Consider the following 115343-nt stretch of genomic DNA (forward strand, 5'->3'; position numbering starts at 1 on the left):
GATGACGCTATTTTCGCTGCTACAGGAGTGACAGATGGAGAACTACTTCGTGGAGTACAATTTAAAGGTGCCTTCAGTTCAACGCATTCCATCGTTATGCGTGCAAAATCAGGTACAGTTCGATTTGTTGAAGGTCGTCACAGTCTTAACAAAAAACCAAACCTAGTTCTATAAAGAAATTTGAAAGCACCTTTAGGAGAAGTCAGTCTAAGTTCACGACATCGTGTCGCAACGACTGACTGACCCACATCCTGTGGGCCTCCGACAAGCGCTGGAAGACTTGCCATAAGGGCGTAGTTTGCCTTTTGTCCAAGTCTGAAACGACCTCGAGGGGCTAGGTGCTGGAGCTAGACAGAAAAGAAATGCGAAAGCACCTACGTAAGCCCTGAAAAGCGCTAGAAGACTTGCCATAAAGGCGTAGTTTGCCTTTTGTCCAAGTCTGAAGCGACCTCGAGGGGCTAGGTGCTGGAGCTAGACAGATCTTGATTAGTAAGTTTATACTTTCTTAGTCTATAAAAAAGAACTTTCCTTTATGTTTTACCCGGCGACCAATCTCTGGCGTCGGGTAACCTCTTATAAAACTTCTTTCTCAATATCTCAAAATAGTAAAACAATAAAAAACAATAAAGAGTGGTGCATTCCATATGACACAAACAACAATTAATGAGTTAGAAAACATGACTCTGAAAGAACTATATACACTTGCGCGAAAATTTAAAGTAGCCGCATATAGTAAACTTTCAAAAAAAGAACTTATTTTTGCAATCTTAAAATCTCGTGCGGAACAAGAAGGATTTTTCTTCATGGAAGGCGTACTTGAAATTATTCAACAAGAGGGCTTCGGTTTCTTGCGCCCGATTAACTATTCACCTAGTTCAGAGGATATTTACATCTCCGCTTCTCAAATAAGAAGGTTTGACCTTCGTAACGGAGACAAAGTAACAGGAAAAGTGCGACCACCAAAAGAAAGTGAACGCTATTATGGCCTGTTACATGTTGAATTGGTTAACGGGGAAGACCCTGAAGTAGCAAAGGAAAGAGTTCATTTTCCAGGACTAACCGCTTTATATCCTGATCGCCATATCAAATTAGAAACGGATCCTGAGAAACTATCGACTCGTATCATGGACTTGGTAGCACCAGTTGGTTATGGTCAACGTGGATTAATAGTAGCGCCACCAAAAGCTGGTAAAACATTACTTATTAAAGAAATTGCTAACGCAATAACTACGAATCATCCAAATGCGGAACTAATTGTTTTATTAATAGATGAGCGTCCAGAAGAAGTAACTGATATTGAGCGTTCGGTTAAAGCAGATGTAGTGAGTTCTACATTTGATGAAGTTCCAGAAAATCATGTAAAAGTGGCTGAGCTTGTACTGGAAAGAGCAATGCGATTAGTTGAACATAAACGCGACGTTATTATTTTGATGGATTCAATTACTCGTTTAGCTCGTGCTTACAACTTAGTTATTCCACCAAGCGGTCGTACACTATCAGGTGGTATTGATCCTGCTGCTTTCCATCGTCCAAAACGATTTTTCGGAGCAGCTCGTAATATCGAAGAAGGTGGCAGTTTAACAATTCTTGCCACGGCATTAGTCGATACGGGATCAAGAATGGACGAAGTAATCTATGAGGAATTTAAGGGAACTGGTAACTTAGAACTTCACTTAGACAGAAGCCTTGCAGAGCGTCGTATCTTCCCAGCGATCGATATTCGTCGTTCAGGAACAAGAAAAGAAGAATTACTTATACCGAAAGAACAGTTGGACAAACTTTGGGCGATACGTAAAACCTTCTCGGATTCATCTGATTTTGGAGAACGCTTCTTAAGAAAGCTTCGCCAAACCAAAACAAATGAAGGATTCTTCGAACAACTTGCTGTAGAAATGAAAGCGCATAAAAGTGGTAAAGTTTCACTATAAAAAGTAATTACTAAAAATAAATATAAACTAAACATTTGCATTAAACGCCTATAGATGGTATTATATTTAACGTAACATCACAATTTTCTGCTACATATGCGATTGACAACAATCGGATCGTGTAAGGTATCAGTATCATAACCAACTCTGTTCCAGATGGTTCAGGGCGAGAGGAGAGATAGAGATGAAAGCAGGAATTCATCCCGATTACAAAGAAGCTACAGTATCATGTTCATGTGGTAACACATTCACAACTGGTTCTGTAAAAAATGACATTAAAGTCGAGTTCTGTAACGAATGTCACCCATTTTACACTGGGCGTCAAAAATTCGCAGCAGCTGATGGCCGTGTGGATCGCTTCAACAAAAAATACGGCATTAAAGAAGAAATTTCAGAAGACCAAGAAAACTAATATTGAAGTACCTGTAGAGCATTTTGCTTTGCAGGTATTTTTATTTTAAGGCAAATATGGTTTCCGTTAACAGTTCACGTATGATATAAATAAGATAGAAAATACATAGCACACAAGGAGACAAATTATGGCGCAATTATTTTACAAACACGGAGCGATGAATAGTGGAAAATCAATAGAGATATTAAAAGTTGCTCATAATTATGAGGAACAGGACAAACCTGTTTTAATATTTACACCAGGAATAGATACACGTGACGAAGTCGGTCATGTTTCTAGTAGAATTGGCTTGAAAAGAAAGGCAACAGCTATTTATGATGAAACTAATCTATTTGAATTAGTTCAGGCAGAATCTATAAAGCCTTACTGTGTATTAATCGATGAAGTGCAGTTTTTAACAAAGGAACATGTTCTGCAACTAACGAAAATAGTAGACGATTTAGATATTCCAGTAATGGGCTTCGGACTAAAAAATGATTTCCAAAATGAACTTTTTGAGGGAAGTCGTTATATGCTAATTTACGCAGACAAAATTGAAGAGATGAAAACTATCTGCTGGTTCTGTCATAAAAAAGCAATCATGAATCTACGAGTTGATGACCAAAGAAAACCTGTTTACACTGGCGAACAAATCCAAATAGGCGGTAATGACTCCTACTACCCAGTATGCAGAAAATGCCACGCCAATCCACCACTATAAGCTACTGAAAATCCACTTCATTTAATTCTATGAAGTGGAATTTTAAAGAATGAAAAGAAAATGATATGTCCTAAGCTAGTGTTACAGGTGAATTTAAGAATTAAATGTGCCGCTGATTTCTGTTACAGGTGGACGCTTTCCGTGGGGTGAGCGATGAGCTATCACCGTCGCTAGCGCGTCGTTGTGATATCTCATCTGTCTCACTCATCCCACTGGAGTCGCCACCTTCCACTACAATCAATATAATGTGTAGTACTCTACTATAAGATTTGGTGAAGCATATTGCTTAGATGAAATAGTAGTCAAAGTTAATGAAGTGATAAAATATTTTGTTAAATTAAGGATGCTATTTTGTAATATAGGATGAAGAGTGTGGATTGTCTATTACATAAGTGGAAGTAAGGAAAAATAGTAAGTGTTTACTAAAAAAAGAAGCGAATTAGCGAACGAAATTGTATCTTCGAGAGCTCCTATATAAATATTAAGGTATCTTATCTCTAGTTATCCAAAAACGTACTTACCCGTTTCTACGAGTTGTAGAAGGGAGATGGGCAGTTCGGTGCCATAAAGTTACCGAAAAAAGGGATGCTGGGTTAGTTGTGACGAACGTCACAACTAACCCAGCATCCCTAAAAAATTATTCGGTAATTATGTAGCAAAACGTCTGTCTAAAGCCCTTCGAAAACGATAGAAACAGATTTTATACCTTAAGCCATAGGATTTTTCTTGCTATTTGTCTCATACGATCAAAACATTTATAGAAAAAGTAGCGGGAATGTTAGTTTTTCTTTATAATAGGAAAGATATATACTTAAATGAACGAGGTGAGCTCGATGTTTGATCGATTACAATCGGTAGAAGATCGTTACAATAATTTAAATGAACTGCTTAGTGACCCAGAAGTGGTCAATGATCTAAATAAGCTAAGAGAATATTCCAAAGAACAATCGGATTTACAAGGGACTGTAGATGCCTACCGTGAATACAAAGAAGTTAAAAGTCAGTATAAAGACTCGAAGCAAATGCTAGAGGAAAAGTTGGACGCAGATATGCGTGAAATGGTGAAAGAAGAGGTCAGTGATTTAGAGGACCAAATCGAAGTGTTGGAAGAACGATTAAGACTATTGTTAATTCCGAAGGATCCAAATGATGATAAAAACGTTATTATGGAAATTCGCGGGGCTGCTGGTGGAGACGAAGCTGCGTTATTTGCAGGGAATTTGTTCCGTATGTATAGCAGATTTGCGGAAACCCAAGGTTGGAAAATAGATATTATGGAATCCAATCCAACTGGACTTGGCGGCTTCAAAGAAATTATTTTCATGATTAACGGAAAAAGTGCTTATTCCAAAATGAAATATGAAAACGGGGCACACCGAGTACAACGTGTTCCAGAAACAGAATCTGGCGGACGTATTCATACTTCTACGGCTACTGTTGCTGTACTTCCGGAAGCGGAGGAAGTGGACGTGGAGATCCACGAGAAGGAAGTTCGTGTGGATACATTTGCTTCATCGGGTGCGGGAGGACAGTCTGTAAATACGACTATGTCCGCGGTTCGAATGACACATTTACCAACGGGAATTACTGTTTCTATGCAAGATGAAAAATCACAGATTAAAAACAGAGAAAAAGCGATGAAAATTCTTCGTGCCCGCGTAGCGGATAAATTCCTTCAAGAAGCACAAGCAGAATATGATGCTTTGCGTAAATCGGCAGTAGGAACAGGTGACCGTTCGGAACGGATTCGTACGTATAACTATCCACAAAATCGTGTAACAGATCACCGAATCGGATTGACTTTGCAAAAACTTGATCAGGTCCTAGAAGGCAAAATGGATGAAGTAATTGATGCATTAATAATGGAAGATCAAGCAGAAAAATTAGAGAGAATGAATGATACGAATGTGTAAAACAAATTTTGAGGCCCTAAAACGGGCTTCTTCTTTTTTAGAGGAGAATAATCGTGAAAAAGAAGTTGCTCGCTACTTATTACAGCATGTCTTACAGAAAAACTACTCCGAGTTGATGATTGCTATATATGATGAAATAACTATAGAAGCATTTCAAACATTTTGGGCTTATATAGAAGAACATGCCACTGGTAGGCCTTTCCAATATATTATAGGACAAGAGAGTTTTTACGGTCGTGATTTTTTAGTGAATGAACATGTTTTAATACCGAGACCAGAAACAGAAGAATTAATTGTAGAAGTTCAAAAAAGAGCTGCAAGTCTATTTGAGTTAAACAAACCTATAAAAATTGCTGATATTGGAACTGGAAGTGGCGCAATAGCAATAACTATTAAAAAGGAAATACCACATGCAACTGTCACTGCAACAGACATATCGCCGGAGGCTTTAAGTGTAGCTATAAAGAATGCCGAGCGCTTAGAAGCGCTGATAGATTTCAAACAAGGTGATTTACTAGCCCCAATCGCCGATCAAAAATGGGATATTATATTATCGAACCCTCCATATATAGGATCACATGAAGCGGCAAGTCTTTCTGATACAGTAATAGATTATGAACCACATCTTGCTCTATTTGCAGATGAGGATGGCTTACAGCTTTATAGAAAAATGGCAGAAAAGCTTCCTAGTGTGATGAATGCTCCGAGTTTCATAGGTTTTGAGATTGGCTACGAACAAGGCCCAGCTGTTCAAAAAATGCTTCAAAATGTTTTTCCAGAAGCGCTGGTAGAAATCGTTCAAGATATTAACCAAAAAAATCGTTTTGTTTTTTGCACAATCAAGGATTAAAGCGAGTATTCATTTGCTTGCCTTTGATATTAAGATTAATACAAACGTGCATATGGAAAGCGTTGTTCTGTTGTTGCATCGACACCAAACAAGTTGATGTAGAATTTCATAATAATTAATTTTATGAAATTCACTTAAGCACTGAATAAAATATGAATCTACTGGTAACAATGTTCCTAAGGGGGAATGTTATATGTTACCAGATTACGAGATTAAAAAAGCACCAAGTATCGGGAAACAAGTAGATGCATTGATATTCTTTGTTTGGATGTTGTTACTAATTCAGTTTTGTTTATTTTTATTGTTTCAACAAAACGAAGAAGTAGAAGGTATGCGTTTTCGACTAATAGCAAATAGTAATACAATGGAAGACCAACAAATGAAAAATGACGTGAAACATCATATAGAACCAATATTGCTAAACTACGTAAGTAATCCACAAACAACGTATAGCGAATTAGAAAAAGCAGTCGAGAAGTTATCGAACTCTTTAGATACAAATATTAACATTACGAAAGGCCAGGCAAGCTTTCCACCGAAAGTTTGGGAGGCAGGTATTTCTTCACAAGTGATGACAGAATCTATTGTTATTTCCATTGGTAACGCAAGAGGGGATAACTGGTGGTGCGCACTTTTCCCAAAGGTATGCTATAAAGAAGAAGTGAAAGAAGAAAAACCTAAATTCTGGGTATGGGAGTGGCTGAAAAAGAAGTTTTCCACATAGTTACTAACAATAAAATGATAGTTATCAACAATTTGTGGATAAGTAAGCAAGAAAGGAGAAAATACAACATGAAAACGATAATTAAGAATGTGGATAACTTATTAACAAATAACGATAGTTATACACAGGCTGTGGATTTATTAACAAAAGGGGAAGTGGTAGCTTTTCCAACAGAAACAGTATACGGATTAGGTGCGATTGCCACGAACGAAGAAGCTGTAGCTAAAATATTCGAAGCAAAGGGAAGACCACAAGACAATCCGCTTATTGTCCATATTGGTTCTAAAGAAGAGATGATGGCATTTACTCAAGATATACCTAAACTTGCGGAAGTATGTATGGATGCATTTTGGCCCGGCCCCCTAACGCTTATCTTGCCGCTAAGACCGAATACCTTGGCAAAAAATGTAACAGCTGGATTGCAAACGGTTGGAGTCAGAATGCCAGAGCATAAGGTGGCGCTAGAATTATTAAAACAATTAAAACAACCTGTTGCTGCTCCAAGTGCCAATAAAAGTGGGAAACCAAGTCCTACAAAAGCAGTGCATGTACATCATGATTTAGAAGGGAAAATACCCCTTATTTTAGATGGTGGAACTACTGGCATAGGTTTAGAATCTACTGTAATAGAATTTGTAAATGATTTACCTACTATTCTTCGTCCAGGTGGAGTAACGAAGGAAATGCTAGAAAAAGTGATTGGGCAAGTCGGGGAAGCTCAACCGACCGATGAAAAAGAAGCTCCACGAGCACCAGGCATGAAATATGCCCATTACGCTCCTGATTCTCCTGTATATTTAATAGAAGCATCTTTAGTAAAGCTTAAAGAAGCAGTAGAAAAAATACATAATGAACAGAAAAAGGTAGCAATAATAGCAAGTGAATCATTTAAGCGCATAAACGTAGATTACTTTTTTTCATTAGGAAAAGAAGATCAGCTTAGTGATGCAGCACATTTACTGTATCAGGCTTTAAGAGATTGTGATGAAACAGATGCGGATATAATCCTCGTTCCCGTTCTCTCAAAAGCAGGTGTGGGAACAGCAATTATGAATCGGTTAGAAAAAGCGGCGGATGGTAAATGGTTTTATAGCTAATATTGTATTCTCGCTCGTCTATTTGCATACATTTAAGTATGCAAATAGACGGGGGAGATTTTTTTGTGGCGTGAAATTTTAGCAGGCGCCTTGATGTCTGTGGACGTACTTATTTTATTTTCGTTGGTTGTATATCGTAAGCAAATTTTTACACTTGCTGCATGGGTAGCTTCTTTACATATGCTTTTTCCGTTAATCGGTTATTATGCAGGTGTCGTTGTACAAAATTATTTGGCTTATGCAAGTCCTTATTTATCGGGTATTCTTTTATCATTAGTAGGATTACAGATGATTTTAGCTCAATCTCCAAAACAAGTTCCGCTGTTGTCCCCATATTTACTCGCAGTTTTTGCTAGCCTAGATACCTTTTCAGTTAGTGTTTCATTTGGTATGCTTAAATTAGAAAAGTTTGTATTTATATTAAGTGCTGGCCTCTTTTCGTATATCGCTGTATTTATAGCGCAAAAGGTTATATTCAAACATACTTTTATGAACCGAGCACTTATTTTAAGATTTGCCGGAGTACTAATTTTGTTAATGGGTATTCTCACGTTACGAAATATTTAACAATTTACAACACAATTATAGGACTAATTAATATATACTAGAGATGAGGAAATAGATCTATGAATATTCTGTTTGTTTGTACGGGTAACACTTGTCGGAGTCCAATTGCCGAGGCATTATTAAAATCACGAAACATTGATGGGTTGCAGGTTCGATCAGCCGGCATCTATGCTTCGGAGGGCGGACCTATATCTAGAAATAGTCAATTAGTATTAGAACAACAAATGATTCCATTTGCGCACTCATCTACTTCTTTAGATGAGACTCTAATCGATTGGGCTGATTTAATCCTAACAATGACGGCCTCTCATAAACATGCAATTATTTTAGGTTTCCCTCATGCAATATCTAAAATATATATGTACAAAGAGTTTGTGACCCCTGATGATATCAAAGATGTATCAGATCCGTACGGGGGAGATTTGTTTACATATGAAAGTACTTTTCACGAATTACAAGTATTAACAGATGGACTAGTGAACAAACTACAGGGGGAAATGAGATGAAAGAAAAAAAGAAAAAGCACAGTTTTGGACTACAAAAAAAGATTGTGTTATTTGTTACAATTTTAGCGCTGATTACATATACAACAAGTGCTCTATTTATTCGCTTCGTACAACCAATATTGTTTGATGGAGCAACAAATTCTTGGGGGTTTGAGGTTGCCACCTATGCACTAGGAATATTCTGGTCCGGTGTTTTAGCCTATTTTTTCAGTGGGTTAATTATCAAGCCTTTATTCAACTTGGAAAAGGTAGCAATTTTAGCTTCAGAGGGAAAAATTGGGATAAATGTAGAAGTGCCGAAATCGAAAGATGAGATCCAGTCGGTAGCGATCGCATTTCAGTCCATGCTAGTAAACTTAAGAGAAATGGTACAAAGTATTGAAGACAACTTTGATAAAACAAATAGAACGGTTCAACAGCTGTCGGTAGAATCATCTGCTGCTTCAGAACAAGCAGAAGCAATCGCTCATACAATAGCGCAAATCTCACAAGGAGCTGAGCACTCTGCCGTAGCGGTACAAGAAACAGCAGAATCAGTAGAGGATGTTCGAGTGCTAGCATCAGAAGTTAATCTACGTGCAGAAAAATCTTCCGAACAATCAAATGAAATGATTATAGGTTTATCTCAAACTAGAGAGGTAATTCAATCGTTAGTAAACGGGATCCAAAAAATTGCTACAGGCAGTGAAGCAGCACTTGGAAATGTGCATCAATTAGAAGAGAATGCGGGGAAAGTAGAAAGCATCATTCAATTGGTAGGAGACATTGCGGCACAAACGAATTTACTTGCGTTAAATGCATCTATTGAAGCAGCACGTGCTGGGGAGCATGGTAAAGGATTTGCTGTTGTAGCAGAAGAAGTTCGGAAACTAGCGGATGAAAGTGCTAAAGCCGTCCAAGGTATTTCTAAACTAATTTTAGCAATACAAACAGATGTGCAAACAGTTGTCCATCAGATGACGAACCAAGTCAGTTTTGCGGTTGGAGAGGCTAAACGAGTTTCTGAAACAAATGAAGCAATTGAAGGAATGTCTACGAAAATTCATGAGATGGCCGAATCGGTAGTGGAAATTTCATCATTAGTGGAAAAACAATTAACAAATATAGAAAGTACGGCTCGTCAGTCACAAGAAGTAGCTGCCATTGCTGAAGAAACATCTGCAGGAGCAGAAGAGGTGCGCAGTGCTACGGATGAACAAGCTCGTTCTATAGAACAAATAGAAGCAGTTTCATACGGGCTAAAAGAACAATCAGAAGAGCTATTTAAAGTGATCTCACAATTTGATCGAAAAACTATCTAATTCTGATATCGTCAAGATTATAAAACACGAACATTATGATATTAAAATTAAAAATAGTTCGTTATTTTAGGAAAAATCAATAAAAAAACATTGATTAATTAAATAAATTTCAGAAATTAATAAAATTAAGCATAAAAAACACAACTCATTATGCGTGAGTTGTGTTTTTTTATATAGAAAAATGGTATGATGATATGGAGTAAAAACAGAAAAGAGGGAACGAGTTGAAAATTGCAATTTCTTCCGATCATGGCGGAAATAATCTACGTCAGGAAATAATACAGCTACTTGAAGAATTAGGATTATCTTATGAAGATTTTGGGCCGAAAAGTAACGATTCTGTTGACTTTCCGGACTTTGCTATGCCAGTAGCAGAGGGTGTGGCAAGTGGTAATTTCGATCGTGGTATTTTAATCTGTGGTACTGGTATAGGTATGTCAATTGCTGCAAACAAGGTAAAAGGTATTCGCTGTGCATTAGTTCATGATGTTTTTTCTGCGAAGGCTACTAGAAACCACAATGATTCCAACATTATCGCAATGGGGGAACGTGTTATTGGAGCCGGGCTTGCAAGAGAAATAGTTTCGACTTGGCTTGCACAAGATTTTGAAGGCGGCCGTCATTTACGTCGTGTAGAAAAAATTACAGAAATAGAAAATGCATAGAAGAAGGGATTCCTGATGGAAGCAAAGAATTTGTGGGTAGAACAAATCGAACAGCTACTTTTAGAAGTGGAGCAGCAAATTGAGTTTCATGAAAATGATTTATTTGTCGTTGGATGTTCGACCTCAGAAATTATTGGTGAGAAAATTGGAACTGCAGGCGGATTAGAAGTAGCTGAGGTTTTATTCACCCCTTTACGAGCATTTGCAAATCGCAACAATATACATTTGGCTTTCCAAGGGTGCGAACACATTAATCGTGCCATTACAATGGAAAGAGCAACACAATTACATTATAGATTGCCAGAAGTATCGGTAATTCCAGTAGTACGTGCAGGTGGTTCTATGTCTGCATATGCGTACACACATTTTAGTGACCCTGTTGTAGTCGAGCATGTTCAAGCACATGCAGGCATTGATATAGGACAAACCTTGATTGGTATGCAACTTCAACCTGTTGCAGTACCAATTCGCTTGTCCATTAAGAAAATTGGGGAAGCAATCGTTTTGATTGCGAAAACACGTCCTAAGCTAATAGGTGGAGAACGTGCATTTTACGGATGAATTTGGAGGAGGAACGAATAGTGGAGAAAATTTTATTACAAGATCCAGCAGTATATGAGGCAATGTTAGCAGAGAAAAAGCGTCAACAATCGAATATTGAGTTAATCGCATCAGAGAACTTTGTATCAGAGGCGGTTATGGAAGCACAAGGCTCTGTCCTAACCAATAAATATGCAGAAGGTTACCCTGGTAAACGTTACTATGGTGGCTGTGAGCATGTAGATGTAGTAGAAAATATTGCACGTGATCGTTTGAAAGAAATTTTTGGTGCAGAACATGCCAATGTACAACCACATTCAGGTTCTCAAGCAAATATGGCAGTGTACATGACTGCATTGCAACCAGGTGACAAGATCTTAGGGATGAATTTATCCCATGGTGGGCATCTAACTCATGGTTCTCCTGTCAATTTTAGTGGTATTCAATATAATTTCATCGAGTACGGTGTTAACAAAGAAACGGAACTAATCGATTATGAAGAAGTTCGTGGAATTGCACTAGAGCACAAGCCGAAAATGATCGTTGCTGGAGCAAGTGCGTATTCACGTACTATTGACTTCGCTAAATTCCGTGAAATTGCAGATGAAGTGGGCGCATACTTATTTGTAGATATGGCACATATTGCAGGTTTAGTAGCTGCTGGCCTTCATCCAAACCCAGTACCCCATGCACATTTCGTAACATCTACAACACATAAAACATTACGTGGACCACGTGGTGGCTTAATCTTAACTACAGAAGAGTTTGCAAAGAAAATTGATAAAACAATTTTCCCAGGAATTCAAGGTGGCCCATTAATGCACGTAATCGCAGCAAAAGCTGTTGCATTTGGCGAAGCGCAAAAACCTGAATTTAAAGAGTATCAAGCACAAGTCATTGCCAATTCAAAAGCATTGGCAGAAAGTTTAACAGAAGAAGGAATCCGTATTGTTTCTGGTGGTTCCGATAATCACGTCATGTTATTAGATGTATCTGCTCTTGGCCTAACGGGTAAAGTAGCGGAACATGTCCTTGATGAAGTTGGAATTACAGTAAACAAAAACACAATTCCATTTGATACGGCAAGTCCGTTCATCACATCCGGTGTCCGCATTGGTACACCAGCTGTGACATCGCGTGGATTTAAAGAAGCAGAGATGAAAGAAATTGCATCTATCATTGCTAAACTATTAAAAAATAATGAGGATGCAGAAGTATTAAAAGAAGCAAAAGAAAGAGTTGCAACTTTAACGAGTAACTTCCCATTATACGAATAACCTAATAAGCATTAAAGCCAGCTACGTAATTATTAGTAGCTGGCTTTAATTTTGAACACAAAAACTCTAACATGTACTTCGTTTTATCATCACGAATCCTTGTGAAGCAAAAATCCAATTTTATTTACTAATCCACAGTTTTAATCTCTCTCTATAAATTATTTACATAAGTTATTGATAGCGAAATGAAAATGGACAGAAGCTTTATCCAAGAGATTCATAATTCTATTTCTAAAACAATTGTCCAAACGCTAAACTACTCGCTAAAAACCTAAACTTAATCGTGGTGCAGAAGGAATAGAGACTATAGAACAGGTGGAAATACTGAATGATTAAAATTGTCCGGTTGGCCAAGGATTCTATTTTTTCATACCTATGTCCTTAAATCAAATAGACGCAATATTAAAAACGTAGGATTACTGTTTGTATCCCGTGTTTTTTGTTATAATTAGTAGAATTTAAATAAAATAAAAGGAGATGCTGCTAGTATGCCGAAAGTATTTGTATTTGACCACCCTCTTATTCAACACAAACTTACATATATTCGCGATGTAAAAACAGGCACAAAAGAGTTTCGTGAATTAGTGGATGAAGTAGCTACACTTATGGCGTTTGAAATTACACGTGAAATGCCATTGGAGGAAACAGAAGTAGAAACTCCAGTTCAACTAACAAAATCTAAAATTCTTGCAGGAAAAAAATTAGGAATAGTTCCTATTTTACGTGCTGGAATTGGAATGGTTGATGGAATTCTAAAGTTAATACCTGCTGCAAAAGTAGGGCATATCGGACTTTACCGCGACCCACAAACATTGAAGCCGGTTGAATATTACGTGAAATTACCTGCAGATGTTGCAGAACGTGATTTTATATTAGTAGATCCTATGCTAGCTACAGGTGGTTCAGCGATTGAAGCGGTAAACTCACTGAAATCACGCGGAGCGACAAGCATTAAGTTCATGTGTTTAATCGCAGCACCTGAAGGAGTAGAGGCTCTTCAACAGGCACATCCGGACGTAGACATTTATATTGCCGCTTTGGATGAAAAGTTAAATGATCATGGATATATTGTTCCTGGATTAGGTGATGCTGGAGACCGGTTGTTTGGCACAAAATAATAATTTCATAATTAATAACAATAAAAGTTTATTGTAGATTCTAAATTTGTCAATAAAATGTCGGAAAGTATCACTGTCTTAAGTTTTTCACTATAAGCAATTGACATCATTTTGCCCCTATTGTATGCTTACAAAGGATAATCATGATAGGGGTTTCATGCTTGAAACACTTGTAAGGTTAACTTTCTACTAGATTCACAGTTTTTACTTAATAAGGAAAAAATGTGAGGATTCTTTTTACGTCGTAACTGACGTCCTTTTAAAGGGGAAGCGTTATATTTTTGCGATTCTCTCACAGCTTAACGGTTCAACTCCTTCATAGGGATATGAATGGACGAAATATTAGAACCACTCCAGTATTATCAGTACTTACCCTTTTGTTTACTCTACAGTAGCATGTTTGGGGTAATTACGACCATTCGAAAATATGATTCAGGAGATTAAAGATCAATGCTAGAAATGCAACGTATATTTACGCGGCAAAAAAAGTACATATATTTTTTGCTCGCAGCTTGTGCGCTAGGTTGGGGTTTTACACCTTATTCGACAATTTTTGCAGGCTTGGCACTTGGTTCTTTATTTGGTCTGTATAATTTCTGGATTCTAGTCCGTAGAATGGAGAAATTTGATCGTGTGCTTGAAAGTGGAAAAGGACGAGCAGGTTTAGGTACAACATTCAGATTTGCGTCCGGTGTTGCAGCTGTAGCAATTGCAATTGCTCTTCCAGAGTACTTCCATCTTATCGGTACAGTTATCGGATTAATGATTCCCTATGTTCTGCTAGTAGTAGAACGTATTATGTTTCATGTAAAAAATCAGCAATGAGAATGTGAAAGAGAGGTGAATTAATCGTGGAACATGCAAATCCCACATTTGAACTTTTTGGGATGTACGGTAACTGGTCAAACATTTTAATGCTTGCGGTTACAACACTCATCGTATTTTTAATCGCATTTATTGCGACAAGAAATCTAAAGATGAAGCCAACAGGTATGCAAAACTTCATGGAGTGGATAATGGACTTTGTGAAAGGGATCATTAAAAGTAACTTCGACTGGCAAACAGGCGGACGATTCCATGTTCTTGGAATAACTTTTCTTATGTTTATCGCAGTAGCGAACGTACTAGGTCTTCCATTCTCGATATCATATGATGGAGTTCTTTGGTGGAAATCCCCAACTGCGGATCCGACAATTACCATGACACTTGCAGTGATGGTTATCATTTTAACGCACTATTACGGAATAAAGGCAAAAGGTATGAAGGGCTATGCAGTAGATACATACTTAAAGCCAATGCCGTTCTTATTCCCATTAAAAATTATCGAGGAATTCGCAAATACGTTGACACTTGGTCTACGTCTTTACGGTAATATCTATGCAGGTGAGGTTCTTTTAGGACTAATCGCAGGTTTAGCAACGTCCTCAGTATTTGGCTTTGTTGGAGCAATTATTCCAGCAATGGCATGGCAAGGATTCTCCCTATTTATAGGCGGTATCCAAGCATTCATTTTCGTTATGTTAACAATGGTTTATATGTCACATAAAGTGTCAGCAGACCATTAATATAACTGTTTAGATTCTTAAACAGAAAAAATAAAAACAACATTCCAAGGAGGAAATAAACAATGACAGGTTCAGTAGGATTATTAGCAGCAGCTATAGCAATCGGTTTAGGTGCACTTGGTGCAGGTATTGGTAACGGATTAATCGTTTCAAAAACAGTAGAAGGTATCGCTCGTCAACCAGAAGCACGTGGAGCTTTACAAACAGTTATGTTCATCGGGGTAGCATTAGTTGAGGCGATTCCAATTATCGCAGCAGTTATCGCTTTCATCGTATTAAACCAATAGTATTAACTTAAAAAATCTATGATGGCGGGTTTTACATCCGCCATTCTCTTTATGAGTAACACAACATATGAACTAGAAAACAATGATTACTATTAAATAATAGAAGCAAGATCTCTTAATAGCGTTTGAAAGGAGTGAAACAATCGTGTCTTTTGATTACCTTGTACTTGGTGCTAGTGGCCATGATGGGTTGAATATTTGGGATATTTTAGCTACATTATTCTTCTTCATCTTACTTATGGCTCTATTGAAGAAAGTAGCTTGGGGTCCACTTATGGGGATTATGACTCAACGTGAAGAGTTAATCGCAAGTGAAATCGCAGCAGCTGAAAATAGCCGCGGGGAATCTCAGCGTTTACTTGAAGAACAACGTGACTTACTTAAAGAAGCACGTACGGAAGCATTAGCGATTGTAGAAAATGCGAAAAAGCAAGGCGATGCATCTCGTGAGGAAATTATCACAACTGCTCGTTCTGAAGCTATCCGTTTGAAAGAATCTGCTATCCGTGAAATTGATACAGAAAAAGAAAGAGCGATTGCAGCGGTACGAGAAGAAGTAGTTTCACTTTCAGTACTTGCAGCGTCGAAAGTTCTTGAAAAAGAAGTTTCGGAAGAAGATAATCGTGCGCTAATCGAGGCAACGATTGCGAAGGCAGGCGAAGTTAAGTGAGTAATTCAACTGTAGCTAAGCGTTACGCAATCTCTTTGTTCGAGCTAGCAACACAAAAAAATGTAGTACAAGCAGTCGAAAATGATTTACGTGAACTTAAAGTTGTTTGGAATGGCAACAAAGATGTGAAAACTTTATTTACGTCTCCAAAGTTATCTCTAGACAAGAAAAAAGAGTTAATTCGTCAAATCTTTACAAATGCGAACCCAATTGTTATTAATACACTTTTAGTGTTAATTGATAAGAAGAGATTAGCAGAAGTATCCGACATTATTTCTGAATTTATGATTCTTTCGAATGAAGCACAAGGTGTTGCGGAAGCGAAAGTATATACTACACGTGCACTTACAGAAGAAGAACGTGCAAACGTATCTACTGCATTTGCTAAAAACGTTGGTAAACAATCTTTAAATATTCAAAACATCGTAGATCCATCTATTATTGGTGGTATACGTGTTCAAATCGGAAACCGCATTTACGATAGCACTCTAAGCACAAAATTAGATCGCTTAAAACGTAACTTGATCGGTTAATATTATGAATTATGAGAGGTGACATACATGAGCATCAAAGCTGAAGAAATCAGTGTCTTGATTAAGCAGCAGATTGAGAATTACGAATCTGAGATGAAAGTTAGCGACGTCGGTACGGTTATCACGATTGGTGACGGTATCGCTCGTGCTCATGGCCTCGACAATGTCATGGCTGGAGAACTTTTAGAGTTCTCAACTGGTGTTTTAGGTATGGCACAAAACTTGGAAGCCAACAATGTTGGTATCGTTATCCTTGGACCATACACTGACATCAAAGAAGGCGATGAAGTACGTCGAACAGGCCGTATTATGGAAGTTCCAGTTGGTAAAGAATTGATTGGTCGCGTTGTAAATCCACTTGGCCAACCAGTTGATGGACTAGGTCCTATCGCAACTACAAAATCTCGTCCAATTGAAAGTCCTGCACAAGGGGTTATGGCACGTAAGTCTGTACATGAGCCACTTCAAACAGGTATCAAAGCGATTGATGCACTTGTACCAATCGGACGTGGACAACGTGAGTTAATCATTGGTGATCGTCAAACAGGTAAAACATCTGTTGCAATCGATGCAATCCTAAACCAAGCAGACCAAGATATGATTTGTATCTATGTGGCTATTGGACAAAAGGAATCGACTGTACGTAACGTAGTAGAAACACTTCGTAAAAACGGTGCTTTAGAATACACTATCGTTGTAACTGCATCTGCATCACAACCTTCACCATTACTATACTTAGCTCCTTATGCTGGTGTAACTATGGCAGAAGAATTTATGTTCGATGGTAAGCACGTATTAATCGTTTATGATGATTTATCTAAACAAGCTGCTGCATACCGTGAACTTTCATTACTTCTTCGTCGTCCTCCAGGCCGTGAAGCGTATCCAGGGGATGTATTCTACTTACACAGCCGTCTTTTAGAGCGTGCTGCGAAGTTAAATGAAACACTTGGTTCAGGTTCAATTACTGCATTACCATTCGTTGAAACACAAGCTGGAGATATCTCTGCTTATATTCCAACAAACGTAATTTCTATTACAGATGGTCAAATCTTCTTACAATCTGATTTATTCTTCTCGGGTGTACGTCCAGCGATTAATGCCGGATTATCTGTATCTCGTGTAGGTGGATCAGCACAAATTAAGGCAATGAAAAAAGTTGCGGGAACTCTACGTCTTGACTTAGCAGCATTCCGTGAGCTAGAAGCATTCTCTCAATTTGGATCAGATCTTGACTCTGCAACTCAAGCAAAACTTAACCGTGGTGTGCGTACAGTAGAAGTATTAAAACAAGACTTGAATAGCCCGATTAAAGTGGAAAAACAAGTTATGATTTTATATGCTCTAACACGTGGCCATTTAGATGATATTCCAGTAAAAGATATTACTCGTTTTGAAGCGGAACTTGGAACTTGGTTAGATTCAAACCACACAAACGTTTTAGATCATATTCGCACGACAAAAGACCTTCCATCAGATGAAGATATGAACAATGCAATTTCTGCATTCAAAAAAACTTTCGCTAAATCTGAATAATTTCTTTGTCTAAGTGAAAAAAACAAAAAGGTGGTGAAATACCAGTGGCATCATTACGCGACATAAAAAGTAAAATTACATCTACAAAGAAAACAAGTCAGATAACAAAAGCTATGCAAATGGTTTCTGCTTCTAAATTGAACCGTGCGGAGGAAAATGCGAAAGCATATGTTCCTTACATGTCGAAAATTCAAGAAGTAGTTGGAGCAATTGCATCAGGTACTAGTGATAGTGGACATCCAATGTTAACTTCCCGTCCTGTTAAAAAGACTGCATATCTTGTCATAACTGCTGATCGTGGATTAGCCGGAGCTTATAACAGTAATGTTATTCGTGCTGTAGCTAATGCCATAGCAGAAAGGCATTCTTCGAGTGAAGAGTATGTAATCTTTGCAATTGGTCGTATGGGACGTGACTTCTTCCTAAAACGTGGTTCAAACGTAATTGGGGAAGTAGTCGGCTTACCAGACCAACCTGCTTTTGCTGATATTAAAGAAGTTGCTCGCAAAGCTGTTGGTATGTTCACGGATGGTACATATGATGAACTTTATATGTACTATAACCACTTTGTCAGTGCCATCTCTAGTGAAGTAACAGAGAAAAAGGTACTGCCACTTACGGATATTGCAGTAGAAACAGGCGCAACTGCTTCTTATGAATTTGAGCCTTCACCTGAAGCAATTCTAGAAGTATTACTTCCACAATATGCGGAAAGCCTGATTTTCGGTGCATTACTCGATGGTAAAGCCAGTGAGCATGCTTCTCGTATGTCTGCGATGAAATCCGCGACAGACAATGCAGCTGATATGATCAGCAGTTTAACATTAGTATATAACCGTGCACGTCAAGCAGCGATTACGCAAGAAATTACGGAAATCGTCGGCGGAGCTTCGGCTTTAGAATAGTTTAAGATAGAAAGTAAGACAGGAGGGAACAGTAGTGAACAAAGGACAAGTACTACAAGTAATGGGTCCAGTTGTCGACGTTAAGTTTGACAATGGCCATTTACCAGCTATCTATAATGCACTAACTGTAGCGATTGAACGTCCAAACCAAGCGCCTACAACTTTAACATTAGAAGTAGCGTTACACTTAGGAGATGACTCTGTTCGTACTATTGCAATGTCATCTACGGACGGCCTTAAGCGTGGTACAGAGGTATTCGATGCTGGTGCAGCAATTTCTGTTCCAGTTGGTAATATAACATTAGGACGTGTATTCAACGTGCTTGGTGAGGTTATTGACTTAGGAGAAGAAATTCCAGTGGAAGATCGTCGTGATCCAATCCACCGTCAAGCGCCAACATTTGAAAACCTTTCAACAGAAGTTGAGATTCTTGAAACAGGTATCAAAGTAGTAGATCTACTAGCTCCTTATATTAAAGGTGGTAAAATCGGTCTATTCGGTGGTGCCGGAGTAGGTAAAACTGTTCTTATTCAAGAACTTATTAATAATATTGCTCAAGAGCATGGCGGTATTTCTGTATTCGCTGGTGTTGGAGAGCGTACGCGTGAAGGAAATGACTTATTCCACGAGATGAGCGATTCAGGCGTTATTAAGAAAACAGCAATGGTATTCGGTCAAATGAATGAGCCACCTGGCGCACGTATGCGTGTTGCTTTAACTGGTCTTACAATGGCAGAATACTTCCGTGATGAACAAGGTGCAGACGTACTTCTTTTCATCGATAATATCTTCCGTTTCACTCAAGCAGGTTCTGAGGTTTCAGCACTATTAGGTCGTATGCCTTCTGCTGCTGGTTACCAACCAACACTTGCAACTGAAATGGGTCAATTACAAGAGCGTATCACGTCAACAAATACTGGTTCAGTTACATCTATCCAAGCGATTTATGTACCAGCCGATGACTATACGGATCCAGCTCCTGCAACAACTTTCGCTCACTTAGATGCGACTACAAACTTAGAACGTAAATTATCTGAGATGGGTATTTACCCAGCGGTAGATCCTTTAGCTTCTTCTTCACGTGCGCTTTCTCCGGAAGTCGTAGGTCCAGAGCATTATGAAGTAGCACGTCAAGTGCAATATACTTTACAACGCTATAGAGAGCTTCAAGACATTATCGCAATCTTAGGTATGGATGAATTAGGTGATGAAGACAAGCAAGTAGTTAACCGTGCTCGTCGTATTCAGTTCTACCTATCTCAAAACTTCCATGTTGCAGAACAATTTACAGGTCAAAAAGGTTCATATGTTCCAGTTAAAGAAACTGTTGAAGGATTCAAACAAATTCTTGAAGGAAAATATGATCATTTACCAGAAGATGCATTCCGTTTAGTTGGACGCATTGAAGAAGTTATAGAAAAAGCGAAAAGCATGGGCGTAGAAGTATAATAAATCGGACCAGGAGGTAAAAATATGAAGACACTTACAGTCAATATTGTCACTCCCGACGGCCCGGTATACGATTCTGAAGTAGACATGATTATCGCAAAAACAGCATCTGGTGAAATCGGTATTTTACCTGGCCATATTCCAATGGTTGCACCACTTGTAGTAGGTGCAATAAAATTGAAAAAAGAGGCAAAAACAGAGTACGTAGCAGTAAGCAGTGGATTTGTAGAAGTTCGACCTGAAAAGGTATCGATCTTAGCAACATCTGCTGAGGTTGCTTCAAGTATCGATTTAGCTCGTGCTAAAGAAGCGATGAAACGTGCAGAAGAACGTATTCAAAGTAAACAAGACTCGGTCGATCATAGCCGTGCTGAGCTTGCATTGAAACGTGCGATGAATCGTATCAACGTTCATGAGGGTAATTTTTAAGTTTATTTCTTTATGGAATAACTTTAAAGTCTCTGGCGGTAGCCACAGATTATATTTATCTTGCTAAAGTAGCTCGATGAAAGATTGTTAGCTTACACTTGTAGGCTAACAACTCTATATAATTGTGATCTAATAGCCTAGGCGTATTTGATTTAAAATAAAGCGGGCAGAATTCTTTCTGTCTGCTTTTTTTTACTATTGCCTAAAATAGGAGGAATATAAATGGGATTATTAAGTAGTGAACAAGCACTAATCGCAATACTTGCTAATGTCTTTTTTATTGGAATATCTTTCTATGCGTTACAGGCATTAATGATGGACAAGATAATAAAGAAAAATCGGGTGTTTCAAGCCCAACTATTTTATATTTTAGCAAGTATTGTGATTGGCTCCATCGTCGCAAATTTTTTCTTGAATCTGACAAATTGGTCAAACCAGCTTCCATTTTTGTTTGACTAAACAGATCCTATATGCTCATGCAAATTATGGAAAAGTTTGTATGAGCATGTAGAATCTGCACGTATTTCCTGGGAAATTTTTTGTTGAGATAGGTTTACTAGCTTACCCTATGGGTATTTTAAAATTATCTACACGAAATGGCTGGGTAATACGTATAATAGAACAAGAAAAATAATCGAAAAGCTCAAAAATAGTGTTTTAGATGCTTGTATGTAGTCGAATTACGTTGTATGATGAATATTGTTTTGAATACCTAAAAAATGACATCATACGTATTCTTTTATATAAAGCAAATGGATAATGAACGCGGAGGGAAAGTAGTGGACAAAATTGTTGTTAAAGGCGGCCAAACGTTAAACGGGAAGGTACGTGTAGAAGGTGCAAAGAATGCTGTACTACCAGTACTAGCTGCAGCTCTACTAGCTACTAAAGGCAAAAATGTTATTAAAGATGTACCGACACTTGCAGATGTTTTGACTATTAATGAAGTACTGAAAAGTTTAAATACAGAAGTAATTTATAATCCTGAAAAAAATGAAGTAATAATTGATTCTCAAGAAAAGTTATCTAGTGAAGCCCAATTCGAGTATGTACGTAAAATGCGCGCATCTATACTTGTTATGGGTCCAATTTTAGCGCGAAATGGTTTTGCTCGTGTAGCTCTTCCAGGAGGTTGTGCAATTGGATCACGTCCGATTGATCAGCATTTAAAAGGTTTTGAAGCAATGGGTGCGGTAATTTCCTTTGGACATGGTTTTGTTGAAGCAACTACTAAGGGACGCCTACAAGGTGCTAAAATTTATTTAGATGTTCCAAGCGTAGGTGCTACTGAAAATATTATGACCGCTGCAGCATTAGCAGAAGGTACAACAATTATCGAAAATGCTGCTAAAGAACCGGAAATTGTCGATTTAGCTAACTTCATCAATGAGATGGGCGGTTCGGTAAAAGGTGCAGGAACCGACACTATTCGAATTGAAGGAGTAGAAGAATTACACGGCACTGAGCACCATATTATTCCGGATCGAATTGAAGCTGGAACATTTATGGTAGCTGCAGCTATTACTAAAGGCAATGTCCTTATTGAAAATGCAGTACCTGAACATATGACAGCACTTATATCTAAAATGCAAGAAATGGGCATTGAAATTACCGAAGAGGACCATGGTCTTCGTGTAAGTTCTGGAGGAGATCTTAAGTCAGTTGACATCAAAACGATGCCACATCCTGGTTTCCCAACAGATATGCAATCTCAAATGATGGCATTAATGATGACTGCTCACGGAACTGGCATCATTACAGAAACCGTATTCGAAAATCGTTTCATGCATGTGGAAGAGTTCCGCAGAATGAATGGTAACATGAAGATCGAAGGCCGTTCTGTCATAATGGAGTCCCCATCTGACCTACAAGGCGCAGAAGTTGCAGCAACCGACCTTAGAGCGGCAGCAGCACTTATTATTGCAGGATTAGTGGCTGAAGGAATTACACGCGTTACAGAGCTGTATCACCTCGATAGAGGATATGTCGATTTTGATAAAAAATTAGCGGCATTAGGTGCAGATATCGAACGTATCGGTAGCGAATCGTCAGAGAAAGCCGTACAATTAGTATAATACTATATGAAAAGCACTTTACATCTATACATGTAAAGTGCTTTTTAGTGAAAAAAACAGCGTGGATGAGTCCCACCAATGTCCGCGAGTAAGATAATAAATCTCCTATCCAAAGGACAGAGAGATTAAAACTAAACTCCGCATTGATAAATCCAGGTTTTAAAGAATGATCGTTTCGCAAGTAATGACCCCTAAGAGGAAGTATATATTTATAGAACTTAACATCCTCTTATATAGATTATCTTCTAATCTAATCATCAGTCTCTTAATATGTGCATATAGTAACTCTATGAAACAAAACATACTCTTTATAATCCTATGCATAGCCCTCCTGTTTTTGCCGTTTTTATTAATAAAAGAAAAACCGCAAGAAGAAACGGTACCACCGCCAACATCGGAACTCGAAATTGCTTGTCCAATACTAATCGAAGTGAAAGGGGTTAAGGAGAAGATTCCTTTAGAAACTTATGTTCTTGGAGTAGTGGCAGCTGAAATGCCTGTTACGTTTCATGAAGAGGCATTAAAAGCACAATCTATAGCAGCAAGGACATATGTATTAAGAGATACGAAATATGGTCAAAAACCAATAGACAAAACTGTATTAAAGCAAGTGTACGTTAGTGAGGAAGATCGGAAGAAAAAGTGGGGGGAGTCCTTCCAACAATATGAGGACAAACTTAAAAAGGTCATCGCTGCCACAGAGGGAGAAATTATTGTCTATAAAGACCAACTAATTACTGCGATGTTCTTCTCTTCTAGCAACGGTCAAACAGAAAGTGCAGAAAATTATAGTGGTAATTCTATTCCTTACTTAGTCTCTGTTCCGAGTGAATCGGAGGAACTATATGCTCTAAATAGAACAAAGCAATTTGAATTTACCCTTGGAGAATGGTCAAAAACTTTTAATATGAAATGGACGGCAAATATACCTAAAACTTTTAAAATAACAAAAACGGATACGGACCGGGTAGAATCTGTTCAGATGAATGGTAAGACATGGACAGGCCGTGAAGTTCGAACACTTTTAGGACTACCCTCTACTGACTTCACCGTAACTTTTCAGTCTGATAAAGTAATAGTTGACACGGTTGGATATGGACACGGCGTGGGGATGAGTCAGTACGGTGCGGAAGTGCTTGCTAACGATTCTGTATTGGCAGCAGACATTTTACTTCATTATTACAAGGGTACAGAAATAAAAAAATTCTCACCATGTTTAAAATCTCCTTGATTTGCAAACAATGCAAATAGAGGTGATGAAAATGAGAGAAGAACAAAAGAACAATACTTCTCAGAAGAAGAACAATAATACCCCGAAAAAGCCATGGTTTTGGCCACTGATTTATGCAGGTTTTTCGGTAGCTTTTGTAGGTATGATTTGGGGCTATAATGTGTACGTCAGCGATGATTCTGTAAAAGACTCAGAATGGACAGATGCAAGTAAGGACCCCAACTCAGTAACGATTGAAACAAATGCCCAAGCAGAATCGATGAAATACCCTTTTAAAGAGACTCTGCTAGATAACGTGGAAATCGTACAGCATTTTTACGATATGGAAGCGGATGAGTCGACTCGAGAAAAGTCGATACTCGTATTCGATCATAGTTATGTAATGAATACAGGCGTATCTCTAACTATGAATAGTGAACCGTTTGAAGTAGTTGCAGCAATGAGTGGAAAAGTAGAAGCAGTCAATTTAGATCCATTTGTTGGGGATGAAATCGTCTTGTCACATGCAAATGGTATGGTAACCAAATATCGCTCAGTCACTGGTATTCTAGTAAAAGTTGGAGACGTGGTAGAACAAGGAGACTCACTTGCAACGGCTACAGAGAATGAATGGAACCCAACAGCTGGAGTTCATTTACAATTTGAAGTACTGCAAGATGGTGTTTTAGTAAATCCAGAGACCTTGCTAGCATTTTAATTCATAATAACTAAAGCGTATGCATAAATTGATGGAAAGTGTTCCTTTACTAACGAAAGGAAGAGTTAGTGCACGAAACGATTCGTCATAGATGCATACGTTTAGGTGAGATGGTCATTGAGACTAAAAAAACTGTCCGTGCAATCGCAAGCACAACCGGTCATTCCAAAAGCACTGTGCACAAGGATTTGACGGAAAGACTCCACTTAGTAGATCCGCAATTGGCAAAAGAAGTAAAAGAAATTTTAGCGTATCATAAATCTGTCAGGCATTTACGAGGTGGAGAAGCGACGAAAAGAAAGTGGAAAACTAGAAAAGAAGATAGAAGATGTCGTGATTAGTAACTGATCACGGCTTTTTCTTATTATTTCTTAATAGATTCAATTAATTAAAGCTTGCTAAATAACAAAATAAAAAAGTTGGATTCCGTTCTAGTTGCGTGCTATCCGCAGGTGGAGCAATGTGAGATTTCATCTGTTTCAATCATTCTGCTGCAGCCTCAGTGCTCGTCCACTCCTCTCCTTAAAGTCGATTCTTTAACTCAATTCTGTCCAAGTTCTTATAAAAGTACCTCATCTGGAAATAAATCTATAGTTGCACATCATAATAGTTATTTAGACACTAGTTTCATGCCATTTTTTCACAGATTTTATTGTTAAATAACGTGTATTTCTAATAGAACTATGATAAAATTTAAAGTTAGAAACAGATCGACTAATATACATAATGGTTTTAGCAAGGAAGGAGAAACATCAGTAATGTTTGCAAAGGATATAGGAATAGATTTAGGTACAGCAAATGTTTTAATACATGTAAAAGGAAAAGGGATTGTTTTAAACGAACCCTCAGTCGTTGCTATAGATAGAAACACAAAAAAAGTACTTGCTGTTGGTGAAGAAGCAAGACAAATGGTCGGAAGAACTCCTGGGAATATTATAGCAATTCGACCACTACAAGATGGTGTAATTGCTGATTTTGACGTGACAGAAGCAATGCTTAAGCATTTTATCAATAAATTAAATGTAAAAGGATTCTTATCTAAACCTCGTATTTTAATCTGTTGCCCAACAAACATTACTAGTGTAGAACAAAAGGCAATACGTGAAGCAGCTGAGAAGTCTGGTGGCAAGAAAATCTATTTAGAAGAAGAGCCAAAAGTAGCCGCAATTGGAGCGGGAATGGATATTTTCCAACCGAGTGGTAATATGGTTGTTGATATCGGTGGAGGTACAACAGATGTTGCAGTACTTTCCATGGGAGATATCGTTACAAGTGAATCGATTAAAATTGCGGGAGATGTTTTTGATAATGACATTCTCCAATATATTAAAAAAGAGTACAAGCTTCTAATAGGGGAACGTACTGCAGAAAATATTAAAATTGAAATAGGTACTGTTTTCCCTGACAGTCGCCATGAAGAAATGGATATTCGTGGGCGGGATATGGTCACTGGCCTTCCTAGAACAATAACTATTGGCTCGGAAGAAATAGAAAAAGCATTACGAGAATCGGTGTCGGGTATTGTTCAAGCAGCTAAAAATGTATTAGAAAAAACACCACCTGAGCTATCCGCGGATATTATTGATCGTGGAGTAATCATTACAGGAGGCGGAGCTCTTTTACACGGAATGGACCATTTGTTGATGGAAGAGTTAAAAGTACCGGTATTCATAGCTGAAAATCCAATGGATTGTGTCGCAATAGGAACTGGGATTATGTTAGATAATATTGACAAAATATCAAGAAGATAAATGCACAGTATCTGCGGAGCGAAAAAATGCCCGTATGCTTATTGCATTAGATAGAGGAGGCTTTTTTATGTTCCGTGGATTTACTACAGTTGCATCAGGAATGATTGCACAACAGCGTCGAACAGAATTATTAACAAATAATATGGCAAATGCCAATACACCAGGGTTCAAAGCAGACCAATCGACGATACGCTCATTTCCGGAAATGTTGATGTCTAGACTTGGACCGACTCAAATTCCAACAAAGGATCCTATTAGTGGTAAATATGATTCTCAGGTTGGGGCTTTAAGTACAGGTGTGTATATGCAAGAAACAATGGCATTGATGTCTCAAGGCCAACTTCTGCAAACAGACTTAAATACAGATATAGCACTAATCGATGGTTCCCTGCCAGTGGATGAAGAAACAGGACAAACAGGAGCCGTATTTTATCGTTTGCAGCATCCTACTGAAGGAGAGGCATACACGCGAAATGCGAATTTCACTCTAGATGGTTCAGGATACTTAACGAATCCGCAAGGCCTACATGTATTGGATTCAGAAGGTCAACGGATTCAACTGCAAAATGATGATTTCCAGGTAGATTCAAGTGGTCAGATTTTAGTCGATAATGTGGCAGTAGCCAGAATTGGTGTATCTTTTTCTAGTCAACCAAATACACTTGTAAAGCAAGATAATGGACTATACCGATCAGTTGATGGTACTGATCTCCCATCTGCTTACGACATAGATAATGTTACTTTTACGATGCAACAAGGTTATATTGAAGGTTCAAATGTGGACACTGCTAGAACAATGACTGATATGTTAACTGCGTATCGTGCATTTGAAGCAAACCAAAAAGTACTTCAAGCCTACGATAGAAGTATGGACAAAGCTGTTAATGAAGTAGGCCGTGTGAATTAATAAAGCTATTACAATCTTTAACAATGAAAAGAGGTAGGCTTAAATGCTACGCACGTTAATTACAGCGACGAACACAATGTCGCAACTGCAAAGCCAGATAGATATCATTGGGAATAACCTTTCCAATACCGGTACGCATGGCTACAAAGCAAAAGATGCTAAATTCCAAGAACTATTATATCAACAATACAATAATGATAAATTAGATAAAGTCGAACGAGATTCACCTACAGGAATTCGCTACGGTGTTGGTGCAGCACTTGCGCAGACGCAAATGAACTGGAAGCAAGGTAGTCTCCAATCTACAGACCGTAATTTAGATTTTGCTTTTCAAGAGCCAAAGCAATACTTTAATGTGCTTATGCCGGATGGAGAAAACGGACAACAGACAGCTTATACGCGTCAAGGTGCCTTTTATGTTTCGCCAATGGATAATGGACAGCTTATGCTAGTGAATGGTGATGGTTACCCAGTCGCTAATGCTGGGGGACAAGCAATAACCATTCCGGATGGTGTTACGGATTTTAGTATAAATGAAACAGGAATTCTAACAGCAACATATCCAGACGGAACTACACAGCAACGTGAATTAGCGGTTTCTGTACTACAAAAACCAAATGCGATGGAGCAATTATCTGGAACATATATTGCATTGCCAAATAACCTTGAAGAATTAGGGTTAAACGCAGAGGATATTATGACAGATTTACAAGGTGCAAATCGTGAAGAAATAGCTATCGCAAATGGGATGTTAGAGTTGTCTAATGTGGATACATCTAAAGAGATGACAGACCTAATGACAGCACAACGTTCTTATCAGTTCAATGCTCGTTCTATTACAATAGCGGATCAGATGATGGGACTTATTAATGGCATTAGATAATTATTCGTGTAAGGAGTTGTGTTTATGACAGAAGAAAGTAAAATTTCTGCTAGACAACAGCGTAGATTAGAAAAAGGGCAAGAAACAATAAAGCAAGCTGAAAAGACGGGGACAACCAAATGGGTACAAATCCGCATGTTCCCCATATGGTTGCGTATACTATTTGTAATTCTACTCTTAGTTGGAGCAGGTATGGCAGGGTTAATGGTAGGATATGGTCTACTAGGCGAAGGTGAACCGAAAAATGCATTAAAATGGGAAACCTATCAGCATATGATTGATATTAAAGATGGCAAATAATAATGATGATTTATTGGAGGATGATTCTATGTTAACAACAGAGCAAGTTCAAGCAATTTTACCGCATCGCTATCCATTTCTTATGATAGATAAAATTCTAGAATTAGAAGAAGGTAAACGTGCGGTAGGGCTAAAAAATGTAACGATTAACGAAGAATTCTTCAATGGTCATTTCCCAGGATATCCAGTAATGCCTGGAGTCCTAATCGTAGAAGCTCTTGCTCAAGTAGGAGCTGTCGCAGTTCTTCAAATCCCAGAAAATAAAGGAAGACTTGCGTTCTTTACTGGAATTGATAATTGTCGATTTAAGCGCCAAGTGAAACCTGGCGACCAGCTGAAATTAGAAGTTGAATTAACAAAACTTCGTGGGCCAATGGGAAAAGGTCACGGGATCGCAACAGTAGATGGAGAATTAGTTTGTGAAACAGACATACTTTTTGCACTAGGACCAATTGTAGAAAATAACTAGTAATAGTATTTCACATTTACGTTAATCTATACTGTGAATGCTTTCTTGCAAAAACAGGCATAAATGCCATTGGATAGTTCCTTTTTTCTTGGATAACCTATCGTAAGTCACAAATTAGTGATGATGATATCTAAGAAAGGAGGAATTTTTTTATGTGGAAAAAAGTCATTCCTACTGTAGCGTTATGTTCTTTTCTATTAGTTGGGTGTAACAACAATGATGATGATGTAATTCCTGACAACAACGAAACTCCAATGGAGGATGTTCGAGACGATATTAATACTCCATCGCCGAACACAAACAACGGAATGGATAACGGTGGGAATGGAACTGTAAACGATGGCAACATCAATGGTGGAACTAATAATGGAACAATGGACAATGGGACAATGAACGGCGAACCAGGTATTAATGATAATGTTGATGGCACTGGAACGGATAACGGAAATGTACCAAACGATGGCAAATGGATTAAAGAACCAAGCACTGACCACGATGATGACGAGTTAATTGATGATAAAGATGCTAATAAATAGTAATTGAATGATCAAAAAAGATGCTGACTCCTAAAAATTAGGGTCAGCATCTTTTTTATGTGAAAAGATTCCGTTATTATTAATCATCCTTTAAGGCAGGTCGTGTTTTCATATCGCTTTCAAACTTAGAAAGTAAATCTTCACCCGTTAAGCCGTCTTCGATTAGTTCTGCTAGCAATGACTCAGCATACTTTCTTCTGACGCGTTTTAGCGTACCTCTAAGCAACACAGATAGATGATCGCCGATTTGTTTCACAGAATAGGTTACCACTTCAAAATGAGCAGGCTCATTTTCTGGATAGGAAATTATCACTTTCACAACATATACCTTGTTAGACATTTTTAATTCATTGAAATATGCTTCGTAATTTTGGTCCGTAAATAATTCTAAAATCCATGAACGGCTAGAGTTTTCTTGGTTAATAACGATACCATCTTCAATGGCTATTGGAACTTCTTCATGATCTGAAATAATACTCACTGAAATCATTTTGAATGTTTTCATGCACAAATCCCCTTTGGAAAAGCATTAATTAGTTCTCATTATAACATAGGTAATTCAGTGGAAAAAAATAATTGTACAAACTACCAAAATAGCATTATTGAAAAGTTCAAAACCATCTATAGGTGGAGTTATAAAAAAAGAATTTTTAAGAATGCTATTTTTAGCCTGAAAACGGGTTGGAAAATGAATTGTTAGCTTTTGCCAACAATTTACACTGACAGTATGATAGTGCTAACAGTAAAGGAGGTGACAGATTGAACACTGTTTCAATAATCGGACGTATGACGAAATCTCCACAATTAAAGCATTTATCTGAGGGGAGAATGCAAACGAATTTCATCGTCGCCGTAAATAAAAGCTATAAAAATGATGAAGCGGACTTTGTATTATGTACAATTTGGGGGAAGCTCGCGGAAACAACAGTTAAGTATTGTGGCAAAGGGTCGCTGGTGGGGATAACAGGCAGACTCAATACAAGGTCGTATGAGAAGGAAGCTGGAGCAAGGGTATTCGTTACAGAAATAGTTGTGGAGGACATCCGACTTTTAGCAACAAAGAAACGAGACGAGGAACAACCAGGACAATCAATAAAGACGAATAGTGAGAGTGATTTTGAATTTCCAGTAACACCAAACCAACTACCAGTTTAATGATTGATAAGACCGCAATCTTAGTCAATGATTATCAAAAGAGGAAAACCCCTGACCAAAATTTTATTGGTCAGGGGTTTTAATAAAAACGATTAAATTGACAATGTTAGTAATTCTTTAATATCATTATCCGACATTTCAGTGATCCACTGACTAGAATGGATTAACTCCTCTGATAAAGCTTGTTTCTCGACGAGTAATTTATCAATTTTCTCTTCAATTGTACCAATCGTGATGAACTTATGGACATGTACAAAGTTTGTCTGTCCAATACGATAAGCACGATCTGTCGCTTGATTTTCTACTGCAGGATTCCACCAACGATCGGCATGGAGTACATGGCTAGCAGCAGTCAGATTTAAGCCAGTTCCACCAGCCTTCAAGGATAATAGGAATACTGGGAACTCTTTAGCCTGGAATGCTTCTACCAAATGATCACGCTGATTTTTAGGCATACTACCAGTCAAAAATGGAGCATCAATTTCATATAACTCCGTTAAACAATGCTGAAGCAAATGACCCATCCCAATATACTGAGTAAAGATTAGACATTGCTCTCCACGTGCTGCAATCTCACCAGCAAGTGTCACAATTTGAGCTAATTTTTCGGAACGCTCAAGCATATCCTCCGCATCATCAAATGGCTCTTTTAAGTAAAGGGCAGGATGATTACAAAGCTGTTTCAACTTACTTAACATTTTCAGAATGAGACCTTTTTTCTCAAATCCAGTCAATGTGTCAAGCTTGCTGACAGTCTCTTGTATAAGCGATTCATACAAAGCAGCTTGCTCGGTAGTGAGCGCACAGTACTCTCGTTGCTCCAACTTTTCAGGTAAGTTAAGCAGAAGCTCAGGATCTTGTTTCGTTCTTCTTAGTAAGAAAGGCTGAATTTTAAGACGCAATTTATGTTTCGTAGCGTCGGAATTATCCCGTTCAATAAGTGCTATATAATTTTCTTGGAACTTACGGAACGAGCCCAAATAACCTTTATGGATAAAGTCAAAGATCGACCATAGTTCGGATAATCTATTTTCCACGGGTGTCCCAGTTAAAGCGATATGATGACCACCTGTTAACTTGCGGATAGCACGAGATTGTTTTGTATGCATATTTTTAATGTTCTGTGCTTCATCTAAAGTAACACTGGTCCATGTGATTTCTGTAAGGGATTCAATATCCTGCATGGCAGTTCCAAATGTAGTAAGAACAACATCACATGTTAAGTCGATTTCTTTTGTTCGAGAAGAACCATAATGTGTCTGCACTTTAAGTGAAGGTGCAAACTTCGCAATTTCTTTTTGCCAGTTTCCTAACACAGAAGTTGGACAAATAATAAGTGAAGGGGTAGGCTGTTCTGTATTCTCATGGACATGCAGAAGGTAAGCTATCAACTGCACTGTTTTTCCAAGACCCATATCATCGGCAAGGCAGGCTCCGAATTTTTCATTTCGCATGAAGACAAGCCACTCTAACCCTTGCTGTTGATAAGGGCGTAAAGTAGTCAATAAGTTAGGAGAGATTTCCACTGCAGGAAATCCTTTTTTCTCTGATAGCTGTGTCATTATCGTTTGCAAGGACTTTTGCATTTCAAATGCAAACAACGGGTCCACATCCGTTTCCTCATCGTCATCAAGTGCAAGAGCAAGTTCTTCAGGAATTTCACGGAACAGCAACTCTTTTACTGTCCAATTCTCATCCTCTGATTTTCTTATAAGCTCTCGAACTTCATGCATCCATGCGGAATCAATACGGAACCATTCATTGCCAGCTTGTATAAACGAGCGATTTTCAGTGACCATTTGTTGGAACTCATCAGCTGAAATCTCTTGTCCGTTCAAAGAAAAACTCCAGTTAAATTGCAGTATCTCATTTAAACCAGCAGTGGTTTTATAAGAATTGGCTGTCTTAGCAACTGTTTTTACACGCATTTTTGTATCCTTAACCGCTTTAAGCCAAGCTGGGAGAACTACCTCGAATCCTAATGCTTGCAGTTTTACTAAGTCATCGCGAAGAAACATCCGCACTTCTTCATCTGTTAATGTAGAAGAATAGAATGTTTCTGTATTAATTCGATCAATCGAAGAGATAAGAGAAAATATCTTCGACTGTGTTTCCTCTATATAATCACTAAATTCACTCCATTTATCTGGAAGTGCTTCGCTAATAGCTAATGATTTTTTCCGATATGCAGGTGTCCAGTAAACACTGCTTTTCTTCCCACGGACTACTGTTTCTAGAAGCCATGTATCCTCCATTGCCTCTGGTTCTGACAATCTCAGTGCGACAAGTAAGCTTGGATGTGTAGTCTGAGACTTTATCGGCCATCCTCCACGTTGGAAAAATGGTATGAGTGCTTCTACATCCTCCATGGATAAACCAGCTTGGAACAGTTTTTGTTTCACAGCGTTCACAAGGAGTGTTTGCCCTTTGTCAGTAATTGGAGCAGTAACATTAAGTTCGTTTTCTTCTATATTTATGAAATTCCATAAGTCAGGAGTTGCCCAAACTTTTGCAGTTTCTTTAAAGATATCTAGCCAATTATTTGAATCATCATTGACACCATCAAACACTGTGAACGGATGCATTTTTCTAGAAAAAAGCTCGACTAATTCAACTGGTGATGCAATTAGTGCATTATCTTCTATTTGAGCGTTTAGACCGAAAAAACTTTCTCGGTGATTCAAATATAAGGACGGTACCCATTTTTCAGCAGGTACAGTGATCGAGGCTAAGCGAAAGTGTCCGTTTTCTAAAGGATGAACATTTAAAGGGAATTCTTTTGTAATAGATAAAGGCTGAGTCATAGTGGCAGGTTTCCTTTCTCTATTTCTTGTTGCAAAGCACGAAGACGACGATACTTCTCGCGAACATTTTCTACGTAATCATTCCAATAGTCAATGTTATTCGATTTTTTAGCAACTTGTTTCATCTTTTTCCAAATTCGGACAGCTTGTTTGTAGCTATAACGGTTTTTCTCCTGGATGAAACGCATTGCATAATCATGGTAAAGTGGAAGTAATACATCTGGAGCTTCTTCCTTAATAATAGAAAGACCACAGGCTTCTGCATACTCCAATGAAGAATTAGCCGATTGATGAAGTGCCATCCAATCATAGTAACGCTTTTCCTTAATGAGTAAATTCGAATAAGACTGCAAACCATACAGTCCAAATGATTGATATAATTTTTCTAACTCTGCAGGATGCAACTGAACCGTATCAAATAAAAGTTCTAATCGACGGATGAGTATAACTCGGGATGGATTTTGTATAACTTCGTTTAAATAATAAGAGACGTGAGGCAGTAGCTGTCGTGCCAAGTTTGTACCTAACTCTTTTTTACCCGTTTGAAGTGCTTTTTCACATACTTCCACCCACTCAAGTAACTGGTTTCCTTCCATTTTCTCCGCAGCTAATAATAGTTCATCAGTCATGGATAAAGTTAAGTAAAAGTATGGAAGTACCATATTTAAAGGAACACCATCTTCTATAGTTTCTAAGGCTTCTAAATATTTTACTTCTTTCAGACGTTTATTTTTGTCTGTTACGAGTGCCTCCCAAAAGGATAGATACACTTGCTTTCGGTAATGTACAAGGTTTTCCATATCAAAGTAAAAATGCTGAACTCTCACCATTATTTCTTCATAAAAAGGATCTGCTGCAAACATTCGCGGCTTCGAAGATAATTGGTTTAAATGATCATTAAGCTCTTCTAGATACTCATTTAAAAAGTGAAGAACTCGATTTTGCATATTTGACTGTGCAAGAGGTTCAATATAAGGCCAAGATTTTATGAGGATAGAAAGCTCTACATATACGTCGAAAATAGGCTGCCACTCACGTTCAAATGGGCGTGACTTTCGAATTTGCGATTTTAAATCATGAATAGCAAACTCAAGTAAATAAAAACTAGTTGGTGGGTAATTCGAAATAAATTTACGGAAAAAGTTTTCGACTATAATATCCCAACTTCTAGGACTACGTTCATCTTTTAGCAAAGTCAATTGGACTTGATCAGCTTTAGAACGCCAATCAGAAATCCATGTAGACAAAGAATCATTTTGTTGATAAAGGTAGAAAACCGCTGCCACAATATGTCTACACGGCTTGTGTATAGGACAAGGACAGTGAAAACTATCTTTTGTAATATGATAGTTCACCTCAATATTCGTTACATCGCGTACCGTAAAATCGACTCGATGCTCTTGAGGTAAATAATTCGATATAGAAACCGCACCATTACGAACAAAAAAAGCGGCACGACGAACAAGCTCTTCATCCTCTAACATAGAAGGATGTAACTTGTTCGCAATCGTATCCATAGACTTATGGATTTGCTTATTATAATGGGATGCAAGTTTTTGATAAGTAGTAAGGTTCAAACGGATCTCTCCTAAGAAAAAAGGCTTTCCTTCCATTATACGTTTAAAACCTACTTATTAAAAGCCGAACCTAAAATAATTCGAATAAATGGCTTAGTAAAAACAAAAAAGCCTTTACTTATAGTGATATAAGTAAAAGCTCTAATCTTTTTTCCAACGATTTAAAATGTAGTTTCTTCGATCTTTGTCATTGTCCGCAAAATTGACGATATCCATAGTAAGATCACGATACTCTTTTATGTGAATAACTTTATCTACATACTCATCTTGAAAAGTTTCTATGTATCTAGCTTTACTTTCTCTCGCTTCTAAAATAGGGTTTTCGCTTTTGTAGCGCTTATCTTGAAGCATATATAAAAATTGCTCGTCTGGAATTTTATATTTTTCTTTTATTTTAGTCAGTAACTCTATTGATATACCAAGACTGCCTTTTTCATATTTTGATAATGCGGAATGGTCAATTCCTAATACTTTAGCAGCTTCCGTTTGTGTAATATCTAGTTTTTCACGATAAGCCCGCAAATGCTCCCAAAATGCCAAATTCATCCCTCCCATATACAATGCAAGAATAGCGAAATTAAAGAGAAGATGAATAAAAATCGCCAAATTGGAGATAACCATGAAAGGAATGAGTATCTATAGTATAAGGAATATACAACGAGTAACATAAATAGAAAATATAGGGATAAGTTCCGTGCGAAAGGGGAAGATAGCAGTCGAAAAAATACAATTATACATACCGTCTTTTTTAACATTACTGCGAAATCATGCAAGAAGAAATGAAGGAAAAGTAAAAGTTATTGGCGTGAAGAAAAAGTATATAGAGTATTTTAGTGGATATAGTGAAAGCGAGATGACTCAGATTGAACAAATAGTTGCAGAGGATTTCATGGTTTATGATTTAAAATTAGATTATGAAGCCGACTTATTATCTTTTTACATAGAACATGAAGGAGAACTTAACCAAACAAAAGTTATAGAAAAGGTCTTTAACACGTTTATTGTTGAATATAATCCAAAATTGTTTGGTTTTTTTACGATAGCAAAAGGAAGAAATAAACCAAAAACTACGGGAAAATAAAGACAAACATAAAAAGCGAATGGATACCACATTCGCTTTTTGGCATATACGTAATTGGAGGATTGTCCGGTTTTGGGAGTATATTATACTCGAGGGAAAGTAGCCAATGTATCAGCGAAAGTAACCTATTTTCAACAGACAAATATTTTAAGCCATTAACTACACGAAAAAAAGGAAATGTGATAAACTAATAGTAATCAGAAAATTCTATTAACGAAAGGAGAGGAGCATATGATACTTGTACAGTTAATGAAACCATTTTATACAAAGTATGAAGGCAATAGTATAAAGATGGTGTTTGCCTATCAATACTTTTCCATAAGGAAAGATGATGAGCTTTTTCATTTTATACCGGTAGAGGGCAAGGAGATTATTTTAAATGCGCAGACATTACAGGTAGAAAATTTATCGGAAGTATTTGTTTTTCAAAAAGGGAATAGATTTATTCGACTTCCACTTTATCAATTATTGCTTGTGTCGGATATTCATACACATCTACAAACCATTTTAGAAGAAGCAAATCAAATTGATACACAAGAAGGATCAATTGAAGGAACAGAAGAAGTCATCAAACTACTAGAAGAACAAAATTTAGAGCGCATGTTTGACTTTGCATTGACGATGAGAGATGAGGAGTTATTTAACAAACTACAACAGTATAATGAAAATTAACGGAGGCTGTTACATTGTATAACTTTATTAAATAGAAAACACCTAACGAGTAGAGATATTTCGGTAGGTGTTTTTATGTGCTATCTAATTTAGTAAGAGGTAAAAAAGTGGAGGAACAACACAAAACCACTGAATCCGAGTACTCCAAACAAAATATCCCCCCAATTAAATCCAAACTTGTCGATTTTCATTTATATAAGCTCCTTTCCTGTCAATTTCCCGGGAAATAACTCGATTATTTAATTTGTCGTAAAATAAGTTCAAAAGTTTCACTTATCCTGTCCAATAAAGGAAGGAGTTAGTCACTTTTTAACGAATTAAATCTTCGTATTCACATACAGTAAGAAAAGCATAGTGTAGAAAGGTGAAGTATAATATAAATATGACGATATAACGATAAAGGGAGTTGATAGGATGCTTGGGAAATGGAATTCTACTGGACTATCTATTTTAAGGAATATGAATTCTCAATATGCAATGATAAATAAGTCCATGGAACGTATTTCTTCTGGATATCGTATCAATCGAGCGGGGGATGATCCAGCTGGTCTAGCTATATCTGAAAAAATGCGTGCCCAAATTCGGGGGCTTGGACAGGCTTCGAGGAATATCCAAGATGGAATTTCCCTTGTCCAAACTGCAGAAGGTGCGCTGAATGAAACTCATTCTATTTTGCAAAGGATGAGAGAACTTAGTGTTCAATCAGCTAATGATACGCTGACCAATTCAGATCGAGATCAAATGGCGATAGAGTTTGAAGAACTAAAAAAAGAAGTCACTAGAATTTCTAAAGATACGGAATTTAATACAAAACCTTTATTAGATGGCTCCCAAAATTCTATTAAAATCCAAGTAGGTGCTAATGCAGGACAATTTATTGAATTGTCATTTGGCAATATGGGTGCTACTAATATTGGAATACAGAATCTATCTATTTCTACTAGAGAAGGTGCAGATAAAGCAATTGAAGAGCTCGATAAAGCTATTCAAAAGGTATCAAGTGAACGGTCCAAAATGGGGGCATATACAAATCGTATGGAGCATGCATATAATAATGCACTTAATATGGAAGAAAACCTGACTGCGGCAGAATCTAGAATTAGAGATGTAGATATTGCAAAGGAAATGATGGCGCTCACTAAAGCAAGTATATTAATGCAAGCCAACCAATATGTCCTAAGCTTGCATATGCAGCAAGCACAAAGTGTACTACAGCTACTAAAGTAACAATATTTCAGTTAAGATAGGTTTATAGAAAACAAAAAGGGGGAAATGGGATGAAGAGGTTTACTGTCCTTGCAGTAATCTTTATCGGTCTAATCTCAACACCGTTTTCTTCATTGGCAGCACCGCTGGATGAAGTGAAAAACTTAGTTAGTGAGCACTACAAAGGTGAATTACCTTCTAATATAGTAGACATAGATTCTATTGATGAGATAATGAAACAGTTAGATCCCTACTCTACTTATTTTACGAGGGAAGAATTTGAGGCATACACGAATTCCATCAATAATACGACCACTGGCATTGGGGTGACAATTGAAGAACATCCGAAGGGAATTCAAATTGTCGGCACGTTTGAAGGAGGAGCAGCTGCTCAAGCTGGTATATCACCCGGTGATATTATTCTTTCCGTTGATGGTATCGCAACTAATGGTATGTCAATACAACAAGCATCTTCGATGATTACAGGTAAAGAAGGAACCGCCGTCCAATTACAGATATTGACCAGTAACAATTCCAAACAAGTATTTAACATAATCCGAAAGAAGTTTACGATTCCTGTAGTAACAAAAGAACTCTTAGCTGGTAGTGTTGGATATATAAGTATGAATTCATTTTCTGATGATGGAGCAGTTCTTGTACAAAAAGCAAAAGTTGATCTAGAAAAGAAGGGTGCAACTTCATTTATACTGGACTTGCGTAATAATGGCGGAGGATATGTACATACAGCAGAAGAACTTATTGGTCTATTTCCAAACAGTCCTGATGCGTTTAAAATTATTACCACAAAAGAGACTACATTAACTAAATCGACGAAGCAACCCTCATTGTTTCCTGCCAATACGAAAGTGCTAGTGAATGGGTATAGTGCAAGTGCTTCAGAAATGACTGCAGCCGCATTACTAGATCAAAAATCGGCAACTCTCTATGGTCAAACTACATATGGAAAAGGTTCCATGCAATCATTCTTTAGTCTTTCAGATGAATCAATTATAAAATTGACAGTAGCAAACTTTACTGGCCCTAAGGGAACGCTTATTCACAAAAAGGGTGTGAAGCCCAACTATGAAACAGAAGTTGGATACGAATTATTACAAGCGCATCAAGACGCATTAGTAGAATCATATAAAAACTATAAAAACTATAAAAAGATGTCCGCATTACTTAATGTACCGACAACGAAACAATTCACTATTACTTTTTCCGGCACTGTAGTAGAAAATACAAAGCAAAAAGTGGAACTAGTGAAATTAGGATCTACCAACACGGTCCCGGTTACTATTAAAGCAAAATCATCAAAACAGTTCGTTGTCACACCAACAGCACCACTAGAAAAAGGAGCAGCCTATCTACTTCTCATTCATCCGACATTTCAAACAAATGCAGGAATTATGATGAGAAATGGTGCTTATGTGGAAGTAACTGTTCAACCATAAGAGGGGGAACACTGGAATGTTTTTTGAATTTCGTTTTTGGAAATACCTGTTTAACAGAAATGATCTCATTGTCTCGTTAAAGGAAGAAGCCACGATGAGAGACTTTCAAAGTCGTGTATGGTTCGTCGCAATCTTTGGAGTCCTATTATTTGCACTAAGAGATATTTGGGGACTACACACAGAAGAACTAACAGCTCTATTTGTCAACGGCTATGAAGATACATTTACGATTGCTAGAATCATATCTTTAATAGGAACTATTATTTGGTCCTTATTATACATGGCCCTTCATTTCTTTTTAATCTCGTATATTTTACATAAGTTTACGAAAGTAGAATTATCCAAAGTAGCAATTCTACAACTATTCGTTGTTGCAATTCTTTTAATGGAAAAAGCACTTAACTATTTCTTATATGCTGTAGTTGGCTACACAACCGATTACTCAGTCCTTTCATTTGGACCACTAGCAGCTACGTTTCTAGAACATACCTATTTCAATCATTTCTTCAATGAATTATCCTTGATTACTGCATTAATAATTGCTATTCAATATCATTTTTTACGAGCTTTTACTACGCTATCTGCACGTAAATTATTCTTCTTGTTAGTAGCAATTCAAATAGTTTTAGCTCTTATTACAGCTGGCTTTGAAATACTCCCAATTGAGTCATGGGTCGAAGGGGGGCAAACCAAATGAATAAATGGTTAACTATAGGGATTTCCATAGTCGTCGCTACTTTCATAGGAGCTAATGCGGTTCTCATCTATTCAGATAAAAGTCAAATCAGTAGAACATTTTATGTGAGTGAATATGAACGGGCAAATGAAAATACATATGCTACGGAAATCGAAAAAGAATCCATTGTAATTCCTGCTAATGAGATGTCCGTTGCGATTGATGTAGAAGCTGTGAATGATGTCATTGTAGCAGAAGGAGATTCAGTAGAGGAAGGTAGTGATCTTGCTACACTCAAAACAAATTCTGCTGAAGACCAACGCTTGCTATGGGAAACAGAGCAGCAGGCCTATATGCAAGAGCAATCAGAGCTTAATGAAATCATAAGCGACCTGGAATCCGATCGTTATGGAGCCGATCCGAGTTCATCGAGTAATGGACAGGCAACTGGGGGCACGGCAGACGAGATTGTCGATGTAAATGTCCAAGTGGACGTTAACGTATCGCAAGATGGTAATTTTGCTCAAGGGATAGCTGAAGCGAAACAAAAACTAGCAGAAGTAGATCGTAAACTTCAAATTGTCGATGCTCAGCTTACACAGGATTCAGGGGAACTTTCTTTATTAAGCCCAATAAGTGGCACTGTTTCAACTATTGAAGAACGCAATGGAAAATACTTTATTCACTTATTTGCAAATGAAAAATCAGTCATTACTTACGTAAAAGAATCCGAATGGCATGATATTGAAGAAGGGCAAAGCGTGAAAAACTACTCAACTCACCGAGATGGAGTAGTAGAAGGAAGTATTTTAAGCAAAGTACAAGTACCTGCTAATGCATCTAAATGGTTAACAGCATACGAACAATTTGCAAGCAAAACGGACGAACCGTTGTATGAAGTGCAAATTCAGTTAGCAGAACCATTGGAAGTCTTGCCATTTGCCGCAAATCTAAATTCAGTAATCACTACGAACCAAGCAGAGAATGCTGTGCAGGTAAACTCAAAATGGTTACTCAACCGCTCCGAAAATGCAGCAGAAGTTTACACACTTTCAAGTGAGGGCAGAATCGTTCGTACACCTGTAACCGTACCGTTTGACTTGAAACAACATGCCATTATTTCAGAAGGACTAAGTAATGGGAACATCTTCCTCAATGATGACCAAAAAACAGACAATGCCGAAGTATTTCTACCATTCCCAGTAGACCTTCCAACCTGGAATAGCATTAAATCAGTCAGCTGGAAAGACTACGTGAAATACTTAACTTACAAATAAATATCATTGATATCAACCGAAAAGCATTGCGCTGTTCGGTTGTTTTTTTGAGAAGTGGCTGTATGAGAGAGGTCTCTAGCTATAAGAGAGAGTGTCGACTATACAAGGGCAAATTAGTATATACGTGAGAGAATTGTCTTCATGAGAGAGGGAATAGCTTCTAGATGAGAGCGAGGTAGGCGTATACGAGAGAGTGTCGCCAATAAAAGAGCAAAATCAGTATATACGAGAGAGACTTGTCTTCATCCGAGAGAGAGAAAGCCGTATATCAGAGACATGCTAAACTCCACACTTCCAATCTCTTTAAAACCCCCTATTAACAACTGAATTTAACTTCGTTATACTAGAGTGACACATTACGAACGGCAGGAGTGGATGACAATGGATCCTAGATTTAAGATTGCGCATAGAGAAGCACTGATTGGTGTTGCACTGGCAATTGTACATTTTATATGGTGGTTTGGTTTTGCATATGGGCTTGGCTCGAAACCAGTAGAGGAATATTCATATATTCTAGGATTTCCAGATTGGTTTTTTTATAGTTGTATTGTCGGTTTTATTCTTGTAGCAATTACAGTCATTATACTGGTGAAATTCGTGTTGAAGGATGTTTCGTTAGAGGAAGAGGGGGATGAACAGTGAATATACAAGTAATCATCCCGATGGTCATTTTTCTTGCCATTATTTTTTTCATTGGCTTTTGGTCTAGTAAGAAATTAGAAGCATCGACAGGTGGATTTTTACAGGAGTACTTTTTAGGTGGTCGTGAGCTAGGCGGATTTGTATTGGCAATGACGATGGTTGCTACATACGGTAGTGCCTCCAGTTTCCTAGGTGGACCAGGAACCGCCTATACGATGGGATTTGGCTGGGTGTTACTTGCGATGACTCAAGTAGTGACGAGTTATTTTGTGCTTCTTATTCTTGGGAAAAAGTTTGCCATTTTAGCCCGCAAATATAACGCAATTACATTAATAGATTTTCTGAAAGTACGCTATAGCGATAGTAAAGCAGTTGTTTTACTGGCTGCTGCTAGTATCATTATCTTTTTGTTTTCCGCTATGACCGCCCAATGGGTTGGTGGCGGTCGTTTAATCGAATCGCTAACTGGTCTGAAGTATACGACGGCATTATTTATTTTTGCTGTATCAGTTTTAGTTTATGTAGTCATTGGTGGTTTCCGAGCAGTGGCAGTGACAGATGCTGTGCAGGGCGGGGTTATGGTAATTGGAACGCTCATCCTACTAATCGCAGTCATTATTGCGGGTGGTGGAGTACCGAATATCATGCAGGACCTTTTGAACGAAAATCCAAATTTAGTGACGCCATACGGCAACGAAGGAAATTTATCTGCCGCCTATGTGTCATCCTTTTGGATCCTTGTAGGAGTAGGGGTCGTAGGTCTCCCACAAATGGCAGTACGAGCAATGTCGTACAAAAATACGCGCTCTATGCACCGTGCATTAGTAATTGGAACGCTTGTCACTGGTTTCATCATGCTGAATATGCATCTCATCGGTATTTTTGCTCGACCGGTAATGCCAGGAATCGAAGTAGCAGATACGGTGATTCCGCTTGTCGCATTGAAAATTCTTCCTGCTTGGCTCGCTGGTATCGTGCTAGCTGCGCCACTTGCTGCAATTATGTCAACAGTAGATTCCTTGCTTATTCTTGTAAGTTCTTCTATTGTGAAAGACGTTTATATTAACTACATCAATCCAAATGCAACTGAGAAGAAGGTTAAAACTTTAAGTTTTGGTGTAACCGCAATTTTAGGCAGCATTGTCTTTTTATTGGCATTGAATCCACCAGAACTATTAATATTCTTAAACTTATTTGCTTTTGGAGGACTTGAGGCAGCCTTTATTTGGCCAATTGTGCTAGGATTATACTGGTCATATGGCAATAAATATGGGGCAATTGCATCGATGATTACTGGAATTGTCTCCTATATTGCGCTCCACTTTTACAATCTGGCATATGGAAACTTATTTGATTTACATACAGTAGTAATTCCGGTTGTCTTATCACTCATTGCTTACGTGACATTCAGTTTATTGATTAATAAAACAAAATATATATATTAATAAGGAGATCCTCAGATGAAACAATGGAAAATATATGCAATGCTCGTATTTGTCATGTTCGCTTGGGGAGCTAACGTTTCACTACTCAAATACATGGTGGAAGCAGTCCCACCCGTAACACTTACTGCATTTCGAATACTAGTAGCAGGGTTAGTCGTTGTCGTGATTTTATGGAAAATGAAATTACTACGTAAACCATCGCGCAGTGAGTGGAAGTACATTTTACTCGGAACGCTTACTAATGTGGTGGCGCATCATTATTTTCTTAATATGGGCTTATCCATCACTAGTGCAACTCATGGAGGCTTAATCTTAGGAACTGGACCTATGCTTACAGCGATATCAGCAGCAATCATTTTAAAGTACTACCCATCAAAATTTCAATGGTTGGGGCTAGTACTTGGTCTAGCTGGGATTGCGGTTTCCATTCTAATTGGTAGTGAGACAATGGGAGCAAACCTAGGAGATTTCTACGTATTTTTAGCAATATTTGTGCAAGTATTAAGCTTCATGGTCGTTAGTAAGGCTGCACGAACATTGGACCCACGATTATTGACAGTCTATATGCTTCTAATCGGTGCGGCATTCCTATTTGTCATTAGTTTTATTCAAGAACCTGGAGCTATTAAACAATTTGTTAACACAACGCCAACCTTTTGGGCAGTTTTCTTTGCTTCAGCAGTTGTCAGTACCGCAATTGGTCACCTTATATACAACTATGCGATAGGTCAAGCGGGTGCAACGAAAGCGGCAATATTCATGAACTTAAATCCTATATTTGCTTTAATAATTTCTGCACTATTCTTAGGGGAAGTGCTGCACCTCAACCATTTCCTTGGACTAATCTTAATCGTGGCAGGCGTTATGCTAGGCTCAGGGGCTGCAGAAGATTTATGGAAAAAAAGAAAATTAGCTGCAAAAGAATAGTTCTTTGACACTATTAGAGGAATTCAACATAATTCAAAAGTATCTCAACAGATCCCCGATCTCTGGTGAAAATATTACAAATGGCATTCTTCTAGGTGCATTGTGTCCATATACAGCAAGTATCCTTTAGCCTATACTTATATAAAGGCTATTTCACAAAAGAGATGGGGGATATTATGGACTTTCCAGAACTATTAAAACAACTAAACAAAAGTATTGATAGTCTAGACTTAGTATCAGCCAGAAAGTATATTGAAGAAAACATAGAGTTACTAACAAAAAATAGACAGCTGTTACGTGGCAATACCAGAGCAATGTTTGATATCATCAAACAGAAAAAAGATACAGGTGAAAAACCACTAAGTCGTCATGAGATGACCGTAATCTATTCTATAAATAAATACGCTACGAAATTTGATCTCACAGGCCTCAAACTAATAGTGAATAACAACGCAGAACTCTTCATCAATGAAGACATTAAACAATACCTAAACGAAGATGCCAAAACACTACTCCAAGGCATGCATGTACTCCACAAAAGTGAAACATAAGCCATCAAGAAACGACCGCAATCTCTGCGTTCGTTTTTTTGATGGCTTAACCTGGATAAATATTCCGTTCCGCGAGTAAAAGGTGTAGCTCCGCTTGTAAATGTGACTTGAGCGAGAGTAATCGCCGTACGGGAGTGGGTATTCACTCAGGGTCCGCCAGTATTCTATATCAAACCGCCAGTAAAAAAATCTTTCCACCCGACCCCCACAAAAAGGACAACCTCACCGAATAACTAAGTGTCGAAACAAAAAGACAAAATCTAATACGAGGTGATGTAACTTTGCAGATGAAATTTAAAAAAACTGGAGCAGCATTATTAGTAGCTACAATGACGGTAACAGGAGCGAGTTATGCTTGGGCAAACGAAAATTTGTTTGATACGGTAGACTTGAACAAAGTGCTTGATCAAAAAGAAACGGAAACAGTTGAAGTGCCAAAAACTTCGACACCAGACATTGTGGCGCCAGTTGTGACAACAGGCGATACAGTAGGCATGGATATTGAGATTCCAGAAGGATACAACGCTGGAAACTTAGTAGCCCTTTCTAAAGCCTATGAAAATGCTGGTAATGAAACTGCTAAAGCTGCGATTAAACGCAATGCAGAACGCGCTATTGCAAAATTTGAAGCAAATCAAGCAGAAACTCCAGAGCCAATTAAACAAGAAGAACCAAAACTAACAGAACCTAAAAAAGAAGATCCTATTGTACAACCTCCTGTGATGGAGCAGCCAAAAACAGAAATACCTGTAACGGAAACACCTGTAGTAAAGCCTGTTGAAAAAGAACCAGTAGTGAAAGAGACTGTAAAACAACCTAAAAAAGAAATAAAACAAGCTGAAAAAGAAGAAAGAAAAGCTCTACAACAAGAACAAAAAGAAGAACGAAAAGCATTACACGCTGAGCATAAAGAAGAAAAGAACGCGTTAAAAGAAGCACGTAAAGCTGAAAAGCAAGAACACAAAGAGAACAAAAACCAAAAATAAATCCATTTTGACTAAAACACTATTATTAGAGATGAAATAAATCGTGTAGATACTTTTAATTTCGTCTAGTAATCTAAAATTAATACCGATTTTCATTCTCCCTTTAGCTAAAGTATACTTATTGCCTAAGGGAAATGTGGGAACGGAGGGTATGTATGCTCTTGTCAATAATGCAAGGTCTATTCAAAACAAAACCAAAACAGAATATGCAAGAGCTTATTAAAAAAGCGCAAGCAGGGGACAAGGAGGTTCTAAATGACCTCCTTTTTGCCCATACCCAATTTGCGAAAAAAACCGCGAGTTTCATTTGTAAACGACCTATTGAGGAGCAAGATGAAGAATTCAGCATTGCGTTAAATGGATGTCACGAAGCGATTAATGCATACAATCCTTCTGAAAATACTTCCTTCCAAACCTTTGCCCATTTAATTATAAAAAGACGCATTATTGATTTTATTCGGAAAGAAACAATTCGCAATAAAAAAGAATTACTGTTTGATACTGATGACAATGCATCAGAGGGTGCCCATTTTTTATTAAAACAGCATGCAGTAACTACATACTCAGAAGAACAATTTACACTATCAAGGCAAGAAGAACTGTTAAAATACAGCGATCTATTATCAAACTTTAAACTATCCTTTGACGAGTTAACAAAAGCAGTACCGAAACATAAAGACGCTAGAAAAACAGCCTTTCAAATTGCTCAAATTATCGCAGATTCAGAGGAACTGTACACACTATTAATGAAAACTAAAAAACTACCTTTGAAAGAAATGGAAGCACTAGTAGAAGTGTCGAGAAAAACACTTGAACGGCAACGAAAGTACATTATTGCAGTCGTACTTCTATTAAACAGTGACTTCGTTTATATAAAAGACTATGTGAAAGGAGAAATCATATGATGCGAAAATATAGGGGCATTGTTTGTGAAAAGAAGGCAAGCTACACTGTTTTTCTTACAGAAAATGGCGAGTTTCTTCGTGGAGTTCCACTTATTGCAGACGTTCAAATAGGTGAAGAAGCAGCGTTTCATTTATTTGCTTCAACCACATCTAAAAGACGGATGAAACCTATTTTCATAGCGCCGGCCTTAATAGCAGCAGTACTCCTTCTATTTTTAGTAGCATCGTGGTTTCCCAAAGCTACCCCTGCATACGCCTATATACAGGTAGAAGGTGATTCGACTATTGAAATTGGCGTAGATGAGAACGGCAAAGTTATTTCCCTTCAATCCTCCACAGAAACAATGAGTGATTGGAAAGGACAACCGATGGACTTGGTGTTAGCAAAAGCGGTAGAACAAATAAGTACGGATAAGAACGAACTTGCAGTAACAACCGTTTATGAAAAAGAAGATAAACCGAAACTAAAAAAACAAATTGAAAAAGCAGTACAAGAAGTGAATAAACAACCTTTGCCACAAAAGAATTCTATCGAACCAGAACCAAAAAACACGAAACCTAAAGAAGAAAACGCAAAGCCTCCAGGTCAAATTAAAAAAGAAGAAAAGTTACCAAACCCAAATATACCAGCAACAAAAACGGAACCAAAGAACTCACCTATTGAAAAACCAGTTAAGAACACCGAGACAACAGACAACTCAAATGAAAATAAAGCACAACCTAAAGAAAACAAACCAAAAAATAATTCCAACAAAGTCCCAGGTCAAGAAAAGAAAAAGAATGAGGACAAATCAAATAACGGAAACAATGCCAATAAGAATAATGGTAACAATAAAAATTCTAATAACTAACCAAACAAACCCTTTGTACTAAACAAAGGGTTTTTCAATGTATCTGATAAAATCACTAAATATATTAAAAATACAATTGACTTTATAATTATGCAGTATTATACTAATCATTATCTTACGTTTGGAGTGATAAGGATGAAAATAGGAATTATAGGTGCTACGGGTTATGGTGGACTGGAGTTAATAAGGCTATTGCATAATCATCCCGAAGCCGAGCGTATTGATTTATTCACTTCTTCAGAAGAAGGAATGCAATTTTCGAATAAATATACACATTTATTGAATATTTACGATCAAAAACTTCTAGCGATCGAACATAATAGACTAACAGAATATGACGTCATTTTTACGAGTACTCCCTCAGGGGTATCTACTGGGATATTACCTTCTTTAATAGGAAGCGGCCCGAAGCTTATTGACTTGTCTGGTGACTTCCGATTGAAAAATCCTTTAGATTATGAGCAATGGTACCAAAAAGCACCCGCACCACCAACGGCATTAGAAAAAAGTGTCTATGGTTTAACGGAGTGGAATGAAGCTACCATTCAACAAGCTGATCTAATCGCGAATCCAGGATGTTATCCGACAGCGGTATTGCTATCTTTATTGCCACTATTAAAGGAAAACTTAATCGACTCAACGAATATAGTTATAGATGCAAAGAGTGGCGTGTCAGGAGCGGGTAACAAGCCATCTCAAATGACGCACTTCAGTGAAACAAATGAAAACACGGCAATTTATAAAATACATCAGCATCAACATATACCGGAAATCGAACAGGCTATTAATATGTTTGCAGGTCAGACATCACCGATCACATTTACAACACATTTAGTACCAATGACGAGAGGAATTCTAGCGACAAGCTATGCTGCACTTCAGTCGAATGTGACCGAGCAACAATTGACAAACGCATTGAAAGAACGATATGCATATGATCCCTTCGTCCGAATTATCGAAGAAACGAACAAATTTGGAACCAATCAAGTATACGGCTCTAATTTCTGTGATATTCACGTAAAAGTCGATCCACGTACGAACCGTGCCACTATCGTTTCGGTTATCGACAACCTCGTAAAAGGAGCAGCAGGCCAGGCAATTCAAAATATGAATGTCCAATTTAATATTGACCAATCGACTGGTCTTCAGCAAGTCCCACTATTTATCTAGACAGAGGAGGAATAACCGATGACGACAAAAACCATTGCGATGAAAAGCATCTCTTATAAAAACATTGCCTCGCCAAAAGGTTTCCAAGCAACCGGAATCCATTGCGGTTTAAAGCATAAAAAAAAGGACTTAGCACTTCTTGTTAGCGATGTACCTGCAAGTGTAGCGGGAGTTTTTACAACAAACGCGATCAAAGCGGCACCACTACTGATCACAAAAGATGTCGTATATGAAACAGGTAAAATGCAAGCAATCATTGTAAACGCTGGAAACGCCAATGCCTGCACGGGTAAACAAGGGATGGCAGATGCATATACGATGCAGCAACTTACAGCAGACAAACTAGGAATTGATCCTTCACTTATCGGTGTTGCTTCTACTGGAGTAATTGGGGAACTCATGAAGATGGAGCCAGTAACTACAGGTATTCAAAACCTAGACCCAGTAGATGAACTGGAAGGTGCGATTGACTTCTCTTTAGCAATCATGACAACAGATACTGTAACGAAAAATACAACTTACTCAACGACTATTGACGGTAAAGAGGTTATCATCGCAGGTACTGCAAAAGGGTCCGGCATGATTGAACCAAATATGGCGACAATGCTTGGTTTTATAACGACTGATGCCAATATCGAATCCAACCATCTTCAAGATGCACTAAAAGCGATCACAGATGTGACTTTTAACGCAATTACAGTGGACGGTGACACATCGACAAATGATATGGTTATTGTGATGGCGAACGGAATGGCGCAAAATAATACGTTAACTCCAGAACATCCAGACTGGGAAAACTTCCTTCAAACCTTACACACCGTGTCACAAGATTTAGCTAAAATGATTGCCAAAGACGGGGAAGGCGCAACGAAGCTCATTGAAGTGGAAGTAAAAGGTGCCATTACGGATATAGAAGCACGCAAAATCGCAAAAACAGTAGTAGGCTCTCCTCTTGTTAAAACAGCCATTTTCGGAAATGATGCAAACTGGGGAAGAATTATAGCGGCAGTCGGCTATAGCGGTGCAACAATAGATCCAAACGCCATTACGATTCTACTTGGTACCACCAAAGTAGTAGAAAATGGCGAGCCAGTTCCTTTTTCAGAAGATGATTTAATCATTTATTTGAAACAGCCAGAAGTCAAAATCTTTGTCGATATTCATCAAGGCAATGGTCAAGGAACTGCATGGGGGTGCGATTTAACATATGACTACGTCCAAATCAACGCAACCTACCGCTCTTAAACGCCTCGTCATCAAGCTAGGTGGCAGTATGCTCGAGGGTTTAAATGAAAACTTCTTCGCCAACTTTAAAAAACTGCAAGCGGCTGACCACGAAATCGTCATCGTACACGGTGGAGGACCAGCGATCAATGCAGCCCTTGCTGCTAATGGAGTTACGACCACTGCTATTAATGGAATACGTGTGACATCTGCCGAAGCAATCGGCATTGTCCAGTCCACATTAGTAGGTCAAGTAAACCCGGCGCTAGTGCATCAGCTAAATAAAAATGGAATCCAAGCTATCGGTTTGAGTGGCTACGATAGTCAGTTACTAGAGTGCACCATATTAGATGAAGCAACATATGGTTTTGTCGGGGACATCAAACAAGTAAATACGTCCCTAATTGAAACATTACTGCAACATGGAATCACTCCCGTAATTTCAAGTATTGGCTGCACGATAGAAGGGAATCCGCTGAATATCAATGCAGACACTGTAGCTAGCGAAGTCGCTTTGGCAATTAAAGCTGAAAGTCTGCAACTCGTAACGGATACACCAGGCATTAAAATTGGCGGAGAAGTACAAGAAATAGTTACCTCCGAAAAAATTAGTCACTGGATCAGTTCAGGAGATATATACGGAGGAATGATTCCAAAAGTTACCGCGGCTCTTGACTGCTTGACAGCTGGTATTCCATCTGTCGAAATCGTCGGCGATCAACTGTCCGGCACAACAATTTTGCAACAGGAGGTATACGCATGAGCTCATTATTCCAAAACTATACGCGCCGTCCCATTCATCTTGTGAAAGGTAGGGGGACCATCGTGACAGATGCTAACGGAAAAGACTACCTCGACTTCACAAGCGGTATTGCCGTGCTAAGTCTAGGGCATACACATCCTGCGATAGTTCAAGCGATTCAAGAACAAAGCGAAAAGCTCTGGCATATATCGAACCTGTTCGAAAACCCAGAACAAGAGAAACTAGCCGAAACCCTTGTAAACGATACGCACTTCGCTCACGCCTTTTTCTGCAACAGTGGAGCAGAGGCAAACGAAGCAGCTATCAAACTAGCGCGCAAGCATACAGGGAAACACACAATCATCACCTTTGAAAAGTCATTTCACGGACGCACATTCGGCGCCATGTCTGCAACTGGCCAAGACAAAATACGCAACGGCTTCGGACCATTGCTTGAAACATTCAAAACTGTCCCATTTAACGACGTATCTGCATTAGAAGCAGTAATCGACGATGAAGTAGGCGCAATCATGCTCGAAGTTATCCAAGGAGAAGGCGGCGTCAACCAAGTAACGGCTGAATTTACTCAGGCAATCTCGGACATATGTTTAGCAAACGGAATTCTACTCATTATAGACGAGGTCCAAACAGGCATTAGCCGCACTGGAACCCGCTACGCATACGAGCAAACCGTCCTAAAACCTGACATAATGACGTTGGCAAAAGGTCTTGGTGGAGGCTTCCCAATCGGGGCAATGCTAGGAACAGCAGACCTGCTCGATTCATTAGGTCCGGGCACACACGGCACTACCTTTGGAGGAAACCCTCTAGCAGTAGCCGTCGCACAAACCGTATTAGATAACGTATTTGTACCTGATTTTATAGCAGAAGTGAATAAAAAATCTGCTTACTTTGTCGAAAAGTTAAAGGAAGCTCTGCCAAGTCATAAAATTGTCGGCTCTGGCCTCCTACTCGGAATCGTCTGCGAAGAAGAAGTAGCATCCTACATACCAGCAGCCGACGAAGCAGGTCTTCTATTAGTTTCGGCAGGACCAAACGTCATCCGTCTCCTGCCACCACTAACCGTAACAACCGAAGAAATCGACCAAGCAGTCGACATCCTAAAAACAATCCTATCTTAATAAAAACTTGAATTAAAGCGCTCAGAGAACCGCTATTCACAACCAAGGACCTGCCGATTCGGCAGGTCCTTTACTAGTGCCACCGATGAGAACTTCCAATAAATCCCGTTCCGCCAGTAAAATTGGCTCGAGAGCGAGTATTCCCTACGGCTCCGCCTGTAAAACCGCCACGTCCGCCAGTAACCACCCTCCCTCCGTTAGTAAAATCCAAAAAAGGGAAGCTTTTCGCTCAGGCGAAAAGCAAATTGCATTAAAGTTCCAATAAATCCTGTTCCGCCAGTAAAGAACCTTGCTCCGTCGGTAAACTTGGCTCGAGAGCGAGTATTCCATATGGTCAGTACTACGTCCGCGAGTAAAATCCAAAAAGGAAGCTTTTCGCTCGGACGAAAAGCCAACTGCCTTGAAACTTTAAATAAAATCGTTCCATAATTACCTTTTGTATTAACTCAACTAAAATTAGCATCAAAAGAATACTATAATTCTACAAAAACCTCCGAATATTATTGTGTAATAGGAGCAACAATTTAATTCTTGATCACCTTTCTTAAGTAAAAACCAATTCTCAACCTAAAATATCCTTCAAAATGCAATTTCTGTGAGTCCTCTTCCAAGCCCCGACGGATTATGTTAATCTAACCTGGAGGTGACCAAATGATTGTAAAACCATACACACAAACACTATATATGGACGCACTTATCTCGTTAACCAAACGGCTAAAGAAGAATCACCCCAAATATAACTCACTTCAAGATGAGTTGAATCGTAATATTGCAGGAGATATAGGGGAAGAAGCAGTTATGAATTTCCTGAAAAAAGTTCATCTTCCATACAAATTCTTTGCATTTCACAACGTTTCACTTTACGGCGAATCTCTTTTTCAAATGGATATCCTCTTAATATCACAGTACTACGCAGTAATATTAGAGGTTAAGAATATTAAAGGGGAAATAGAATTTAAATCACACCCATTTCAGTTGAGTCGCACATTAACAACAGGAGAAAGAAACTCCTTCGACAGTCCAGAAATTCAATTACAAGAATATATATACCAGTTGAATAGAGTATTTAAGAGTGCTGGATTTTCAATTCCAATATACGGTGCCGTTGTTTTTCCTTTCACTAGCAGCTATATCAAAATCCCTCCAAGCGAAACAACCCTACTATTCAGAAATGAAATAAGATCTTATTTAAGAAACATAAAGACCGAAAATCCACCACTTTCTATAGAAGGACTTAACAACCTCAAAAACCTTATCCTAAACAAAACTACCAATTACAAACCACTTCCACTTACACGTCACTTTGCAATTCATCCAAATGACATTATCAACGGAGTAGAATGTCCTGCCTGTAACTTTATAGGGATGAAAAAAGTTCCTCGCCACTGGATTTGTCCGCGATGTAAAAGTATCAGTGATAATGCACATACCCGAACCATAAAGGATTACTTTCTTGTATATAAAGACACCATTTCCAATAAAGAATGTCGACATTTTTTAAATCTTAATAATGCGCACGAAGCATACAGAATTCTAAATAACGCAAACCTAATCAAAACGGGAAAATATAAAGATGCCAAATATACAATGAAATTTATGTGAAAAAGATCTTCTACGCCCAGAAGGTCTTTTTATACGGAATAAAATAAATCCAACACAAAGAAAAGCCAACTGCATTAAACTCCAATAAATCCCGTTCCACCGGTAACCACCCTCCGTCCGCCAGTATTCCATAATGGAGAGCGGGTATTCCATCCAGTTCCGCGAGTAAACCCACCTCGACCTCGAGTAAACCCAACAACTCCGCAAGTAAATTTAAAAAGGGAAGCTTTTCGCCCGAACGAAAAGCCAACTGCATTAAATCCCAATAAATCCCCTTCCACCGCAAACCAGCCTCCGTCCGTATTCCATAATAGAGCGTGGGTAATCCATCCAGTTCCGCGAGTAATCGCACCTCGACTGTCAGTAAATCCAACAACTCTGCAAGTAAACCATCCCAAACCAAAACCGCACAAATACAACAAAAAAAGCCCTCCGCCATCGCGAAAGACCTTCCCCTTAAAAACTATGCGTCATCGTCCATACAGCCACTGCATTCGTATCCCCGTCATTTGTAAATCGATGCGGCAGCGAACTATCAAAGTAAATACTATCACCTTCATCGATAAAGTATACTTCGCCTTCAATTTCAAGACGCAAACTACCGACGAGCATAAATCCACACTCCTCGCCACCATGGAACATAAGTGGATCTTCAGTACCATCACCTGGTGATACAATCATCTTAAAAAAGCTCATCTGTTTACCTGAACTTGGCGACAATAGTTCATATTCCACATTAGGTCGAACTCGTTTGATCAGATTACCCTCGCCTTTTCGCGTCAGCGTAACCGCGTTACTCTCCTCCGACTCGAAGAATGAAAAGACAGGCACCTTCAAACTGTGGCTTAACTTCCATAACGTCTCTAAAGAAGGAGACACTTGTCCACGCTCAATTTGCGAGATCATACTCTGGCTCACATTTGTTTTTTTGGCCAGTTCATCGGACGTCAGCCCTTGAAATCTGCGCAAATACCTTATTCGCTTACCAACCTCACTTTTAGGAAATACCAATAAAAACACCCCTTATGAATAAAAATACATTAGACAGAATAATAAAACATGTATACTTAATAATATAATACTACTAAATCTATAAAAAACACCATATAATACAAGTATATATAATATATTTTGCACTTTTCTTCAAATAGAATCAATAATAATAATATTACAACTAATTATTTATTATGTAGACAGGTGAATAATAATAATTTATACTACTAATAATTCACTAGTTTCATAAGGGGAACTGAATAATAGAGAAAACGGGGGATAAAAACATGAAAAAATGGTTAGCAGCAGTACTTATGATTACTGTATTAATCATTGCTGGATGTAGCAATGATTCAGGTGGTGTATCAACAGATAACTCCACAATTCAAAAAGTATTGAAAGAAAAGAAACTAGTTATAGGGATGTCTCCAGGATATTTCCCATTTGATATGAAAGATCCAAATGGCGATTTCGTTGGATATGACGTAGACACTGCAAACGCACTAGGAGAAGCACTTGGTGTGAAAGTGGAATACAAACAATTCACATTTGACGGCTTAATTCCTGCGCTACAAACAGGCGAGGTTGATATGATTTTCGCTGGTATGACTATTCGCGGTGACCGTGCATTAGCAGTTAGTTTTGCAAATCCATACTTCCAAACTGGGCAAGCTGTAATGGTTCCAGGATCAGATACAAAGTCAAAAACTTGGCAAGATCTTGATGTGAAAGGAAACAAAATTGCTGTGGGTATCGGAACAACTGGTGCTTTACTTGCAAAAGATGTGTTTAAAAACGCTGAAATTCTAGATTTTGAAGAATTCCCATCAGCAGCAGCAGCAATGGCACAAGGCGAAGCAGATGCAGTAGTGTATGACGAGCCCGCAATCGCTGTATGGAAATTACGTAACGAAGACGCTGTAACTCAATTAGAAGGTTTAATATCAACAGAAAACTTAGGAATTGCTATTAAGAAAAATGATTTTGAAACAATTCAATGGGTTAACTCATTCTTAAGCAGTTACCTAGGAAGTCCAACAGAATTAGCATCTCATGCAAAATGGTTTGAGTCTTCTGACTGGTTGGATGAAGTAGTAGACGAATAGAAAATAGCACTGGGTAGAGGAAAAACTCTGCTCAGTACTTTTATACACTCAGCCAACTTAGAGGAGGAACAACTATGTATCAGTACGACTGGAGTGTTATCAGTCGAAATATGGACGTTTTCATCGACGGTGCGCTGAAAACGCTAGAAATTTCTGCGATTTCTATCCTTTTAGCCATTCCGATTGGTATTCTATTTGGACTCGGACGTATTTCGAAAAACAAAATTATCTTCATTATTTCATCTACATACATAGAAATAATTCGTGGAGTACCACTATTAGTACTGCTTATGTGGATTTTCTATGTACTTGGACAATTTTTCTCTTTAGGCTCCTACTGGGGCTCAATTGTCGGTCTAGCATTATTTGCTGGCGCATTTATTGCCGAAATCGTTCGTTCAGGTATTCAAGGGGTACCAAAAGGACAAATGGAAGCAGCGCGTTCATTAGGAATGTCTCATACAAAAGCAATGACATATATTATTTTACCGCAAGCATTTAGACGTGTATTACCGCCGCTTGCATCACAATTCATTATGCTTATAAAAGACTCATCACTTGTATCAGTAATAGCGGCAACCGACTTAACGCTAAACGCAAAAAATCTAGTTGCAACATCATTCCGCTCGATTGAAGTATGGACCTTCGTTGCGCTAGTCTACTTCATCATGACATTCAGCCTTTCATTAATCCTTCGATACTTCGAAAAACGATTACTGAAAAGTGAAACATAACGTTAAGGAGGGTGTACCCAAATGATTTCTATCAAAAATGTCAATAAAAGCTTCGGCGACCACCAAGTCCTAACCGACGTTTCGCTCGAAGTACCAAAATCGAATGTAATCGCATTGATCGGCCCTAGTGGAGCAGGGAAATCCACCCTAATCCGCACAATTAACGCATTAGAACCAGTAGATAACGGGGAAATAACAGTGGATGGCACTTCCATCCACGACAAAAAAACGGATATCAACGTAGCCCGTACGAACATAGGCTTCGTATTCCAAAGCTTCAACCTGTTTCCATTCTTAACTGCACTAGAAAACGTAACAATGGCTCCAATGAAAGTAAAGGGACTGAGTAAAGAAGCTGCCGAAAAAAGAGGGAAAGAACTACTTTCATCTCTAGGACTAGAAGACAAATTTGATGCTTATCCAAACCGACTTTCCGGTGGACAGCAACAACGGGTAGCTATCGCTAGGGCGCTAGCTATGGACCCAACTGTTATGTTATTCGATGAACCGACATCCGCACTCGACCCAGAAATGGTAACCGAAGTGCTCGATGCCATCCGCAAACTAGCGAAAGACGGCATGACCATGGTAGTCGTAACACACGAAATGGGCTTCGCCAAAGAAATCTGCGACGAAATCGTCTTCATGGCAGAAGGTAAAATAGTCGAACGCGCCGCACCATCCAAATTCTTCACCAATCCAGACACACAACGCGCGCAAGACTTCCTATCTAAAGTATTAAACCACTAGAAAAATTCTAGTGGTTTTTGTTTTGAATAAAATACTTTAAATATGAGCTCCATTCCACTCAAGGTGCTGTAAAACTAAGTATTATAAATAAAACTTAATTTTACACTTGTTTGCTAAAGTGTCGTAATAAATTGGGGAAATTTAGAAGGATTCCTCCCTCCTACTGTCGAATTATGTAAAAAAGGGGAGGAATTATGTGAACAAGTTTATTGAATGCTCTGATGAAATTGCTACAGTAGTGGGTGAAGGGATATACACTGAAAAAGGACAGTTTATCCATGTTGTCACGTCCGATAATACAGTAGCAAAACTTTTTGAACAACGCCTACAAGATAAATTGATGGTGAGAAAGCTGACATTTAAAAAAGAAAGTGGAAAAGCGATATTTTCTGGACCTTTTATGGTAAAAGATTGTGATGGGTCAGAAATCGGCGAATGGAATATTAAACTTAAGAAAAGACTACGACGATAAGATGAATAATATTCAACATTAAGGGTTTCTAATAGGGTATGCTTATTAGGTGTAACGAACTGGTGCGTCCATGTAGGGCGTTCTTTTTATATGTGTGCCAGGCATGGTAACTATCTAGGTGAATTGATATGCGGTACGAAGTCTTCCAGGAAGCCCAAGTTAGCAAATGCAATTTTAGACCGTGTTTTACACCACGCAACTGTCGTTTCTATTGTAGATGATTCCTATAGATTGAAGAATCATTTAACGAAAGAATACGAGTAATTTTGTACATCCTTACGCAAGCGAAAATGTACATATTTGTGTTGACATTTATATTCCCTAAAGTTAGTCTGATTTCGTGCCAGACCTAAGCATCCCCTTAAAACTCAAAACTTATTGTCCATCTACTTAAAATCTGGTAATCTATTTGCAATGACAAATCGAAAGGAGAATCCACCATACAAATACTTAGAAATTTTCCCCCTAACTACTTCAACTATCTCCGCTTAAAGCATCGTCTACCCGCCCACCATAAACAATACAGAAAAGTTCTTGAAAAAATGGGCTACATAGAAGCTGGCCACTACGGAGAATTGCGTGTTGACCGTTCAATCAAAGAAGTACAGTTTCCCTCAGAAGTACACATCATCCCAGATTTCCACATGAAAATTCACGAGAATCGTTACATCCAAGTTGATACATTAATCATCACGAGCAGTTATATTCTTATAGTAGAAGTTAAAAATATTATAGGTAATATCATTTTTAAAACCTCCCCCAATCAATTAATAAGAACATTAGATAATGAAACTACTGCTTTCAACTGTCCAATAATTCAACTACAAAGAAATCAGGACGGCTTTCAACTATGGTTAAATCAAACCCAATGGAAAATACCCATATACACTGTACTTGTTTTCGCATCCGATAAAGCAATAATAGAAAATGCGCCTAAGGAACAAACTATTCTTTTCTCAAAGAATTTACCACTCTTTATACAAAAACTAAACAAACTACCGCCACTACTTACCAAAGCCCAATATTTAAAAATAAAAGAAATTTTGATACAAAAAAACATGCATTTTGTAGAACCACCCCTATGCTCAAAATATGAAATCTCGACAAGTGAATTAAAGAAAGGAGTACTTTGCATAAACTGTGGAAATCGATTAAATAGAATTAGTGAACGTCAGTGGACATGCACTGCGTGTGGAATAAATGACAAAGATCCAATCCCTAGAAATGTAGAAGATCTTTTTACCCTGATGAAACACGAAGTCACCATGCAAGAGTGTATGGATTTACTACAACTAAAATCTCGATACACCCTGAATTATACATTCCAGAAAATGAAGCTAATCAAAACAAAAAAAGGAAACAAAACTACTTATCAAAAAAGTAACAATTAAAAACACTAACTATCTCAAGTTGGTGTTTTCTAATTTCGGAAAAACGAGTTCCACCCAAGCTCAATCCAGTTCCACCGACACACCCACAAAAAACACTTCCATTCTTCGAAATCTTTGGTATTATAGAATAAAACAAAGACAAACAAAGGAGAAACCACATGTTAAAAAATATACCGCACTGTATTTCACCAGATCTCCTCAAAATTCTCATGGAGATGGGGCATGGAGATGAAATCGTCATCGCAGATGGTAATTTCCCGGCTGCATCACACGCCAAAAATTTAATAAGACTGGATGGACTCCATGTTCCGGAAATACTGGAAGCTATTCTAACGCTCATGCCCCTCGACACTTACGCGGATTCGTCAGTGTTTTATATGATGCATGGAGCAGAAATCTCTGCACCACCAATATGGAGAGAATATGGTGAAATCCTTCAAATCACAAAAAACCAAACAGTTATACCTGCCAAACTGGAGCGTTTTCAGTTTTACGAACAAGCCAAAGAGGCATATGCAATAATTGCGACTAGCGAGCAAGCACTCTATGCCAATATCATTCTAAAAAAAGGTGTAATCACATAAAGAAAGAAGGAATCCACTTATGTTAGTACCAGAAAGACATAAAAAAATAATTAACATAGTCAATGAAAACAAAACCGCACGTGTATCTGAACTAAGTAAACTACTGAAAGTTACAGAGGAAACAATCCGCCGAGATTTAGAAAAACTAGAAGCAGAGAACAAACTTGCTCGTACGCATGGAGGTGCAATTTCTACTCAAGAGGAAGAAGGGGACATCCCTTATTTCCAACGAGAAGTGATGAACCAACAAGAAAAAATGGCGGTCGCAAAATTAGCAGTCACTTTAATCCAAGAAGACGACATCATTTTCTTAGATGCTAGTTCCACAGCATTCTATCTAGCCAAATTACTACCTAATAAGAAAATTACCGTACTAACCAACTCGTTAAGAGTAGCGGCTGAGCTAGCAAACTCAACTCTTATTCATGTGATAGTATCTGGAGGCAATCTTTCGTCTACTTCTTTATCTTTAGTTGGTCCACTAACTGTCAGTACATTGGAAAGATACCATGTAAACAAAGTCTTTTTCTCCTGCAAAGGTTTACACAAAGACTGGGGAATCAGTGACTCGAACGAGCAGCAAGCAATCGTCAAACGTAAAATGATTGAGATGGCTGATCAGACAATACTCCTACTGGACCACACGAAACTCAACAAAAAAGCATTTGCTCATATCGAAAAAGAAGAGGTTATAAATACCATAATCATTGACGAACTAGCAAATAAAACATATTTAAAGTATTTCGAAGAAAAGAACATAAAAATTTCCTATGCGCAATTGGGTTGATTCCTCATTGCGCATCATATAATAACCGAAATGCAAAACAAATATTCAGAATTATATAAAAACGTATTGATTTTACGAAAAATATAATTTATAATCAACATAAATAAAGAAAATCAATAATAAACAAAGACTAATCAACAAAAAGGTGGGATGAAAGTGGAGCCTCTTTTAAGAATGGAACATATTAGCAAATCCTTCCCGGGTGTCAAAGCCTTATCTGATGTAACAATTGATCTCCAATACGGAGAAGTATTAGCACTCGTCGGTGAAAATGGTGCTGGAAAGTCAACGCTCATGAAAATCCTGACTGGTATTTATCCGAAGGACGAAGGAACGATAACACTTCAGGGGAAGGAAATTTCAATTCAATCTCCAAAACAAGCACAAGAACTGGGGATTTCCATCATTCATCAAGAACTCAACTTGATGAAAGATCTCACAGTGGCAGAAAATATTTTCATCGGACGTGAGCCAAAAGGAACGATGAACCTACTAGTAAACGATAAAAAACTGAACAAACAAACAGCTGAATTATTTAAAAAACTCAACTTAGACTTAGATCCCAAAACCAAAGTGCGTCACCTAACTGTAGCTAAGCAACAAATGGTAGAAATAGCAAAGGCACTTTCATTCAACTCGAAAATACTCATCATGGACGAACCAACCACCGCACTGACAGAAACTGAAATTGATACCCTCTTTGACATTATTAATAGCATCAGAGAAAAAGGTGTCGGCATCATTTATATTTCTCATCGAATGGACGAACTAAAGCGAATCTCTGACAGAATCACGGTTATGAGAGACGGAACATACGTGGATACCTTGAAGACATCGGAAACGGAAATGGGTAAAGTCATTCAACTGATGGTTGGCCGACATATATACATAGAATCGAAGCCAAACATCGCTACTGGAGAAAAGGAAACCGTGCTAAAGGTGAGTAATATCTCAACGAAACATCTTTTAAAAGATATTTCCTTCGAATTAAAAAAAGGAGAGATTCTAGGGTTTGCTGGCTTAATGGGTGCTGGAAGGACAGAAGTAGCCAGAGTACTATTCGGTGCAGATCCTTCTACAAAAGGAACAATCAGCCTAAATGGTAAAGTAGTCAAAATAAAATCACCAGCAGATGCCGTGAAACAAGGAATCGGCTACTTATCTGAAGACCGAAAACAATACGGTTTACTTGTCAGCATGGACGTCAAATCTAACATTGCACTCGCAACTATTAAAGACTATCAAACGAAATCATATTTTGTAAGCGATTCCAAAATTAAAAAAATAGCCACAAAATATGTGGACAGTCTAAAGATTAAAACTCCATCCGTAGACCAAGAGATTAGACTCCTCTCCGGAGGCAATCAGCAAAAAGTAGTTATCGCAAAGTGGCTACAAAGAGATTGCGACATCCTAATCTTCGATGAACCAACACGAGGCATTGACGTTGGTGCAAAAGGAGAGATTTATAAACTACTAGATGAGCTCGCAGCAAGCGGGAAATCAATCATCATGATCTCATCTGAATTACCAGAAGTTTTACGTATGAGCCATCGGATTGTCGTAATGTCAGAAGGGAAGATTACAGGGGTGCTTTCCTCGGAAGAAGCGACACAAGAAAAAATAATGGAGTATGCAACACAGCTCCACTAATAATAGGGGTGAATTAATTGAACGTGGAAACAATTATTGAAAAAGAGCCAGTAAAGAAAAAAGTCATACCACCAGGGGCCATTCAACAAACTTTAGCCTTCGGAAGTTTAATCGTATTAGTTATATTCTTCTCATTAGCTTCAGATAGTTTTCTACAATGGAGCAACATGATCGGCATTTTATTATCAACGGCAGTAATTGGAATTCTTGCACTTGGAGCTACCTTTGTCATTATTACAGGTGGAATTGACCTTTCAGTAGGGACAGTAATGACGTTATCCTCGGTCATATCAGGGGTAGTTATTGTCAATGCAGGTCTACCGCTAGTTGTAGGAGTTTTCGCAGGTATTGCGACTGGGGCATTCTGTGGATTCCTTTGTGGAATTGCCATCACGAAGCTGAAGATTCCGCCTTTTATTGCCACACTTGCCATGATGATGATTGCAAAAGGGTTGGCATTAGTTATTTCAGGAGCAGCACCTATTTATTTCACAGACCATGCTTTATTCACAAAAATTGCACTTGGCACAATTATTCCCGGGGTGGACATTCCGAATGCAGTTCTAATTTTTTTCATCGTTGCAATTATTGGAGCGGTCATTTTATCGAAAACTATTTTAGGACGTTATAATTTCGCAATTGGGAGCAATGAAGAAGCAACAAAGCTTTCAGGAGTAAACGTAGATTTCTGGAAAGTGACTATTTATTCATTGGCAGGAGCTTTTACAGGAATTGCGGGAGTAATTATGGCATCCCGTCTAAACTCGGCGCAACCAGCACTAGGTCAGGGCTATGAATTGGAAGCGATTGCAGCAGTTGTGATCGGTGGAACATCCCTTAGTGGAGGAAAAGGTACAATCATCGGAACAGTAATTGGTGCTCTGATCATGAGTGTTCTAACAAATGGTTTACGTATCATGTCTATCCCGCAGGAATGGCAAACAGTCGTAGTCGGACTGGTTATTATTCTCGCAGTATATATGGATATCCTTAGAAGACGTAAAGAATAACAACGGTTGTATCGTCCATGTGACGTTAAATATAAATGGGAATGGGGAGAAAAAATGAAGAAAAGATCGTGGATTTTAGGGAGTATGTTAGCAGTTTCAATGATTTTAGGTGCATGTAATTCAGAAGAAGCTGATTCTAGCAAAACATCAGAACCAAGTGGCGACAAACCGTACGTAGCTATTGTCTCCAAAGGATTCCAACATCAATTCTGGCAAGCGGTAAAAAAAGGAGCAGAAGATGCAGCTGAGGAATTTGATGTAGAAATTACATTTGAAGGACCAGAAAGTGAATCACAAGTGGATAAACAAATAGAAATGCTTCGCGCAGTACTAGACAAAAAGCCTGATGCACTAGGTTTTGCAGCACTTGACTCTCAAGCGGCAACGCCATTATTAGAAGAAGCACAAAAAAGTGAAATTCCTATTATTGCCTTTGACTCAGGAGTAGAAAGTGATATCCCCCTTGCAACTGCTTCTACAGATAACAAAGCAGCTGCAGCTCTTGCAGCAGACAAAATGGCAGAATTCATCGGTGGAGAAGGAAAGATTGCACTAGTCGTACATGACCAAACTTCTGTAACAGGAGTACAACGTCGTGACGGTTTCAAAGAACAAATCGAGTCCAAATATCCGAATATTGAAATCGTCGATATCCAGTACGGTGGTGGAGATCATCTGAAATCTACTGACCTTGCTAAAACAATGATTCAAGCACATAGCGACCTAAAAGGAATTTTCGGTTCCAATGAAGGCTCCGCAATCGGTGTTGTAAACGCAGTACAAGAGCTAAACAAATCAGGTGAGCTAGTAGTTGTCGGCTTCGATTCTGGGAAACAACAAATTGACGCTATTAAAAGTGGCTTAATGTCTGGAGCAGTAACGCAAAATCCAGTCGGCATCGGTTACGAAACAGTTAAAGCAGCAGTAGACGCGATGAACGGTAAAAAAGTAGAAAAAACAATCGACACAGGCTTCATCTGGTATGACAAAGACAACATCGATTCAGAGGAAGTACAAAACGCAATTTACGAATAAAACATAGCAGTCCAGTTGCACAAAAGTTATTGGTGGCTTACAAAGCACCAGTAACAAATTGCAACATTGAAAAGGAGGATAACTGAATTGATAACATTGCGATGGGGCATCATAGGAGCTGCGAACATTGCTAAACAACAAGTTATTCCAGCAATCAGGGAAACAACAAACAACGAGATAACTGCAATTGCAAGTCACAGTGGCAAAGCGGAAGCACTAGCACAGCAATTCCATATTCCAAACATATTCCATTCATACGAAGCGCTTCTTGAATCACCAGATGTGGATGCAGTGTACATAGCGCTTCCGAACGCGCATCACAAACAATGGGCACTTGCCGCAATCCAAGCAAACAAACATGTCCTTTGTGAAAAGCCTATTGTACTCACTACAGAAGACTTAACCGAACTTCAACAAGCGGCCAAAAAGCATAATGTACTCCTAATGGAAGCCTTCATGTATCGTTTTCATCCGCAAATAGGAAAAGTTAAACAATTATTAACAGCAGGAGCTATAGGGGAAATCCTCACAATTCGTGCTCGATTCCACTTCACTTTAGAAAACTGGGACAACGACATACGCCTCGATTCAACTCTTGGGGGAGGGGTACTCAATGACATAGGTTGTTACCCGGTAAATGTACTGAACTATTTAATAGAAGAAAGTCCAAAAAGTGTTCAAGCCCTCCGGGGTAAATCAACAATAGAAATAGATACTCATATAGCGGTCCAACTTAGCTATCCATCTGGAATACTTGGTCAGTTCGATGCAAGTTTTTACGGACCGATGACTCAAACGATTGATATAATCGGCACAACTGGAACGATGCAGCTACCATATGCTTTCAGAGCAGACGAAAATAATTACAATGGAATCATCCATTACCAGTCAAACAATGAAACACACACTATCAAAGAAACAGGAAATGCCTATACCGAACAGATCAAGGCATTCCACCAGGCAATCGAAAACAAAGAATCATTAATATATACAAATGCACAAATGCTCCAACAAACAGAAACAATGGAACGTATTGCTAAAGCACTCTAATAGAAAGGAAGTGACCAAATGTCCAATGTCATCGAAGAACTAAACAAATATGCACATAAATTAGTAGACCAAGGGCTAGTAGTAGGAGCAGGCGGAAACCTCAGTATGCGAGATGGAAATTATATGTACATCTCTCCGAGTGGCTTTGATTTAAAGGAAATAGAACCTCATCAATGGGTGAAGGTGGATATTATAACAGGAGAAATTGAAGGCAGTCTTCGCCCATCATCTGAAGTACTCATGCATTTGGAATGCTTCCGAAAAAATGAGGAAATTCAAGCAGTTCTTCATGCACATCCGACCTATTCTGTAGGTGTCTCCTCTGCTGGTAAAGACATTCCACCTTTATTTCCGGATTTTCCAGCAATGGTGAAGAGTGTAGGCTACATCGATTACATCATACCGACAACTAATCTTCTTGCCGAAAAAGTAGCAGAACTCGTCGACAAAGATGTCATCATTATGCGTAATCATGGAGTGCTAACGCTAGGGAAAACAATGAAAGAGGCATACTTTTTCATGCAACTAACGGAGGAATCTGCCAAAGTATATACGATAAGTTCAATTTTCGGTGGTCCGCGAGTATTAACCGATCAAGAATGCGAGGACCTTCGAAACCTTTCGGCAGAAAGATATCGCTCGAAATTGCTAAAGGAATAGGAGGGAATCATTATGACAACCGTACTTGCCTATGATCTTGGAGCATCCAGTGGTCGATTAGTCGCCCAAACATTTAATGGGCAAACACTCACGACAAATGAAATTCACAGGTTCCAAAACAAGCCATTCTATGAAGATAATCATTACTACTGGGATTACGACAACCTGATAAAAGAATTAAACCGAGGTCTCGACAAAGTTGCGGCACCTGCCAAGTCACTTGGCATCGACACTTGGGGAGTAGACTTCGGATTACTAAACAAAAATGGACAGCTAGTCTCCAAACCATTTTCATACCGAGACACGCACTCCGTCCCATATGTCCAGAAAGCTATAAAGCATATATCAGCCCAAAGATTGTTTGAGCAAACCGGAAACGAAATTTCTGCCATTAACACATTATTTCAACTGATGGCTATCCAGGGACAATACCCGCAATACTTAACCGAAACAACGGACCTACTTATGACGCCGAACCTACTCATGCACGCATTATCAGGCGTTAAACTGAACGAATTCACTATCGCCTCTACATCACAGCTAGTAAACAAAAATAAGCAATGGGACAAAGATATTCAACAGGCTCTTTTCGATCAAACACTCCCATTTGCAACTATAGAAATGCCACATCAACTCGTAGGGACGCTAAAGAATCACAAATCTATCCAAATGGCTCTCGTACCAGGTCATGACACAGCTTGCGCATTGTCTGCACTACCAATTCAACGCCGGAACGCCTTATTCATCAGTATTGGAACATGGGGTTTGATTGGCAAGGAAATAAAAAAGCCAATAACAACTTTGGAAGCTTTCCAACAAAGCTTTACAAACGAAGGAACGAGTGAAGGGCAATACCGATTCCAAAAGAACGCTATGGGATTTTGGATTCTCCAAAAATGCCGAGAAGAATGGAAGCAACAGGGACTCCACTTTACTTATGAACAAGAAATACTGGCATTCCATCAAGCTAAATCATTCGACACATTCATCGATCCAGATGATGAACTATTCTTTAACCCAGTATCAATGCTACAAGCGATCAAGCAATACTGTATTCAAACAAATCAGCAAGTCCCGATTACACCAGGTGAACATATCCGCTGTTTTACTGAAAGTCTTGCCTTAAAATACGCATACACAATCGAACAAATTGAAACAATCACACAAACGAAAACAACCGACATTTACATCGGTGGTGGTGGGACGCAAAATACAAACCTATGCCAACTTATAGCAAATGCATCAAACAAAATAGTCCACACTGGACCAACCGAAGCAAGCTCTATCGGTAATGGCTTATCCCAGTTGAGAGCGCTTGGAGAACTTCACTCAATTGAAGAAGGGCGACAGCTTGTTGCAAACTCTTTTGAGATGAAACAATATGTACCGCAAAACAATATCAAATGGCAAGAAGCAATTGACCGATTTCAACAACTACTACATAAGTAATGGAGGAATTATTCATGACAAAAGAACGTTATATCGGGGCTTTACCTAAAATAGGAATACGTCCAACAATTGATGGTCGCAGAAACGGAGTACGTGAATCATTAGAAGAAACGACAATGAATATGGCAAAAAACGTGGCAACATTTCTTTCTGAAAACCTAATGTACTATAACGGGGAGCCAGTAGAATGTGTTATTGCAGATACTTGTATAGGCGGTGTAGCTGAAGCAGCGCACGCGGCAGAGAAATTTAAAAAAGAAGGCGTAGGCGTTTCTCTTACTGTTACTCCTTGCTGGTGCTATGGTAGTGAAACGATGGATATGGATCCACATCTTCCAAAAGCGGTTTGGGGTTTTAACGGAACAGAACGTCCTGGAGCAGTTTACTTAGCGGCATCCCTTGCAGGCTACAATCAAAAAGGAATACCTGCATTCGGTATTTACGGACATGATGTTCAGGATGCTGGAGATCCAACTATTCCACAGGACGTTCAAGAAAAACTTCTACGCTTTGCAAAAGCTGGGCTTGCAGCAGCAATGCTAAAAGGGAAATCCTATCTCGCTATGGGGTCTGTCTCTATGGGGATTGCCGGAAGTATTGTAAAAGATGACTTCTTCCAAGAATACCTAGGCATGCGCAACGAATACATCGACATGAGTGAATTTGTTCGCCGGATGGATCTAGAAATTTACGACAAAGAAGAGTATGAAATAGCACTTCAATGGGCAGATGAAAACTTAACTATTGGTGAAGACATAAACAAAGAAGAATTCAAACGAACAGAAGAGGAAAAACGTAGTGACTGGCAACGGTCGATTAAAATGACCCTCATCGCTCGCGACTTAATGATTGGCAGTGACAAACTAAAACAAATGGGCTTTGAAGAGGAAGCAAACGGCCATAATGCACTTATCGCTGGATTCCAAGGCCAACGTCAGTGGACTGACTACTTCCCAAATGGAGATTTCATGGAAACCTTCTTAAACTCATCCTTTGATTGGAATGGCAAAAGAGCACCATATATTCTAGCAACAGAAAATGATAGTTTAAATGGTGTCACAATGGCAATGGGTAACTTACTAACAAACACCGCACAAGTTTTTGCAGATGTACGCACGTACTGGAGCCCTGATGCAGTAAAGCGTGTAACGGGAAAAGAGCTAACTGGAAAAGCCGCAAATGGAATCATCCACCTACTCAACTCAGGCTCCGCAGCACTAGATGGAACCGGTCGTCAAACAGTAGATGGCAAACCCGTTATGAAACCGTTCTGGGAAATCACGGATGAAGAAGTAAAAGAAACATTAGAAAACGTTCAGTTCCGCCCAGCTTCAACAGAATACTTCCGAGGCGGTGGCTTTTCAAGTGATTTCACAACAAAAGGTGATATGCCAGTAACAATCGCCCGTATTAACTACGTAAAAGGAATTGGCCCAGTACTGCAGATCGCCGAAGGGCACACAGTCGAACTAGAAAACGACATGCATGACACACTTGACCTGCGCACAGATCCAACGTGGCCAACGACTTGGTTCGTTCCAAACTTAACCGGCGAAGGAGCCTTTACAGATGTCTACTCGGTCATGAATAACTGGGGAGCCAACCACTGTGCATTAAGCTACGGACATATCGGAGACGATCTAATAACACTTGCATCGATCCTGAGAATTCCTGTAAACATGCACAACGTCGAGGCGTCGCGCATCTTCCGCCCAAGCGCATGGAGCATGTTCGGCACCGACCAACCAGAGGCAGCTGACTATCGAGCATGCCAAAACTTTGGTCCGCTTTATAAATAGTTTAGTACGTATGGGTTAAAGAGTAATATTAACAATCAATTTCTTATTTACAAGTTTGACAGTTGATTTTCTATATGACCTTTATACTTAATTATTGATTTTGAATTTAACTTTTGAAAGATAGTAGAGAGGTGAAACCATGAAATATGCAATCGGCATTGACTATGGAACCGAATCAGGACGCGTAATCTTAGTGAACATCGAAAACGGCGATATCGTCGCTACCAGTGTGACGCCCTACCCCCATGGCGTCATCACTGGGCATTTAAATAACCGATCACTAGGCAAAGAAACTGCACTCCAAGTGCCACAAGACTACCTAGAAGTACTCATAAACTCCATCCCGGAGGTAACAAAAGATATAAACCCAAACGACATTGTAGGTATCGGACTAGATTTCACATCATCCACCATCCTACCAGTCGACGAAAATTTAAACCCGCTATGTGAAACAAAAGAACATGAAAACAACCCACATGCATATGTCAAACTGTGGAAACATCACGAAGCCGAAGAAGAAGCGAAACACTTAAACAAAATCGTTCAACACGAACAATGGATTGGGAGATATGGAGGTACCATCTCATCAGAATGGATGCTTCCTAAAGTATTAGAAATTGCAAACGACGATCCCATACTTTTTGAGCAAACTCATCTATTCCTCGAGGCTGGAGATTGGATTGTTTCCAAACTAATAGGAAAACTCATCCGCAACAGCTGTTCCGCAGGTTATAAGGGAACTTGGCATAAAGAAAAAGGATTCATCAACAATGAAACATTACAAAAAATCAGTCCAGCACTAAATAATATATACGAAACCAAACTACAAGGTAATGTCCAATCATCCGGTACACTAGCTGGAACATTAACAAAAGAAATGAGTGAACAAGTAGGACTTTTTGAAGGAACTCCGGTAGCTGTAGGTATTATTGATGCCCACGCAGCACTTCCCGGAGTAGGAGTAAGTGAACCAGGCACTCTCGTTATGGTCATGGGTACCTCAACCTGTCATTTGCTACTGAATGACACAGAAGTGTTAGTCCCTGGTATTAGTGGAGTAGTGGAAGACGGTATTCTACCAGGTTACTTTGCATACGAAGCTGGGCAAGCGGCAGTCGGTGATTTATTTGCCCATTTCCTAAAAAACTATCAAACTAATTTCGAAACACTTACTGATGAAGCAGAATCACTTCAACCCGGACAAAGTGGTCTTCTAGCACTCGATTGGCATAACGGCTGCAGAACTCCATACGTGGACACAACTTTATCGGGTGTCTTACTTGGAGAAAAACTCTCTACAACTCCAGCCGAAGTATATCGAGCACTACTTGAAGCAACTGCTTTCGGTACAAAAGTAATCATAGACTTGTTCGAAAACCATCATATCCCTATTAACAAAGTTGTCGCAACAGGTGGCATACCAAATAAAAACAAATTATTAATGCAAATTTACGCAGACATCCTACAAAAAGAAATAACCGTCGTAAGAACCGACCAAGCGCCAGCGTTAGGAGCAGCTATTCTTGGAGCAGTAGCAGCAGGTGCATATAGATCCTACCCGGAAGCAATCCAACAAATTGCACCCAATGAAACAATCATTTATAAAGCGAACAAATCTAACGCTGAAATTTATAACCAGCTATACGACATGTATAAACAGCTCAGCACATTTTTCACAGAGCAATCATCCATTATGCACGACCTTCACCACCTGAAAGGGGAGAAAAAATATGATCGAAAATCTATGGAACGAATCCAATAAATCTATACAATCTGACACACTAGGAGAACTTACTTACCGCTCGAACCTAATCGGCACCGATCGTCGCGTTTGTAACTGGGGAGGGGGAAATACCTCTTTCAAAACCATTGCAACTGATTTTCGAGGCAACGAAGTCGAAATAATGTGGGTGAAGGGGAGTGGTTCGGACCTTGCGACGATGAAGGAATCCAATTTCACTGCACTTCACCTAGAGCATATTCTTCCGCTTCAACAACGGGAAGATATGACAGATGAAGAAATGGTCGACTATTTAAGTCATTGCATGCTAGATAAGTCACATCCACGTGCCTCCATCGAGACACTTCTACATGCATTTCTTCCATACAAACATGTAGACCATACCCATCCTGACAGCATCATCAGTATTTGTTGTGCACCAAATGGTCAAGAAATAGCAAAAGAAATATTCGGTGACCGCTTCGTGTGGGTGCCATATATACGTCCTGGATTTCTTCTATCTAAAATGATTGCAGAAGGTGTACAAAATAATCCTAATGCAGAACTAGTACTAATGGAAAAACACGGTCTAGTCGTTTGGGGAGACACCGCAAAAGAAAGTTATGATAAAACGATCAATATTATCAATGAAGCGAAAGCCTATATCGATCTTCAATTAACAGAACACCCAGCATTCGGCGGACAATCGACTGAAGCGCTTCCACAAGAAAAAAGAATGCAAACCCTAAACGAAATCCTTCCTTATATAAGAGGACTCGTTTCAACAAGCCAAGGTCAAATTGTAACGTATGATGACTCAGAGGATATACAAGAATTCGTAAATAGCGAACGAGCAGCGTCACTTTCCCAAGTCGGAGCAGCCTGTCCAGATCATTTAGTGCATACAAAACGGATTCCACTTTTCATAGACTGGGATGGAAACCTAGAAACGATTAAAACAAGTATTGAAGCCTATAAAGCAGAATATCAAAAATACTTTGAAGCATATGCATCATCAGAGGACATCATGTTCGACCCATCACCGAGGGTCATCCTTATCCCTGGAATCGGGATGGTTAACACTGGCAAAGACAAAGCATCTGCCTTAGTGAGTGGTGCACTATACCACCGAGCAATTTCTGTCATGAAAGGATCAGATGCACTTGGAGGCTTCACATCTCTTTCAGCGGAAGAATCTTTTGGTATAGAATACTGGCCATTGGAATTATATAAGCTCTCACTCGCACCAAAAGAAGCTGAGTTCTCTCGAAAAGTTGCATTCATAACCGGGGGAGCAGGAGGAATCGGTAGTGAAACATGTCGCCTACTCGCATCCCTTGGTGCCCATGTCGTCCTTGCAGACTTAAATCTAGAAGGAGCAGAAAAAATCGCATCGGAAATAAATTCAGCATACGGAGAAGGTAGAGCAACTGCTGTAAAAATGGACGTTACAGATGAAGAACAAATCATTGAAGCATTCCAACTAGTGAATCGCACATATGGCGGGGTAGACATACTAGTCAATAATGCAGGACTTGCGACATCAAGTCCATTTGAAGAAACAACCTTAAAAGAATGGAACCTGAACATGAATGTACTCGGAACAGGATACTTCCTCGTATCCCGAGAAGCATTCAAAGTGATGAAAACACAAGGAAAAGGGGGGAGCATGATTTTCATCGGCTCCAAAAACTCTATCTATGCCGGCAAAAACGCATCCGCCTACAGTGCAGTAAAAGCGCTAGAAGTACATCTGGCACGATGCATAGCTGCGGAAGGTGGAGACTTTGGAATCCGTGCAAACTCCGTATTACCTGATGCAGTACTACAAGGCTCTGCCATTTGGGGATCTAAGTGGCGCGAAGAGAGAGCGGCAGCTTACGGCATCGAACCCGACGAACTAGAAAATCACTACAGAGAGAGAACTGTTTTAAAAGAGAACATCTACCCAAGAGACATAGCAGAAGCTATAGCCTACTTCGCGTCCAGTAAGTCAGCCAAAACAACCGGTTGCATGCTCACGGTAGACGGAGGAGTAGCTGCGGCATTTACTCGGTAAAGTATTAATTTGGTTTCGAGGCATTAATTTCTTGATATATTTGCAGCCGTGCCCGCGGAAAGCGTCCACCTGCAACGGAAATCAACAGTAGTATTAAATATAGCTACTATCATTACGAATAAGATTATTCAACATAAACCAAAAAGTCGCTTCCCACAAGAAGCGGCTTTTTCAGAAAGGAAGACTATATATGACAATACGTGTCACCCTATTCTCCACCTGTCTAGTCGATCTATTCCAACCAAACGTAGGCATTGCAACAGTAGAGCTACTCGAAAAACTTGGCTGTGAAATCGAATTCCCGCCTGCCCAAATTTGCTGTGGCCAACCCGCATACAATAGTGGCTATTTGCATGAAGCAAAACCAGCAATGATTCATTTACTCAAAACGTTCCAGCATGCCGAATACATCGTCACCCCTTCAGGCTCATGCGCACTCATGCTTAAAGAATATGAACATGTCTTCCAGGATGATCCTAAATGGCATGCCATAGCAAAACAAGTCGCAAACAAAACATATGAGCTAACCCAATTTATCGTCCATGTACTAGGTGTAAGCAAAATAGACACATCACTTCCAGGAACAGCAGTTTTCCACACTTCATGCCATATGACACGACTACTCGGAGCAAAAGAAGAGCCAAAGCTTCTATTGAACAACGTCGACAACTTAACGATCCAACCACTCATTGGTCAAAGTCAGTGCTGTGGATTCGGTGGCACATTCTCCGTCAAAATGGGCGATATCTCAGCAGAAATGGTGAAAGAAAAGGTAGAACATATTAAACAAGCAAGTCCTGATTATTTAATAGGAGCAGACTGTGGCTGCCTCATGAATATTGGCGGGCGACTCTCTAGAGAACAGCAGAAAATTGAAGTGCTACATATTGCAGAAGTATTAAACCGAGGAATGGAGGGATAACAATGCCACTCAAAATAAAATCTGGTCCATTCAAACAACGTCTAGCATCTGAGTTAAATAATGATTTCATGAGAAAAGCAGTCTCAAGCGCACAGGATGGTCTAGGAGCAAGGCGAGATTTAGCAACCGACCAACTTGGAGAATGGGAAAAGTGGCGAGAAGCAGGGCAAGAAATACGCCAGCATACCGTAAATAACCTTGTGCACTATCTAGAACAATTCAGCGAGCAGGCAACCAAAAGTGGTGCACATGTATTCTTTGCGAAAGACGACGTAGAAGCGACGAACTATATTAAAAAAATTGCCGAGCAAAAAAACGCCAAAAAAATCGTCAAAGCCAAATCGATGGTGACAGAAGAAATAGGGTTGAACGCTGCATTGGAGTCAATAGGCTGTGAAGTTGTAGAAACGGACCTAGGAGAATACATTCTCCAACTAGATGATCATGACCCACCGTCGCATATTGTAGTACCTGCTTTACATAAGAAGAAAGAACAAATCCGGGACTTATTCGCAAAAAAAATAAATTACACAAAATCAGAGAATCCCGAAGAACTAGCAAAGCACGCACGCTATACACTTCGAGAAAAGTTCCTAGAAGCTGATCTAGGAATAACGGGTTGTAATTTCGGAGTTGCAGAAAGTGGAACAATCTGCCTAGTGACAAATGAAGGGAATGCCCGCTTAGTCACAACTATACCTAAAACCCAAATAACCGTCATGGGCATGGAGCGACTCGTTCCAACTTTCGAAGACTTAGACGTTATGGTATCTCTACTAACAAGAGCTTCCGTAGGGCAAAGAATCACAAGCTATGTAAGCCTACTTACTGGCCCTAGAAAACAAGAAGAAGTCGACGGTCCTGAAGAGTTACATATCGTGATTGTAGACAATGGACGTTCCAAAATTCTTGGGACGGACTTTCAAGAAATTCTCCAGTGCATTCGCTGCGGAGCATGCTTAAACGTGTGCCCTGTATACCGTCACATTGGAGGTCATGCATATGGCTCCATCTATCCAGGTCCAGTTGGCGCTGTGCTCACACCACTGCTTGACGGTTACGAGGATCACAAAGAACTACCATACGCATCAACACTTTGCGGAGCATGTACAGATGTCTGTCCAGTGAAAATTCCATTGCATAGCCTGCTACTCAAGCACCGTCAAAAAATAGTACAAACAGAAGGGAAAGCGCCAATTAGCGAGCGTCTCATGATGAAAGCATTTGGCTTTGGAGCTTCAACAAACTCTGTATATACAGGGGGCTCCAAAATGGCAGCGGTTAGTCTCAAAATGCTATTAAAGAACAAACAAAGCATATCAAATGGACCAGGTCTTTTAAAAGAATGGACGAATAGCCGGGATTTTCCTACTCCCAAACAAAGTCGTTTCCGGGACTGGATGAAAGAACGGGAGGAAGTGAAAAATGACTAAACTACAAAGAAACAAAGTGGAACTACCTGTTTCCAGTGTTTATAGCAAACTTGAAACAAACTCATTAAAACGAGTATTCATCGAATCTGCCATACTTATCCGAGCAGATATAATAGAAACAACACAAACAAATCTTTTGGAAACCTTAACTGAACTAATAGAAGAAATACCACCAGATAAAGTACTTTCTTCTATAGAAAGAGGAAATACAAAATTAGATGATTGGCTCCAAGCCAATACTACCAAATGGAACCCTGCATTAGGATCACAAAATATTCAACACGCTGAACAAGCAACCATCGGCCTCACGTACTGTGATCATGCGCTTGCAGAGTCCGGAACAGTCGTCCTCCTTAACGAACATAACAAAGGAAGGTCGGTCAGTCTATTACCAGAAATCCATGTAGTCCTCATCCCTACAAAATCGATTATTCCAAGATTACAGGAAAGCATGACAATGTTAAGTGAACGTATAAAAGAAGGAAAACCTATTCCAACCTGTATTAACTTCATAACAGGACCAAGTAATTCCGCAGATATCGAAAGCTATTTAGTAGTAGGAGTTCATGGTCCACTACGGACTATTTATGTCATTATTGACGAAGATATCTAAATAGATAGATTCTTAACAGCAAAGTTGCAGAAAAAGGCTTTTGTAACACAACTTTAATGGTCTAAAAAGGTTTGAATAAATCTGCTATAGTTCTATATAATCAATGATTATGACTATTTTACTAATTGAGAAGGGGGTATAAGAATGCTAGGTTCCATAGAAGTAGGTGGTACGAAGATTAACTGCGCAGTAGGAGATGAACAAGGTAATATTTTCAAACAAGTGCAGTTCCAAACAACATCTCCTAACGAAAATATGAAACAAATAATAGCCTTCTTCTTATCTAACAAAGTAGAAGCAATAGGTATAGCTTGCTTTGGTCCAGTTAACATCGACAGACTAAGTTCTCAATACGGCACAATTCTGGACACTCCAAAACTAGCCTGGAGATTCTTTCCGTTTTTACAAACACTGAAAGAGAAATTGAATATCCCAATAGAGCTTCAAAGTGATGTGAACGTAGCGGCCCTTGGCGAGGCATCATATGGAGCAGGTAAAAATGACAGAACCGTTTTATATTTCACCATTGGAACAGGCATAGGGGGAGGGATAGTTATTAACAAACAATTTCTCAATACGCCTCAGCACCCTGAAATGGGGCATATCACTATTATTAGAGACCCTTCTGACGCAAAAGATAGTGACTGTCCGTTTCACACCGACTGCTTTGAAGGTTTAGCATCGGGACCTGCTATTGAAAAACGCTTTGGCCCAAACGCAAAAAATCTCCCAGCAGACCATCCTGCATGGGAGATAATTGCAAACTATATAGGGCAAGGAGTATATCAAATGATGCTAGCATATGCTCCAGACCGCATAATCATAGGGGGTGGAGTGATGAACCAAACCCATCTTCTTTCGAATATAAAACAAAACGTCATAAAGAAACTCAATAACTACACTTATTACCCAGCCCTAACAAACTTAGAGAAAACAATCACAGCCCCAGCTTTAGGAGATAATGCAGGTTTAATAGGCGGCTTAATATTCGCGGGACAAATAAAAAAGGGGCTTTGATCAATAGATCAAAGCCCCTATAAAATAAGAAAAGAAGCATCCGAAGTTCAGATGCTTCTTTTCTTGAGCGATAAAACGAAGGAAGTAGAAGGCTGCACACTAATGAATGTACAAACAAGTTTACGGCGTTACACATCTATAAGTAACCTTCTATACAGTACATGATAACACAAATATAAAAAAATGCACACATTTAATTAAATATTTTAAAAAAGATTTTAAATAATTAATTGAGTAATAAGAAGTAAAATTAAGAAGAATCTATTAATATAAAAAGATAGTATAAATTAATCATAAAAAAAACTAGCGTTATTGGTTACATTGCTGTAATATGGAATATGTAATGGAGTCCTTGGTGCTTCCAAAATGTCAATCTTGAAAAAAACTGGTAATCTTTTACGATATTAGTTGATTTTAGTGTATGAGTTTTGTATACTCATATATTAGTTAGGGTGACGATATTGGACGCGATCAGCGACCGGCATTACACACTACAAAATTGCACCACACAAGCGAAGGGAGATCACAAGTTTATGAAGAAAACAGCTATCAAAATTGCAGCTTCAACTGCAGTAGCAGCTTCAGCTTTCGTTGCAGTAGCACCAGCGCAACAAGCAGATGCAGCAACAAATGTAAACCAATTAGCAACAAACGCACAAAATGCAGGTACAGTATTAAAATGGGCTATCTCAGTAGAAGGTTCTGCGGATTACAAAACACTTCCAACTACAGAGTACAATGCAGCTAAAGCAGCAGTTAAAGCGGCAGAAACTGCAGCTGCAAAATTGTCAGCAACAGAAAAATTAAATGTTCAAGCAAAACTTGTTGAACCAAAAACTCAAATTAAACGTGCAATGGCATACATCGATGCTATTAACTCAAGTACTAAAATCGTTGGATTAACTGATACACTTAATGCAGCTATCAAATCTGGTGATCTTGCTAAAGTAGAGACTGCATACCATTCAGCAAGTTTTGAGTTCAAAACAAAACAAGCTAAATTATTAGACCGTGTATACGGACAATCTACTCGTGACGGTATCCGTAACGCTGTTAAACCAGCTATGGAAGCTGCACTTGAATCAGTTAAGTATGACGTAACTGTAAACATGCATCTTGCTAAAGCTTCAGCTTTAATCAAAGATAGCAAATTTGAAGAAGCGGCTGCTGAATTAGCAAAAGCTGACTATAATTTAAACCTTAAAGATGCTAAATTTACATTCAAAAAACAATTAGATCAAAATTATGCAGACGTAGCAAAAGCATTACCATTATCAGTTCTTTCTGTTACTAGTGTTGACGCTAATACAGTAACGGTTAAATTCACTAAAGAAGTTGATGCAGTATTACCGGCAGGTCAATTTGTATTCGACCAAGGATTAACGGTACAAAAAGCTGTTGTTTCTGCAGATCGCAAAACTGTAACACTTACAACATCTACACAAGCGAAAGGTACTACTTATAAATTATTCTACCAAGGTAAAGATACTGGTAAATCATTTACAACAGCACCAAACGCAGCAGATAATAAATTTTTCGTAGATGAAGTTGGAGTTGCAAGAATTGAGACTGGTGGAACTCGTGTTTATAAAGTAACTGTTAAAAATGACGATTTAACTAACTACAATGGTCAAGTTACAATCGCATTAAATGCTGCAGGTAAAGCTACTCTTTCAAGTATTAATGGCGCAACTGCAACTGGTGATTCTACAACAGTATCAGTACCATCTAATGGTGTTTTGACTATTGTTATTACTGGTGCAACAGGTTCTGAAACAAGCTTCGTTCCTACTGTTAAAAAACTTGATAATAATAAAGTTCTTGAGCTAGGAAGAACTTATGTTTATGCAAAAGCAACTGCAGCTGCATTAACAAGCACAGTATTCAACGGTTTCCATGATACTACTAACAACTATTTCACAGTTAATGGTGTTAAGTACTCTTATGATGCAAATGATGTATTCCACGTTCTTGGTAACGTAGTATCATTAGAACAATTCAAGGCTGCTTTGTCTTATAATGACACTGTAGTAGCTACTACTTATGCATCAGTAGCTGCTAATAGTTCAAACTTTAATATTACTTCTGACGTAACATTCAGTAATGTTAAATTTACTAATCCATCAGATGATGTAACTTATGATGGTTTCGGATTAAACTATAAATTTGAAGGTACTGGAAACAATGGATATACAGTGTACCTTTATAATGTAAATACCGGAAACCTAATTGGTACTGGACTTGTATCAAATGGAGTTTGGTCTGTGCAAGCAGGTAACCTAGGATTACCAGGTACAACTGCTACTGCTAGAGCTATTCAAGTAGCTCCTGGTCAAACTGTAGATACTGCTTCTAATATTACAGGAAATGTAGCTGTTTCTGAAGATGTTTATGTAGGTCCATTCCAAGTTTCGGCTGCTAGCCTAAGTAATACAACTACTTCTGACTCAGTTGTAGGTTATGGGGATACTCTTAATTTAGCTCTTTCTTACTTCGATGACGTAGCTAATAATGACTTTACGATTGGTGACGAAGGTACTGTTACTGTTAAAGATGCAGGATCTAAAACTGGAGTATATAAAGTAAGAGTAACAGGTGCAAATACTGTACAAATTATTGATGTTATTTCTACTGAAGCTGGTTTTGTAACTGCAGAATCGCATAACCATAGAATCATGAGCATTGAAGGTATTAAAAATAAAGATAACTTATCACTAACTGTTAAGGAAAATGTTACTTTTTAATATAAAGTACAAATTTTTAACTAATTAAATAAGCTTATTGTTTAAACTGCACCCCAATAGTTAGTTTCTTACTAACTATAGGGTGCAGTTTTTTGTCTGTAATAACTTTATCTTGAGATTCATGAAAACCTAAAAAGATATTGTTCTTGTTTATATAATTCTATGAAAGCTCGTTTGGAATAAGGCTTAAAATGTTTAATTATTATGGAAGAACTATTTACAAAAAGTACAAGTAAAAGTATAGAATTGTTATTTGTAAATATGCCTTTCTAATTTTTGTAAACCTATATTAAGTTTTTAAATACACATTGCTTTGCATTTATATTTATAAATGGCATTCACTTTAAAGCACGAGGAATATATAAAGAATGCAAATGATTCCATACTATGACGAAGGAAGTTTTCCAAATTAAATGAGTAATAATCGGAAGGGGAGGTAGTCAATGGAAATTAAAAATCTTATAGGTTTGGATATAATAGCAGTTTGCTTCTAAAATTTGTTGAACGATTGATTTACACAAAACAAAGGATTGAGATTATTTATAGTAAGGCTGGATTACATCTATTATACTTTTGTATATATTTTTATATTGGCATAAAAACCTAATAAAACTCATCTAATTTGAATAAGAGCTAGATAATTATCAATTTCCATAATTGCTATCAATTAGGAAATATTTTGTATATAATGATGTTAGTATAAAGATAGAATTATTAAGAGGAAAGGTAGAGAATAGGTGAATGAAAATTAAAGACGTAACCGTCCGATTTATGGTGGCAGTACTAGTTGCATTAGTACTTATTGGTTTAGGATATGCATCCTTAACAGGGAACAAACAAGATAATGAAATGTTAACTGAGCAAGCATCTTTTAATCAAGCATTAAAATATATTGAAGATGAACATTTTAATCAAGCTCTACAATTAATGAAATCTGTAGAGAGGGACTACTCAAGTTCCCATGTAGTTAAATATTACATTGGCTCAACCTTAGCAAATTTAGGAGAATGGAAAAGTGCAGCTATGGTATATCAAAAGGTGCTTGATTTAAATCCATATATGGTAGAAGATTCTACCTTTATGATCCAATATGCAAATATACTAATTAATGCAGAAAAACTAAAAGAAGCAAAAGAAGTACTAGTTAAATGTAAGAGCTTACCTATTCCCGATCAAATGCCAAATTATTTAAATCAAGTAGATACGTTATTAACCAACATTCAATGAGTTCATGATAAGGAGTATTTAAATGAGTAATACTTTAAATAGGAAAATACATATTAAACGTGATGCTGAAGAAGATTGTAAGTCACAAAAACAAATAGATAGATGGATATCTTTCATATTAATTTTAGTAATTATCTTAGTTCCCTTGCTAATTGGAGGGCATATAACAGAAGTAGTGAGTCCAATAATATCAAATATGGATCAACTGGTTTCAGGTCAAAAAATTGATATATTTACGTATTATAAATTACTGGCGCTAATTCCTCTGACTATACTTGCTGTTGGAATGTTTTTATATAAATTATTTTTCTTAGATTATCGATTACCAAAACGACCGATTTTATGGTTTTTTGCAATTTTTGTACTTTCAATTATTATAGCCACTATGTTTTCAGAAACTAAGACTATAGCACTCTATGGTCAGTACAATCGCTCAGATGGAGGACTTTCATACATATGTTACGTTCTGTTGATGTTTGTCGCTATGCATATTACATATCCTAACAGAATAGTAGAGTATGTTCTTTACGCTTTCTATCCTTTAGTTATTATAAACTTCATATTAATTACAATGAATTTCACAGGACATGATGCGCTGAAATATGACATCATTATTAACGCTTTGACTATTTTTGCTCCTGGTATAGAATTTGGGGAAGGTTCCAACTTATTAGGTACTCTTAATCATGGGAACTATATAAGTGGAATGTTTTCTATAGTTACGATTATGTATATAGCATGGGTTGTAATTGATATGAATAATTTACGAAGATTAGTAAATTTCGTCATTCTGTTATTGTCTGTTTCAACTATGTTGATGGCACTGTCCACTAGTGGTTTCCTAACACTTATATGTGTGACTCCTTTTATACTTTGGTTAGCAATAAAGTCAGTTAATAAAAAAATGGCTCTCATATCAATTGTGATTTTTTGTGCTTTTACAGCAGGAATCCTTCACGTATTATCTTTGCATAATTCAAAAGTTTGGGATGAGTCTGTAGGGTTCTTCATTTCCGATAATCCATATATAGATGAGCCACAAGTTACTTATGATAATAATCAAAAATGGAATCCACAATTATTTATAGAAACAAAGGCTTATGCAGCAGATTCAGCTTTCGTTTTACCAACTTTACCGGAATCCGGAGTCGGACCTGGATCAGGACGGATCTTTATATGGGAAAACACTATTAAACTAACGCTAGAACGCCCATTGTTCGGTTATGGTCTAGATACACTAATGTACAATTTCCCACAAGGACATATTGATTTACGGGCAAATTTAGAAACAGGATCAGTAATAATTGATAAACCACATAATGTTTATATCGGTGTTTTATATGGGACAGGTGTTATTGGTTTTATAGGTTTTATGGGTATTGTTATATTGAGTGTACTTGCATCTTTAAAAGGAATTTTTCGATTTAAAGAAAGCTCAGGTATTGTTGTAATACTAGCTATTACTTGGCTAGCTTACTTATTCCAATCTCTATTTAATGACACACTACCAGGTACTGCAACACCTCTATGGATAATTGCAGGTATAATGATGGGGTTATTGTATAAACAAAAAAATAAGTAGCTTCACAAAAAAGTATTAAAGGAGATTTATATGACTAAAAAAATAGCATGGTTAGTACCTTATCCAATAGAAGGATCTGGGGGAATAAGCAATATTTTTTATAATATGAACTATCTTTCGTCAAAAGGTTTTGAGTGTCATGCTTATGTAGAAAACCCAGATGGTAAAAAAAACGACAAAGAATTGAGAATGCATATTGAGAATTATTTTGGTGCTATTAGTGGTGAGATTTTTGCAGGTTTTAATGTTAAACATAAATATGATTTAATTTTTGCAACTGCTTGGTATACAGCTAAGATTGTACGGGATCTTAATCAAGATTGTAAAAAGGCTTATTTTGTTCAAGATTTTGAAGCTTATTTTAATCCAATGGGGGAAGGCTATTTATTAGCAGAAAACTCATATACATATGGTTTAAAGGCAGTAACTATTGGAAAATGGTTAACGAATAAATTGAACTCTGAATATAATAACGATTCGAAGTATTTTGATTTCTGTGCGGATACGAGTATTTATTATCCTATGCCTACTGTAAGAAAAGAAAAAGCAGTCTGCTTTGTTTATCAACCAGATAAACCAAGAAGAAGTAGTGCAATGGGAATTGAAGCTTTAGGTATAGTAAAACATCGTCTACCAGATGTAAAAATTTATTTATTTGGTTCTGAATTACGACATCATGTATGGTTTCCACATGAGGTTTTACCATTACAGACTTATAATCAACTTAGTGAACTCTATAATAAGTGCCAAGTTGGCTTTTGTATAAGTTCTTCGAACCCTTCAAGAATCCCCTTTGAAATGATGGCAACTGGGTTACCAGTAGTAGATATATATAGGGAAAATAATTTGTATGATTTGCCTGACGGAGGTGTATCATTAGCGTATCAGACACCGGAATCATTGGCAGAGGCTATTATCCAAATATTAGTGGACGAAGATAAAAGAGAAGAAATGTCTAAATTTGGAGTAGAATATATGAAAGATAAGACATTGGAGTATGGATATCAGCAATTTTATGAAAATGTAATTAGAATATTAAATGATGACGAAGACACAAATATTGAAATAAATAAATTATACAATAAGGAGCCAATAACTGCAGAATATTATCAAAATCAAACTGATCTACCACAGCAATTAATAATGGTTCCAGCATATAAAAAAAACATAGTATATAAATTGTTACGTAAGATAAAGCGAAAGATGCTAAATTGAATTTATCCATGTTAAAATATTTGTATAAAAGTAAGTATAATAAGAATTTTTGAGGCGAAAATTAGATGAATAATATTAATGAAATTTTCAGTAAGTTGATTGGTTTATATAATGATCGAAAATTATTTTGGAGTTTAACAAAACAAGATTTTAAATCGAAGTACTTTGGATCTTTATTAGGAAGTACTTGGGCTTTCATTCAACCTGCAATTACTATTTTTATATTTTGGTTTGTGTTTCAAGTAGGGTTTAAGACGCAGCCAATTAGTGATGTTCCATTTACATTATGGTTATTAGCGGGAATTATTCCTTGGTTTTTTATATCAGAGAGTTTTAGTAGAGCGACACATTCGTTTGTTGAAAACAGCTATTTGGTAAGTAAAATAGCTTTTAGGATTAGTATATTACCTCTTGTAAGAATTGTTACCTCTTTATTTATCCATTTATTTTTTCTTTTTGTATTATTAGTTATATTGATACTATATGGGTATACTCCAAGTATTTATTGGCTCCAAATACTGTATTTTTTAGTATGCATGGTAATTTTAAGTACTACATTATCAATTTTAACCTCGACTTTATACGTTTTCTTTAGAGATATGGCATATATTGTTGGTGTTGTCATACAAGTAGGATTTTGGATTACGCCTATTTTTTGGTCTTCTAATATTTTGCCAGAAAAGTTTGTAGTTTTCATTAAATTAAATCCATTTTATTATTTAGTAGAAGGATATCGGTTATCTTTTTTTGAAAATCAATGGTTTTGGGTTAGTGATATATATTTGACTCTATATTTTTGGTCATTCATTATATTAACAACTATAGTAGGTTTTATTCTTTATAAGGTGTTACGACCACACTTTGCAGATGTATTATAATTATTAGTTTTGGAGGAAAAGATGAATTACGAAACAGCCATTAAATTAGATAATGTTTCTAAGATTTATAAATTGTATGACTCACCTAAGGATAGAGTGAAAGAATCGCTTAATCCGTTTTCAAAGAAACTTCACAATGAATTTTATGCCTTAAAAAATATTTCTTTTGAACTAAAAAGAGGTGAAACACTAGGTATTATAGGTAAGAATGGGTCTGGAAAATCGACACTTTTAAAAATTATTGCAGGTATATTGAATTCAAGTTCTGGGAACACGGTCGTGAATGGAAGGATTACTTCCCTATTAGAACTAGGTGCAGGATTCAATCCTGAGTATTCAGGAATTGAAAATGTCTTTTTAAATGGAAGTATAATGGGCTATACAAAAGAACAAATGGAGCAAAAGTTACCCGAAATTATGAACTTTGCTGATATTGGAGATTATATTAATAAGCCGGTAAAACAGTATTCAAGTGGTATGTTCGCTCGACTTGCATTTGCAACTGTAATCAGTTTTGAGCCAGATATATTAATCGTTGATGAGGCATTAGCGGTTGGGGATATCTTTTTTCAACAAAAATGTAATATATATATGAAAGAACAGATGAAAAATACGACGAAGCTACTAGTAACTCATGATATGAATGCCATTTCAAATATGGTAGACAGGGCTATTTTGCTTTCTAATGGGGAAATTAAATATGATGGAGATCCTTTAGGTGCCTTAGAATTGTATACAAAAGAGCTTCATACTGAAATTTTTTCAAAGAGTCCCGTAGTTCAAGAAGATGGAGTAGCGTTAACTAACAGTCAAAGAAGCGATTGGCATCGAATTGATGAAAGTAAACTTGGTGGAGCTTTAGAAGTAAAGATTGATAGTTACAATATTACTATAAACCAAAGTAAGTATAAGGGTTATGTAAAACGTGGTGATGTAATTATTATAAAGTTTCTTTTAGACAGTATGAGATCTATGAACAATTTAATTGTAGGTTATTTAGTAAATGATAAACATGGTAACAATATCTTTGGGGAAAATACTTTTACTTCAGGATTTAAAAATATCAATTTGTCAGATGAAGGAATGTTTGAAGTTGAAATGACAGTTGTTTGGCCTGAAATAAAAGAAGGACATTATTTTTTAACAATCGGTGTAGGTGAAGGTACACATGAATTAGTGCACGTTGTTCAGTGTTGGGCACAGAATGTTATCGAATTAAATAATATTAGCCCAAATAAAACTATGCATGCGTTATTTAATAATAATATAGATTCGATAAAGGTTAAAAGAATCAAAAAGTGAATTTTAAAAAAAAAAAATGGGTGGTAAAATGAAAGAAAAATGGAATATCAATAATCAACCAAAATACGAATCAGACAATTTAATCCCAAATTTAATAGGCTCTCCTTGGAGTGGTCATAGGAATTTTGCTTACGATTTAGTTTGTTTCTTAAATCCAAATTTAATAGTCGAATTAGGAACACATTATGGCTGTTCCTTCTTTTCATTTGCACAAGCAATCAAAGATAATTCATTAAATTCAAAATTGGTTGCAGTTGACACCTGGGAAGGAGATAATCATGCGGGATTCTATGACGATCAAGTTTTTAATGTAGTAACTAAAACAGTAAACGAAATTTATTCCGATGTTAAAATTACACTAAATAGAGATACTTTTGATAATACTTTGGATATAGTCGAAGATAACTCCATCGATTTGCTACACATAGATGGATTTCATAGTTATGAAGCTGTAAAACATGATTTTTATTCATGGCTACCTAAATTAAAAGATAATGGAGTAGTACTCCTTCATGATATTGCAGAATATACAGGCTACGGATCAGCAGATTTCTGGAAAGAACTGAAAAGTCAATATAACTATTTTGAGTTTTCACATAGTTGGGGTCTAGGTGTTGTATTTCCAAAAAGTAATTTAATATATGAAAAACTTGTGCATGAAAATTTAGAAGAAAAAATTGGTTATTACGAGTATAAAGCAAGATACGAACTTGAATACTTAAAATCTACGGAGTTAGATAAAGTAGCACTAGATAGATTAGATGCTATAAATAAAATGGAAAAAATTATTATTGATAAAGAAAAATCAGTAATAGCTCAGGGACGATTACTTATTGAACGAGAAGAAGCAATGGAAAAAATGGAAGGTATGATAAATGATAAACAAGAAACTGTAACTGCACAGGAACGGTTACTTATTGAACGAGAAGAAGCAATGGAAAAAATGGAAAGTATGATAAATGATAAACAAGAAACAGTAATTGCACAAGAACGATTACTTATTGAACGAGCAGAAGCAATGGAAAAAATGGAGCAAATAATTGAAGATCAAAAACAAATTATCAATACAAAAGAAGAACAGTTTAAACAGATTTTGAATAAATCAATCGAACAAGAGCAGATAATACTTTCTTCAGAGAAAGATTTAGAAAATGTAAAATCTGAAAAAAATAGTATTGCTATTGAATTAGAAAGCATTAAAACAAAGTATTTTAAAATAAAAAAATGGTTATTTTTTTTAAAAAAATAAATCTAAAAATGGAGTAGACAATGGAAAATTATAAGTTATTAAGTTTAGATATTTGGGACACTGTTCTTAGAAGAAAGTGTCATCCCGATGAAATAAAATTACACACATCAAAGTATATTTATTTGAAGTATTCAAGGTATTTAAGTGAAGAATATAATGATATCAATGCACTACTAAGTGAAAGAAGAAAAGCAGAAGGGTATGTAGGTCAGCAAAAAAAAGCAAATGGTTTTGACGATGAATATTCGTTAAATGAAGTATTTTATCATCTTATAAATACCGTAATTTCTACTGATATTGATATTAGTATTGAAGAATTAGTGAATGAGTTAATAGAAGTAGAGTTAGAGCAGGAAATGCATGTAACATACTTAGATGATAACATTATAGAATTAATAAAAAAATATAGTTATGATAAACTAGCTTACATTTCGGATTTTTATTCATCATCCAATTTTATAGATAAACTTTTAGAAAAAAATGGATTTCCATTAAAATTTGATTATAAAATAGTTTCTAGTGAAGTAGGTTTAAATAAAAGAAGTGGTAATCTATTTCTAGATACTCAAAAAAAATTAAATATTAGTGCGGAAAAACAGCTTCATATTGGAGATAATCCGCATAGTGATTATAAGGTACCAAATCAATTTGGTATCCAAGCACTAGAGTATATTAATAATACTGAATTATTAAAGAAAAGAGCTATTGACAAGGCATTTTGGTTAAGAGAACAAAATCAAATAAGTTACTTTGACCCTTCAATTAAAGAAAAAATAGCTATAAAAGAAGATAAATTAAAAAAATATGGCGAAGACACCTCTTTGTTTTTCTTTACATATATTTTGAATATTATAGAAGAATGTATAAAACAAAAAATTGACAAAGTATATTATTTTACAAGAGAAGGAGAATTTTTCGCAAAAATACATAGAGAGATAGAAAAATCAAACCCGTTTGGTGTTCCAATCCCTCAGGCTGAGATTTTAGAAGTGAGTAGAATCGCTACTTTTGCCCCATCTCTAAGTGAGATTTCATTAGATGAAATGATGAGAGTATGGAATATGTATTCAAGCCAATCTATGAGAGCATTTTTCTCCACTTTAAATGTGGAATTAAATGAATTTGATGGCTTAATGAATGAGTATTCTATAGAATTGGATGAAGTTATTCAATATCCCTGGCTTGACGAAAGAATTCAAGCATTGTTTAATGATTTAAACTTTAAAAATAGAATTAATTTCATAATAGAGCACAGAAGAGAAAATTTATTAAAGTACTTAACTACAAAAGGAATTAGTGAAGATACAGGTAAAATAGCTATTGTTGATATAGGATGGAGGGGCACCATCCAAGATAACTTAGCTTATTTACTTCCTAGAAAAGAAATCTTTGGTTATTACTTAGGTTTATTTGATTTTATAAATGTTCAACCTATAAATGTAAAGAAACAAAGCTTTGTTTCTAAAGATGCAAAGAAATATCTAAAACATGTTGCGCCGTTAGAAATGATTTGTAATTCCCCTAACGGTAGTGTAGTAAATTATGAATTTAATGATGGGAAGATTTCAGCGATAAAGAATATTGATATAGCCGAAAATGAAATATATACAAAATATATATATTATTTTCAAGAAGGCGTTATTTCAAAAGTTAAATATTTAAGCGAGGAAGTTAGAAATCATGCTTTAATTAGTAGTGATCTAAGAGACTTAGCGTATCAAGTTTTGGGAAATATTATTGCAAACCCTAAGAAAGAGTTGACACATGCATTTTTTAATCTGTCACACAATGAAACATTTGGCGTAGGTTCTTTTGTAGATAAGCGTATAAATTTCCCGGTAGGATTATTTATTAAGGCATTAGTGTCAAAGAATGGGAAAAAGAGTTTTTTAGATTTTCTTGAAAATACTACATGGCCACAAGGATTTTTAGTGGAAAATAATTTACATGTTATTAAAGGGTTATACAATGACCGTGAAAGAAGATTAACAGCCAATTAATAGTTTGTGCGTGAAATACTTACATGATTACTAAACTAAATTTTTTACTGAAAAAAGTAGTATAAAAGACAGCTTGAATTATAAATTATAAAAAGATATAAAGGTGGACTTATGAATATAATAGTAACGGGTGGTCAGGGATTTATTGGTCATAACTTGATATTACGTTTAATTAAGGAAGGACATAATGTCAAAGTATTTGGTGGATCAAATAAGAATAGAAGGTTGCCTGAATGTTTATATATAGACGCAAATTTTGAGGAAATATCACAATATGAAAGTGAATTTGAAAATATAGATATTATTTATCATTTATTAAGTACAACTAATCCTAAAACTTCAAATGAAAATGTTGTAGCAGATTTAACATCTAATGTAAAAAATACAATCGAGTTACTAAATATATCCGTCAAGTATAATGTGAAAAAGTTTATTTTCACATCTTCAGGAGGAACCGTTTATGGAATTCCTAACAATTCTTTACCTTTAACTGAAGACGCTCCAACTAATCCGATATGTGCTTATGGAATCTCAAAATTAGCTATTGAAAAATACCTATTTATGTACAATTATTTACATGGTTTAAATTATAGCGTTTTGAGAATTGCCAATCCATATGGTCCTTATCAAAATCCATTTGGGAATCAAGGCGTTATTAGTGTTTTCTTAGGTAAGATATATAAGAATGAGCCAATTGAAATCTGGGGAGATGGATCGATCTCAAGAGATTATGTCTTTATAGATGATGTTACAGAAGCTTTATACGCTTCATTAACAAGCAATGCAAATAATAGAGTGTTAAATATCGGAAGTGGCGTGAATTATAGCTTAAATCAAATACTACAAATCATTAAAGAGGTAACTCAGTGCGATGTCGATGTGGTTTATAAATCTTCTAGGAAGATTGATACGATTAGCAATATTTTAGAGGTATCAAAAGCAAAAGAATGTTTAGCTTGGGAGGCCAAGGTAGATATTTATGAAGGTGTAAAGCGAAGTTGGGAATGGATAATAAAGAGCGATTATAATTAGAATATGATTAATAGAAAAAAATACTTAATTATGTTAGGTGGACTTTTATGAATGTAATAATAATATCTAGTGATATAGTAAATTCTAAAATGGCTGGCCCTGGAATCAGGTACTTAGAAATAGCTAGAAGTTTATCAAAAAAATTTAATGTTACTTTGTTAACACCTAATGAATGCGATTTAAAAGAAGAATATTTTGTAATTGCAACTTTTAATAAAAGTACCTTACTCGAAATGACAGGGGAAATTGATTGTATATTAATTCAAGGAAGGACTCTATGGGAAAATTCATATATAAAGAAAATGAAAACGCCTTTAATAATAGATCTTTACGATCCATTTATTTTTGAAGAGTTAGAAGTAAATGCCAATGGGCGTAACCTTGATGTGCAAAATCAATTACATAAGTCTTCAATGTCAGTTTTGATTGATCAATTGCAATGGGGGGATTATTTTATATGTGCAACTGAGAAGCAGAAAGATCTGTGGATTGGTATGTTAACTGGGTTAAATAGAATTAATCCACTAGAATATGAAATTGATAAATCTTTTGATCATTTGATTGGTGTTGTTCCATTTGGTTTAAGTAATTCCACTCCAAGGAAAGATAAGAAAGTTATGAAGGGGATAATACCCAATATAAAAAATGAAGATAAAATAATACTTTGGGGTGGGGGAGTATGGGATTGGTTAGATCCTAAAACAGCAATAGAGGCTATAGAAATTCTATTAAATAGTCGAACAGATATTAAATTATTTTTTATGGGTATTAATCATCCCAACCCGCGAGTTCCTGTTTCAAATAAGGTGAAAGAATTAATTAAATATACGGAATTGAAAAATTTGAAGGATAAATACGTATTCTTTAATGATTGGGTAGACTATAATGAACGCCATAATTATTTATTAGAGAGCGATATAGGATTAAATGTTCATTTAAATCATATTGAGACAAGATTTGCATTTAGGACTCGATTACTTGATTATATTTGGTGTGAGTTACCTATTTTAACAACTGAAGGAGATATTATTTCAGAATATGTAAGTAATCATAATATTGGAAATGTGATTCCCGTTCAAAATGCAAATGAACTTGCTAGAAATATAGAGTATTTATTAGATAATCCACCCTCATTTAATAACTTTAGTAAGTTAAAGGAAAGTCTTGATTGGAATACTACGACTATATGTTTGCAGAACTATATATTATCTAAACCTACAATTTCAAAAGGGAAGTCAATGCGTTATAAAATTAAGGGAACATATAGTAATATGTATTCTGCATATATTTTGAATGGTATAAATTTATTAATAAAAGGAGAAAAAGATCTTTTGATAAGAAAGATTCGTTCATTTATTTATAGAAAAAAATAAATTAGAGGTGCGCTATGAAGAATATTAAACAAATAGTATTACTGGGCTTAATGGTTATAGCAGTCACTTATAACTATACAATTGTGAGTGCAGAGTCGAATGTAAAAACATCTGAAAATACAGTTAATATTGATGGGGAAGATACTATATCTCAAGGGTTACGTTGGCCAAATTCAGAAGATGGAAAAGAATGGATAACGATAAAGATGGCTGATGGTGGAATTAGAGTTGTTGATAAAAATGATCAAACCGAATTTTTAGTAATAGATAGCTTTGGGGGAATTTATCTCAATGGAGATGTATACATAAAAGGTCAAGCTTTTGAAAGTTATATCCAAGGAGGTACAGAAGGAAGTAAAATGTTTGAGAAAGATAATGTAATACTAATATTTGTTAGTATGATACTGATTTTCTTATCAATATTAATTTTGCTTATTTATATGTACAAAAACAACTTAGATAAATTAGATAAAAAAATAGAGCTTTTAAAAAATTAATGTTAGTGAGGGCACAATTATGAAAGGAATTATTTTAGCAGGAGGCAGTGGAACTAGGCTATATCCTTTAACAAAATCCACCTCAAAACAATTATTACCAGTATATGATAAGCCTATGATTTATTATCCATTATCAATCTTAATGCTTGCAGGTATAAAAGATATTTTAATTATCTCTACCCCAGAGGATACACCTAGATTTGAACAACTGTTAGGTGATGGAAATGAGCTGGGGATTTCTTTGGAATATGCAGTTCAAAAATCTCCAGATGGACTAGCACAAGCTTTCATAATAGGTGAAGAATTTATCGGTGAAGATTCCGTAGCTTTAATTTTAGGAGATAATATTTTCTATGGTCATGGTTTTACATCCATATTAGAGAGAGTTTCAAATAAAAAAGATGGTGCTACAGTTTTTGGCTACAATGTAAAAGATCCAGAGCGATTTGGAGTAGTTGAATTTAATAAAAATGGAACAGTGCTTTCGATTGAAGAAAAACCAACAGTACCTAAATCAACATATGCAGTAACAGGACTGTATTTTTATGATAATAAAGTAGTTGAAATCGCTAAATCAATTAAACCTTCTGAACGTGGAGAGTTAGAAATTACAGACATAAATAAAATATACCTAAAACAAGGTAATTTAGAAGTAGAATTATTAGGAAGAGGTTTTGCGTGGTTAGATACTGGTACACATGAATCACTTTTAGAGGCTTCAATGTTTATAGAAACAATTGAACGTCGTCAAAGTCTTAAAGTGGCTTGTTTAGAAGAAATTGCCTACAATAAAGGCTATATTACTGATAAGCATTTACTTGAGTTAGCAGAACCTCTAAAAAAGAATGCTTATGGGCAATATCTAATTGATTTATATAAACGAACTCGTTAAATTAGGGAGTTGTAAAATTTGAAATTAATAAAAACAATATTTGATGATGCGTACCTAATAGAAACTGAAGTTTATAAAGATTATAGAGGGTTCTTTATTGAAAGTTATAACTTTCAAAGCTTTGAGAAAGAAGGTTTACATTATAACTTTATTCAGGATAATCATTCATTGTCTAAAGAAGTTGGTACAATTAGAGGTCTTCATTATCAGATAGAGCCATATGATCAAACTAAATTAGTTAGAGTAATACATGGTGGAATCTATGAAGTAATTGTAGATCTTAGAAAAGGTTCGCCAACTTACAAACAGTGGCAAGGATTTATTCTATTAAAAGATAACAATAGACAATTATTGGTTCCTAAAGGTTTTGCACATGGTTTTTGTACACTTGTGCCAAATACAGAAGTTATTTATAAAGTAGACAATTATTATTCTGCTGAGCATGATCGAGGTATTGCATGGGATGATTCTACATTAAATATCCCGTGGCCAATTTCAAATCCAATTTTATCAGAAAAGGATTTACAACATCCGTGTATAAATGATGCAGATCTTCATTTTATTTATAAAAAGTAAGGAGTAATACAGATGAAAATATTAGTAACTGGTGGAGCAGGATTTATTGGTAGTAATTTTGTAAACTATATGGTTCGAAAATATTCTTCTTATACAATTATTAATCTTGATTCGCTAACATATGCAGGAAATCTTCAAAACTTAAGAGAATCAGAAGATAAAAGTAATTATGAATTTATTAAGGGTGATATTACAGACTCTAATATTATAGAGACTATTTTTAATGATGGAATAGATGTTGTTGTTAATTTTGCAGCAGAATCTCATGTGGATCGTAGTATTACAGATCCTGGGATTTTTGTTAAAACGAATATTCAGGGGACTCAAGTATTATTAGATGCTGCCAAAAAGTATGGTGTAAAAAAATACGTTCAAGTTTCTACGGATGAAGTCTATGGAACTTTGGGGGACTCTGGGTATTTTACAGAAGAAACGGCTTTGGCTCCAAATAGTCCATATAGTGCAAGTAAAGCTGGAGCAGATTTACTCGTTCAAGCTTATCATGAGACATTTGGGTTACCTGTTAATATTACAAGATGTTCTAATAATTATGGTCCTTATCATTTTCCAGAAAAACTAATTCCATTAATGATTTTGAATGCACTAAATGATAAGCCACTTCCTGTTTATGGAGATGGGTTAAATGTTCGTGATTGGTTACATGTTGAAGATCACTGCAGTGCTATCGATTTGGTTGTTCATAAAGGTGCAAATGGAGAAGTTTATAATGTCGGTGGACATAATGAACGCACAAACATTGATGTAGTAAAAACAATTTTATCGCATTTAAATAAACCAGAATCGCTTATTAAATTTGTAGAAGATCGACTTGGTCACGATCGCCGCTATGCGATTGATGCGACAAAGTTAAGAATAGAACTTGGATGGGAACCTAAGTACATTTTTGAAACAGGATTAGAACAAACAATTGATTGGTACTTAAATAATCGTTCTTGGTGGGAAAATATTCTTTCAGGGGATTACCAAAACTATTATAAAAATCAATATGATAAAAAGTTGGAAAAAGGTTTATGAAAGTAATGCTAACTGGAGCAAATGGTCAACTTGGTCAAGAATTAGTTGATCAGTTTAAAGCAACTTCATTTTCCATTTTTGCATTTACTAAGACTGAATTAGATATTACTGATGAGCTAAAAGTTCAAAAAGTGGTCGGAGAAATTCAACCAGATGTAATAATTAATACAGCGGCTTTTACTAAAGTAGACTTAGCAGAGTCAGAAGAATATTTAGCGTATAATATTAATGGTTATGCACAGAGAAATTTAGCGGTTGCTGCTGAAAAAGTTGGAGCAAAAATATGTTATGTAAGTACAGACTATGTATTTGATGGTACTGGAGAAGTACCTTATAAAGAATATGATGAATGTAAGCCTTTAGGGGTATATGGTAAATCTAAATATATAGGTGAAAAACTCACTCAATCGCTGAGTTCTAAGTACTTTATTGTTCGTACATCATGGGTCTACGGAGAATATGGATCAAACTTTGTAAAAACAATGCTTAAACTTGCAGAAACTCGAAATGAGTTGGGTGTAGTTCATGATCAAATTGGTTCTCCAACTTATACAGTGGATTTAGCAGAATTTATCATTAAATTGATTAAAACAGATAAATTTGGAATATATCATTGTACAAATAGTGGATCTTGCTCTTGGTATGAATTTGCTAAAGCAATTTTTGAAGAGACTGGTAAAAATATAAAGTTAAATGCATTGACAACAGATCAGTATCCAACACCAGCAAAGAGACCACAATACTCAGCGCTAGATAATATGGCTTTAAATATAAATGGTTTTTCATCGATGCGTCACTGGAGAGAGGGATTATCTTCTTTTTTGAATAATCTTAAAAAATAACAATCTATTATAGATTGTTATTTTTATATTGAGGTTATCATTATGAGTGGTAACTAATTAAAGTTAGGGGGCCATTATGCCTAAAGTTAGTGTTCAAATAGTGACTTATAATAGTGGAAAAGATATAAAAAAATGCTTGGATTCAGTCTTTTCTCAATCATATCCAATTCAAGAAGTGACAATTATAGATAATCAATCATCGGATAAAACACTTCAAATTGTTGAAGTGTTTAATAATATAAAACTAATAAAAAATGATTATAATAATGGCTTTGCTGGCGGACATAATCAAGGTATTTGCATTTCGAAATCGGATTATATCTTAGTATTGAATCCAGACGTACGCCTCAGCAAAGATTATATGAAAAATATTATTTCTGTTATGGAATACGATACCGAAATAGGGATGGCAACTGGTAAGCTTTATAGAGATATAGATATGAAGATATTAGATAGTGCGGGGATTATCATTAAGAAAAATCGCCGTGCCTTTGATAGAGGATCAGGTGAAATAGATAGAGGACAATATGATTATTCAAAAGAGATATTTGGAGTTTCTGGAGCTGCAGCGGTATATAGACGAGAAATGATTAAAGATATTTCTTACCAAGGACAGTTTTTTGATGAAAGTTTTTTTGCATATAAAGAAGACATAGATGTTAGTTGGCGTGCTCTGCTTCTTGGATGGAAAAGTCAGTACATCCCAGATTCCATTGCGGAGCATGGCAGGGGATGGCAAGAGGAAAAGAAAAGGTCCCAGGTACCGTTGTATATTAGACAAAAGTCATATATTAATAGGTATTATTGCATACTAAAAAATGACCAATTATCTTATTTTGCTTTACATTTACCATTTATTATTGCATACGAAATAGCTAGTTTTACTTACGCGATTTTGAGAGAACGAAAACTGTTATTGGTTTGGAAAAGCTTTATACGAGAATATAAGCACATGTTCGAAAAAAGAAAAATGATTCAACTAAATCGTAAAAAAACAAATAAACAGATTTATTCATATTTTAAAGGTATGTGGTAAATAAGTAACGAAACTTAGTAATGTTAATCTATAATACCAAGAAAATTATTATTTACATAATATTCAGTTAATTAGTATAGTTATTATTATTTTTTTATTATTGCATCTTGTTATGTGTAGAGCGAGCAGAAACAGAAACAGAAACAGAGATATAATTGCAAAAATATTATATATAAGTACGGATAATGTATTTGATGTAAATGCAAGTTTATATTTTATTCGGACTGTATGGGTTTAAGGAGAAGTTCCTAATTATTCGGTATCGATATTTTTTAAAAATTCTTTAAAAAATAAATATTATGACATTCATGAAAGTTTTTAATAGTAAAACAACTAATATTCAGGTGAGTGCTAAGATTGCGCTCACCTATTTTATTTCTATATAGTAGTAGTTCTACTAAAATAAGGTTAGAATAGGAGTTAAAAGAAAAAGAATATTCAACAAGGATATTTATTTTTCAACACTTACTTATTATTTGGTGAAAAGAGGAAGTTTAAGTAATGGATCTTAGTATTATCATTGTTAATTTTAATACAAAAAAGCTCACGCTTGAGTGTATTCAGTCTATATATAGTTCTATTTTATCTTATTCGTTTGAAATATTCGTAGTCGACAATAATTCTACAGATGGGTCAGTTGAAGCAATAAAAAGTGAATTTCCTAATGTGAGTATTATTGAAAATAGAGAGAATGTCGGTTTCTCTAAAGCAAATAACCAAGCAATACTTGTTTCAAAAGGAAGCTATGTTTTATTGTTAAATTCTGATACAATAGTCATAGAGAATACACTGTTTTCTACAATTGAATATATGAATCGACATAATGATGTTGGTGCAATGGGATGTAAAGTATTATTGCCAGATGGTAGTTTAGATAAAGCTTGCCATCGAGGGTTTCCAACTCCTGAAGCTTCATTTTATTATATGACAGGTATAGCGAAGAGATATCCACATAATCCTAGATTTAATGGATATCACAAGAGCTATTTAAAAATGGATAGTATACATGAGATTGATTGTTTAGTAGGTGCATTTATGATGGTTCGACGAGAGACTATCAATCAGATTGGCATGTTAGATGAGAACTTCTTTATGTATGGTGAAGATATCGATTGGTGTTTTCGGATAAAGGAATCGGGATGGAAGATTATTTACAATCCACAGGTTTCCATCGTGCACTATAAAGGTGCAAGTAGCAGGAAGAAACCATTTAAAATAGTTTATGAGTTTCACAGAGCTATGTTATTGTTTCATCAGAAGCATTATTCTAAGAAATATAATTTTTTTATTAATGGTATTGTTTATACAGGGATATTTATGAAACTAACGCTGTCAATCTTATTAAATTTATTAAATAGTAAGCGTTCATAAAAAAGTTTACGAATTAGGGTGTGTATCATGATTAGAGGGAAAGAGAGATTTATAACACAGCTATATATGGGTGTAGATTTTATTTTTATACAGGTATCTTTCTTTATTGCATGGTTTACTCGATTTTATTTGTTTGATGGAGAGGGTTTAGGGGCTTATTTGCCACTTTCAACTTATTTTCTTTGGAATATAGTTTATTCAACTAGCTATATTGGTGTCTCTTTTATTACTGGTCTTTATGCTCCTAAAAGAAAGATGAAATTTGCTCGGGAAATAGCGAAAATATGTCAATCGAATTTGTTTAGTATGTTTATACTGCTAAGTGTTCTCTTCATAGTTAAGACTGTAGATATTTCACGACTTTTTCTAGTGATCTATCTTGCATTAAATATCATGATTGCTATTATCTATAGATTTATGGTCAAACAGAGTTTACGTAATTTAAGAAGTAAGGGCTTTAATAGACAATTTGTATTAATACTTGGAGCAGGATCTATAGGAAATAGATATATGCAGAATTTGCTTCAACATCCTGAATACGGACTAAAAGTACTTGGATTTTTAGATGATATTAGAAGTGAATATAGCACAAATAGTAATATACAAGTTCCTATATTGGGGAAATTAGTAGATTTGAATAGAGTTCTAACAGAAAGAGTAGTGGATGAAGTAGTAGTAGCTCTTCCATTAACCGCCTTTCCAAAATACCAACAAATTATTTCAGTTTGTGAGAAGGCCGGAGTAAGAGTTTCTATCGTTCCTGATTTTTATGACATATTACCAGCTAATCCTCATTTTGAGAGATTCGGTGATTTACCAATCATAAATGTTCGTGATGTACCATTAGATGAATTCGTAAACCGAATTCTAAAACGTGCATTTGATATAATTTTTTCACTATTCGCTATAATTCTTATATCACCTATCCTGTTATTTGTTGCTATAGGAGTCAAATTAACATCTTCTGGTCCTGTTCTATTTAAACAGGAACGTGTAGGTTTAAATCGCAGAAAATTTTATATGTATAAGTTTCGTTCTATGAAACATATGCCAGAGATTACTTCAAATACTCAGTGGACAATCGAAAATGATCCACGTCGGACAAGATTTGGTTCTTTTATAAGAAAAACAAGTTTAGATGAGTTACCTCAATTTTTTAATGTATTAAAAGGTGATATGAGTGTTGTTGGACCACGTCCAGAAAGGCCATATTTTGTAGAACAGTTTAAAGAAGAAGTTCCAAAGTATATGGTAAAACATCAAGTGAGCCCAGGTATTACTGGTTGGGCACAAGTTTGCGGTTTACGCGGAGATACATCTATCCGTAATCGAATTGATCATGATATCTATTATATTGAGAATTGGACGTTGTTATTCGATGTGAAAATAATATTTAAGACTGTCGTCAATGGTTTTGTTAATAAAAATGCATATTAAAAGCTAAAGTATAGTAAAATTTCGTATTAAGTTTATGAAGTAAAAGAATTCGTCTAATTCTGATGAGTTCTTTTATTTATTTTACTCAAAGCCATAAAATATAATTGGGGGAAAGTATGATATTAGTAGTTGGTGGGGCGGGTTATATTGGTAGTCACTTTGTTGAGGAATTAATATATGAAAAAGAAGTTATAGTGTTAGATAATCTATCAACTGGACATCGCCAATTTGTGCACGAAAAAGCGCAATTCATTGAAGGTAACCTAGGAGATGAACAGTTATTACATAATATTTTCAGGAACTACAAGATTGATGCAGTGGTACATTTTGCTGCTTCAAGTTTAGTAGGAGAATCGATAGTGAATCCTCTTAAATACTATGAAAACAATGTAAATGCTACTTTTTTCTTATTGAAGACGATGTTAAGCTATGGTGTAAAGAAGTTTATATTTTCATCTACTGCTGCAACATATGGTATACCAAGTGTTGATATTATTAAGGAGGATGCTCCAACAAATCCAATAAATCCTTATGGTAAATCGAAGTTAATTATTGAATGGATGTTAGATGACTTTGCTAAAAGTTATAATTTAGATTATGTTATTCTTCGATATTTTAATGCTGCAGGAGCACATATTAACGGTAGAATTGGGGAAAATCATACACCTGAAACACATCTACTACCATTAATTTTAGAACACTTTCTTGGAACAAGGGACTCAATTTCCGTCTTTGGAAGTGATTATCCAACTAAGGATGGGACATGTATTCGTGACTATGTACACGTCACAGATTTAGCTAAAGCCCATTTACTTTCACTCCATGCTTTGCTTGAGAATAAGTTAAATAGAGAAGTTTTTAATCTTGGAAATGGTTCTGGGTATTCTGTTATGGAGGTAATTAGTACTTGTGAAAGGGTTGTTCAAAAAAAAGCAATAATTCAAATAGAAGAACGTAGAGCAGGGGACCCTGCAAAACTAGTTGCATCTTCTGACAAGATTATGAAATTACTTGGATGGAGACCAGAACACGATATACTTTCTATTATTGAAACAGCCTGGAAATGGCACTCTAGTCGTACATAATACAAGAGATTACTATACTATAAAGAAAAAGCCCTTAGGAATTCCAAAAGGACATCCCTAAGGGCCATGTACAAATAATTGCTGTTGCATATCGATAGTAGGATATTGGATCCTTTTTATAATTTTTTCATAAGGTAGACCGTATAGCAAGACGATTTAATAGAAAATCTAATTTGATCTTTACTATAGTATTACAATGTCTGCGGAATCATTTCAATTTTCCAAGAGCTAAAATCTGGTTTTTCTTTCATAAATACTTCTTTAGTGAAAGACAAACTTATAGGACGTGCTTGTTTTGCAGCAATTTCAAATTCACCAATAGGGAATCCAAGCTTACATACCATGTCACCCGCTGCATCAAATAGTTGAATGGGCAAGTTTTCAATTGTTAATGAATTAGAGAACGCATTACGAATAATAATATAAATATTAATTGCGTCATCTGACTCATAAAAATGGAATCCCACAACTGAAATTTCATTCACTTTAATAGGTTCTAATGAAGTTAGTAGATTATTTACATAGACTTTCTGGTCGTCAGTTAAGCCTTTCGACCAATTTTCATCCAAGTACAGTTCAAAATCTTTTACAACTTTTTCATAATACTCAAATGCCATTTCAAAATCCATTTCGTTTGTAAGTTCATCATAAGGCACTAATAAATCGCCCATTTCAAATAGGAAATTCCACGGTCTTGCTGTGCAAGCTTCTAGTTCTCCAAATAACTCCATATCAAATTGTTTCTTCGCTAGTTCTTTCCCTTCTTTATCTTTAACTACTAATACTACTTGTTCTAGACGTAATTTTTTAGGTAGCGAATGTCTAATTATAGCTGTTACGACAATTCCTGACTCCACAGTGTGCAATTTCACTCCATGAATATGGAGTTTATTTGCTTCTAAGTTCTCTAATTGCTGATGGAAATACTGGAAGATATATTTATCTGGTGCAGATATATCCCAGTCTTTTGAAAAGTTTAATTCTGTTTTATATGTTGTAGGAATATTTGTCATTGTTTAGTTCCTTTCTTCTTTACATAATTAACTATTATTATAACATAATCTAGCTAGTTAATTTTAAAGACTACTATTCAAGTACCATTCCATTATTAAGAAATAAGTTTGTCTATCTTTGCATGATATACTAATGTGGGGCATTCCGAACTATAAACAATCTTAATATGGAGGCAAGTATGAGGAAAAAAACTTTATATTCTACAATAATAATTACTTTTTTAGTTACTTTTATCACCGTTCCGCAAGTGAATGCAGCTCCTAACATAACTCAATTAGTCACAGATGCACAAAATGCAGGAACTATATTAAAATGGTCCATTTCCAAAGAAGGCTCCGCTGATTTTCAAACGCGCCCATACGAGCAATATAACACGACAAAAGAAACCATCGTGGCTGTTGAAAAAGCTGCTACTAAGTTATCAATCTCTGAACAACTTAGTGCTCAAGCTAAATTAGTGGATCCAAAAATCCAGGTAAAACGAGCACAAGCATACATAGATGCTATAACTTCTAGTGAGAAAATTAGGAGTTTAATAAGTAATTTGCAAGAGGCGGTAAATTCATCAAATCTTAGTAGTGTAGAAGCTACTTACCATATAGCAACAGCAGAATATAGAAAACAAGTAAAATTATTAGATCGAGTATATGGGCAATCTACTAGAGATAATATTCGTAATCAAGTGAAGCCATCCATGGAAAAATTAATCGCTGATGTGAAATATGACGTAACGGTTAAAATGTACCTTGACGATGCGAATGATTTTATTGAAAAGAATAGATTACTAGAAGCTTCCTTAGAATTAGACAAAGCCAACTCTTACATAGATAACAAAAACATGAATTTTACATTTAGAACAGTTCTAACTAAAGCATTCGATGAAACATTAAATTCTTTACCTTTACAGCCATTGTTCATAACATCAGATGGTAAAAACAGCGTAACAGTTAATTTCTCAAAAGCTTACAATATACCTTTAGAAGGCCTAGTAGCTGGCCAATTTAAAGTTTCTGGTGAAACTGTCCAATCAGCTAAGTTATCCAATGACAAAAAATCAGTGATATTGACTACATCTGATTTAAACGCTAATACAAGTTATACGGTAAGTTGGAACGAAAACCAGCTGAACTTTAAGACAGAAGCTGTTCCTGATACAACAGGTATCGCATTGACCGATAAGGAAACTGCATATCTTGAAACGACTGATTCCCAAGTATATACATCTAAACTAACTAATTTAGATGGTAGTAATTATAACGGAAGAGTGCAAATTAGCCTGGGAGAATCCTCAGCGGTAATTACTTCTGTCAACGGGCAAAGGATTGAAAGTGGTCAAGAGACAATTAGCTATGCAGACCCAAATGGAAACCTAATAATTATAATAGCAGCTGCATATGGATTTAATGCCGAAACTCCATCTGTCACTAATGTCCAACCAATAATACAAAAAATAGATGGTAATAAAAGCACCAAAAAAGCAGGAATTACACATTTTTATCAGCTTCAAAATGTAGAAGGCTCTTATATGTTAACCATTGATAGCAACGAGATTGCTACTGAAGGAGATTTTATTTATACGGGTGGTTATAAATATAAATGGGATGCAAATGATCTTTTCTTTATCTATAGTGAACAAGTTTCACAAGAAGTATTTGAAAAAGCACTCTCTAAAGGAGATAGAGTTGAAGTTGGTTATGAAACAAGAACAGATAACCATTCCACTTGGAACATTCATGTAGATATAACGGCAGATGCAGAATTAGAATTCCAAAATCCAGTCACTTCTCCACTCACATTTGATGGGTACTCATATGATATAAGCGGCACTGCACAACCGGGTAATAAGGTGAAAGTCTATAGAAATGATGTACTGGTAGGTAATACTATCGTGGATGCGAAAGGAAACTGGACACTTGGATCTGTAAGCTTAATACAGGAAGTGGCTAATACATTTGTTGCTTATCAATACGCTCCAGGCAAAGATGGAATAGGTGGGGAAGGAGCAGTAAATGCAAATAATCCTGCTACAACTACCATTAATGAAGGAGCGTTTGCTTCTACTCAAATAGTTTTAAATGACAGGGGTTCTAATGGTTTATCTATTTCAGACACATTAGAATTTACATTCCATAATCCTTCCTATGGACATGAATTTAAAAAAGGGTTAACTGGAACCATTACATTAAACGATGGCTTTGGAAGAAACACTGTGGTGAAAGTTGAGTATATAGATGAAAATACTCTTCAAATCATGGACTTCGTTTCTGTGGATGCTGGATTCGATCATAAAGCCTCGTTATTTGTCATTACCGAGACTGGTGGAATCGTAAACCAAGATCAGCTTACATTCAGTATTACAGGGAATGGATCTACTTCACTTGTAAATAACCATTCTGCATACTGACTTTTAATCCCTTCTAACTTAGTTAGAGGGGATTTTTCTTTGGTCCCTGTGTAAGATACAATTCAGAATTGTATCTTACACAGGGACCTTTTAGGGAATACCGAAAATACAACAGCATATGATATGGGAGGGGTAAAAGAATTATAGGAGGAATATAACTGTTCTGTGCTTCATGTGGTTCAAGAATAGATGATGGAGCAAAGTTTTGCTCAATATGTGGTAAAGATGTAGAAGTGAAAATAGAAGCATTAAAATCTACTACTAACAAGAGAAGGGTTAGAACTAAACCTAAACCTGACATTGATAGTCAAATACTTAGATTATTTATAGGTGAAAAAAAGCAACACTATTACATACGAAGATGGTCAAAAGGTTTGAATACGTGGAACTGGATAGCTTTTTTCTTTCCACTTTTTTGGTTTGGTTATAGAAAAATGTATAAGCCAATATTTTCGATTCTCGGAGTTTTTATAGGAATAAACCTCTTAGTTACTGTATTAGGAATAGACGAGGTTATTTTTAATGCCGTGATGGGGTTCGCTGTTTCATTTACTGTTGGAATTACCGGTAATATGTTTTACCGTCGCCATGCACTAAAAAGAATTCGTGAAATGTCAGAGAGTAATATTAGTGATGTAGAGTTATTAAAAAACGAAATTCAGTTGCGTGGCGGTACTAGTTGGAAAGGCGTTTTTGGAACACTTGTATTGGGAGGAGTTTCTTTACTAATAGTAATGACCATGTTCATATTTGTCCCGACTAATAATAAAATTACAGAATCAGAGCCAGATTCTAATATTGAATCCGAGATTATTAAGGTGCTTGAAGGTAATATACAAGCACTTGAAAACGAGAATATGGATGAGTATATGTCTAAGGTGTATACACATGCTGAGCAAACAACTTTTGCGGAAATAAAAAAAATGCTAAGTGACCTATTTGAAAACTTTGACTTGGCATATGAACTTAGGGATTTTGAGTTTTTATCTATATCAGAACAAGAAGTCAAAGTACGTGTAACTCAAATAACAACTCTTGTAGAAGGAGAAAACTTCCGAGATAACGAGTCCATATTCATCCATACACTGAAACCTCAAAAAGAAGAGTGGAAGTTTTTTGACAGTGAAGTAGAGTCCATAAAGTATTTGGCCGAAGATCAATCCGTAGTATCTAATGCGGAGACTATCTCTAATGATTCTTCCTATATTCCTACATTAAAAGCACCTAGCATGTTTGATTTTTTTATTGAGGATAAAATCGACGTAAATAATGATGGAATCTTAGAAACAATTTCTTTTAGAGGTGGGGCAATAGGAGGTAGCAGTTACTTAAATGAAAATGTAGAAATAGTAGTAGAAATTGATGGAATTGAAATAACGCCACTAACACTTTCTGCAGAGAATGCGCCAATTCTTTACTTTTATGATATTAACCAAGATGGTTGGATGGAGATTTTCTTCGAGACCGGTGCCCGCATAATAGGAACGGAAATGTACGAATTCACACCAGACGGATTAGCAAAGGTTACCACCTTAAATGGTTCTGTAAAGAAGTTAGCTCCTTATGAGATAATCACAAGCGAATATAATTACGTATTTGATAAGTCTTTAATAGTGAATCCTTAGATTGTCCCTGTGTAAGATACAATTCCGAATTGTATCTTACACAGGGACCTTTTTTGTGTGGACATGTCATAGCCACCAAGACTAGCACATATAGTAGAAATGATATTACATCATGATAGCGACTTTATAACTAACTATTTTCATAGGAAGGAAGCGGTTTTTATAAAAAAGCATTAGCGGTATGGAGCAAAATTTATAGTTAGGCTCGTCAACTAAATCACGCTTTGGAAAAGGGGAAATTTGTATTGAAGAAAAACTTATCAAGTAAGTTATTTAGCATATTAATGGTACTAGCTATGGTATTAACGATGCTTAGCCCGGCTATGACTGCTTCTGCAAACTCAGCTGTAAAGCCATTCAAGCAAAATACACCAAGCGAAAGTACGATGCAGTTAAAATCAGCTATAGCACAACAGTTAAATGTATTAGATGGTGGGCCAAAATTACACAAAGACTTACAAGACCAAACGGGTAACCAAGATGTTGCTGTGATCATTCATTTATCTGAAAAACCAGTTGCTCTTGAAAAAGGAATAAGCGAATTAAAAGGAAAAGCGTTCTCAGCTACTGAAGAAAAACAAGTGAGAACCAAAGTAAAGGCACAACAAACATCTGTGAAAAAGGAATTATCTATAAAAAATATTACGATTAAACAAGGTTATGCCTTTGATACAGTGTTGAATGGTTTCGCAGCAACAGTTAAAGCGAGTGATATTCCAAAACTACTAACTGTTCAAGGAGTAACATTAGTGGAACCGGACACAATTGTTTATGCGTCGGAGGAACCACAAAAAACGAAACCAACAAAACCTTCTACAATTATTAAAACTCCTAAAGTAGATGCAAAGATGAATACAAGTATCTCTTTCTTAGGAATTGAAAAGCTTTGGAATGAAGGAATTGAGGGACAAGGGGTTAAAGTAGCGGTACTTGATACAGGTATTGATGCAGATCATCCAGAATTCGCCGGCATTTATAAAGGTGGAAAGAACTTCATTCCAAACTCATCTACTTATACAAAAACACGTACAGAAGATGATGCTTCCGAGACATTACCTTCTGAACGTCCAGCAGGAACACCTGAATTTAATACAACGGGAAGTTCATTTTATACATCACATGGTACACATGTTGCTGGCACAATTGCAGCAATCGGCGCAAACGAATATGGCATTAAAGGGATTGCACCTAAAGTAGATCTTTATGCATATCGTGTACTTGGAGCGTATGGTAGTGGCTCAACTTCAGGTATAGTAAAAGCAATAGATACAGCGGTAATTGAAAAAATGGATGTTATCAACCTTTCACTTGGCGGAGGAGCAAACTCTGAAACCGATGCAGGATCATTTGCTATAAATAATGCCATGATGGCTGGTACTATCGGAGTTGTTGCAACGGGTAATGATGGTCCAAATCGTGGCACGATGGGAACTCCGGCTACTGCACGTTTAGGGATTGGAGTGGGTAACACAACAAATCCTGAAACGATGCATAACGGAGAAGTTAAAGTTTCAGTTGGAGACTATAACTTAACGAAACAACTTCAGTTAATGGGTACAACTTTTGGAAAAGATTTAGCAACACAACTTCAAGGTGAGTTTGACTTAGTAGCAGTACCTGGCCTTGGAGAAGTAAAAGATTATGAAGGAATTGATGTGAAAGGGAAAGTAGCTTTGATTGCTCGTGGTTCAATTGCATTTGTCGATAAAATTGATAATGCGAAGGCACAAGGAGCAGTTGCTACAATTATTCATAACTCAGCAACAGGATCGGGTACACCAAATGCATCAGGTACATTCCTTGGCGATTCATTTGCCTTCATTCCAACTTATGATATGTCTTTGACTGATGGAGTGGCAATTCGTGCTGCATTGGCAGGTGGAACAGGAAAAGTTAGCTTTGGTAAATTTGCTTCCACGAATACTGTTGGAGATGATGTAAATGACTCCAGTTCACGTGGACCTTCTACACCAAACTTTGATATTAAACCAGATGTAAGTGCACCTGGAACAAATATTATGTCTACTATTCCAATGTACAAAAAAGATTTTCCTGAAGCTGTTTACGACGAAGCATATGATCGTAAAACAGGAACTTCTATGGCAACACCGCATATCGCAGGTATTGCTGCGCTTGTAAAACAAGCAAATCCTGATTGGAATGCTTTTGATGTAAAAGTAGCCCTTTCCAATACGGCTAAAATATTGGATACAACGAAGTATGATGTATTTGCTCAAGGAGCAGGACGTGTGAATGCATATGCAGCAGCACATCCAGAAATACTTGCTTATGGAGTAGATACTGCAGTGTTAGATGGTACTGGAGCAGTAGTAGAAAACTTAAAAGGGACAGTTACTTTCGGTCCACAATCACTGAAAGAAGGTAATATTTCAGTAACAAAAGAAATTTTAGTAAAAGATATTGCTGGTAAAGGTGGAAACTATAACGTTTCAGTGGATGTAACAAAATCCTTTGGTGATGCAAAAGTGACGATAGACAAACCGACATTCAATCTTGCTGGAGAGCAAGTGTTAAAAGTTACATTGACTGCGTCTAAAGCAACTGCTCCAAACGGTTCTGAAATACTAGGATATATCTATATTAACGGTGCGGCTTCAGAAGTTTCCTTGCCATTTGCGGCTGACTTTGGTGGAGCAGAGGCAACCCAATTAAAAGACTTCAAAATCTCAACTACAGATTTGTCATTTAATGGGGATGGAGTTAAAGATACTGCAGTTCTATCATTTACACTAACTGGTGACGTAACTACTAACTATATTGAACTTTGGGATATTATGAATCCTGAAGGTGGGGAATACGGGGATGGCTATATTGGTTACTTACATTCAGGTGCAGCACTAGCAAAAGGATCTTATACCCTGAATGTTGCCGGACAGTACAAACCATGGGGTACTGCACCTGCAACAACGATTCCAGATGGTCTATATACAGTTGACTTTACTGGCGTTGCAGCTTCAGGAGTAGTTTCCGACTATGTAGGACCAATTGTCGTGAAAACTACAAAACCAGTAATTACTGGATCAGTAACTGAAGGTAATGCAACAGGTAAAGTAACAGACAAATATATCGATTACAATGAAGAATTATATTTATACGGTTTAGAATATAATTTAAATGAAAAATTAAAAGCTTCGTATATTGCCACTGAAAACGGGGTAGCAAAAGCAGCGGTTTCATTTAATTTGAATGAAGATGGTAGCTTTACATTCCCAGTAACAGCTGACACAGATTCAGTAAAAGTAATTATTAATGACGCTGCAGGTAATGTTGGCGAAGCATTAATTTACGAAAAAGAAATAGTAGAACCTGTATTAACTCTTTCTGTTAATCCAACTTCGCTAGACTTAACAGCTGGAGAAACATCTCAACTGACTGTAACAGAAACATCTACGCCTGTAGAAGGTGATGCAACTACTAAAAATGTAACTTCCGAAGCTAAGTATGTAGTAGCAGACGAAAGTATCGCAACAGTTGCAAATGGATTAGTGACTGCGGTTGGAAAAGGTTCTACTACAATTACAATTACACATGGTAAAAATGAAGTGACAGTAAATGTGACGGTAAAAAATCCAGTAGTTATTGTACCAGGGGTCACTTTAACTGCTAACAAAACACAGATCGATTTGGAACCAAAAGAAGAAGCACAATTGAAAATAACAGAAGTAACAACAACAGCAGATGGAAAAACTAAACGCAAAGATGTGACCAAAGCTGCAACATATAAAGTGGCAAACAACAAAGTTGCTAGCGTAAAAGATGGTTTAGTCATAGCAAAAAATGCAGGAAGCACAGCAATCACTGTTAAATACGGTAAAAACGAGCTAACTGTGAATGTGACCGTTACAGAACCAGAGGTAACTTTAACGGCAAATAAAACACAAATTGACCTACAAAAAGGAAAAGAAGCCCAACTGAAAATAACAGAAGTAACAACAACAGCAGACGGTAAAACGAAAAAGACAGACGTAACAAGTGCTGCCAAATATTCAGTAGCAGACACTAAAGTAGTTTCAGTAAAAAATGGTTTAGTAACAGCTAAAGATGCAGGAACTACAGTCATTACAGTTAAATACGGTAAAAATGAATTAACTGTAAATGCTACAGTCACTGAACCAGGTGTGACATTAACGACCAACAAAACGCAAGTTGATTTGGAAGTTGGAAAAGAAGCCCAACTGAAGATAGTGGAAGTAACAACAACTGCAGATGGAAAAGAAAAGAAAGTAGACGTAACAAAAGCTGCTACGTATAAAGTGGCAAACAGTAAAATTGCAACTGTAAGCAATGGCTTAATAACGGCAGCAAAGGCAGGGGAAACTACTATTACCGCTAAGTATGGTAAACAGGAAGTAACTATAAATGTGATAGTTACAGAGCCGGTAGTGACTATAACAGCAAATAAAACTGAAATTAATTTAGAGCCAGGAAAAGAAGCCCAATTAATCATTAAAGAAGTAATCACTTCAGCGGATGGAAAAACGAAACAAACGGACATCACAAGTCTTGCAACATATAAATCTGGAAACAATAAAGTTGCAATTGTAAATAAAGGTTTAATAACAGCAAAAGGTGTAGGAAGCACAACAATTACCGCTAAATACGGTAAAAATGAAGTTACTGTAAATGTAACAGTGGCAGAACCACAAGTAACACTAAGCGTAAACAAACCAGATATTAGTTTGGAATCAGGCAAAGAATCCCAATTAAAAATTATGGAAGTAACAACAACTGCAGATGGGAAAACAAGCGAACGAAACGTGACAACTGCTGCAACATATAAAGTGGCAGATAAAGCAATAGCTACTGTAACAGATGGTTTAGTGAAAGCCAAAAATGCAGGAAGCACAACGATCACTGCGAATTACGGTAAAAATGAAATAACTGTAAATGTGACGGTAACCAAACCAGAAGTGACGCTGTATACAGACATCTCACAAATTGATTTGGAACCAGGAAAAGAAGCGCAACTGACTATTAAGGAAATCACAACAACAGTAGACGGAAAAACAACAGAAAAAAATGTTACCTCTTCTGCAAAATACAAAGTAGCGGATAATTCTGTGGCTTCTGTAACGAATGGTTTAGTCAGAGCAAAAAATGCAGGAGCCACAACGATCAATGTTAGCTACGGAGAAAATAATCTAACAGTAAACGTAACTGTTGCTGCACCAGAAGTAACATTGGTTGCAGATAACACACAAATCGAGTTAGAAGCTGGAAAAGAAGTGCGTATAGCGATTAAAGAAGTAACAACAACACCAGATGGCACAGCAACTGAAAGAGATGTAACAGCTGCGGCAAAATATACTCCAGGAGATAAAGCATTAATCACAGTGAACAGTGGTTTAGTAAGAGCCAAAAAAGCAGGAAATACAACAATTACCGTTAAATACGGTAAAAATGAACTCACACTAAACGTAAATATCACAGAAGCAAGCATCAGATCAATCGTTCCAGGTTCTGAAACTGTAGTCCCAAGTCCGGAACTTTCAGTACCAAGTTTTGAATCTATCATGCCGGATGCAGGAGCGATTCCTGTCTCTGCTTAACGTAAACTGTCCCTGTGTAGCAAACAATTCTGATAGTTAACGAAAAGCCCACGCCTCTTATATAGCAGAGGTGTGGGCTTATTTTTTTGTCCCTGTGTAAGATACAATTCAGAATTGTATCTTACACAGGGAACTACTAAATTCCATCAACATAATCACGATGAATATACAATTCCGTGTAGTCCACCGAGTCCGAAAGAACCTTGATCCATTCAGATTCTAGTAGATTATCATCTAATATCGTGATTGGCATTCCACTATTTGTATATCGATAGGCAGCTGTAAAATTAGTGCCAGGACCAGTACGAACGTTTAGACCAGATGTGTTGGTGATGCCAAGTTTGTAGGGAGTCAGAGAATCTCGTCCACCCATCATTTGATCGATACGATACATATGGCCGGCAGCTTTTGCTCCCCAGTATGGGTCAGATGCATATTTAACGTTGATCCCGATTGCTTTGTTGCCAAAAACTGCACCATTCGCATAACCGGCGTTCGGACGAAGATAATTTTTGTTTAAAAATGCATTTACTAGCTCATCAATATTTTGTTCCACTGTTGTAAAATATTTGGCTAAAGGATTGTTGTCTGTAACATAAAGACCAAAAAGGTTATTGTATTCTTGCGCTCTATTACTTAAACCGTATGCACTTTCATGCTGAGCTAGTGCAAGGATGAATAATGCATTGATATGCTGCGATTCTTCTAATTGTTTAAGATAAGAACCGAGACCAATAAGTTTACTTTTTTGAGTTGCCTGTTGATATAATATATTATTTGGGTAATCGCTTTCTAGCTTTTGAAGCATGGTCATTATATAAGTGTCGATTTCTTCCGCTGTATAATTCGTTTTACTTCGTGCGGATAAGTATTCAAAATAAGGATAGCTTGTCCCTATTTCTTGTCCAGAAGTATTTGTAAAATGAACACCATCCACGCTATAGTATGTCTGACCGGGAATCATAAAAGCAGGTGCAGCTCCAATTTGATAGGAAGAATAAGTTTTACTGCTTTTTGAATAAATAGAATGTACTAGTTGACCATTAGCTGCAGAAAAATATGATCTACCTGTCAACGCACTCTCCGGAATAAGATTACTATTCTCATGTTTAATAAACATGTTCTTACCTGCGACATTTACCTCCACATAGGCATCTGTAGAGTCAATATATAGTAGATCTGTATTTGCAGTTACATAAGTAAATGCTTTGGTTAGTTGCTTATCAGAATAAACATTCGTTAATACATTAGCTCCATTAGCTTTCGTAACGACCATTCCACGAGACATTTTGATAAGGGAATCCTTATACTGGATGGCCTGACCTGGCTTTAAGTTGGTTAAAGCAATCTCATAAGTAGCGTACGATTTTACTACACTAGTAGTTCCATTGGCTGCAATATTGACGACATCGTATGTACCGGGTGTCTCAATTGTAAATTGTTTTTGATTGTATGTAGCGAGGGGTTTACCATCTTCATCCGTCACACTATTTGTAATATGAAGTGTATACGTTGCTGCGTAAGTATACCCCTCAGTTGGAGCAGCAACTTGGACGCTTTTACGATCCGAAGCGACAGTAAGTGGCCCGTTTTGCTTTACCCCAAATTGGTCCAACACATAAACCGAATTAGCGTGGACACTACTAGCATCAACTGCCTTATTGAACGTTATAGTCCAAGTTTTATCGGGTTTTACATTTACAGAAGTCTCAAAACTAGCTGCGCTCGATAGGGATGGTAGTATTAATAGCATACAAAATACTAAAATACCTACAAAAAAATTATTCCTTAAATTTACTTTTTGAATCAACTTATTTCCCTCCTTTTTTAATAATAATCACCCTACTATACTATCAGCTTATAGACTAAATGTCCCTGTGTAAAATACAATTCAGAATTGTATCTTACACAGGGACCTTTTAAATTCTGCTGAACTCCATTACAATAGGAACTAATGAACATCCACAAAAGAAGGAGGTAATAAAATGTTAATAAAAGCATTGAAAAAAGCATTGCCAATTTTAGTTTGTTTTGGACTATTCATTGCAATTCCGATGAATTCACAAGCAACAACGAAAGTAATGTGGGGAAAAACTGAGCTGAAGCTTGGACAAATTGGAAAAGTAACAATTTTAGCAGACACTCCACTTGTGAAAATGGAAAGCAATGGAACATTATCTACCGTTCGTATGCTGAAAAAAGGGGACGAATATCGCGTATACAGCTATAAAGGCCAACATAACGGATTATACGGTGTAGGCGGAAGTAGCTTCGTTCAAAAAAACACAGCAAAAGTAAAATACGAAACACCTTCTAAAAGAAAACTAGCGCTTGTAACTCCAAAACCAATCATCACAACTCCAGTGGATCCACCGGCTTTGGAAGTAATTGATATCCAGTAGTCCCTGTGTAGCACACAATTCACTTCCATTTCGAAAAGCCCGCTTTCCAACTAGGAAAGCGGGCTTTTCGTTATTTCAAATACCTTTTTGCACCTGCGTAATTCCTCTTATAATTTCCTGCATTCATTGATTCTATTTTGACCTTCGAAGAGGCATGTGGAGCATGGAGCATTTTGCCGTCCCCTACAAATAACCCGACATGATACACTTTTCCTTTTCCTCCATTACCTGCGAAAAATACTAGATCACCAGGCTGTAAGTTTTTCTTGGAAACGGATGTGCCTTTTGTTGCTTGATAAAAGGAGTCGCGCGGTATAAGTATTCCATGGTTCTTGTACACGGAGTAAATGATACCTGAGCAGTCGAAGCCATAAGCAGAAGTGCCTGCCCATAAGTATGGAAGATCTAAAAATTGTTTAGCGCTATTGACGATATCTTTTTGAGATGGCTTTGGTACTGCTGCGTAATTTTTATAAACCTTCGCATCTTTCTTCGCTAAGTATTTAATGCCATTTGCTGGAGTCATTACATGCAACCATTCACCTTCTTCTTTCACTACCGGAAGAATAGTCGTGTAACTGATCGGGATATAAACTTTTTTCTTATTCGTATCTTGGTATAGATTAGTAGATTTTGCATTTACAATTGCGATGGGACATTCAGAAGTATCTGTAGTTGTTTCTACTATATGCGATGATGGGACCCATCCGGGATATCCTTCTTTTTGGTAGGGGACATACTGATCTTTAACAGCAATTCTAGTCCATTTACCGCTCTTTTTTAAGGTGACGACTTCATCACCGAATAGTGCTTGCGTATCGGTTTTGTCCACGAGCCACCATTTTTGGGTCAGATTCATACTTTTCGTCCACTTTGTAATATTTACAGGAGTGGTAATAGAAGCTTTATCTACTGGTCTATTAATATTTGGTTTATGCCAAAGAGACGTTACTTGTACATTCACAAACGTCTTTTTTACCTTACCTGGTTTCTCACAGGAAGCAACGGGAACAGGTGTAGGTGTTGGAGCAGGAGTAGGTACTGGCGGCGTAGGCACTGGTACTGGTGTTATTACTTTTCGAAAAGCTGGATTCAAAACACGGGCAAGTAAAATAGCAAAATCTTCCTTTGTAATATTGACTAATGGTTTAAAAGTATTGTCTGGATATCCAGTAGCGATACTATTTGCTTGTAATACATGAATAAACTCAGAAACCCAATATTCAGGCAACACATCTACGAAAGGAGTTTTAGTAGTACCCGTTAAATTGAACCCGCGAACAAGGAAAACGGCACCTTCGCCCCTTGAAAAGGATACATTTGGATTAAAAGCACCATTCTCGTCCAATTTAATAATTCCTTTTTCTACAATTGCAGCGATTACAGGGAAACTTGCATGATCCCTCGGAACATCGGAAATGACCAAATCGGATTGTGCCTTAACCTCCAACCCCAGTGCTTTTACAAGCATTTCTGCAGCCTCTAGTCTTTTAAGTTCTTGTGATAACCCAAAGTCTTTCGACGGATCACCTACTAAAATGCCTTTAGAAGCTAAAAAGTCTAACTCCGCTTTAGCAAAATAATCATCTCCAACATCTTTGAATAAAGGAGCGGCACTCACATTACTAACAGATAAAAACATAAGCGTAAATACTACTACAATTACGGTAAACCTTCTCAGAATTCCCAACCCCTTTATCTTCCTATATACCTACCTCATATGAAATGCATATACATGATGATTTATACCAAACAGCATACGGATCACTCCTTAAGGTAATTCTCTATGATGGTTCAATTCTCCTTT

106 protein-coding genes and 2 pseudogenes (1 of these 108 only partly in view) are annotated in these 115343 nt (G+C 36.9%); 99 read left to right on the plus strand and 9 right to left on the minus strand.

All coding sequences use genetic code 11. The annotated features are described in order from the left end of the window. The 35 genes from glpX to MHI40_RS03320 form a co-directional block, all read left to right on the plus strand. Nucleotides 1–174, plus strand: partial view of a class II fructose-bisphosphatase gene (gene glpX / locus MHI40_RS03150; protein ID WP_093535769.1) — the end only. 789 nt of this gene lie to the left of the window's left edge; only the last 174 of its 963 coding nucleotides appear in the window; the start codon falls outside the window, past its left edge; its stop codon occupies nucleotides 172–174. Nucleotides 175–644: 470 nt separating this feature from the next. Beyond that, nucleotides 645–1928: a transcription termination factor Rho gene (gene rho / locus MHI40_RS03155; RefSeq protein ID WP_093535767.1), complete on the plus strand. Its 1284-nt coding sequence runs from the start codon at nucleotides 645–647 to the stop codon at nucleotides 1926–1928. A 184-nt stretch (nucleotides 1929–2112) separates the two neighbouring features. Continuing rightward, entirely contained in the window at nucleotides 2113–2340 is a 228-nt protein-coding gene (gene rpmE, locus MHI40_RS03160) for a 50S ribosomal protein L31 (RefSeq protein WP_093535765.1), read from the plus strand. A 127-nt stretch (nucleotides 2341–2467) separates the two neighbouring features. Then, nucleotides 2468–3040: a thymidine kinase gene (locus tag MHI40_RS03165; RefSeq protein ID WP_093535763.1), complete on the plus strand. Its 573-nt coding sequence runs from the start codon at nucleotides 2468–2470 to the stop codon at nucleotides 3038–3040. 833 nt (nucleotides 3041–3873) lie between these two features. Further along, nucleotides 3874–4953, plus strand: coding sequence for a peptide chain release factor 1 (prfA, locus tag MHI40_RS03170; protein WP_340764369.1), 1080 nt, complete (start codon nucleotides 3874–3876; stop codon nucleotides 4951–4953). Then, entirely contained in the window at nucleotides 4946–5803 is an 858-nt protein-coding gene (prmC, locus tag MHI40_RS03175) for a peptide chain release factor N(5)-glutamine methyltransferase (RefSeq protein ID WP_340761473.1), read from the plus strand. The genes prfA and prmC overlap by 8 nt, the downstream gene beginning before the upstream one ends. A gap of 193 nt (nucleotides 5804–5996) precedes the next feature. Next, nucleotides 5997–6527: a stage II sporulation protein R gene (locus MHI40_RS03180; protein ID WP_340761474.1), complete on the plus strand. Its 531-nt coding sequence runs from the start codon at nucleotides 5997–5999 to the stop codon at nucleotides 6525–6527. A gap of 68 nt (nucleotides 6528–6595) precedes the next feature. After that, entirely contained in the window at nucleotides 6596–7624 is a 1029-nt protein-coding gene (locus MHI40_RS03185; RefSeq protein WP_340761475.1) for an L-threonylcarbamoyladenylate synthase, read from the plus strand. 63 nt (nucleotides 7625–7687) lie between these two features. Further along, nucleotides 7688–8191 (plus strand): manganese efflux pump, encoded by a 504-nt coding sequence (locus tag MHI40_RS03190; RefSeq protein ID WP_093538723.1) that lies wholly within the window; start codon nucleotides 7688–7690, stop codon nucleotides 8189–8191. A 59-nt stretch (nucleotides 8192–8250) separates the two neighbouring features. Continuing rightward, nucleotides 8251–8697, plus strand: a complete 447-nt coding sequence (locus tag MHI40_RS03195) for a low molecular weight protein arginine phosphatase (protein ID WP_340761477.1) — start codon at nucleotides 8251–8253, stop codon at nucleotides 8695–8697. Beyond that, nucleotides 8694–9998 carry a methyl-accepting chemotaxis protein gene (locus MHI40_RS03200; protein WP_340761478.1) on the plus strand — a complete coding sequence of 435 codons (1305 nt, stop codon included), beginning with the start codon at nucleotides 8694–8696 and terminating at the stop codon, nucleotides 9996–9998. Before MHI40_RS03195 ends, MHI40_RS03200 begins: the two co-directional genes overlap by 4 nt. Nucleotides 9999–10222: 224 nt before the next feature. Continuing rightward, nucleotides 10223–10663 carry a ribose 5-phosphate isomerase B gene (rpiB, locus tag MHI40_RS03205; protein WP_093538720.1) on the plus strand — a complete coding sequence of 147 codons (441 nt, stop codon included), beginning with the start codon at nucleotides 10223–10225 and terminating at the stop codon, nucleotides 10661–10663. Nucleotides 10664–10678: 15 nt separating this feature from the next. Further along, nucleotides 10679–11224: a TIGR01440 family protein gene (locus tag MHI40_RS03210; RefSeq protein ID WP_340761479.1), complete on the plus strand. Its 546-nt coding sequence runs from the start codon at nucleotides 10679–10681 to the stop codon at nucleotides 11222–11224. After that, on the plus strand, nucleotides 11221–12480 hold the full coding sequence (glyA, locus tag MHI40_RS03215) for a serine hydroxymethyltransferase (RefSeq protein WP_340761480.1): 1260 nt from the start codon (nucleotides 11221–11223) through the stop codon (nucleotides 12478–12480). Before MHI40_RS03210 ends, glyA begins: the two co-directional genes overlap by 4 nt. Nucleotides 12481–12968: 488 nt before the next feature. Further along, a complete protein-coding gene (gene upp / locus MHI40_RS03220; protein WP_093538717.1) occupies nucleotides 12969–13598 on the plus strand; it encodes a uracil phosphoribosyltransferase in 630 nt (209 codons plus the stop codon). A gap of 450 nt (nucleotides 13599–14048) precedes the next feature. Then, nucleotides 14049–14423 (plus strand): ATP synthase subunit I, encoded by a 375-nt coding sequence (locus tag MHI40_RS03225; RefSeq protein WP_093538716.1) that lies wholly within the window; start codon nucleotides 14049–14051, stop codon nucleotides 14421–14423. Between the two features lie 26 nt (nucleotides 14424–14449). Beyond that, nucleotides 14450–15163 (plus strand): F0F1 ATP synthase subunit A, encoded by a 714-nt coding sequence (atpB, locus tag MHI40_RS03230; RefSeq protein WP_093538715.1) that lies wholly within the window; start codon nucleotides 14450–14452, stop codon nucleotides 15161–15163. 62 nt (nucleotides 15164–15225) lie between these two features. Then, nucleotides 15226–15450 (plus strand): F0F1 ATP synthase subunit C, encoded by a 225-nt coding sequence (atpE, locus tag MHI40_RS03235; protein ID WP_093538714.1) that lies wholly within the window; start codon nucleotides 15226–15228, stop codon nucleotides 15448–15450. Nucleotides 15451–15595: 145 nt separating this feature from the next. Next, entirely contained in the window at nucleotides 15596–16120 is a 525-nt protein-coding gene (atpF, locus tag MHI40_RS03240; protein WP_093538713.1) for a F0F1 ATP synthase subunit B, read from the plus strand. Next, the gene (locus tag MHI40_RS03245) at nucleotides 16117–16653 is read left to right on the plus strand and encodes a F0F1 ATP synthase subunit delta (protein WP_093538712.1); all 537 of its coding nucleotides are present in this window, start codon (nucleotides 16117–16119) and stop codon (nucleotides 16651–16653) included. Before atpF ends, MHI40_RS03245 begins: the two co-directional genes overlap by 4 nt. A gap of 27 nt (nucleotides 16654–16680) precedes the next feature. Next, a complete protein-coding gene (gene atpA, locus MHI40_RS03250) occupies nucleotides 16681–18189 on the plus strand; it encodes a F0F1 ATP synthase subunit alpha (RefSeq protein WP_093538711.1) in 1509 nt (502 codons plus the stop codon). A 44-nt stretch (nucleotides 18190–18233) separates the two neighbouring features. After that, the gene (locus tag MHI40_RS03255; protein WP_093538710.1) at nucleotides 18234–19094 is read left to right on the plus strand and encodes a F0F1 ATP synthase subunit gamma; all 861 of its coding nucleotides are present in this window, start codon (nucleotides 18234–18236) and stop codon (nucleotides 19092–19094) included. Between the two features lie 34 nt (nucleotides 19095–19128). Continuing rightward, entirely contained in the window at nucleotides 19129–20544 is a 1416-nt protein-coding gene (atpD, locus tag MHI40_RS03260) for a F0F1 ATP synthase subunit beta (RefSeq protein WP_093538709.1), read from the plus strand. A gap of 24 nt (nucleotides 20545–20568) precedes the next feature. Further along, complete coding sequence (locus MHI40_RS03265) at nucleotides 20569–20973, plus strand: F0F1 ATP synthase subunit epsilon (RefSeq protein ID WP_093538708.1); 405 nt, start codon at nucleotides 20569–20571, stop codon at nucleotides 20971–20973. A 222-nt stretch (nucleotides 20974–21195) separates the two neighbouring features. Then, the gene (locus tag MHI40_RS03270; protein ID WP_093538707.1) at nucleotides 21196–21432 is read left to right on the plus strand and encodes a DUF1146 family protein; all 237 of its coding nucleotides are present in this window, start codon (nucleotides 21196–21198) and stop codon (nucleotides 21430–21432) included. A 320-nt stretch (nucleotides 21433–21752) separates the two neighbouring features. Continuing rightward, nucleotides 21753–23048, plus strand: coding sequence for a UDP-N-acetylglucosamine 1-carboxyvinyltransferase (gene murA / locus MHI40_RS03275; RefSeq protein WP_093538706.1), 1296 nt, complete (start codon nucleotides 21753–21755; stop codon nucleotides 23046–23048). A 337-nt stretch (nucleotides 23049–23385) separates the two neighbouring features. After that, on the plus strand, nucleotides 23386–24279 hold the full coding sequence (gene spoIID / locus MHI40_RS03280) for a stage II sporulation protein D (protein WP_340761482.1): 894 nt from the start codon (nucleotides 23386–23388) through the stop codon (nucleotides 24277–24279). 31 nt (nucleotides 24280–24310) lie between these two features. Further along, nucleotides 24311–24976 (plus strand): M23 family metallopeptidase, encoded by a 666-nt coding sequence (locus tag MHI40_RS03285; protein ID WP_093538705.1) that lies wholly within the window; start codon nucleotides 24311–24313, stop codon nucleotides 24974–24976. A 68-nt stretch (nucleotides 24977–25044) separates the two neighbouring features. Next, nucleotides 25045–25317, plus strand: a complete 273-nt coding sequence (locus MHI40_RS03290; RefSeq protein WP_093538704.1) for a sporulation transcriptional regulator SpoIIID — start codon at nucleotides 25045–25047, stop codon at nucleotides 25315–25317. Between the two features lie 417 nt (nucleotides 25318–25734). Continuing rightward, nucleotides 25735–26727 (plus strand): rod shape-determining protein, encoded by a 993-nt coding sequence (locus MHI40_RS03295; protein ID WP_093538703.1) that lies wholly within the window; start codon nucleotides 25735–25737, stop codon nucleotides 26725–26727. Between the two features lie 67 nt (nucleotides 26728–26794). Next, nucleotides 26795–27634, plus strand: a complete 840-nt coding sequence (locus MHI40_RS03300) for a flagellar hook-basal body protein (protein WP_093538702.1) — start codon at nucleotides 26795–26797, stop codon at nucleotides 27632–27634. A gap of 43 nt (nucleotides 27635–27677) precedes the next feature. After that, nucleotides 27678–28517 (plus strand): flagellar hook-basal body protein, encoded by an 840-nt coding sequence (locus MHI40_RS03305; protein ID WP_340761483.1) that lies wholly within the window; start codon nucleotides 27678–27680, stop codon nucleotides 28515–28517. 24 nt (nucleotides 28518–28541) lie between these two features. Further along, the gene (locus MHI40_RS03310; protein WP_340761484.1) at nucleotides 28542–28817 is read left to right on the plus strand and encodes a DNA-directed RNA polymerase subunit beta; all 276 of its coding nucleotides are present in this window, start codon (nucleotides 28542–28544) and stop codon (nucleotides 28815–28817) included. A gap of 28 nt (nucleotides 28818–28845) precedes the next feature. After that, on the plus strand, nucleotides 28846–29286 hold the full coding sequence (gene fabZ, locus MHI40_RS03315; RefSeq protein WP_340764372.1) for a 3-hydroxyacyl-ACP dehydratase FabZ: 441 nt from the start codon (nucleotides 28846–28848) through the stop codon (nucleotides 29284–29286). A gap of 152 nt (nucleotides 29287–29438) precedes the next feature. Next, nucleotides 29439–29822, plus strand: coding sequence for a hypothetical protein (locus MHI40_RS03320; RefSeq protein WP_093538698.1), 384 nt, complete (start codon nucleotides 29439–29441; stop codon nucleotides 29820–29822). 79 nt (nucleotides 29823–29901) lie between these two features. Here the strand turns inward: MHI40_RS03320 and MHI40_RS03325 are convergent, their stop codons facing one another. Further along, nucleotides 29902–30327, minus strand: a complete 426-nt coding sequence (locus MHI40_RS03325; RefSeq protein WP_093538697.1) for a YwpF family protein — start codon at nucleotides 30325–30327, stop codon at nucleotides 29902–29904. Nucleotides 30328–30581: 254 nt separating this feature from the next. Here MHI40_RS03325 and MHI40_RS03330 point away from each other — a divergent pair, with 254 nt between their 5' ends. Next, complete coding sequence (locus tag MHI40_RS03330; protein WP_340761486.1) at nucleotides 30582–30977, plus strand: single-stranded DNA-binding protein; 396 nt, start codon at nucleotides 30582–30584, stop codon at nucleotides 30975–30977. 92 nt (nucleotides 30978–31069) lie between these two features. On the opposite strand, the gene MHI40_RS03335 is transcribed toward MHI40_RS03330, so the two are convergent. The 3 genes from MHI40_RS03335 to MHI40_RS03345 form a co-directional block, all read right to left on the minus strand. Continuing rightward, nucleotides 31070–33781, minus strand: a complete 2712-nt coding sequence (locus MHI40_RS03335; protein WP_340761487.1) for a DEAD/DEAH box helicase — start codon at nucleotides 33779–33781, stop codon at nucleotides 31070–31072. Continuing rightward, on the minus strand, nucleotides 33778–35358 hold the full coding sequence (locus MHI40_RS03340; protein ID WP_340761488.1) for a hypothetical protein: 1581 nt from the start codon (nucleotides 35356–35358) through the stop codon (nucleotides 33778–33780). Before MHI40_RS03340 ends, MHI40_RS03335 begins: the two co-directional genes overlap by 4 nt. A gap of 141 nt (nucleotides 35359–35499) precedes the next feature. After that, nucleotides 35500–35898 (minus strand): helix-turn-helix domain-containing protein, encoded by a 399-nt coding sequence (locus tag MHI40_RS03345; protein ID WP_175496346.1) that lies wholly within the window; start codon nucleotides 35896–35898, stop codon nucleotides 35500–35502. Nucleotides 35899–36052: 154 nt separating this feature from the next. Between MHI40_RS03345 and MHI40_RS03350 the strand changes: the two genes are divergently transcribed. From MHI40_RS03350 to MHI40_RS03435, 18 genes are all read left to right on the plus strand, one after another. Beyond that, entirely contained in the window at nucleotides 36053–36439 is a 387-nt protein-coding gene (locus MHI40_RS03350; protein WP_340761490.1) for a hypothetical protein, read from the plus strand. Between the two features lie 231 nt (nucleotides 36440–36670). Continuing rightward, nucleotides 36671–37111: a transcriptional regulator gene (locus MHI40_RS03355; RefSeq protein ID WP_093538691.1), complete on the plus strand. Its 441-nt coding sequence runs from the start codon at nucleotides 36671–36673 to the stop codon at nucleotides 37109–37111. Between the two features lie 414 nt (nucleotides 37112–37525). Further along, a complete protein-coding gene (locus MHI40_RS03360) occupies nucleotides 37526–38338 on the plus strand; it encodes a flagellin N-terminal helical domain-containing protein (RefSeq protein WP_340761491.1) in 813 nt (270 codons plus the stop codon). A gap of 50 nt (nucleotides 38339–38388) precedes the next feature. Then, on the plus strand, nucleotides 38389–39771 hold the full coding sequence (locus tag MHI40_RS03365; protein ID WP_340761492.1) for a S41 family peptidase: 1383 nt from the start codon (nucleotides 38389–38391) through the stop codon (nucleotides 39769–39771). A 16-nt stretch (nucleotides 39772–39787) separates the two neighbouring features. Continuing rightward, nucleotides 39788–40468 carry a hypothetical protein gene (locus tag MHI40_RS03370; protein WP_340761493.1) on the plus strand — a complete coding sequence of 227 codons (681 nt, stop codon included), beginning with the start codon at nucleotides 39788–39790 and terminating at the stop codon, nucleotides 40466–40468. Beyond that, entirely contained in the window at nucleotides 40465–41724 is a 1260-nt protein-coding gene (locus tag MHI40_RS03375) for an efflux RND transporter periplasmic adaptor subunit (protein ID WP_340761494.1), read from the plus strand. Before MHI40_RS03370 ends, MHI40_RS03375 begins: the two co-directional genes overlap by 4 nt. Nucleotides 41725–42099: 375 nt before the next feature. Beyond that, nucleotides 42100–42366, plus strand: a complete 267-nt coding sequence (locus MHI40_RS03380; RefSeq protein ID WP_093538686.1) for a YhdT family protein — start codon at nucleotides 42100–42102, stop codon at nucleotides 42364–42366. Then, a complete protein-coding gene (gene panF, locus MHI40_RS03385; protein ID WP_340761495.1) occupies nucleotides 42363–43811 on the plus strand; it encodes a sodium/pantothenate symporter in 1449 nt (482 codons plus the stop codon). The genes MHI40_RS03380 and panF overlap by 4 nt, the downstream gene beginning before the upstream one ends. A 15-nt stretch (nucleotides 43812–43826) precedes the next feature. After that, nucleotides 43827–44738, plus strand: coding sequence for a DMT family transporter (locus MHI40_RS03390; protein ID WP_340761496.1), 912 nt, complete (start codon nucleotides 43827–43829; stop codon nucleotides 44736–44738). 176 nt (nucleotides 44739–44914) lie between these two features. Beyond that, nucleotides 44915–45289, plus strand: a complete 375-nt coding sequence (locus tag MHI40_RS03395) for a hypothetical protein (RefSeq protein WP_340761498.1) — start codon at nucleotides 44915–44917, stop codon at nucleotides 45287–45289. A 287-nt stretch (nucleotides 45290–45576) separates the two neighbouring features. Further along, entirely contained in the window at nucleotides 45577–46275 is a 699-nt protein-coding gene (locus MHI40_RS03400; RefSeq protein WP_340761499.1) for a hypothetical protein, read from the plus strand. A gap of 155 nt (nucleotides 46276–46430) precedes the next feature. Continuing rightward, nucleotides 46431–47180, plus strand: coding sequence for an RNA polymerase sigma-I factor (gene sigI / locus MHI40_RS03405; protein WP_340761500.1), 750 nt, complete (start codon nucleotides 46431–46433; stop codon nucleotides 47178–47180). Further along, nucleotides 47177–48031, plus strand: coding sequence for an anti-sigma factor domain-containing protein (locus tag MHI40_RS03410; RefSeq protein WP_340761501.1), 855 nt, complete (start codon nucleotides 47177–47179; stop codon nucleotides 48029–48031). The genes sigI and MHI40_RS03410 overlap by 4 nt, the downstream gene beginning before the upstream one ends. Before the next feature lie 135 nt (nucleotides 48032–48166). After that, complete coding sequence (argC, locus tag MHI40_RS03415) at nucleotides 48167–49201, plus strand: N-acetyl-gamma-glutamyl-phosphate reductase (protein WP_340761502.1); 1035 nt, start codon at nucleotides 48167–48169, stop codon at nucleotides 49199–49201. Between the two features lie 18 nt (nucleotides 49202–49219). Next, nucleotides 49220–50446 carry a bifunctional ornithine acetyltransferase/N-acetylglutamate synthase gene (argJ, locus tag MHI40_RS03420; RefSeq protein WP_340761503.1) on the plus strand — a complete coding sequence of 409 codons (1227 nt, stop codon included), beginning with the start codon at nucleotides 49220–49222 and terminating at the stop codon, nucleotides 50444–50446. After that, entirely contained in the window at nucleotides 50409–51188 is a 780-nt protein-coding gene (argB, locus tag MHI40_RS03425; protein ID WP_340761504.1) for an acetylglutamate kinase, read from the plus strand. Before argJ ends, argB begins: the two co-directional genes overlap by 38 nt. Continuing rightward, nucleotides 51185–52309, plus strand: a complete 1125-nt coding sequence (locus MHI40_RS03430) for an acetylornithine transaminase (protein ID WP_340761505.1) — start codon at nucleotides 51185–51187, stop codon at nucleotides 52307–52309. Before argB ends, MHI40_RS03430 begins: the two co-directional genes overlap by 4 nt. A 651-nt stretch (nucleotides 52310–52960) precedes the next feature. Continuing rightward, a complete protein-coding gene (locus MHI40_RS03435; RefSeq protein ID WP_340761506.1) occupies nucleotides 52961–53911 on the plus strand; it encodes a nuclease-related domain-containing protein in 951 nt (316 codons plus the stop codon). A 10-nt stretch (nucleotides 53912–53921) separates the two neighbouring features. Here MHI40_RS03435 and MHI40_RS03440 read toward each other — a convergent pair whose 3' ends face one another. Together MHI40_RS03440 and MHI40_RS03445 are read right to left on the minus strand one after the other, a co-directional pair. Next, the gene (locus MHI40_RS03440) at nucleotides 53922–54350 is read right to left on the minus strand and encodes a hypothetical protein (protein WP_340761507.1); all 429 of its coding nucleotides are present in this window, start codon (nucleotides 54348–54350) and stop codon (nucleotides 53922–53924) included. Between the two features lie 17 nt (nucleotides 54351–54367). After that, a complete protein-coding gene (locus MHI40_RS03445; RefSeq protein WP_245762682.1) occupies nucleotides 54368–54931 on the minus strand; it encodes a helix-turn-helix domain-containing protein in 564 nt (187 codons plus the stop codon). A 260-nt stretch (nucleotides 54932–55191) separates the two neighbouring features. Here MHI40_RS03445 and MHI40_RS03450 point away from each other — a divergent pair, with 260 nt between their 5' ends. The 40 genes and pseudogenes from MHI40_RS03450 to galE all read left to right on the plus strand — a co-directional run bounded on the left by MHI40_RS03450 (nucleotide 55192) and on the right by galE (nucleotide 100521). After that, nucleotides 55192–56010: a transporter substrate-binding domain-containing protein gene (locus MHI40_RS03450; RefSeq protein WP_340761508.1), complete on the plus strand. Its 819-nt coding sequence runs from the start codon at nucleotides 55192–55194 to the stop codon at nucleotides 56008–56010. Nucleotides 56011–56084: 74 nt separating this feature from the next. Next, the gene (locus MHI40_RS03455) at nucleotides 56085–56744 is read left to right on the plus strand and encodes an amino acid ABC transporter permease (RefSeq protein ID WP_340761509.1); all 660 of its coding nucleotides are present in this window, start codon (nucleotides 56085–56087) and stop codon (nucleotides 56742–56744) included. 21 nt (nucleotides 56745–56765) lie between these two features. After that, on the plus strand, nucleotides 56766–57494 hold the full coding sequence (locus tag MHI40_RS03460; protein ID WP_093537092.1) for an amino acid ABC transporter ATP-binding protein: 729 nt from the start codon (nucleotides 56766–56768) through the stop codon (nucleotides 57492–57494). A gap of 196 nt (nucleotides 57495–57690) precedes the next feature. Continuing rightward, complete coding sequence (locus MHI40_RS03465; RefSeq protein WP_340761510.1) at nucleotides 57691–57966, plus strand: hypothetical protein; 276 nt, start codon at nucleotides 57691–57693, stop codon at nucleotides 57964–57966. A gap of 153 nt (nucleotides 57967–58119) precedes the next feature. Then, a pseudogene (locus MHI40_RS03470) lies at nucleotides 58120–58230 on the plus strand (ATP-binding protein); the annotation flags it as partial. Between the two features lie 278 nt (nucleotides 58231–58508). Continuing rightward, nucleotides 58509–59357 (plus strand): nuclease-related domain-containing protein, encoded by an 849-nt coding sequence (locus tag MHI40_RS03475; protein WP_340761511.1) that lies wholly within the window; start codon nucleotides 58509–58511, stop codon nucleotides 59355–59357. A gap of 158 nt (nucleotides 59358–59515) precedes the next feature. Then, nucleotides 59516–59941, plus strand: coding sequence for an RbsD/FucU family protein (locus tag MHI40_RS03480; protein ID WP_340761512.1), 426 nt, complete (start codon nucleotides 59516–59518; stop codon nucleotides 59939–59941). A gap of 19 nt (nucleotides 59942–59960) precedes the next feature. Continuing rightward, on the plus strand, nucleotides 59961–60728 hold the full coding sequence (locus tag MHI40_RS03485) for a DeoR/GlpR family DNA-binding transcription regulator (protein ID WP_340761513.1): 768 nt from the start codon (nucleotides 59961–59963) through the stop codon (nucleotides 60726–60728). A gap of 174 nt (nucleotides 60729–60902) precedes the next feature. Then, nucleotides 60903–62381, plus strand: coding sequence for a sugar ABC transporter ATP-binding protein (locus MHI40_RS03490; RefSeq protein WP_445678335.1), 1479 nt, complete (start codon nucleotides 60903–60905; stop codon nucleotides 62379–62381). 17 nt (nucleotides 62382–62398) lie between these two features. Further along, nucleotides 62399–63391, plus strand: a complete 993-nt coding sequence (locus MHI40_RS03495; protein ID WP_340761515.1) for an ABC transporter permease — start codon at nucleotides 62399–62401, stop codon at nucleotides 63389–63391. 54 nt (nucleotides 63392–63445) lie between these two features. Then, complete coding sequence (locus MHI40_RS03500) at nucleotides 63446–64426, plus strand: ABC transporter substrate-binding protein (RefSeq protein WP_340761516.1); 981 nt, start codon at nucleotides 63446–63448, stop codon at nucleotides 64424–64426. Nucleotides 64427–64513: 87 nt separating this feature from the next. Then, on the plus strand, nucleotides 64514–65476 hold the full coding sequence (locus MHI40_RS03505) for a Gfo/Idh/MocA family protein (RefSeq protein WP_340761517.1): 963 nt from the start codon (nucleotides 64514–64516) through the stop codon (nucleotides 65474–65476). An 18-nt stretch (nucleotides 65477–65494) separates the two neighbouring features. Next, on the plus strand, nucleotides 65495–66136 hold the full coding sequence (locus MHI40_RS03510) for a class II aldolase/adducin family protein (protein WP_340761518.1): 642 nt from the start codon (nucleotides 65495–65497) through the stop codon (nucleotides 66134–66136). A 12-nt stretch (nucleotides 66137–66148) separates the two neighbouring features. After that, on the plus strand, nucleotides 66149–67585 hold the full coding sequence (locus tag MHI40_RS03515; RefSeq protein WP_340761519.1) for a rhamnulokinase: 1437 nt from the start codon (nucleotides 66149–66151) through the stop codon (nucleotides 67583–67585). 14 nt (nucleotides 67586–67599) lie between these two features. Continuing rightward, nucleotides 67600–69384: an L-fucose isomerase gene (locus tag MHI40_RS03520; protein ID WP_340761520.1), complete on the plus strand. Its 1785-nt coding sequence runs from the start codon at nucleotides 67600–67602 to the stop codon at nucleotides 69382–69384. A gap of 139 nt (nucleotides 69385–69523) precedes the next feature. Further along, on the plus strand, nucleotides 69524–71146 hold the full coding sequence (locus MHI40_RS03525) for a ribulokinase (protein ID WP_340761521.1): 1623 nt from the start codon (nucleotides 69524–69526) through the stop codon (nucleotides 71144–71146). Further along, a complete protein-coding gene (locus MHI40_RS03530; RefSeq protein WP_340761522.1) occupies nucleotides 71115–73163 on the plus strand; it encodes a bifunctional aldolase/short-chain dehydrogenase in 2049 nt (682 codons plus the stop codon). Before MHI40_RS03525 ends, MHI40_RS03530 begins: the two co-directional genes overlap by 32 nt. Nucleotides 73164–73359: 196 nt before the next feature. After that, complete coding sequence (locus MHI40_RS03535; protein WP_340764374.1) at nucleotides 73360–74085, plus strand: (Fe-S)-binding protein; 726 nt, start codon at nucleotides 73360–73362, stop codon at nucleotides 74083–74085. Between the two features lie 2 nt (nucleotides 74086–74087). Beyond that, nucleotides 74088–75518: a LutB/LldF family L-lactate oxidation iron-sulfur protein gene (locus tag MHI40_RS03540; RefSeq protein ID WP_340761523.1), complete on the plus strand. Its 1431-nt coding sequence runs from the start codon at nucleotides 74088–74090 to the stop codon at nucleotides 75516–75518. Beyond that, complete coding sequence (locus tag MHI40_RS03545) at nucleotides 75511–76131, plus strand: LutC/YkgG family protein (RefSeq protein ID WP_340761524.1); 621 nt, start codon at nucleotides 75511–75513, stop codon at nucleotides 76129–76131. Before MHI40_RS03540 ends, MHI40_RS03545 begins: the two co-directional genes overlap by 8 nt. 144 nt (nucleotides 76132–76275) lie before the next feature. Then, entirely contained in the window at nucleotides 76276–77148 is an 873-nt protein-coding gene (locus tag MHI40_RS03550; protein ID WP_340761525.1) for an ROK family protein, read from the plus strand. A 533-nt stretch (nucleotides 77149–77681) separates the two neighbouring features. After that, nucleotides 77682–79892 carry a hypothetical protein gene (locus MHI40_RS03555; protein WP_340761527.1) on the plus strand — a complete coding sequence of 737 codons (2211 nt, stop codon included), beginning with the start codon at nucleotides 77682–77684 and terminating at the stop codon, nucleotides 79890–79892. Between the two features lie 741 nt (nucleotides 79893–80633). Continuing rightward, nucleotides 80634–81119 carry a tetratricopeptide repeat protein gene (locus tag MHI40_RS03560; protein WP_340761528.1) on the plus strand — a complete coding sequence of 162 codons (486 nt, stop codon included), beginning with the start codon at nucleotides 80634–80636 and terminating at the stop codon, nucleotides 81117–81119. A gap of 22 nt (nucleotides 81120–81141) precedes the next feature. After that, nucleotides 81142–82701 carry an O-antigen ligase family protein gene (locus MHI40_RS03565; protein WP_340761529.1) on the plus strand — a complete coding sequence of 520 codons (1560 nt, stop codon included), beginning with the start codon at nucleotides 81142–81144 and terminating at the stop codon, nucleotides 82699–82701. 30 nt (nucleotides 82702–82731) lie between these two features. Continuing rightward, complete coding sequence (locus MHI40_RS03570) at nucleotides 82732–83916, plus strand: glycosyltransferase family 4 protein (protein ID WP_340761530.1); 1185 nt, start codon at nucleotides 82732–82734, stop codon at nucleotides 83914–83916. Between the two features lie 65 nt (nucleotides 83917–83981). Next, the gene (locus tag MHI40_RS03575) at nucleotides 83982–84794 is read left to right on the plus strand and encodes an ABC transporter permease (protein WP_340761531.1); all 813 of its coding nucleotides are present in this window, start codon (nucleotides 83982–83984) and stop codon (nucleotides 84792–84794) included. A 21-nt stretch (nucleotides 84795–84815) separates the two neighbouring features. After that, a complete protein-coding gene (locus MHI40_RS03580) occupies nucleotides 84816–86096 on the plus strand; it encodes an ABC transporter ATP-binding protein (protein ID WP_340761532.1) in 1281 nt (426 codons plus the stop codon). A 28-nt stretch (nucleotides 86097–86124) separates the two neighbouring features. After that, complete coding sequence (locus tag MHI40_RS03585; RefSeq protein WP_340761533.1) at nucleotides 86125–87345, plus strand: class I SAM-dependent methyltransferase; 1221 nt, start codon at nucleotides 86125–86127, stop codon at nucleotides 87343–87345. Between the two features lie 20 nt (nucleotides 87346–87365). Further along, on the plus strand, nucleotides 87366–89345 hold the full coding sequence (locus MHI40_RS03590) for a hypothetical protein (RefSeq protein WP_340761535.1): 1980 nt from the start codon (nucleotides 87366–87368) through the stop codon (nucleotides 89343–89345). 111 nt (nucleotides 89346–89456) lie between these two features. After that, nucleotides 89457–90377 (plus strand): NAD-dependent epimerase/dehydratase family protein, encoded by a 921-nt coding sequence (locus tag MHI40_RS03595; RefSeq protein ID WP_340761536.1) that lies wholly within the window; start codon nucleotides 89457–89459, stop codon nucleotides 90375–90377. A 47-nt stretch (nucleotides 90378–90424) separates the two neighbouring features. Beyond that, nucleotides 90425–91750 (plus strand): glycosyltransferase, encoded by a 1326-nt coding sequence (locus MHI40_RS03600; protein ID WP_340761537.1) that lies wholly within the window; start codon nucleotides 90425–90427, stop codon nucleotides 91748–91750. A gap of 14 nt (nucleotides 91751–91764) precedes the next feature. Continuing rightward, complete coding sequence (locus MHI40_RS03605) at nucleotides 91765–92247, plus strand: hypothetical protein (RefSeq protein ID WP_340761538.1); 483 nt, start codon at nucleotides 91765–91767, stop codon at nucleotides 92245–92247. A 19-nt stretch (nucleotides 92248–92266) separates the two neighbouring features. Further along, complete coding sequence (gene rfbA, locus MHI40_RS03610) at nucleotides 92267–93139, plus strand: glucose-1-phosphate thymidylyltransferase RfbA (RefSeq protein WP_340761539.1); 873 nt, start codon at nucleotides 92267–92269, stop codon at nucleotides 93137–93139. A gap of 18 nt (nucleotides 93140–93157) precedes the next feature. Beyond that, a complete protein-coding gene (gene rfbC, locus MHI40_RS03615; RefSeq protein ID WP_340761540.1) occupies nucleotides 93158–93715 on the plus strand; it encodes a dTDP-4-dehydrorhamnose 3,5-epimerase in 558 nt (185 codons plus the stop codon). 12 nt (nucleotides 93716–93727) lie between these two features. Continuing rightward, nucleotides 93728–94750: a dTDP-glucose 4,6-dehydratase gene (rfbB, locus tag MHI40_RS03620; protein WP_340761541.1), complete on the plus strand. Its 1023-nt coding sequence runs from the start codon at nucleotides 93728–93730 to the stop codon at nucleotides 94748–94750. Further along, nucleotides 94747–95592: a dTDP-4-dehydrorhamnose reductase gene (rfbD, locus tag MHI40_RS03625; RefSeq protein ID WP_340761542.1), complete on the plus strand. Its 846-nt coding sequence runs from the start codon at nucleotides 94747–94749 to the stop codon at nucleotides 95590–95592. The genes rfbB and rfbD overlap by 4 nt, the downstream gene beginning before the upstream one ends. 76 nt (nucleotides 95593–95668) lie before the next feature. Further along, nucleotides 95669–96628 (plus strand): glycosyltransferase family 2 protein, encoded by a 960-nt coding sequence (locus MHI40_RS03630; protein ID WP_340761543.1) that lies wholly within the window; start codon nucleotides 95669–95671, stop codon nucleotides 96626–96628. Nucleotides 96629–97129: 501 nt separating this feature from the next. Further along, on the plus strand, nucleotides 97130–97999 hold the full coding sequence (locus MHI40_RS03635) for a glycosyltransferase family 2 protein (protein WP_340761544.1): 870 nt from the start codon (nucleotides 97130–97132) through the stop codon (nucleotides 97997–97999). Between the two features lie 27 nt (nucleotides 98000–98026). Continuing rightward, nucleotides 98027–99436, plus strand: coding sequence for an undecaprenyl-phosphate glucose phosphotransferase (locus MHI40_RS03640; RefSeq protein ID WP_340761545.1), 1410 nt, complete (start codon nucleotides 98027–98029; stop codon nucleotides 99434–99436). A 116-nt stretch (nucleotides 99437–99552) separates the two neighbouring features. After that, nucleotides 99553–100521, plus strand: coding sequence for a UDP-glucose 4-epimerase GalE (gene galE / locus MHI40_RS03645; RefSeq protein WP_340761546.1), 969 nt, complete (start codon nucleotides 99553–99555; stop codon nucleotides 100519–100521). A 191-nt stretch (nucleotides 100522–100712) separates the two neighbouring features. On the opposite strand, the gene MHI40_RS03650 is transcribed toward galE, so the two are convergent. Next, nucleotides 100713–101534 carry an SLAP domain-containing protein gene (locus tag MHI40_RS03650; RefSeq protein WP_340761547.1) on the minus strand — a complete coding sequence of 274 codons (822 nt, stop codon included), beginning with the start codon at nucleotides 101532–101534 and terminating at the stop codon, nucleotides 100713–100715. Nucleotides 101535–101713: 179 nt separating this feature from the next. Between MHI40_RS03650 and MHI40_RS03655 the strand changes: the two genes are divergently transcribed. The 4 genes and pseudogenes from MHI40_RS03655 to MHI40_RS03665 all read left to right on the plus strand — a co-directional run bounded on the left by MHI40_RS03655 (nucleotide 101714) and on the right by MHI40_RS03665 (nucleotide 111134). Next, on the plus strand, nucleotides 101714–103939 hold the full coding sequence (locus MHI40_RS03655) for a hypothetical protein (protein ID WP_340761548.1): 2226 nt from the start codon (nucleotides 101714–101716) through the stop codon (nucleotides 103937–103939). A 158-nt stretch (nucleotides 103940–104097) separates the two neighbouring features. Next, nucleotides 104098–104160 (plus strand): annotated as a pseudogene (locus MHI40_RS23405) (zinc-ribbon domain-containing protein); the annotation flags it as partial. Between the two features lie 12 nt (nucleotides 104161–104172). Further along, nucleotides 104173–105564 carry a DUF2628 domain-containing protein gene (locus MHI40_RS03660; protein ID WP_340761549.1) on the plus strand — a complete coding sequence of 464 codons (1392 nt, stop codon included), beginning with the start codon at nucleotides 104173–104175 and terminating at the stop codon, nucleotides 105562–105564. Nucleotides 105565–105860: 296 nt separating this feature from the next. Further along, nucleotides 105861–111134, plus strand: a complete 5274-nt coding sequence (locus tag MHI40_RS03665) for a S8 family serine peptidase (protein ID WP_445678336.1) — start codon at nucleotides 105861–105863, stop codon at nucleotides 111132–111134. 136 nt (nucleotides 111135–111270) lie between these two features. On the opposite strand, the gene MHI40_RS03670 is transcribed toward MHI40_RS03665, so the two are convergent. Next, nucleotides 111271–112944: a glucosaminidase domain-containing protein gene (locus tag MHI40_RS03670; protein ID WP_340761551.1), complete on the minus strand. Its 1674-nt coding sequence runs from the start codon at nucleotides 112942–112944 to the stop codon at nucleotides 111271–111273. A 175-nt stretch (nucleotides 112945–113119) separates the two neighbouring features. Between MHI40_RS03670 and MHI40_RS03675 the strand changes: the two genes are divergently transcribed. Next, the gene (locus tag MHI40_RS03675) at nucleotides 113120–113536 is read left to right on the plus strand and encodes a hypothetical protein (protein ID WP_340761552.1); all 417 of its coding nucleotides are present in this window, start codon (nucleotides 113120–113122) and stop codon (nucleotides 113534–113536) included. Nucleotides 113537–113606: 70 nt separating this feature from the next. Here MHI40_RS03675 and MHI40_RS03680 read toward each other — a convergent pair whose 3' ends face one another. Beyond that, nucleotides 113607–115226 carry an NlpC/P60 family protein gene (locus MHI40_RS03680; RefSeq protein ID WP_340761553.1) on the minus strand — a complete coding sequence of 540 codons (1620 nt, stop codon included), beginning with the start codon at nucleotides 115224–115226 and terminating at the stop codon, nucleotides 113607–113609. Nucleotides 115227–115343 lie beyond the last annotated feature (117 nt).

The organism is Psychrobacillus sp. FSL H8-0510 (assembly GCF_038008345.1).
In the GTDB taxonomy this organism is placed as follows: domain Bacteria; phylum Bacillota; class Bacilli; order Bacillales_A; family Planococcaceae; genus Psychrobacillus; species Psychrobacillus psychrotolerans.

Bases quoted from the DNA above. Each gene is read 5' to 3' on its own strand.
- rho (WP_093535767.1), top strand. From the start codon at position 645: ATGACACAAACAACAATTAATGAGTTAGAAAACATGACTCTGAAAGAA.
- rpmE (WP_093535765.1), top strand. From the start codon at position 2,113: ATGAAAGCAGGAATTCATCCCGATTACAAAGAAGCTACAGTATCATGT.
- MHI40_RS03165 (WP_093535763.1), top strand. From the start codon at position 2,468: ATGGCGCAATTATTTTACAAACACGGAGCGATGAATAGTGGAAAATCA.
- prfA (WP_340764369.1), top strand. From the start codon at position 3,874: ATGTTTGATCGATTACAATCGGTAGAAGATCGTTACAATAATTTAAAT.
- prmC (WP_340761473.1), top strand. From the start codon at position 4,946: ATGTGTAAAACAAATTTTGAGGCCCTAAAACGGGCTTCTTCTTTTTTA.
- MHI40_RS03180 (WP_340761474.1), top strand. From the start codon at position 5,997: ATGTTACCAGATTACGAGATTAAAAAAGCACCAAGTATCGGGAAACAA.
- MHI40_RS03185 (WP_340761475.1), top strand. From the start codon at position 6,596: ATGAAAACGATAATTAAGAATGTGGATAACTTATTAACAAATAACGAT.
- MHI40_RS03195 (WP_340761477.1), top strand. From the start codon at position 8,251: ATGAATATTCTGTTTGTTTGTACGGGTAACACTTGTCGGAGTCCAATT.
- MHI40_RS03200 (WP_340761478.1), top strand. From the start codon at position 8,694: ATGAAAGAAAAAAAGAAAAAGCACAGTTTTGGACTACAAAAAAAGATT.
- MHI40_RS03210 (WP_340761479.1), top strand. From the start codon at position 10,679: ATGGAAGCAAAGAATTTGTGGGTAGAACAAATCGAACAGCTACTTTTA.
- glyA (WP_340761480.1), top strand. From the start codon at position 11,221: ATGAATTTGGAGGAGGAACGAATAGTGGAGAAAATTTTATTACAAGAT.
- upp (WP_093538717.1), top strand. From the start codon at position 12,969: ATGCCGAAAGTATTTGTATTTGACCACCCTCTTATTCAACACAAACTT.
- MHI40_RS03225 (WP_093538716.1), top strand. From the start codon at position 14,049: ATGCTAGAAATGCAACGTATATTTACGCGGCAAAAAAAGTACATATAT.
- atpE (WP_093538714.1), top strand. From the start codon at position 15,226: ATGACAGGTTCAGTAGGATTATTAGCAGCAGCTATAGCAATCGGTTTA.
- atpA (WP_093538711.1), top strand. From the start codon at position 16,681: ATGAGCATCAAAGCTGAAGAAATCAGTGTCTTGATTAAGCAGCAGATT.
- MHI40_RS03265 (WP_093538708.1), top strand. From the start codon at position 20,569: ATGAAGACACTTACAGTCAATATTGTCACTCCCGACGGCCCGGTATAC.
- MHI40_RS03270 (WP_093538707.1), top strand. From the start codon at position 21,196: ATGGGATTATTAAGTAGTGAACAAGCACTAATCGCAATACTTGCTAAT.
- MHI40_RS03285 (WP_093538705.1), top strand. From the start codon at position 24,311: ATGAGAGAAGAACAAAAGAACAATACTTCTCAGAAGAAGAACAATAAT.
- MHI40_RS03295 (WP_093538703.1), top strand. From the start codon at position 25,735: ATGTTTGCAAAGGATATAGGAATAGATTTAGGTACAGCAAATGTTTTA.
- MHI40_RS03300 (WP_093538702.1), top strand. From the start codon at position 26,795: ATGTTCCGTGGATTTACTACAGTTGCATCAGGAATGATTGCACAACAG.
- MHI40_RS03305 (WP_340761483.1), top strand. From the start codon at position 27,678: ATGCTACGCACGTTAATTACAGCGACGAACACAATGTCGCAACTGCAA.
- MHI40_RS03310 (WP_340761484.1), top strand. From the start codon at position 28,542: ATGACAGAAGAAAGTAAAATTTCTGCTAGACAACAGCGTAGATTAGAA.
- fabZ (WP_340764372.1), top strand. From the start codon at position 28,846: ATGTTAACAACAGAGCAAGTTCAAGCAATTTTACCGCATCGCTATCCA.
- MHI40_RS03320 (WP_093538698.1), top strand. From the start codon at position 29,439: ATGTGGAAAAAAGTCATTCCTACTGTAGCGTTATGTTCTTTTCTATTA.
- MHI40_RS03325 (WP_093538697.1), bottom strand. From the start codon at position 30,327: ATGAAAACATTCAAAATGATTTCAGTGAGTATTATTTCAGATCATGAA.
- MHI40_RS03335 (WP_340761487.1), bottom strand. From the start codon at position 33,781: ATGACTCAGCCTTTATCTATTACAAAAGAATTCCCTTTAAATGTTCAT.
- MHI40_RS03355 (WP_093538691.1), top strand. From the start codon at position 36,671: ATGATACTTGTACAGTTAATGAAACCATTTTATACAAAGTATGAAGGC.
- MHI40_RS03360 (WP_340761491.1), top strand. From the start codon at position 37,526: ATGCTTGGGAAATGGAATTCTACTGGACTATCTATTTTAAGGAATATG.
- MHI40_RS03365 (WP_340761492.1), top strand. From the start codon at position 38,389: ATGAAGAGGTTTACTGTCCTTGCAGTAATCTTTATCGGTCTAATCTCA.
- MHI40_RS03370 (WP_340761493.1), top strand. From the start codon at position 39,788: ATGTTTTTTGAATTTCGTTTTTGGAAATACCTGTTTAACAGAAATGAT.
- MHI40_RS03375 (WP_340761494.1), top strand. From the start codon at position 40,465: ATGAATAAATGGTTAACTATAGGGATTTCCATAGTCGTCGCTACTTTC.
- MHI40_RS03380 (WP_093538686.1), top strand. From the start codon at position 42,100: ATGACAATGGATCCTAGATTTAAGATTGCGCATAGAGAAGCACTGATT.
- MHI40_RS03390 (WP_340761496.1), top strand. From the start codon at position 43,827: ATGAAACAATGGAAAATATATGCAATGCTCGTATTTGTCATGTTCGCT.
- MHI40_RS03395 (WP_340761498.1), top strand. From the start codon at position 44,915: ATGGACTTTCCAGAACTATTAAAACAACTAAACAAAAGTATTGATAGT.
- MHI40_RS03400 (WP_340761499.1), top strand. From the start codon at position 45,577: ATGAAATTTAAAAAAACTGGAGCAGCATTATTAGTAGCTACAATGACG.
- sigI (WP_340761500.1), top strand. From the start codon at position 46,431: ATGCTCTTGTCAATAATGCAAGGTCTATTCAAAACAAAACCAAAACAG.
- MHI40_RS03410 (WP_340761501.1), top strand. From the start codon at position 47,177: ATGATGCGAAAATATAGGGGCATTGTTTGTGAAAAGAAGGCAAGCTAC.
- argC (WP_340761502.1), top strand. From the start codon at position 48,167: ATGAAAATAGGAATTATAGGTGCTACGGGTTATGGTGGACTGGAGTTA.
- argJ (WP_340761503.1), top strand. From the start codon at position 49,220: ATGACGACAAAAACCATTGCGATGAAAAGCATCTCTTATAAAAACATT.
- argB (WP_340761504.1), top strand. From the start codon at position 50,409: ATGACTACGTCCAAATCAACGCAACCTACCGCTCTTAAACGCCTCGTC.
- MHI40_RS03430 (WP_340761505.1), top strand. From the start codon at position 51,185: ATGAGCTCATTATTCCAAAACTATACGCGCCGTCCCATTCATCTTGTG.
- MHI40_RS03435 (WP_340761506.1), top strand. From the start codon at position 52,961: ATGATTGTAAAACCATACACACAAACACTATATATGGACGCACTTATC.
- MHI40_RS03440 (WP_340761507.1), bottom strand. From the start codon at position 54,350: ATGGCGGAGGGCTTTTTTTGTTGTATTTGTGCGGTTTTGGTTTGGGAT.
- MHI40_RS03450 (WP_340761508.1), top strand. From the start codon at position 55,192: ATGAAAAAATGGTTAGCAGCAGTACTTATGATTACTGTATTAATCATT.
- MHI40_RS03455 (WP_340761509.1), top strand. From the start codon at position 56,085: ATGTATCAGTACGACTGGAGTGTTATCAGTCGAAATATGGACGTTTTC.
- MHI40_RS03460 (WP_093537092.1), top strand. From the start codon at position 56,766: ATGATTTCTATCAAAAATGTCAATAAAAGCTTCGGCGACCACCAAGTC.
- MHI40_RS03475 (WP_340761511.1), top strand. From the start codon at position 58,509: ATGGGCTACATAGAAGCTGGCCACTACGGAGAATTGCGTGTTGACCGT.
- MHI40_RS03480 (WP_340761512.1), top strand. From the start codon at position 59,516: ATGTTAAAAAATATACCGCACTGTATTTCACCAGATCTCCTCAAAATT.
- MHI40_RS03485 (WP_340761513.1), top strand. From the start codon at position 59,961: ATGTTAGTACCAGAAAGACATAAAAAAATAATTAACATAGTCAATGAA.
- MHI40_RS03490 (WP_445678335.1), top strand. From the start codon at position 60,903: ATGGAACATATTAGCAAATCCTTCCCGGGTGTCAAAGCCTTATCTGAT.
- MHI40_RS03500 (WP_340761516.1), top strand. From the start codon at position 63,446: ATGAAGAAAAGATCGTGGATTTTAGGGAGTATGTTAGCAGTTTCAATG.
- MHI40_RS03510 (WP_340761518.1), top strand. From the start codon at position 65,495: ATGTCCAATGTCATCGAAGAACTAAACAAATATGCACATAAATTAGTA.
- MHI40_RS03515 (WP_340761519.1), top strand. From the start codon at position 66,149: ATGACAACCGTACTTGCCTATGATCTTGGAGCATCCAGTGGTCGATTA.
- MHI40_RS03520 (WP_340761520.1), top strand. From the start codon at position 67,600: ATGACAAAAGAACGTTATATCGGGGCTTTACCTAAAATAGGAATACGT.
- MHI40_RS03525 (WP_340761521.1), top strand. From the start codon at position 69,524: ATGAAATATGCAATCGGCATTGACTATGGAACCGAATCAGGACGCGTA.
- MHI40_RS03530 (WP_340761522.1), top strand. From the start codon at position 71,115: ATGATCGAAAATCTATGGAACGAATCCAATAAATCTATACAATCTGAC.
- MHI40_RS03540 (WP_340761523.1), top strand. From the start codon at position 74,088: ATGCCACTCAAAATAAAATCTGGTCCATTCAAACAACGTCTAGCATCT.
- MHI40_RS03545 (WP_340761524.1), top strand. From the start codon at position 75,511: ATGACTAAACTACAAAGAAACAAAGTGGAACTACCTGTTTCCAGTGTT.
- MHI40_RS03550 (WP_340761525.1), top strand. From the start codon at position 76,276: ATGCTAGGTTCCATAGAAGTAGGTGGTACGAAGATTAACTGCGCAGTA.
- MHI40_RS03555 (WP_340761527.1), top strand. From the start codon at position 77,682: ATGAAGAAAACAGCTATCAAAATTGCAGCTTCAACTGCAGTAGCAGCT.
- MHI40_RS03560 (WP_340761528.1), top strand. From the start codon at position 80,634: ATGAAAATTAAAGACGTAACCGTCCGATTTATGGTGGCAGTACTAGTT.
- MHI40_RS03565 (WP_340761529.1), top strand. From the start codon at position 81,142: ATGAGTAATACTTTAAATAGGAAAATACATATTAAACGTGATGCTGAA.
- MHI40_RS03570 (WP_340761530.1), top strand. From the start codon at position 82,732: ATGACTAAAAAAATAGCATGGTTAGTACCTTATCCAATAGAAGGATCT.
- MHI40_RS03575 (WP_340761531.1), top strand. From the start codon at position 83,982: ATGAATAATATTAATGAAATTTTCAGTAAGTTGATTGGTTTATATAAT.
- MHI40_RS03580 (WP_340761532.1), top strand. From the start codon at position 84,816: ATGAATTACGAAACAGCCATTAAATTAGATAATGTTTCTAAGATTTAT.
- MHI40_RS03585 (WP_340761533.1), top strand. From the start codon at position 86,125: ATGAAAGAAAAATGGAATATCAATAATCAACCAAAATACGAATCAGAC.
- MHI40_RS03590 (WP_340761535.1), top strand. From the start codon at position 87,366: ATGGAAAATTATAAGTTATTAAGTTTAGATATTTGGGACACTGTTCTT.
- MHI40_RS03595 (WP_340761536.1), top strand. From the start codon at position 89,457: ATGAATATAATAGTAACGGGTGGTCAGGGATTTATTGGTCATAACTTG.
- MHI40_RS03600 (WP_340761537.1), top strand. From the start codon at position 90,425: ATGAATGTAATAATAATATCTAGTGATATAGTAAATTCTAAAATGGCT.
- MHI40_RS03605 (WP_340761538.1), top strand. From the start codon at position 91,765: ATGAAGAATATTAAACAAATAGTATTACTGGGCTTAATGGTTATAGCA.
- rfbA (WP_340761539.1), top strand. From the start codon at position 92,267: ATGAAAGGAATTATTTTAGCAGGAGGCAGTGGAACTAGGCTATATCCT.
- rfbB (WP_340761541.1), top strand. From the start codon at position 93,728: ATGAAAATATTAGTAACTGGTGGAGCAGGATTTATTGGTAGTAATTTT.
- rfbD (WP_340761542.1), top strand. From the start codon at position 94,747: ATGAAAGTAATGCTAACTGGAGCAAATGGTCAACTTGGTCAAGAATTA.
- MHI40_RS03630 (WP_340761543.1), top strand. From the start codon at position 95,669: ATGCCTAAAGTTAGTGTTCAAATAGTGACTTATAATAGTGGAAAAGAT.
- MHI40_RS03635 (WP_340761544.1), top strand. From the start codon at position 97,130: ATGGATCTTAGTATTATCATTGTTAATTTTAATACAAAAAAGCTCACG.
- MHI40_RS03640 (WP_340761545.1), top strand. From the start codon at position 98,027: ATGATTAGAGGGAAAGAGAGATTTATAACACAGCTATATATGGGTGTA.
- galE (WP_340761546.1), top strand. From the start codon at position 99,553: ATGATATTAGTAGTTGGTGGGGCGGGTTATATTGGTAGTCACTTTGTT.
- MHI40_RS03650 (WP_340761547.1), bottom strand. From the start codon at position 101,534: ATGACAAATATTCCTACAACATATAAAACAGAATTAAACTTTTCAAAA.
- MHI40_RS03655 (WP_340761548.1), top strand. From the start codon at position 101,714: ATGAGGAAAAAAACTTTATATTCTACAATAATAATTACTTTTTTAGTT.
- MHI40_RS03665 (WP_445678336.1), top strand. From the start codon at position 105,861: ATGGTATTAACGATGCTTAGCCCGGCTATGACTGCTTCTGCAAACTCA.
- MHI40_RS03675 (WP_340761552.1), top strand. From the start codon at position 113,120: ATGTTAATAAAAGCATTGAAAAAAGCATTGCCAATTTTAGTTTGTTTT.